This is a genomic window from Aestuariispira insulae (assembly GCF_003385955.1).
Taxonomy (GTDB): domain Bacteria; phylum Pseudomonadota; class Alphaproteobacteria; order UBA8366; family Aestuariispiraceae; genus Aestuariispira; species Aestuariispira insulae.
The window spans coordinates 229161-344503 of sequence record NZ_QRDW01000005.1 but is presented as its reverse complement, the minus strand read 5'-3'; the positions used below and the strand labels follow the sequence as shown (position 1 = coordinate 344503).

At 55.6% G+C, this 115343-nt stretch carries 97 protein-coding genes and 1 tRNA gene (2 of these 98 cut by a window edge); 43 read left to right on the top strand and 55 right to left on the bottom strand.

All coding sequences use genetic code 11. The features are described from left to right. The 3 genes from DFP90_RS14360 to DFP90_RS14350 form a co-directional block, all read left to right on the top strand. Window positions 1-2772: the 3' portion of a vitamin B12-dependent ribonucleotide reductase gene (locus tag DFP90_RS14360; protein WP_115937177.1), read on the top strand. Its footprint begins 876 nt before the window's first position; only the last 2772 of its 3648 coding nucleotides appear in the window; its start codon lies off the left edge, out of view; its stop codon occupies window positions 2770-2772. A 212-nt stretch (window positions 2773-2984) separates the two neighbouring features. Then, window positions 2985-3845 (top strand): AraC family transcriptional regulator, encoded by an 861-nt coding sequence (locus tag DFP90_RS14355; protein WP_181905366.1) that lies wholly within the window; start codon window positions 2985-2987, stop codon window positions 3843-3845. Window positions 3846-3895: 50 nt separating this feature from the next. Then, on the top strand, window positions 3896-4438 hold the full coding sequence (locus DFP90_RS14350; RefSeq protein WP_115937175.1) for a YbhB/YbcL family Raf kinase inhibitor-like protein: 543 nt from the start codon (window positions 3896-3898) through the stop codon (window positions 4436-4438). Between the two features lie 3 nt (window positions 4439-4441). On the opposite strand, the gene DFP90_RS14345 is transcribed toward DFP90_RS14350, so the two are convergent. Beyond that, entirely contained in the window at window positions 4442-4978 is a 537-nt protein-coding gene (locus DFP90_RS14345; protein WP_115937174.1) for a GNAT family N-acetyltransferase, read from the bottom strand. Window positions 4979-5056: 78 nt separating this feature from the next. Further along, window positions 5057-6148 (bottom strand): response regulator, encoded by a 1092-nt coding sequence (locus DFP90_RS14340; protein WP_181905365.1) that lies wholly within the window; start codon window positions 6146-6148, stop codon window positions 5057-5059. Between the two features lie 168 nt (window positions 6149-6316). Between DFP90_RS14340 and DFP90_RS14335 the strand changes: the two genes are divergently transcribed. Beyond that, window positions 6317-6922 carry an HAD family hydrolase gene (locus DFP90_RS14335; protein ID WP_115937172.1) on the top strand — a complete coding sequence of 202 codons (606 nt, stop codon included), beginning with the start codon at window positions 6317-6319 and terminating at the stop codon, window positions 6920-6922. Window positions 6923-6948: 26 nt separating this feature from the next. Here DFP90_RS14335 and DFP90_RS14330 read toward each other — a convergent pair whose 3' ends face one another. Continuing rightward, the gene (locus DFP90_RS14330; RefSeq protein ID WP_115937171.1) at window positions 6949-8022 is read right to left on the bottom strand and encodes an EAL domain-containing protein; all 1074 of its coding nucleotides are present in this window, start codon (window positions 8020-8022) and stop codon (window positions 6949-6951) included. Between the two features lie 189 nt (window positions 8023-8211). On the opposite strand from DFP90_RS14330, the gene DFP90_RS14325 reads away from it, so the two are divergent. Next, a complete protein-coding gene (locus DFP90_RS14325; protein WP_115937170.1) occupies window positions 8212-9156 on the top strand; it encodes a M14 family metallopeptidase in 945 nt (314 codons plus the stop codon). 10 nt (window positions 9157-9166) lie between these two features. Here the strand turns inward: DFP90_RS14325 and DFP90_RS14320 are convergent, their stop codons facing one another. Next, window positions 9167-9706 (bottom strand): hypothetical protein, encoded by a 540-nt coding sequence (locus DFP90_RS14320; protein WP_115937169.1) that lies wholly within the window; start codon window positions 9704-9706, stop codon window positions 9167-9169. After that, on the bottom strand, window positions 9703-10176 hold the full coding sequence (locus DFP90_RS14315) for an Lrp/AsnC family transcriptional regulator (protein ID WP_115937168.1): 474 nt from the start codon (window positions 10174-10176) through the stop codon (window positions 9703-9705). Before DFP90_RS14315 ends, DFP90_RS14320 begins: the two co-directional genes overlap by 4 nt. A 147-nt stretch (window positions 10177-10323) precedes the next feature. Between DFP90_RS14315 and DFP90_RS14310 the strand changes: the two genes are divergently transcribed. The 4 genes from DFP90_RS14310 (at window position 10324) to DFP90_RS14295 (ending at window position 13134) form a co-directional block, all read left to right on the top strand. Next, entirely contained in the window at window positions 10324-11322 is a 999-nt protein-coding gene (locus DFP90_RS14310; RefSeq protein ID WP_115937167.1) for a nucleoside recognition domain-containing protein, read from the top strand. Between the two features lie 79 nt (window positions 11323-11401). After that, complete coding sequence (locus DFP90_RS14305; RefSeq protein WP_115937166.1) at window positions 11402-12337, top strand: SPFH domain-containing protein; 936 nt, start codon at window positions 11402-11404, stop codon at window positions 12335-12337. Between the two features lie 5 nt (window positions 12338-12342). Further along, complete coding sequence (locus DFP90_RS14300; protein WP_115937165.1) at window positions 12343-12807, top strand: NfeD family protein; 465 nt, start codon at window positions 12343-12345, stop codon at window positions 12805-12807. Window positions 12808-12837: 30 nt separating this feature from the next. Further along, a complete protein-coding gene (locus DFP90_RS14295; protein ID WP_115937164.1) occupies window positions 12838-13134 on the top strand; it encodes a hypothetical protein in 297 nt (98 codons plus the stop codon). Window positions 13135-13201: 67 nt separating this feature from the next. Here the strand turns inward: DFP90_RS14295 and DFP90_RS14290 are convergent, their stop codons facing one another. Both DFP90_RS14290 and DFP90_RS14285 read right to left on the bottom strand, forming a co-directional pair. Next, complete coding sequence (locus tag DFP90_RS14290) at window positions 13202-13498, bottom strand: hypothetical protein (protein WP_147301018.1); 297 nt, start codon at window positions 13496-13498, stop codon at window positions 13202-13204. Window positions 13499-13566: 68 nt separating this feature from the next. Continuing rightward, entirely contained in the window at window positions 13567-15081 is a 1515-nt protein-coding gene (locus DFP90_RS14285) for an AMP-binding protein (protein WP_115937233.1), read from the bottom strand. Between the two features lie 163 nt (window positions 15082-15244). On the opposite strand from DFP90_RS14285, the gene DFP90_RS14280 reads away from it, so the two are divergent. From DFP90_RS14280 to DFP90_RS14270, 3 genes are all read left to right on the top strand, one after another. Continuing rightward, the gene (locus DFP90_RS14280; protein ID WP_181905364.1) at window positions 15245-15934 is read left to right on the top strand and encodes a rhomboid family intramembrane serine protease; all 690 of its coding nucleotides are present in this window, start codon (window positions 15245-15247) and stop codon (window positions 15932-15934) included. Between the two features lie 92 nt (window positions 15935-16026). After that, a complete protein-coding gene (locus DFP90_RS14275; RefSeq protein WP_115937162.1) occupies window positions 16027-16596 on the top strand; it encodes a nitroreductase family protein in 570 nt (189 codons plus the stop codon). Window positions 16597-16667: 71 nt separating this feature from the next. Further along, complete coding sequence (locus DFP90_RS14270; RefSeq protein WP_181905363.1) at window positions 16668-17015, top strand: TfoX/Sxy family protein; 348 nt, start codon at window positions 16668-16670, stop codon at window positions 17013-17015. Between the two features lie 39 nt (window positions 17016-17054). On the opposite strand, the gene DFP90_RS14265 is transcribed toward DFP90_RS14270, so the two are convergent. Together DFP90_RS14265 and DFP90_RS14260 are read right to left on the bottom strand one after the other, a co-directional pair. After that, window positions 17055-18482, bottom strand: a complete 1428-nt coding sequence (locus DFP90_RS14265; protein WP_115937160.1) for a nicotinate phosphoribosyltransferase — start codon at window positions 18480-18482, stop codon at window positions 17055-17057. A 92-nt stretch (window positions 18483-18574) separates the two neighbouring features. Beyond that, window positions 18575-19696: a bifunctional nicotinamide-nucleotide adenylyltransferase/Nudix hydroxylase gene (locus tag DFP90_RS14260; RefSeq protein ID WP_115937159.1), complete on the bottom strand. Its 1122-nt coding sequence runs from the start codon at window positions 19694-19696 to the stop codon at window positions 18575-18577. A gap of 164 nt (window positions 19697-19860) precedes the next feature. Between DFP90_RS14260 and DFP90_RS14255 the strand changes: the two genes are divergently transcribed. Beyond that, complete coding sequence (locus DFP90_RS14255; RefSeq protein WP_115937158.1) at window positions 19861-20250, top strand: RidA family protein; 390 nt, start codon at window positions 19861-19863, stop codon at window positions 20248-20250. Window positions 20251-20306: 56 nt separating this feature from the next. On the opposite strand, the gene DFP90_RS14250 is transcribed toward DFP90_RS14255, so the two are convergent. The 3 genes from DFP90_RS14250 to DFP90_RS14240 form a co-directional block, all read right to left on the bottom strand. After that, window positions 20307-21689, bottom strand: a complete 1383-nt coding sequence (locus tag DFP90_RS14250) for an aspartate aminotransferase family protein (protein WP_115937157.1) — start codon at window positions 21687-21689, stop codon at window positions 20307-20309. A gap of 299 nt (window positions 21690-21988) precedes the next feature. Continuing rightward, window positions 21989-22780, bottom strand: coding sequence for a hypothetical protein (locus DFP90_RS14245; protein WP_115937156.1), 792 nt, complete (start codon window positions 22778-22780; stop codon window positions 21989-21991). 98 nt (window positions 22781-22878) lie between these two features. After that, the gene (locus tag DFP90_RS14240; protein WP_115937155.1) at window positions 22879-24222 is read right to left on the bottom strand and encodes a glutamine synthetase family protein; all 1344 of its coding nucleotides are present in this window, start codon (window positions 24220-24222) and stop codon (window positions 22879-22881) included. Between the two features lie 117 nt (window positions 24223-24339). Between DFP90_RS14240 and DFP90_RS14235 the strand changes: the two genes are divergently transcribed. After that, complete coding sequence (locus DFP90_RS14235) at window positions 24340-25725, top strand: glutamine synthetase family protein (RefSeq protein WP_115937154.1); 1386 nt, start codon at window positions 24340-24342, stop codon at window positions 25723-25725. 196 nt (window positions 25726-25921) lie between these two features. Here DFP90_RS14235 and DFP90_RS14230 read toward each other — a convergent pair whose 3' ends face one another. Next, window positions 25922-27886, bottom strand: coding sequence for a hypothetical protein (locus tag DFP90_RS14230; protein WP_147301017.1), 1965 nt, complete (start codon window positions 27884-27886; stop codon window positions 25922-25924). Window positions 27887-28128: 242 nt separating this feature from the next. Between DFP90_RS14230 and DFP90_RS14225 the strand changes: the two genes are divergently transcribed. Further along, complete coding sequence (locus DFP90_RS14225; RefSeq protein ID WP_147301016.1) at window positions 28129-28347, top strand: hypothetical protein; 219 nt, start codon at window positions 28129-28131, stop codon at window positions 28345-28347. A gap of 58 nt (window positions 28348-28405) precedes the next feature. On the opposite strand, the gene DFP90_RS14220 is transcribed toward DFP90_RS14225, so the two are convergent. Beyond that, the gene (locus tag DFP90_RS14220) at window positions 28406-29002 is read right to left on the bottom strand and encodes a PEP-CTERM sorting domain-containing protein (RefSeq protein WP_115937151.1); all 597 of its coding nucleotides are present in this window, start codon (window positions 29000-29002) and stop codon (window positions 28406-28408) included. Window positions 29003-29257: 255 nt separating this feature from the next. Between DFP90_RS14220 and DFP90_RS14215 the strand changes: the two genes are divergently transcribed. Beyond that, complete coding sequence (locus DFP90_RS14215; RefSeq protein ID WP_115937150.1) at window positions 29258-30043, top strand: substrate-binding periplasmic protein; 786 nt, start codon at window positions 29258-29260, stop codon at window positions 30041-30043. Here the strand turns inward: DFP90_RS14215 and DFP90_RS14210 are convergent. Together DFP90_RS14210 and DFP90_RS14205 are read right to left on the bottom strand one after the other, a co-directional pair. Next, window positions 30040-30570 carry a hypothetical protein gene (locus tag DFP90_RS14210; protein WP_115937149.1) on the bottom strand — a complete coding sequence of 177 codons (531 nt, stop codon included), beginning with the start codon at window positions 30568-30570 and terminating at the stop codon, window positions 30040-30042. The two genes, DFP90_RS14215 and DFP90_RS14210, sit on opposite strands and share 4 nt — an antisense overlap. 112 nt (window positions 30571-30682) lie before the next feature. Continuing rightward, the gene (locus DFP90_RS14205; RefSeq protein WP_115937148.1) at window positions 30683-31711 is read right to left on the bottom strand and encodes a GGDEF domain-containing protein; all 1029 of its coding nucleotides are present in this window, start codon (window positions 31709-31711) and stop codon (window positions 30683-30685) included. 161 nt (window positions 31712-31872) lie between these two features. Here DFP90_RS14205 and DFP90_RS14200 point away from each other — a divergent pair, with 161 nt between their 5' ends. The 4 genes from DFP90_RS14200 (at window position 31873) to DFP90_RS14185 (ending at window position 35031) form a co-directional block, all read left to right on the top strand. Next, window positions 31873-32091, top strand: a complete 219-nt coding sequence (locus DFP90_RS14200) for a hypothetical protein (protein ID WP_147301015.1) — start codon at window positions 31873-31875, stop codon at window positions 32089-32091. Between the two features lie 93 nt (window positions 32092-32184). Then, on the top strand, window positions 32185-32706 hold the full coding sequence (locus DFP90_RS14195; protein WP_115937146.1) for a universal stress protein: 522 nt from the start codon (window positions 32185-32187) through the stop codon (window positions 32704-32706). Between the two features lie 47 nt (window positions 32707-32753). Next, window positions 32754-33644, top strand: coding sequence for a cation diffusion facilitator family transporter (locus DFP90_RS14190; RefSeq protein WP_115937231.1), 891 nt, complete (start codon window positions 32754-32756; stop codon window positions 33642-33644). A gap of 85 nt (window positions 33645-33729) precedes the next feature. After that, the gene (locus tag DFP90_RS14185) at window positions 33730-35031 is read left to right on the top strand and encodes a mechanosensitive ion channel family protein (protein ID WP_115937145.1); all 1302 of its coding nucleotides are present in this window, start codon (window positions 33730-33732) and stop codon (window positions 35029-35031) included. 4 nt (window positions 35032-35035) lie between these two features. Here the strand turns inward: DFP90_RS14185 and DFP90_RS14180 are convergent, their stop codons facing one another. Both DFP90_RS14180 and DFP90_RS14175 read right to left on the bottom strand, forming a co-directional pair. After that, window positions 35036-35293 (bottom strand): hypothetical protein, encoded by a 258-nt coding sequence (locus DFP90_RS14180; protein WP_115937144.1) that lies wholly within the window; start codon window positions 35291-35293, stop codon window positions 35036-35038. Further along, the gene (locus DFP90_RS14175; RefSeq protein WP_115937143.1) at window positions 35290-36858 is read right to left on the bottom strand and encodes a short-chain fatty acyl-CoA regulator family protein; all 1569 of its coding nucleotides are present in this window, start codon (window positions 36856-36858) and stop codon (window positions 35290-35292) included. Before DFP90_RS14175 ends, DFP90_RS14180 begins: the two co-directional genes overlap by 4 nt. 227 nt (window positions 36859-37085) lie before the next feature. Here DFP90_RS14175 and DFP90_RS14170 point away from each other — a divergent pair, with 227 nt between their 5' ends. From DFP90_RS14170 to DFP90_RS14150, 5 genes are all read left to right on the top strand, one after another. Next, complete coding sequence (locus DFP90_RS14170) at window positions 37086-38459, top strand: substrate-binding protein (protein WP_115937142.1); 1374 nt, start codon at window positions 37086-37088, stop codon at window positions 38457-38459. A 235-nt stretch (window positions 38460-38694) separates the two neighbouring features. Beyond that, window positions 38695-39711 (top strand): branched-chain amino acid ABC transporter permease, encoded by a 1017-nt coding sequence (locus DFP90_RS14165; protein WP_115937141.1) that lies wholly within the window; start codon window positions 38695-38697, stop codon window positions 39709-39711. 1 nt (window position 39712) lies between these two features. Then, a complete protein-coding gene (locus tag DFP90_RS14160; RefSeq protein ID WP_115937140.1) occupies window positions 39713-40879 on the top strand; it encodes a branched-chain amino acid ABC transporter permease in 1167 nt (388 codons plus the stop codon). A 13-nt stretch (window positions 40880-40892) separates the two neighbouring features. After that, window positions 40893-41648, top strand: coding sequence for an ABC transporter ATP-binding protein (locus tag DFP90_RS14155; protein WP_115937139.1), 756 nt, complete (start codon window positions 40893-40895; stop codon window positions 41646-41648). After that, window positions 41645-42388: an ABC transporter ATP-binding protein gene (locus DFP90_RS14150; protein WP_115937138.1), complete on the top strand. Its 744-nt coding sequence runs from the start codon at window positions 41645-41647 to the stop codon at window positions 42386-42388. Before DFP90_RS14155 ends, DFP90_RS14150 begins: the two co-directional genes overlap by 4 nt. Window positions 42389-42499: 111 nt before the next feature. Here the strand turns inward: DFP90_RS14150 and DFP90_RS14145 are convergent, their stop codons facing one another. Beyond that, window positions 42500-43042 carry an MOSC domain-containing protein gene (locus DFP90_RS14145; RefSeq protein WP_181905362.1) on the bottom strand — a complete coding sequence of 181 codons (543 nt, stop codon included), beginning with the start codon at window positions 43040-43042 and terminating at the stop codon, window positions 42500-42502. A 91-nt stretch (window positions 43043-43133) separates the two neighbouring features. Here DFP90_RS14145 and DFP90_RS14140 point away from each other — a divergent pair, with 91 nt between their 5' ends. Continuing rightward, window positions 43134-43466: a PilZ domain-containing protein gene (locus DFP90_RS14140; RefSeq protein ID WP_115937137.1), complete on the top strand. Its 333-nt coding sequence runs from the start codon at window positions 43134-43136 to the stop codon at window positions 43464-43466. Window positions 43467-43612: 146 nt separating this feature from the next. Beyond that, window positions 43613-45199 (top strand): M48 family metalloprotease, encoded by a 1587-nt coding sequence (locus DFP90_RS14135; protein ID WP_115937136.1) that lies wholly within the window; start codon window positions 43613-43615, stop codon window positions 45197-45199. 74 nt (window positions 45200-45273) lie between these two features. On the opposite strand, the gene DFP90_RS14130 is transcribed toward DFP90_RS14135, so the two are convergent. Beyond that, window positions 45274-45807 (bottom strand): VOC family protein, encoded by a 534-nt coding sequence (locus DFP90_RS14130; RefSeq protein WP_245957079.1) that lies wholly within the window; start codon window positions 45805-45807, stop codon window positions 45274-45276. A 112-nt stretch (window positions 45808-45919) separates the two neighbouring features. Here DFP90_RS14130 and DFP90_RS14125 point away from each other — a divergent pair, with 112 nt between their 5' ends. Continuing rightward, window positions 45920-46522 carry a TetR/AcrR family transcriptional regulator gene (locus tag DFP90_RS14125; protein WP_115937135.1) on the top strand — a complete coding sequence of 201 codons (603 nt, stop codon included), beginning with the start codon at window positions 45920-45922 and terminating at the stop codon, window positions 46520-46522. A 47-nt stretch (window positions 46523-46569) separates the two neighbouring features. Here DFP90_RS14125 and DFP90_RS14120 read toward each other — a convergent pair whose 3' ends face one another. After that, window positions 46570-47253 (bottom strand): substrate-binding periplasmic protein, encoded by a 684-nt coding sequence (locus DFP90_RS14120; RefSeq protein WP_281269700.1) that lies wholly within the window; start codon window positions 47251-47253, stop codon window positions 46570-46572. 163 nt (window positions 47254-47416) lie between these two features. Between DFP90_RS14120 and DFP90_RS14115 the strand changes: the two genes are divergently transcribed. Genes DFP90_RS14115 through DFP90_RS14105 form a run of 3 tightly spaced genes read left to right on the top strand, consistent with a single transcriptional unit; the run spans window position 47417 to window position 50557 of the window. Beyond that, window positions 47417-48253 carry a sulfite exporter TauE/SafE family protein gene (locus DFP90_RS14115; RefSeq protein WP_115937228.1) on the top strand — a complete coding sequence of 279 codons (837 nt, stop codon included), beginning with the start codon at window positions 47417-47419 and terminating at the stop codon, window positions 48251-48253. 13 nt (window positions 48254-48266) lie between these two features. Beyond that, complete coding sequence (gene ggt, locus DFP90_RS14110) at window positions 48267-49874, top strand: gamma-glutamyltransferase (RefSeq protein WP_115937133.1); 1608 nt, start codon at window positions 48267-48269, stop codon at window positions 49872-49874. A 14-nt stretch (window positions 49875-49888) separates the two neighbouring features. Further along, on the top strand, window positions 49889-50557 hold the full coding sequence (locus tag DFP90_RS14105) for a GntR family transcriptional regulator (RefSeq protein ID WP_115937132.1): 669 nt from the start codon (window positions 49889-49891) through the stop codon (window positions 50555-50557). On the opposite strand, the gene ald is transcribed toward DFP90_RS14105, so the two are convergent. Together ald and DFP90_RS14095 are read right to left on the bottom strand one after the other, a co-directional pair. Further along, window positions 50546-51664, bottom strand: a complete 1119-nt coding sequence (ald, locus tag DFP90_RS14100) for an alanine dehydrogenase (protein ID WP_115937131.1) — start codon at window positions 51662-51664, stop codon at window positions 50546-50548. The genes DFP90_RS14105 and ald overlap by 12 nt on opposite strands. Window positions 51665-51709: 45 nt before the next feature. Further along, the gene (locus DFP90_RS14095; RefSeq protein ID WP_181905360.1) at window positions 51710-52147 is read right to left on the bottom strand and encodes a tellurite resistance TerB family protein; all 438 of its coding nucleotides are present in this window, start codon (window positions 52145-52147) and stop codon (window positions 51710-51712) included. 209 nt (window positions 52148-52356) lie between these two features. Between DFP90_RS14095 and DFP90_RS14090 the strand changes: the two genes are divergently transcribed. Further along, the gene (locus tag DFP90_RS14090) at window positions 52357-52809 is read left to right on the top strand and encodes a MarR family winged helix-turn-helix transcriptional regulator (RefSeq protein WP_115937129.1); all 453 of its coding nucleotides are present in this window, start codon (window positions 52357-52359) and stop codon (window positions 52807-52809) included. A 4-nt stretch (window positions 52810-52813) separates the two neighbouring features. Here DFP90_RS14090 and DFP90_RS14085 read toward each other — a convergent pair whose 3' ends face one another. The 4 genes from DFP90_RS14085 to DFP90_RS22920 form a co-directional block, all read right to left on the bottom strand. Continuing rightward, window positions 52814-53287, bottom strand: coding sequence for a DUF2948 family protein (locus tag DFP90_RS14085; RefSeq protein ID WP_115937128.1), 474 nt, complete (start codon window positions 53285-53287; stop codon window positions 52814-52816). A 27-nt stretch (window positions 53288-53314) separates the two neighbouring features. Next, a complete protein-coding gene (gene murA, locus DFP90_RS14080; protein WP_115937127.1) occupies window positions 53315-54601 on the bottom strand; it encodes a UDP-N-acetylglucosamine 1-carboxyvinyltransferase in 1287 nt (428 codons plus the stop codon). A gap of 84 nt (window positions 54602-54685) precedes the next feature. Then, complete coding sequence (dcd, locus tag DFP90_RS14075; protein WP_115937126.1) at window positions 54686-55240, bottom strand: dCTP deaminase; 555 nt, start codon at window positions 55238-55240, stop codon at window positions 54686-54688. Between the two features lie 149 nt (window positions 55241-55389). Further along, window positions 55390-55551: a hypothetical protein gene (locus DFP90_RS22920; RefSeq protein ID WP_181905359.1), complete on the bottom strand. Its 162-nt coding sequence runs from the start codon at window positions 55549-55551 to the stop codon at window positions 55390-55392. Window positions 55552-55765: 214 nt separating this feature from the next. Between DFP90_RS22920 and DFP90_RS14070 the strand changes: the two genes are divergently transcribed. Together DFP90_RS14070 and DFP90_RS14065 are read left to right on the top strand one after the other, a co-directional pair. Continuing rightward, window positions 55766-55840 (top strand) — tRNA-Thr (locus DFP90_RS14070). A 218-nt stretch (window positions 55841-56058) separates the two neighbouring features. Further along, window positions 56059-57156, top strand: coding sequence for a GNAT family N-acetyltransferase (locus DFP90_RS14065; RefSeq protein WP_181905358.1), 1098 nt, complete (start codon window positions 56059-56061; stop codon window positions 57154-57156). Between the two features lie 52 nt (window positions 57157-57208). Here the strand turns inward: DFP90_RS14065 and DFP90_RS14060 are convergent, their stop codons facing one another. From DFP90_RS14060 to DFP90_RS14050, 3 genes are all read right to left on the bottom strand, one after another. Continuing rightward, window positions 57209-58192: a DUF2336 domain-containing protein gene (locus DFP90_RS14060; protein ID WP_115937124.1), complete on the bottom strand. Its 984-nt coding sequence runs from the start codon at window positions 58190-58192 to the stop codon at window positions 57209-57211. A 234-nt stretch (window positions 58193-58426) separates the two neighbouring features. After that, window positions 58427-59866 (bottom strand): TIGR03013 family XrtA/PEP-CTERM system glycosyltransferase, encoded by a 1440-nt coding sequence (locus DFP90_RS14055; RefSeq protein ID WP_115937123.1) that lies wholly within the window; start codon window positions 59864-59866, stop codon window positions 58427-58429. Between the two features lie 295 nt (window positions 59867-60161). Continuing rightward, window positions 60162-60998, bottom strand: a complete 837-nt coding sequence (locus DFP90_RS14050; RefSeq protein WP_181905357.1) for a metallophosphoesterase — start codon at window positions 60996-60998, stop codon at window positions 60162-60164. 150 nt (window positions 60999-61148) lie between these two features. Between DFP90_RS14050 and prsK the strand changes: the two genes are divergently transcribed. Next, on the top strand, window positions 61149-63233 hold the full coding sequence (gene prsK / locus DFP90_RS14045; RefSeq protein ID WP_115937121.1) for an XrtA/PEP-CTERM system histidine kinase PrsK: 2085 nt from the start codon (window positions 61149-61151) through the stop codon (window positions 63231-63233). Here the strand turns inward: prsK and DFP90_RS14040 are convergent. Next, a complete protein-coding gene (locus DFP90_RS14040) occupies window positions 63211-64416 on the bottom strand; it encodes a glycosyltransferase family 4 protein (RefSeq protein WP_115937120.1) in 1206 nt (401 codons plus the stop codon). The genes prsK and DFP90_RS14040 overlap by 23 nt on opposite strands. Window positions 64417-64635: 219 nt before the next feature. Here DFP90_RS14040 and DFP90_RS14035 point away from each other — a divergent pair, with 219 nt between their 5' ends. Then, entirely contained in the window at window positions 64636-65835 is a 1200-nt protein-coding gene (locus DFP90_RS14035; RefSeq protein WP_218044678.1) for a glycosyltransferase family 4 protein, read from the top strand. A 66-nt stretch (window positions 65836-65901) separates the two neighbouring features. Here DFP90_RS14035 and wecC read toward each other — a convergent pair whose 3' ends face one another. Continuing rightward, the gene (wecC, locus tag DFP90_RS14030; RefSeq protein WP_115937119.1) at window positions 65902-67143 is read right to left on the bottom strand and encodes a UDP-N-acetyl-D-mannosamine dehydrogenase; all 1242 of its coding nucleotides are present in this window, start codon (window positions 67141-67143) and stop codon (window positions 65902-65904) included. Between the two features lie 239 nt (window positions 67144-67382). Here wecC and DFP90_RS14025 point away from each other — a divergent pair, with 239 nt between their 5' ends. Then, window positions 67383-68675 carry a TIGR04063 family PEP-CTERM/XrtA system glycosyltransferase gene (locus DFP90_RS14025; protein WP_218044677.1) on the top strand — a complete coding sequence of 431 codons (1293 nt, stop codon included), beginning with the start codon at window positions 67383-67385 and terminating at the stop codon, window positions 68673-68675. A gap of 3 nt (window positions 68676-68678) precedes the next feature. On the opposite strand, the gene DFP90_RS14020 is transcribed toward DFP90_RS14025, so the two are convergent. The 5 genes from DFP90_RS14020 to DFP90_RS14005 all read right to left on the bottom strand — a co-directional run bounded on the left by DFP90_RS14020 (window position 68679) and on the right by DFP90_RS14005 (window position 76471). Next, window positions 68679-70400 carry a hypothetical protein gene (locus DFP90_RS14020; RefSeq protein WP_115937118.1) on the bottom strand — a complete coding sequence of 574 codons (1722 nt, stop codon included), beginning with the start codon at window positions 70398-70400 and terminating at the stop codon, window positions 68679-68681. Between the two features lie 9 nt (window positions 70401-70409). Further along, on the bottom strand, window positions 70410-71750 hold the full coding sequence (locus tag DFP90_RS14015; protein WP_115937117.1) for a putative O-glycosylation ligase, exosortase A system-associated: 1341 nt from the start codon (window positions 71748-71750) through the stop codon (window positions 70410-70412). A gap of 9 nt (window positions 71751-71759) precedes the next feature. Continuing rightward, entirely contained in the window at window positions 71760-71918 is a 159-nt protein-coding gene (locus DFP90_RS22915) for a hypothetical protein (protein WP_181905356.1), read from the bottom strand. 42 nt (window positions 71919-71960) lie between these two features. Next, window positions 71961-74744, bottom strand: a complete 2784-nt coding sequence (prsT, locus tag DFP90_RS14010) for an XrtA/PEP-CTERM system TPR-repeat protein PrsT (RefSeq protein WP_115937116.1) — start codon at window positions 74742-74744, stop codon at window positions 71961-71963. Between the two features lie 83 nt (window positions 74745-74827). After that, complete coding sequence (locus DFP90_RS14005; protein ID WP_115937115.1) at window positions 74828-76471, bottom strand: XrtA system polysaccharide chain length determinant; 1644 nt, start codon at window positions 76469-76471, stop codon at window positions 74828-74830. A gap of 733 nt (window positions 76472-77204) precedes the next feature. On the opposite strand from DFP90_RS14005, the gene DFP90_RS14000 reads away from it, so the two are divergent. Then, the gene (locus DFP90_RS14000; protein ID WP_115937114.1) at window positions 77205-84143 is read left to right on the top strand and encodes a cadherin-like domain-containing protein; all 6939 of its coding nucleotides are present in this window, start codon (window positions 77205-77207) and stop codon (window positions 84141-84143) included. Window positions 84144-84338: 195 nt separating this feature from the next. Here DFP90_RS14000 and DFP90_RS22910 read toward each other — a convergent pair whose 3' ends face one another. Then, on the bottom strand, window positions 84339-85040 hold the full coding sequence (locus tag DFP90_RS22910; protein WP_181905355.1) for a PEP-CTERM sorting domain-containing protein: 702 nt from the start codon (window positions 85038-85040) through the stop codon (window positions 84339-84341). A gap of 466 nt (window positions 85041-85506) precedes the next feature. On the opposite strand from DFP90_RS22910, the gene DFP90_RS13990 reads away from it, so the two are divergent. Next, a complete protein-coding gene (locus DFP90_RS13990) occupies window positions 85507-86937 on the top strand; it encodes a lipopolysaccharide biosynthesis protein (RefSeq protein ID WP_115937113.1) in 1431 nt (476 codons plus the stop codon). Between the two features lie 65 nt (window positions 86938-87002). Next, a complete protein-coding gene (locus DFP90_RS13985) occupies window positions 87003-89792 on the top strand; it encodes a calcium-binding protein (RefSeq protein ID WP_115937112.1) in 2790 nt (929 codons plus the stop codon). A gap of 17 nt (window positions 89793-89809) precedes the next feature. On the opposite strand, the gene DFP90_RS13980 is transcribed toward DFP90_RS13985, so the two are convergent. From DFP90_RS13980 to xrtA, 6 genes are all read right to left on the bottom strand, one after another. Further along, complete coding sequence (locus DFP90_RS13980; RefSeq protein ID WP_115937111.1) at window positions 89810-90925, bottom strand: acyltransferase family protein; 1116 nt, start codon at window positions 90923-90925, stop codon at window positions 89810-89812. Between the two features lie 119 nt (window positions 90926-91044). Then, a complete protein-coding gene (locus DFP90_RS13975; RefSeq protein ID WP_147301014.1) occupies window positions 91045-92088 on the bottom strand; it encodes a polysaccharide deacetylase family protein in 1044 nt (347 codons plus the stop codon). Between the two features lie 94 nt (window positions 92089-92182). Next, complete coding sequence (gene galE / locus DFP90_RS13970; RefSeq protein WP_115937109.1) at window positions 92183-93166, bottom strand: UDP-glucose 4-epimerase GalE; 984 nt, start codon at window positions 93164-93166, stop codon at window positions 92183-92185. Window positions 93167-93213: 47 nt separating this feature from the next. Further along, window positions 93214-96015: an XrtA/PEP-CTERM system TPR-repeat protein PrsT gene (prsT, locus tag DFP90_RS13965; RefSeq protein ID WP_115937108.1), complete on the bottom strand. Its 2802-nt coding sequence runs from the start codon at window positions 96013-96015 to the stop codon at window positions 93214-93216. A gap of 34 nt (window positions 96016-96049) precedes the next feature. Next, window positions 96050-97399, bottom strand: coding sequence for a PEP-CTERM-box response regulator transcription factor (prsR, locus tag DFP90_RS13960; protein ID WP_115937107.1), 1350 nt, complete (start codon window positions 97397-97399; stop codon window positions 96050-96052). 185 nt (window positions 97400-97584) lie between these two features. Beyond that, window positions 97585-99120 (bottom strand): exosortase A, encoded by a 1536-nt coding sequence (xrtA, locus tag DFP90_RS13955; RefSeq protein WP_181905354.1) that lies wholly within the window; start codon window positions 99118-99120, stop codon window positions 97585-97587. Window positions 99121-99419: 299 nt separating this feature from the next. On the opposite strand from xrtA, the gene DFP90_RS13950 reads away from it, so the two are divergent. Further along, the gene (locus DFP90_RS13950) at window positions 99420-100634 is read left to right on the top strand and encodes a TIGR03087 family PEP-CTERM/XrtA system glycosyltransferase (RefSeq protein WP_115937105.1); all 1215 of its coding nucleotides are present in this window, start codon (window positions 99420-99422) and stop codon (window positions 100632-100634) included. On the opposite strand, the gene DFP90_RS13945 is transcribed toward DFP90_RS13950, so the two are convergent. From DFP90_RS13945 to DFP90_RS13910, 8 genes are all read right to left on the bottom strand, one after another. Next, window positions 100610-101512, bottom strand: coding sequence for an XrtA system polysaccharide deacetylase (locus tag DFP90_RS13945; RefSeq protein WP_115937104.1), 903 nt, complete (start codon window positions 101510-101512; stop codon window positions 100610-100612). The two genes, DFP90_RS13950 and DFP90_RS13945, sit on opposite strands and share 25 nt — an antisense overlap. A 32-nt stretch (window positions 101513-101544) precedes the next feature. Next, complete coding sequence (locus DFP90_RS13940; protein ID WP_115937103.1) at window positions 101545-102570, bottom strand: XrtA/PEP-CTERM system-associated ATPase; 1026 nt, start codon at window positions 102568-102570, stop codon at window positions 101545-101547. Between the two features lie 27 nt (window positions 102571-102597). After that, entirely contained in the window at window positions 102598-104061 is a 1464-nt protein-coding gene (locus tag DFP90_RS13935) for a TIGR03016 family PEP-CTERM system-associated outer membrane protein (protein ID WP_115937102.1), read from the bottom strand. Window positions 104062-104070: 9 nt separating this feature from the next. Continuing rightward, window positions 104071-105018, bottom strand: a complete 948-nt coding sequence (locus tag DFP90_RS13930) for an XrtA-associated tyrosine autokinase (RefSeq protein WP_115937101.1) — start codon at window positions 105016-105018, stop codon at window positions 104071-104073. A gap of 84 nt (window positions 105019-105102) precedes the next feature. Then, the gene (locus tag DFP90_RS13925; RefSeq protein ID WP_115937100.1) at window positions 105103-105720 is read right to left on the bottom strand and encodes an XrtA/PEP-CTERM system exopolysaccharide export protein; all 618 of its coding nucleotides are present in this window, start codon (window positions 105718-105720) and stop codon (window positions 105103-105105) included. A 267-nt stretch (window positions 105721-105987) separates the two neighbouring features. Next, the gene (locus DFP90_RS13920; protein ID WP_115937099.1) at window positions 105988-107019 is read right to left on the bottom strand and encodes a FemAB family XrtA/PEP-CTERM system-associated protein; all 1032 of its coding nucleotides are present in this window, start codon (window positions 107017-107019) and stop codon (window positions 105988-105990) included. A 14-nt stretch (window positions 107020-107033) separates the two neighbouring features. Continuing rightward, complete coding sequence (gene wecB / locus DFP90_RS13915; RefSeq protein WP_115937098.1) at window positions 107034-108158, bottom strand: non-hydrolyzing UDP-N-acetylglucosamine 2-epimerase; 1125 nt, start codon at window positions 108156-108158, stop codon at window positions 107034-107036. A 145-nt stretch (window positions 108159-108303) separates the two neighbouring features. Next, window positions 108304-109149: a S1 family peptidase gene (locus DFP90_RS13910; RefSeq protein ID WP_115937097.1), complete on the bottom strand. Its 846-nt coding sequence runs from the start codon at window positions 109147-109149 to the stop codon at window positions 108304-108306. Between DFP90_RS13910 and DFP90_RS22690 the strand changes: the two genes are divergently transcribed. Together DFP90_RS22690 and DFP90_RS13900 are read left to right on the top strand one after the other, a co-directional pair. After that, window positions 109142-109732, top strand: coding sequence for a hypothetical protein (locus DFP90_RS22690; protein ID WP_147301013.1), 591 nt, complete (start codon window positions 109142-109144; stop codon window positions 109730-109732). The genes DFP90_RS13910 and DFP90_RS22690 overlap by 8 nt on opposite strands. Next, on the top strand, window positions 109683-111581 hold the full coding sequence (locus DFP90_RS13900) for an XrtA/PEP-CTERM system amidotransferase (protein WP_115937095.1): 1899 nt from the start codon (window positions 109683-109685) through the stop codon (window positions 111579-111581). Before DFP90_RS22690 ends, DFP90_RS13900 begins: the two co-directional genes overlap by 50 nt. Here DFP90_RS13900 and DFP90_RS13895 read toward each other — a convergent pair. The 3 genes from DFP90_RS13895 to DFP90_RS13885 form a co-directional block, all read right to left on the bottom strand. Beyond that, on the bottom strand, window positions 111578-112297 hold the full coding sequence (locus DFP90_RS13895) for a substrate-binding periplasmic protein (RefSeq protein ID WP_115937094.1): 720 nt from the start codon (window positions 112295-112297) through the stop codon (window positions 111578-111580). The genes DFP90_RS13900 and DFP90_RS13895 overlap by 4 nt on opposite strands. Window positions 112298-112407: 110 nt before the next feature. Further along, complete coding sequence (locus DFP90_RS13890; protein WP_115937093.1) at window positions 112408-113742, bottom strand: HlyD family type I secretion periplasmic adaptor subunit; 1335 nt, start codon at window positions 113740-113742, stop codon at window positions 112408-112410. Then, on the bottom strand, window positions 113735-115343 hold the 3' portion of the coding sequence (locus tag DFP90_RS13885; RefSeq protein WP_115937092.1) for a type I secretion system permease/ATPase. The gene runs 554 nt beyond the window's last position; 1609 of the gene's 2163 nt are visible here — the last part of the coding sequence; its start codon lies beyond the right edge, outside the window; its stop codon occupies window positions 113735-113737. The genes DFP90_RS13890 and DFP90_RS13885 overlap by 8 nt, the downstream gene beginning before the upstream one ends.

Sequence of the window (115343 nt, the reverse complement as noted above, 5' to 3'; positions counted from 1 at the left end):
TTCGTCATCTGGAAGGTTCAGGAAGAACAGAAAGTGGCCAGCCTGGTCACCGGTTCCAAGCTGCATAACAAACATCTCAATGACATTATGGCCGCCTGTCATGCCGATGGCGTGGATGAGGCCGACCGGTTCGACATTAAGGCCAATCCAGTCCTGAAGGAAGCCGCCAAGGCCGCACGCCGGATGATGATCCCGGAAAACTACATCAAGCGCGTCATCGATTTTGCCAGCCAGGGCTATGCTTCGATTGAATTCCCGACCTATGACACGGATTGGGATTCGGATGCTTACGCCACGGTCTCCGGCCAGAATGCCAACAATACCGTACGCTTGACCGATGACTTCATCCGCGCGGTTGCCGATGATGCGGATTGGAACCTGGTTCACCGCACCGACGGCAGTGTTGCCAAGACCGTGCGCGCCCGGGAATTGTGGGAAAAGATCGCCTATGCCGCCTGGGCCAGCGCCGATCCGGGCCTGCAGTTCGACACAACCATCAATGACTGGCATACCTGCCCCAATTCGGGCCGGATCAATGCCTCCAACCCATGTTCGGAATATATGTTCCTGGACGATACCGCCTGTAACCTGGCGTCCTTGAACCTGATGACCTTCCGACGCGAGGATGGCAGCTTTGATGTGGAAAGCTTCCGCCATGGCGTGCGCCTCTGGACCATTGCCTTGGAAATCTCGGTGCTGATGGCGCAATTCCCGTCCAAGCAGATTGCCGAACTTTCCTATCGCTATCGCACATTGGGCCTGGGCTTTGCCAATATCGGCGGCTTGCTGATGGCCAGCGGCTATTCCTATGACAGTGACGAAGGCCGCGCGCTGTGCGGTGCCATTTCCGCCGTCCTGACCGGCACCGCCTATGCCACCAGCGCCGAAATGGCCGGTGAATTGGGTGCTTTCCCGGGCTATGGCGATAACTCCGACGCCATGCTGCGGGTCATGCGCAACCATCGCCGCGCCGCCTATGGCGAGGTTGAAGGTTATGAAAGCCTGTCCATCAATCCGGTTGCCCTGGATCTGGCCAATATCCCGCACAAGGACCTGGCTGATGCGGCCATGGCCAGCTGGGATGAGGCCTTGAGCCTTGGCGAAGAACATGGCTATCGCAATGCGCAAGTTTCGGTGGTTGCCCCCACCGGCACCATCGGTCTGGTGATGGATTGCGACACCACCGGGATCGAACCCGATTTCGCCCTGGTCAAATTCAAGAAACTGGCCGGTGGCGGCTATTTCAAGATTATCAACAGAACCGTCCCCGAAGCCCTGGAAAATCTCGGTTATGCGAAGGACGTGGTCCGCGGAATGATCAATTACGCGGTTGGCCATGGCACGCTGAAAGGCGCACCGGCCATCAACCACGATACCCTGGCTGAGAAGGGCTTCGGGGAGGACCAGCTGAAGGCGGTCGAAGGTGCTCTGGGCAGCGCCTTTGAAATCAAATTCGCCTTTAACCGCTGGACCCTCGGGGATGATTTCTGCAAATCAACCCTGGGCCTCACCGATGCGCAGTTGAATGACATCAGCTTCAATCTGTTGCGCCATCTGGGCTTCAGCCGCGCCGACATTGACTTGGCCAACCTCTATTGCTGCGGGGCCATGACCCTGGAGGGCGCGCCCGGATTGAAGGACGCGCATCTGCCGATCTTCGATTGCGCCAATCCATGCGGCAAAATCGGCAAGCGTGTTTTGAATACCGAGAGCCATATCCGGATGATGGCGGCCAGCCAGCCCTTCATTTCCGGCGCAATCTCCAAGACCATTAATATGCCGAACAGTGCGACCGTTGATGAATGCAAGGACGCCTATCTTCTTTCCTGGCGTCTTGGCCTGAAAGCCAACGCGCTTTATCGCGACGGTTCCAAACTGAGCCAGCCTTTGGCCTCCGCCCTTCTTGATGACGAGGATCTGGCGGATGATCTGGCCGAGGCAACGCCAGCCGCCGCCGCTCCGATCGTGGCGGAGAAAATTGTCGAGCGCATTGTCGAGCGCGTGGCCGAACGGCGCAAGCTGCCCCACCGCCGTAAGGGCTATACCCAAAAAGCGATTGTCGGCGGCCATAAGGTCTATATCCGAACCGGCGAATATGAAGACGGCTCCGTGGGAGAGGTCTTCCTGGACATGCATAAGGAAGGCGCCGCTTTCCGGTCCCTGATGAATAATTTCGCCATCGCCATCTCCATCGGCCTCCAATATGGCGTGCCGCTGGAGGAATTTGTCGATGCCTATACCTTCACCCGGTTCGAACCCCAGGGGCTGGTCGAAGGCAATGATACGATCAAAATGGCCACATCCGTCCTGGATTACATTTTCCGCGAGCTCGCCATCAGCTATCTCAGCCGGGATGATCTTGCGCATGTGCAGCCGGGCGATATGTATCCGGATTCCATGGGCCTTGGCGAAAAAGAAAGCGCGGTGCCGGACGAACATGCCCAGGCCATCGCCGCGATCAAGAAAGTCACCAGCCGCGGCTTCATCCGCTCGAAAGACAGTTTCGACATCGTGGCCAAGCTGGGCAATGGACATAGCGGCGGACAGACCGGCGGCGACACCGGCCAGTCCCTGTCGGAAATTCAGGAACAAGTGGTAACCGTCACCGAGACGGTCCAGGAAGAAGTTGACGTGCGTCTTGACCGGATCCGGGAAGCGCGCGCGAAGGGTTACGAGGGTGATGCCTGCGGCGATTGCGGCAACTTCACGCTCGTTCGGAACGGCACCTGCATGAAATGCGTCACATGTGGCGCGACCAGCGGGTGTTCGTAAGCCAGGAGTCCTTCCTGGCACGGTGCTCCCTGTGAACTCGGGGGATTGGCCTTAACAGCCATTCCCCCCTTTTCCTCTCCCCAAGCTCCCCAGCTTGAGCACCAATAACCCTTTGCGCGCCTTACCGGCCGATGGGAACAGACAAGGGCGCTGGATAAAATCCCAGCGCCCTTCCCTTTTTTACTCTCGCCGTTACAATGACGGCCATGAACATGAAAAACAACCAGCCGCCGGCAAGCTATTTCACCCTCTGCCAGGCCAATCCGGCCCGGTTCCGGAAACTTTATACCCAGTCCTATTGCGTGCTGCATGTTTTGGGCGGTGCGAAGCATATTTACCGGCAGGACGGCAGCCAACTAACCGTAAAAACAGGGGATTTGGTCCTATTTCGGGCCGGCGAGAGCATCACTTTTGAAAACCAACCGGCGGGTACCAACGACCCTTACCGCGCTGAGGGCATCGCCTATCGCCCGGACTTTGTCGAGGCGTTCCAGGAACAGTCAAACATCAGCCGATCGGCTGAAAACAGTGATCACCGGCGACTGCCCTGCAGCGGTGATATCAGCAAAACCTATCGCCAGGCGGTCGATGCATTGCTAACGCCCGACCTGCCTGCGGCCATTGCTGAACATCGCCTGACAGAAGTTCTGATCTGGTTGACGCAGGCGGGCATCCCCCTGTTCCTGCGCCATAAACCCAGCTTCGCGGAAAGGGTCCGCCTGACATTGCTCACCGATCTCGAACATCGCTGGCGTGCGCGGGAAATCGCCGAACGGCTGGCGGTGAGCGAGGCAACCTTACGCCGAAAACTCTCGGCGGAAGAGACCAGCTTTTCCGATATCCTGCAGGATGCACGGCTGAGCCACGCACTTGACCTGCTCATGACCAGTGACAAACCGATCACGGAGATCGCCTTGACCGCTGGTTATGGCACCCCTTCCGCCTTTTCCAGAAGTTTCCGCGACCGGTTCAATCTGACCCCGCGCGAAATTCGCGTGCCCCGTGAAACATTTTCATCCACAGAAAATGATCGGATCGGGACAGAGACTGATCGGGACGGGAAAGCGGCCTGACCGGTGGCGGCCTAACCTCCTCCGTGAAACGATCTTTCAGGAGGATATTCATGAAGACAGCCACCACATTTTTTGCCGCCCTCTCCTTGTCCCTTGCCGCAAACGCCGCACAGGCGGATGATTTCAATCTCACAAGCCCGGATATCAAAGAGGGGATTCCCCTGGCCGACATTCATGTCTTCAAGGGGTTTGGCTGCGAAGGCGGCAATGTTTCCCCGGCCCTTTCCTGGACCAACCCACCGGCCGGTACCAAGAGCTTTGTCATCACCGCCTATGACCCGGATGCGCCGACCGGTTCCGGCTGGTGGCATTGGCTAGCCTTCAACATTCCTGCCGACACCCGTGCGGTTGATCAGGGTGCCAGCGGACAAATGCCCGAAGGCACGGTGGAAAGTGTAACGGATTTCGGGAAAACCGGATTTGGCGGTGCCTGCCCGCCCAAGGGCGAAATGCACCGCTATCAATTCACTATCCACGCGCTGGGCGTCGAAAAGCTGGATCTTGGCTCGGACACCAATGCCGCAGTGGTTGGCTATATGACCAACGCCAACAGCCTGGGCAAAGCCACGATCACGGTTCCCTATACCCGCTGATCCTCAAATTGGGGGAGCACGCCAGAGAATGTGATTTTCGTGGCTCTCCCCCAATAAATCAAAAAAATCGGTACCGATTTTTTCAAATCCCAGCTTGTCGTAGAACCGGATTGCCGCCGTGTTCTGGTGATTGACCGTCAGCCAAAGGCCAGCGCCGGTACCTTTTTCACCTTCTTTACCGCCGGAAGGCCCCCGTGACCGATCCAAGGCCAGCGCCAGCAGATCTCTGCCTATGCCCCGAGCGTGGAAATGCCTTGAAACATAAAGCGTTTCGATTTCCAGACGACAAGCCGGGCGAGCGGGACAGGGGACCGCCAGATGCAATTCCATCAGGCCAACAAGATTGCCCTCCAACTCGTAAAGATATGTTTCGCGCCCTTCAGTGTGAAACCGGTTCTCGAAATCTTCCGGTCTGAAATTTTCCACCACATAGCGTGCGATCCGTTCGCTGACACCCTCTGTCGCATAAGTATCCAGGAAAACCTGAGTGGCCAGAGCCGATATTTTGATGGAATCACTTTCTGTTGCCTGCCGGATCATCCCTTATCCCCTTTTCCGGTTTCGTCCGGCGCACTATTTGCCTTTGACGGAGATAAGGCAAGATCTCTCCAAGGAGGTTCAATAAAGTTCCGGTACAACCTCTTCAAACCGGTCAAAAAAACCGCTTTCCAACTGATGGCCGCGCATGGGGCGCATTTCTTCCAGCGCGTCAAACAGGCTCATGGCCGTGTGATAGGGTTTATCCTCAGTCAGGGCAGCAAAAATATCGACGATGGCAACCGCCAGGCTGAGGTCATCAATCTGGCCGCCGGCAAGCGCCAGCGGATAACCGCTGCCGTCCAGCCTTTCATGATGGCGTTCGGCCGGCATGGCGATCAGGTTGTTCACATTTTCCGATTCGCGGATATAGTGGCCGGACCATTCCGGATGTTCACGGATACGCTCCCATTCTCCGGCAGTGAGAGGCTCTTTCTTATCCAAAATAGCCCGGGGGACACGGATTTTTCCAACATCATGCAGGAACCCCACAGCGGTGATCACCTCCACATCATCGCTGCTCAAGCCAATCTGATTGCCGAACACCGTCATTAGTGCTGCGGTATGCAGTGAATGGGCATAGGTGCTTTCATGGTAGCCGGAAAGCTTCTTAAGTGCCTCAAAGGCGATGCCTGCCTCCACCGCCGTCACCACCTGACCGGTGCAGGCGTCAATGGCCTCACCATCCATCCGGCCATGCCGGATCAGATCATCGGTGATCCAGCGATAATGCTCTCGGGTGGATTTCAACAATTCCGAATGGGTGTCGGGCAGTTCGTCCCATTCCTGCTCTGCCGCATGGTCGCAGATATGCCAGAATTTTTCCAGGAACCCATATTGATCAAACGGCTTTTGCACATAATCCCGGCAGAGGCCCTCATTGCGACCGGCCTGCGCCTGGCTTTCTTCCTCTGCCAGCATCAGGATCGGGGACCGGCTTCCCTGGTCCTGCATTTTCTGGGCAATCACATAACCGTCGCTGCCGGAGAGATGGTCATCCAGGACAATCATGTGATAGGCGCGTTCCACCGCCCAACCAATAGCCTGAAAGGCATCATCGGTCAGATCCACATCGTAATAGAGATCCATCACCGGGATCACATCGCCCATGTCGCCCGCCGCCGGGGAAGCAACGAGGATCTTTTTCCGATCCGGCACATTCAGTCCGGTCATTTCATTAAGCGGTTGAATGACACCCCCCAAAATCAGCCAAGTCCTATGACGATTCTGCCTAAACTTCCCTAACATGCAGTTAAAAGTAGAGTGTCCGGTTGAAATTTATCCCGTTCCCCCGGATCATGGCTCCAAGTTTTCCTTTCCCACCTGCCAGGCTGATGCCCCATGTCTCCCCAGTTTTTTCTTTTTGATATCGGCAATGTGTTGATTGACTGGAACCCGCGTCACCTGTTCAGCGATCTGCTTCCCGATCCTGAAGAGCTGGATTTCTTTTTGACCGAAGTCTGCCCGCAAAGTTGGAACGAAGAACAGGACCGGGGCCGCCCCTGGGCCGAAGGTCTTGCGGAGGCCACTGCCCGCCATCCCGATTACCGAGACGTCATCCAGCTCTATTTCGAGCGCTGGATGGAAACGGTGGCCGGGCCGATTGAGGAAACAGTTACCCTTTTGGACAAGCTTCAGAAAATGGGCTATCCGACCTATGCACTGTCCAATTTTTCCTGGGAAACCTTTGAGAAGGTGGAGATTGTCTATCCTTTCCTCAAAAGTTTCGACGGGCGCGTTGTCTCCGGCTATGAAGGTTTGATCAAGCCCGATCCGGCCATCTTCCATCTTGCCATCGAACGGTTCGGTCTTGAACCGAGAGAAACCCTTTTTATCGATGACAACAAAGCAAATATCGAAGCGGCAGAGAGACTGGGCTTCCTGACCCATCACTTCAATAAACCAGAAGGATTGTCGCAACAATTGAGGATTATCGGGATCCTCTGACCATATAGGCACTCAGTCCCCAACCATCAGATCTGGCGTCGACGCTCCAGCATAGCTAAAGGTTCCGGGGCTGGTCTGGCAAAGAAAAAACCCTGCATAAAATCCACTTTCTGACTGGTCAGCCAGGCTGCCTCCTCCCGGGTTTCTATTCCCTCCGCAATCACACGGATTTCAAATTCATGCGCCAGACTGATGATGCGGCTCACCATCTCCGCGCGATATCGGTCACCATGGACATTCCGGATGAGGTCTTTGTCCAGCTTCACATAATCGGGCTGCAAATCCCCTAACAAGGTCAATGTTGAATACCCCGCCCCCAGATCATCCAAAGCCACTTCAAACCCCCGCTCCTGATATGTTTTGAGAATGCGCTTGAGATGATCAACATCATCAACCTGATCGGTTTCGATCACTTCGAATATCACCCGGTCGCTTTCAAGCCCGACCTGCTCGATGATCCGAAAGGTGGTGGCAAGGCAATTTGCCGGGTCATAAATCGCCGTCGGCGTAAAATTCAGGAAAAACTTGGATGTCCCGCCCGTTTTTGCCGCATTCCTGATATGGGCCTCCCGTGCGAAACGATCCAGTTGAAACAACATCTCCGCGTCACGGGCCGCAGAGAACAATTCCACAGGCGGTTTCAGGCCACCATCCTCATCAGCCCAACGCAATAAGCATTCATGGGCATAGGGTTCATTATTGCCGTCCCCATGGACAATGGGCTGAAAGAAGGTCCGCAACCGATCCCCTTTCAAGATCCCCAAAAGCCAATCGCTGCGATAGAGGGCAACCACCGCCTTCAATGTGGCCAAACCATTAAAATCCACCAGTGTCGGTTCACCACCTCCCTCATGGATTAAAACATGGGTATCGACCATTTCACCACGGGTTAGCCCCCTTTCCACCATCTCCAGAAGGTCTGGCAGGCTCTCCGGAGTCACCGCCAGCGACATGCCGTTGCCATAGTCGGTAACAGCCCCGAAAGACGTGAAGATCTTTTTCAATTTACCGCGGGTATGCCCCAAGGGGGGCCACAAAAATAGCGTCGCATCCCCTTTGATCAGTTCCGGCAGTGTTTCACATCGGGCGCAAACCGGCATAACTCAGCCCTTCCTTTGATGTTCATGCAGCCATTCAACTATCCATCAGCGAAGTAAACAGACCCTTAAACGGAAAGTTTTTGTCGGTCTTTCCCTCTATACGCTGAAAGTGGAAAAACCGATTGTGACAAGCAAATGTTAACAACTCTTGTGGTTTGATGGTCCTGTTGCGGAGATCAAGAATGAACCATGATGAGATTTGACGTCGAATATCAGGCCCCGGATATTTCCGCCTATCGCACAGGCAATACCGGCCTGGACTATGTGCATCAATTCACTTCCGGAAAAGCAGGCCCCAACATCCTGATCACCGGACTGATCCATGGCAATGAAATCAGTGGCGCTGTTGCCCTGGATTTCCTTATGAAGAACGATATTCGACCGGATATAGGCACGCTCACCCTGTGCTTTGCCAATGTGGCGGCATACCGCTGTTTCAATCCGGCAAAACCCCATCTTTCACGCTATCTTGACGTGGATATGAACCGGGTTTGGTCTCGGGAGACATTGAAAAACGGGCCAGCCAGCCGGGAATTGGCCCGGGCTCGGGAAATCCTGCCCGTTGTTGAGCAGGCAGATTATCTTCTCGACATCCACTCCATGTCGGACGATTGCCAGCCCCTGGCATTGGCCGGCAAGCAGGAGAAAGGCGTGACCTTGGCGCGCGCCATTGGCCTTGCCCCCTATATCATCATGGATCGGGGGCATGCATCTGGGTTTCGCCTGCGCGATTTCGACCGGTTTTCGAGTGGCTCAATCCGGCCGGCATCGATATTGATGGAATGCGGTCAGCATTGGCGTCAGGCCACTGCTGAATTTGCCATCAACAGCTGCCTGCGTTTTATGACGGCAACCGGCATTCTCGAGCAGGAAAAAGCCGCCCCGTGGCTGACCCTGCCATCGGCCCGCAAGGAAAGAGTGCTTGACGTCACCCACACGGTCACGGTGGAACATGAAGCCTTCTTCTTTACCAGATCCGTTCAGGCGATGGAGCGTATCAAACGGGCCGGAACCGAATTGGGCCTGGATGGCGTGACCCCGGTTGTCACCCCTTATGACGATTGTTTCCTGGTCATGCCCCAGCCCGGCGCGCCACGCGGCAATACCGCCGTCCGCATGGCCCGATCGATCTAATTTCGGGTCATCAATGCATCACACCTGAAGGACCATCGGCCATGCCTGCTTTCGCCGGTTCCAAGGCCCATTTGGCCTTGGCCATACCTTCCGTCACCAGATGAACCAGCATCCGGAAATCGGACGGCCCCAATGAAAAAGGCGCTTCCAGATCATCCGGGTTCAGAAAAACCAGCCGGATCCGCCCATTCTTCAAGGGCGTGAATTTGATCTTCACTGCCAGCAGGGGGCCGTCCTTTGGAAAAGGCTCCAGTCCATCAGCATGATAGGGGATGGAAAGATCCGCCTGATGCATGGCTGCCTCTTCCTTGAAATCCTGGATCGCTTTTTCGGCCGGGTCGCGATACTGGCCGTCTTCCAGAAGTTCATAGAGCTTGTCGCGGGCCTGGAAGAAGTTTTTCACCATCCGCCGGGTTAGCCAGATCCGGCTATCCCGGCCGTCACAAGCAATCCGGAGCAACAGCCTGTCTTCCATATGCTGATAACTGATCGAAATCTGGGACTGGGCGGCGGCACCGCTGCTGTCTGGTACGGGAGAGTCTACGGTCATTGATCCTGTCCGATTACATCTGTCGGGATGGCTGTATCGCATTTCCTGGCCTCCCGCACGAAATAAGTATAATAGCGAGCCACCATGGGATCCTGTCCAAACAGTTCTTCCGACACGTCCTGATATTCCTCCATATCGCGCAGGTTCAAGATAACAAAGGCATCTTGTTCCCCTGTAGTGCCATAAGCCTGGGCCACACGGGGATCCTCGACGACCCTGGCCATCCAGTCCACCCCGACCCCACTGCCATGATGCACCAGTTCCACCGATATGATCACCTTGAGATTGCGGCCCAATTTCCGGGGATTGGCCAGTGCCACCCGGCGTTCAATCACCCCGGTTTCCTTCAGCCGCTGGACCCGGCGCAGGCAGCTGCTGGCCGCCAGACCGACCTTATCCGCCAATTCCGAATTGGTGATATCCGCATCCCGCTGCAGCAGATCCAAGATCCAGCGATCAATCCGATCCATGTAATAAATCTCACAAAAATTGCCAATCAACCGAATAATATTGCAAAATAAACTAAAAATCGATCACCAATTCGAACCCTCTTCCCGTAAGACTTGAGTGAGAGTCGGCATCACTTTCATATGCTCAATTGTTACGGGACATCTTCGATGAACAAGATCCTTTTGCCTCTGCGCCAAATCCTGGCCGACAGTCTAAAACTCTATTGGCAGCTTGTGAAAATCATGCTGCCGGTCATGATCCTGGTCGAGGTGGGTATCCGTTTTGGCTTGGTTGATCTGCTCTCCGCCCTGTTTGCGCCGCTGATGGATCTGGTCGGCCTGCCGCCGGAAGCGGCCATCATCCTGGCCACCAACCTGCTGGTTGGCATCTATGGCGGAGCAGCCGCCCTTGTGACATTGCTGCAGGATATGTCGCTCACCACCGCCCAGGTCACGGTACTGGCCGGCATGATGCTGACCGCCCATGCCCTGCCGATCGAACAGCGTATCATCCAGAAAACCGGCTGTGGACTGGGGTTGACCACCCTGTTTCGGCTGGCGGCCATGGCGGCTTATGGCTATCTGCTTCATTGCCTCTATGCGGCCACAGGCTGGCTCGGCGGCGAGGCGGTTGTCATCTGGGCAGCAGAAACCGATAGCGGGCAGATGGGTATCATTGATTGGGCAATCGCCAGCGCACAATCCCTCTTTTCCATTTTCTGGGTCATCCTGGCGCTGCTCACCGGGCTGAAGCTCATGGAAGTATCCGGGCTTACCGGTTGGCTGACCCGGATACTCGCACCAACGCTCCGGTTGTTCGGCATTGGGCCCAATGCAGCGCCTCTGACCATGGTGGGCGTCCTGTTGGGCCTTACCTTCGGGGCAGGCCTGATCCTGCAGGAGATTGAAAAGGGCCATTTGAAACCGCGCAGCATTTTCCTGGCGACCTGCCTGTTGATCCTCTGTCATTCCGTGATTGAGGACAGCCTGATCGCCATGGCCATGGGTGGCCATTGGTCAGGTGTCCTGGCCGGGCGCATTCTGTTTACCATCGCAGTGATGGTGCCGCTGGGGCTGTTTGTCCATGCCCTGCCGGATCACCTGTTCCATCGCTTCCTCTATCGCCGGAAATCCGCACGGCCAGACGTGTCCGCCCCGGCGGTATAACAGCCTGTTTTTCTTGTTTGCCATCGCATTAGGCCCTATATCCATTAGAAGGATAAACAAGATTTCATAGGGGGATGAGATGGATTTTGGCATCGGCCTTCCGGGTATTTCCACGATCGTCATTACGCTGCTGGCGCTGTTTCTGCTGTTTCTGGCGGTCAAGGCCGTGCCGCAGGGCATGGAATATACCGTGGAGCGGTTCGGCAAATTCACAAGATCCCTCACCCCCGGACTGCATCTGATCGTACCGCTGATTGACAAGATCGGACAGGAGGTCAACATGCGTGAGACCGTCCTGGACGTGCCCAGCCAGGAAGTGATCACCCGGGACAATGCCCAGGTCACCGTTGACGGCGTGGTTTTCTTCCAGGTCCTCGATGCGGCCAAGGCTTCTTACGAAGTCAACAACCTGGAACGTGCGATCCTGAACCTGACCATGACCAATATCCGGACCGTGCTGGGCTCCATGGAAATTGACGAGCTGCTTTCCAACCGGGATGAGATCAACAAGCGGCTGCTGGGTGTGGTCGACAATGCCACCGACCCCTGGGGTGTTAAAGTCACCCGCATTGAGATCAAGGATATCGCCCCCCCGAAGGATCTGGTGGATGCCATGGCGCGCCAGATGAAGGCCGAACGTGAAAAACGTGCCACCATTCTGGAAGCCGAAGGCGAAAAACAATCCCAGATTCTGCGCGCCGACGGGGAAAAGCAGGCCGCCATCCTGGAGGCTGAAGGCCGCCGGGAAGCCGCCTTCCGGGATGCTGAGGCCAGGGAGCGTGAAGCCGAGGCGGAAGCCAAGGCAACCGCAGTTGTATCCGAGGCCATCGCCTCCGGCAACGCCCAGGCGATCAATTATTTTGTTGCCCAGAAATATGTCGAGGCCATGTCGCAATTCGCCACCTCGCCGAACCAGAAAACCCTGCTGTTGCCGTTGGAAGCGACAGGCGTTATCGGCTCCCTGGCCGGTATCGCCGAAATTGCCAAGGAAACCTTCGGCAAGGATAAGGCCTAACCATCATGACCCTTGAAGAGCTTCTCAGCAGGATGGAATTTTGGCACTGGGTGATCGCCGGTGCCGTGCTGATGATTCTGGAACTCGCCATCCCCGGCACAGTGCTGCTCTGGTGCGGTATATCCGCCGTGGTGGTCGGCCTGCTGCAACTGGCCATTCCGGGCCTCGCCTGGGAAATCCAGCTTTTGATATTCGGTATCCTCTCCCTGGTCACCGTGGTCGGCTACCGGGTCTGGCTGCGCCGCCACCCGATTGAAAGCGCCGACCCGACCCTGAACAAGCGCGGTGCGCAATATATCGGCCGTGAGGTCAAAGTCACCGAAACCCGGCTGGGCGGGCGCGGCCGCGCCAACCTGGATGACAGCAGCTGGCTGGTCAAGGATCCATCAGGCAGCGAGCTGGACATGAATGCGACATACCGCGTCACCGGGGTTGAGGGCGCGACCTTGCTGGTTGGGCGCGACCACTAACGCCACCAATTTCGGCGAGAGGCCTTTCCAATGGATGATGAACGCATGACACCCAAAGAGCTGGATTCAATGATTAAGCATCTCGCCGTTTCATTGGAAAAGCCGGTATACCCGGATCCGATGGAAGCACCATGGATTGCGCTTCCCCATATCAAGGCTGGATCTATCGGCTGGCGTATGGGCGGCGGTGAAGATTATTTGTCTTATTTTTCGGACTGGTTCAGCCAGCTCTCCCCGGACTATCAAAACAACTATTGCCAAAACAATCCAGAACCGGAGGGATGGCAGGGTTTCTATGAACGCAGGAAAACCAGCCAGCAGAGATAATAATCGATAGAAAACAACATCCTGCACATCGTCTATGGCCTGGCTACAAGAACCACCGCCTACTTCCTCAGCCTTCCGTGACCGGGCGCAAGGCTTTCCAATGCCGGTCGGTCCAGATCTCGATCGCTTCCGCATCCCCCTGCCAGGCATCATGGGCCAGAAGCTCGCGCACCGCATCCCGCAACAGGTCCAGATCCCCTTGCAGGCGCTCAATTTCTGCCGCCTGCGCCTCGATCCTGTCCGCCGCCTGCTGGCTCAACGCATCCGGCTGTTTCAGTAAGCGGCCACCCGGCCGGTTCAGGCTGCGGGTGGAGGATTTACGCGCACGCAGCTTGCTCAGCAGCTCCTGATCGCCTCTGGTCATTCTCTTGATCTTTCCTTCCATTGATCATGCCGGTTATCAGCAATCTTTCATGGCTTTGCAAGCTGCCGTCACGGAAAGGACCGGGCCTGATCCCTCTGCCGAAGTTCTGTTTTTAGAATCTTGCCGTAATTGTTCTTTGGAAGATTCTCCACATAAATATAGGCTTTGGGCCGTTTGAAACGGGCTATCTGGCGGATGCAATGGGCATCAAGCGCCTTTTCATCGGCGCTGCCCACCACATAGGCCACGACAATTTCGCCCCATTCCGGGTCAGCGCGTCCTATCACCGAACATTCATGCACATCCGGATGAGTCAGCAGGCATTCCTCCACCTCGCGGGGATAAATGTTGCTCCCCCCCGAGATGATCACATCCTTGGACCGGTCCTTGAGTGTGATGAACCCATCCATATCCATGCAGCCCATATCCCCGGTCCTTAACCATCCTGCCCGGATGGTCTTTTCAGTGGCTGCGGCATTCTTCCAATAGCCCAGCATCACCGCATCACCACGAACGCAGATCTCGCCCACCTCTTCCGGTGGCAGGGGATCACCCGTATCATCCATCACCGCCACCTCGACCATGCTGTTGGCCAGGCCGACGCTGGCCAATCGCTCCCGGCGCCGGACATGGCGTTCATCACCAATCACGTGGCGGGTCAGCACCGTGATGGTCATAGGGCTTTCGCCCTGGCCGTAGATCTGGGTCAGTTTGGGTCCGAACCGGCGCAGAGCCAATTCCGCATCGGCCACATACATCGGCCCGCCGCCATAAATGATGTTTTTGAGCTTTCCTGTGCCGAGGTCGGTTTCATGATCCATCAGGCGACGCACCATGGTCGGCGCGGCAAACATGGCCACCCGGTCCCAGTGCTGCAACAGATCATAAATCTCCGCCGGATCAAAACCGCCGCTTTCAGGGATAACATTGATGCCCAGATTACAGATATGAGGCAGCGCATAGAGGCCCGACCCATGGCTCATAGGGGCCGCATGCAGGATCGTGTCACCGGGGCGCACCTCATCCACATCCGCCAGATAACCCATGGTCATCGCCTGCAGATTGCGGTGGCTAAGCATCGCGCCTTTCGGTTTGCCCGTCGTGCCGCTGGTATAGAACAGCCAGGCCATGTCATCGCCCGCTCGCGGTGCGACGGCAAGAGGGTCTTCAAACATCAATTCATCATAGTCATCCCCGCCGATCACAATCAGATGCGCAACCGTCTCCGGCAAATGCTCGCGCACTTGATCCGCCAGCTTTGCCGAAACCAGGCATATCCTGGCGCCGCTATCCTCCAGGAGGAACGCCAGTTCCCGACCGTGCAGCTTGGCATTGGCCGGCACCGCGACAGCCCCCGCATGCCAGATCCCGAACAGGCATTCCAGGTAATCAGCCGAATTTTCGGAAATCAAGGCGACCCGGTCATCCGGCTTCAACCCCAATGGCCCGGTGAAGCCGCCTGCCAGCCTGGCCGCACGTTCGGCCAGCTGGTCATAGGTCATGAAAACCCGGTCGCCAATCGCGACCGCCGGGAAATCCCCGTGGGCCGCTCCTGCCCGATCCAGCCAAATGGCGAGATTCATTGCCGCCCTCTCCCAAATATGTTTTTCCAACCTGCGATTATGGCCATTCAACAGCCACGATGCCAATACCCATGACCGGGTAAGCTTCCAGATTGTCAAACCCGTGCGTCCTCCCTATCTTCAGAGGAAAGAGACGCCCCCCCGTTTTTTCAGGACCTGCCCTTTGTCAGATCATTCCTCTCCCTCTCAACCGATTTTCCTGATCCCCGGCATCATCAAATGGCTGGCGCTTATCACAGTCGGCATACATGCCCTGCTGGAATTCGGCCCGGCCGAGCTGACCCGGAAAGTGGATATGACCCTGGCCTATATCCCCTTGCGTTTTGCCCACAGCCAGCTGATGTCCGTTGATCCGCTGGCCACTTTACTATCTCCGGTCGGATATGCGCTGCTGCACGGCAGCTGGACCCATGTCCTGGTGAATATGGCCATGCTGCTGGCGCTGGGCAGCGCTTTGTTGCGCCAAGCCGGCAGCGCCTTTTTCCTGTTGGTTTATATTATCGGTGCCCTGGCGGGGGCCGCCTCCGTCTCGCTGCTGTTTCCGGAAAGCATGCTGCCGGTGATCGGGGCATCCGCGGCTGTGTCCGGGCTGATGGGCGCATTGATCGGATTTGCCTTGAAACCGATTGCCACCAGCGCCCACCGCCAACCTGCCTTTTTCCGAACCCGTAAACAGACCCTGACTTTCCTGGTCGTTTGGGTCGCGGTCAATTTATTATTCGGAATCCTGCCGGCCTCAGCCTTCGGTGTGCAGGGCCGGATTGCCTGGGAGGCCCATCTGGGCGGCCTGGCCGCGGGCTTGATTCTGGGGTGGTTGCGCCAGACCAGCCTCGCCCGCCAGCAACAGGAATAGGCGGCCTGAGATCCAGCCTTTTTCCTTTTGCAATTAATAACTATATTCAACAAAGTTTATTAGAATAAGGCCTCTAACAGTTGGGACAGTCCATGGATATCATCAGCGCCATCAAGAACCGCCAATCCGTCAAAGCAGCCCTGCTGGCCGATCCGGCCCCCAATGACTCGGAATTGCGGGATTTGCTGGAAGCCGGCATGAGCGCGCCGGATCATGGCGCGGTCCGTCCGTGGCGTTTCAAAGTGATCCGCGGCGATGACCGGATGCGCCTGGCCGATCTGTTCGAAGCCGCCTTGCGGGCCAAAGAACCGGATGCCGATGCGGAAATGATCGCCACCCTGCGCTCCAAGCCGATGCGTTCCCCCCTGATTGTGGCGGTCTGCGCGGTGATCACCGAAAACCACCCCAAGGTGCCGCCGGTGGAACAGGTGGTCGCCACCGCCTGTGCCACCCAGAATATCCTGCAGGCGATTGACGCCAGCCCGTTTGGCGGCGTGCTGCTGACCGGCTGGACCGCCCAGGACGTGATCGTCAAGGAAGGCCTGGGCCTGGCCCCGAAAGATGAAATCATCGGCTATCTCTATTTGGGCACGCCAACCGAGACGCTGCGCGCCAAGAAACGCCCCGAGGTCGATCCGTTCATTGAAACCTGGCCAGCCTGACAATCGATTGGCGCCATGGCATGGAACCGGCTATCCTGCCCCTGAAACAGAAAGGGGGAAGGGCCAAAATCATGCCATTTGACTCAGGTCTGGCCGCGAGGCTGGAGGAAATCATCACAGACCGCTTCGCCCCTATCGGCGGGCTGAGCGAAACCCGCATGTTTGGCGGCTTCGGCTATATGCTCAATGGCAATATGTGCCTTGGCATCCACAAAGACACCCTGATCGTCAGGGTCGGCCTGGAATGCGCGGATGAAATCCTGGCGGAAGATCATGTGGGGCCGATGAACCTGACCGGGCGGGTGATGAAAGGCTGGGCCACGATCCAACCCGCCGCCATGGAGGAAGATGACGCGCTCGCGCGCTTTGTCCGGCTGGCGATCGATTTTGTCTCCACCCTGCCGCCGAAAGAAAAATAGGGCCGCCCGTCAGGCGGCCCCGGTTTGATCAGCGTTTGGTCATGCAACCGCTTTAATCTCATCCACCTTCTCAAATTCCGCCCCGGCACGCGCCCGGATTTCATTGAGATTGTAGAGTTTCAAGATCCGGCCATCACGGAAGACTGTTTTCAAAAGATCCTCCTGCTCCGCATGCCGATCCTCACGGCGGATCGTTTTATATTCACCTTGCTCCAACACAAGGGCCAGCCTGCCCTTTTTCGATCTCTTTCCCGGGTCCGTGACCGGGTCCTTGAATACATCGCGCCAGTATCCGTCCACCTTGAGCGCGGAACATTTCATGGCAAATTTCAAGCTGTCCCGATTGACCTGCTGCAACAGGCCGCCGCCCATGCCAAAGGCAATATTGTCGGCGGAGAAGCCCGCTGCCATAAGGTTTTCCAGGATTACGGGAAGGCTTTCGGCCGTGATGCCATCCCCTTGGATCACCCGGACAGCCGGGTTCAAAACCTTGTACCCAAGGGCATTCAAGTGATAGCCAAATTTCCCGGCCAGGATACTGATCACCTCTACCGGCACCGTCAGCGGATCACCGCTATCCGGTCGGACCACCAGGGTAGCACCGCTTTCCAACACGTCCTTCTTCAGGCGGCTGCCCCATAATTCCTCTGCCGCGTGATAAATGTCATAACTGTCGGAGACACAGGCAACCAGGCTGCCAGGCTTGGCAAAACGGGCCAGCATATTGCGGAAGGCCTCTTCCTCTCCATCGGGCCCGCCCCAGCTCGTGATGGTGGAATGTTCCGAGGCCGGGATCGAAAATCCGGCCATCGGCTCATTATAATAGCGCCGCGCCGCCAGGGCGCCGGCCACCGTGTCCGTGCCGGAGAAATTCACCAGATGCGCCATGCCGCCCAAGGCCGCACTTTCCTGGGAAGAGACACCCCTGGCGCCAAAATCGTGAAGTTTAAAGGCGATCTGTCCTGCCGGATCCTCACTGGATTTGAGCAAGGCCTGCCAGATTGCCCGCTTGGCGAAATAACTGTTGGTGGCAACCGCCGTAGGATACCAGACCGCGCGCAGCAAAGCCGTCTCCAGATAGCTCGTCACCCAGGCGCATTCAGGATCCGTATTGACCACCTCCACCATCACATTGCCGTTTGGCAAAATCGTGCCTTCCGCGACCGCCCGGATTTCAACCGGCAGATAGCCTTCATGCGCATTGAGGATATAGAGCCAGCCTTCCCGGTTGAACGGTTCGCCATGAGTTGCCCAGAACTGCTCCGCTTCATCGATCATCGCAAGCGTGACGGGTTTCGTCAGATATTCTTTCAGGAAGGCCTGAAGCCCGAAGAAAACCGCCTTGTCCCAGCCCCGGTCGGACCCGCGGGCTTCAATATAGGAAGATTGCTCCTCCGTGCCCGGCGGCAGTTGGAGATAGTGGGAGGCTTTATAGGAATCGGTATTGAGAATGATATTGTCGAACATCGCAAAGCTCCTTTGCAATCAAGGGAGAGGTTAGGTCTGTCCCGGTCCCTCCCGGTTGGTGCCGCGGCCGGGTTCCCCGGCCTTGGCATTCATCAGATCCGGTCTTCCTTCAACCGGGATTTCATCACCTGGATGATGTGATAATGATCCTCAAAAATCTCACGCGGCTTCAAGCTACCCAGCGGCAGCCACGCCGCATGGGCCGCATCATCGCCCCCCTTAACCTTGGGCAGCGGTCCGTCTGGCAGTTTGATCAGATAGGCCTGGGTGAGAATGCGCCCGCGGGCTGAGCGGTGCGGGTCGTCGAAAGTTTGCACTGCCTGAATATTGCCCTTGAGCACCGGTGCCGGCACTTTGAGGCGGGTTTCCTCCCGCAATTCCCGGAGCATGCTCTCGATCAGCGTTTCATCCACATTGAGATAGCCACCGGGCAGCGCCCACAGGCCTTTTCCCGGCATCGCCCCCCGGCGCACCATAAGGATATGCCCGGACTGGATCACCACAGCATCGACCGTGTTGAAGGTCGGCGGATAGGGAAGCTGTTCGAACTGTTTCCTGAACTTGCGTATAAACTCACTTTCCGCCACCAGGGCACGATAGGATTCGTCACGCAGGAAATCCTTAAGAAAGTCCACAACCGCTTCGGGCATGACATGATCCGAAATGATCGGGTTGGACCGGAAATAGTCACGCCGGATGTCAGTGGAGTTATAGATCACATCCTGCCGCACATTCTCGGAAGCCCATTGCGGGAAGAGATTGAGATAATAGCTGCTCTCATCTTTGGAATAGCCGATCAAACCGACCCGGCTGTCCCCGAATCCATAATCACACACCACACTGGCGACCGATGACTGGATCTGCTCGATCCAGGCTGTGTCATTATAGGTGTGATCCTGGATCTGGATGAAAACAACCCGTTCCCGCTCGGCCGCGCCCAGCGAATCTCTGATGCTGGCAATCCGTTCTTCCGCGGTGAATGGGTTCCGGCTGGAGCGGGCGGCATCACTGGACCCGACACAGATGATCAATCGCTGTGAGAGGGCAAGCGCCCGTTCAACCACGGCCAGATGGCCATTATGAAACGGCTGGAACCGCCCGATGAAGACAAGGAAATCATATTTCCAGGCCTTGCGCGCGACAGTTTGATCTTTAAGGGAGAGTTTCGTGGATGAATCCTTTGCTGGATTCGCATTCAGCCCTTGATGGGACATGACAAAGCTCCTTTGCCAAAGGCACCGGTTGGTCTATCCAGATGGTGCCTGTTTATGTTCAATTGCCAGCGATCCGCTGACATATTGACCATAGACTGTCATTTTTCCGGGCACAAGCTTTAATTCTCAATTTGAGTATAAAAATCACAAAGGGGCAAACCGTCATGAATCCAATCATTCCGAAAGGACTGGAAAGCAACTATACCGACTGGCATTTCTCTCCCGCCGTGGAGAGCAACGGTTTTCTATTCCTGTCCGGCTGCACGGGCAGCAAGCCAGGCGGCGGGATTGATGACGGGATCGAAGCCCAGACCAGACAGGCCTTTGCGAAAATCGCCCTCTCCCTGGAAGCCGCCAGCGCCGGATTTTCCGACATTGTCGAGATGACAAGCTATCATGTCGGCCTGCAATCCCATCTGGAGGCTTTCAAACAGGTGAAAGATGAATTCATCACCGAACCCTACCCCGCCTGGACCGCGATCGGTGTTTCGGAACTGGCGGTGCCCGGTGCCATCATCGAAATTCGGGTGATTGCCAGAAAAACAACCGTGTAAATCAAAAAAGGCCCCGGATGGTTCCGAGGCCTTTCTCGCGATTGGGATGAGGGTGATTACATCACGCCCAGTTCCTTGGCGGTCGCATCCAGGCATTCGCGCGCGGTCGCAACCAGATGGTCGATCTCGGCTTTGTCAATGATCAGCGGCGGCGCGCAGACCATCACATCACCGCAGGCGCGCATGACCACATTGCGCGCGAAGAAGTTATCGCGGCAGATGGTGCCGGCACGGCCTTCGGGCTCGAACCGGGTATGCGCCGCCTTGTCATTGGTGATCTCGATCGCGCCCAACAGGCCAAGCGTGCGGGTCTGGCCGACAATCGGGTGGTCATTGAGTGTTGCCAGCTGCTGCGCCAAATAGGGGCCGGTCTCGTTTCTGACTTTTTCCACCAGGCCTTCGCGCTCAATAATCTCGATATTGCGCAGCGCCACCGCGGCCGCCACCGGATGACCGGAATAGGTATAGCCGTGGTAGAATTCACCGCCCTTTTTATAGAGCGTGTTGTAAACACGATCGCCAACACCGGAAGCAGAGATTGGCAGATAGCCGGAAGACAGGCCCTTGGCCATGGTCACGATATCCGGTTTGATGCCCAGGGTCTGATGGCCGAACCAGTTGCCGGTGCGGCCGAAACCGCAGATCACTTCGTCACAGATCAGCAGAATGTCATATTGCTCGCAGATCCGGTTGATCTCGGCCCAATAGGTTTTTGGTGGGATGATTACGCCACCCGCCCCCTGGACCGGCTCACCGATGAAGGCGGCCACATTATCCGCGCCCACTTCCAAAATCTTATCCTCAACCGCCTTGGCAGCCACCAGACCAAATTCATCCTCATCCATGCCAACGCCTTCCTTGAACCAGTAAGGCTGTTGCACATGTTCAATGCCGGAGATTTCCAGGCCCGCCTGCTTATGCATGGCGGACATACCGCCCAGTGATGCACCGGCGATGGTCGAGCCATGATAGGCATTGTTGCGGGAGATGATGATTTTCTTGTTCGGCTTGCCTTCCAACTGCCAGAAATGGCGGGCCATGCGCAGGTTGGTGTCATTGGCTTCCGAACCGGAACCGGAGAAGAACACATGGTTCATGTCATCCGGCAGAAGGCTTGCCACCTTGGCCGCCAGCAATGCCGCCGCCGGGGTCGAGGTCTTGAAGAAGGTATTGTAATAGGGCAGCTCATTCATTTGCTCGGCCGCAACCTCGGTCAGCTCTTTGCGGCCATAACCCACATTGGTGCACCACAGGCCGGACATGCCGTCCAAAATTTTCTCGCCGTCAATATCATAGAGATAACAGCCGTCGGCGCGCACGATCATGCGGCTGCCGCCCTCGCCTTCCAGGCCTTTATGATCGGTGAAAGGGTGCATGTGATGGGCGTTATCGAGCCGCTTCAATTCGGCTTTATCGTAATTTTTCAAAATATTGGTCATAGGAATCCTCAAAAGGAAATTAGCCTGGAAAAGGGCTTAAAACGGCGGGCAATCCGATCGTCAGGGGTTGTAGTCAATGCGTGCGCAGGTGATCAGCAATTCTGATCTGCGGCATTGGGGCCTGCCTGTATGACATCGGCGATGAGGCAACGGTTCTTGCTCCCGGATTGATCTTAAAACAGCTGTATTATCTGGAACAGCCATAATGTGATCACATTTTACAAGAGCCCGCCCGTGAGATCAAAAGGTTTTTGATGATACTCGATCGGAAATGAATGATGCTCCACTGCCGCATAAGCTCATGGGGCCTCCAGCCAGGTTTGGCGATCTTCCGTTTCTGGGCGGAAATAGGCGATCATGCGGCCATCCGGCCCTGCCTGTGCATCTTTCCCCCAAGGCGCCATGCCGTGAATGCTATGGCGATGCGCCAGATAGGCCTCGCCCGGAGCCGCCGCCAGTTCAACCCGCCGGCAGGTCTCAAAGACTTCGCGCCTGGCCGCCTGATAAATCTCGGTCAGGTCCACCTGGTCCCATTCGCTTTCGGAAAGGCCGGAGAATGCCTTTTTCAGGGCATCCCCGATAATCCTGTGCGAGCCTTCCCAGATCACAAATGGGGAAGCCCGGCCCCTGGTTTCCACTAGGGGAATGCCGAGCACAAAACGGTGAAACTGTTTGAGATAGCGCCGCCGGTCCGCCCCAACATGAAGCAGCCCGTCCAGATGGGCCGCGTCCCGGTTCATCCGGAAGCGGTAAACCCCATCTGATTCGCCCGCCATGGGTTGAGGGTAACCGGGATAACAGACCGAGACCTGCGCCCGGTCCAGGGAAAAGGCCTCATTGCCGGGCAGGGTGCGGATAAAATCCATGGCGCCCCCCGCCAGTTCCGGCCCGCCCTCAACCCGGCCCGCCGGATCATTGGGCAGGACATGCACGCCAACAAACCAGGTCCGGCCATAGCGGAACCATTCTTCATTGGCGGGATCGGTCACGGTGGCACGCGCCGGCTTCAACGCCGCATCGACCCAGTCTTTCAACCGGAAATCAAAGGGAAAACGGCACCAGCCCAAATCTTCAAAATGCTGCGTCAACATGACAAAACGATACCCCCAGCCCCGTTGAAACGGTGTAAAAAAAACGGCGACCAGTTACCGGTCGCCGCCTTAATCCCGCAAGGGCGCAATTTGTCACATCAGACATTCAGCAACAGATGCTGGCGCTCCCAGGAACTGATCACTTTCTGGAAGAGGTCGAACTCTTCATTCTTCACATCGGTGAGATTCTTGCAGAACCGTTCGCCCAGGATCTGTTTCAACGGTTTGCAATGGTTCATCTTATAAAGCGCGTCGGATTGATGGCGCGGCAGGTTGAAGGCCAGTCGATAGGCGTCACCGTCAATCGGCTTGGTCGGTTTACGCTTTTCCATCATCCCCAGATAACCACAGGCCAATGTGCCTGCCATCGCCAGATAGGGATTGCAATCAACCCCTGGCACGCGGTTTTCCACCCTCAGAGCCTTGGCGTCCGATCGCGGCACCCGCAGGCCAACGGTGCGGTTATCATACCCCCAATGGGTATTGATCGGCGCATCCGTATAGGGCGAAATCCGGCGGTAGCTGTTGATATTGGCACCAAAGAGCGGCATGCAAGGCGAAATATAGCGCTGCAATCCGCCGATATAATTCATCATGAATTTGGAGGGCCTGCCAGCCTTGGTCGCAAAGATATTCTCACCCGTTTGCTTGTCCACAATGGATTGATGGATATGCATGGCTGAGCCCGGCTCGTCGGCATGGGGTTTGGCCATGAAGGTAGCATACATGCCGTTTTTCAAAGCCGCCTGGCGCACGATCCGCTTCACCAGGAAGACCTGATCGGCCAGTTCCAGCGCATCACCATGGTTAAAGTTGAACTCCATCTGGGCGGAGCCCGCCTCATGGATCATGGTGTCGATATCCACATGCGCACGCTCGCAAAAATCATAAATATCCTCGACCACCGGATCAAATTCATTGGCCGCATCGATGCCATAGGCCTGGCGACCATATTCACGGCGGCCATTGACGCCAAACGGGGCTTCCAGCGCATGATCGGGATTGAGATTTTTATCGATCAGATAAAACTCCAACTCCGGTGCGACAACAGGCTTCCAGCCTTTTTCGTCATACATGGCCAGGATTTTCTTCAACAGGCTCCTGGGCGCGATATCAACGGGATCACCATTCATATATTCCGCGTCGCAAATAACCTGCGCCGCCGGATAATCATACCAGGGAACCACCCGCATGGTGGTTTCATCCGGCACCATCAGAATGTCGGTGTTGGTTTCTTCCACGGTAGAGGAAACATCGACGAAATCACCGGTGACCGTCTGAATGAAGACCACTTCCGGCAGGCGCAGACCCTTTTCCTCAATCCCTGACAGGAATTTCTTGGAAGGCACGATCTTGCCGCGCGCGATACCGGTGATATCGGGTACCAGGCATTCCACTTCCTCGGAATTATGCTCTGCTAACCAATCGCTGAGTATTGACATGAAGCCTCGAAAGGTTGTTTCTATTGTGATCACATTTTAGACGAACATGGAGAAAGGGCAATGGGGCAAAGCGTAAATTCCCCACTGGCCCATCAAAAAACAATCAGGTGACCCCATATGGCCGATCGTATTAATGCAGCTGAAATGCAAGAATTCCTGGATCAAAATCCGGATGTTACCGGAATTGACATGCTGATCCCCGACGCCAACGGCGTGATGCGCGGCAAGCGGATCGGTGTGGAAAGTGCCATGAAGCTGGTCACCGAAGGGGTGCGCATGCCCTTTTCCACCTATTTTTTGGATACGACCGGGCAAAATTGCGAAACCCTGCCTTATGGCACCAATGACGGCGATCCGGATCTGCCGGTTTTCGGCGTTTCCGGTACCATCTCCCAGGTGCCCTGGGCAACCTTGAACACTGCCCAGATCATCGGCACCATGGAAGAGGATGACGGTCGCCCATTCTTTGGCGACCCGCGCAATGTGCTGCGCAAAGCCCTTGAGCCGCTCAGCAAGATGGGCCTGACCCCGGTGGTGGCGGTAGAGCTGGAATTTTATCTGCTGGACACCGAGATGACGCCTGATGGCTACGCCCAGGTGGCGCAATCCGGCATCACCACACGACGTCAGACCATGACCCAATGTTATGGCATGGACGAGCTATATGAATTTGAAGGGTTCATCGCCGATATCGCACGCACCTGCCGGTCCCAGAATATCCCGGCGGACACGGCGGTGAAAGAATATGGCGCCGGTCAGTATGAGATCAACCTGCATCATGTGGGCGATCCGCTGAAAGCCTGTGATGACGCGATGATGCTGAAACGCGCGATCAAGGCGGTGGCCCGAAACCACGGCATGGTCGCCAGTTTCATGGCCAAACCCTTCGCCGAAACCGCAGGCTGCGGCTTGCATATCCATGTCAGCCTGGTTGATGAGGATGGCAACAACTATTTTGCCGGCCCGACCGACCCGGAAACGGGCGTGCCCATGGCCGCAACCCTGCGCCATGCTATTGGCGGCTTACAGGAAGCCATGGCGGAAAGCATGGCGATCTTTGCCCCGAACGCAAACAGCTATCGCCGCTTGCAGGCCGGTTCCTATGCGCCGATCAACACCGCCTGGGGATCAAACAACCGCACGGTTTCCCTGCGCATCCCCCATTGTGATGAGCGCTCTGTCAGGGTCGAACACCGGGTCGCCGGGGCCGATGCCAATCCCTATCTGGTGATGGCTGCGGTGCTGGCCGGCATCCATCATGGCCTGGAAAATGAAATAGACCCGGGCAAGCCGATCGAGGGCAACGCCTATGAGCAGATCAAGAATGATCTGCCGGTCCATTGGCACAGGGCGATCAATTTCTTCCGCGACGGCAAGATCCTGAAACCCTATTTGGGTGAGAAATTCAGCGACGCCTTTGAAGGCATCCGCCGGTTCGAAAGCGCGGAGTTTAACAAACGCATCCAGCCGCTAGATTACGAATGGTATATGCGGACCGTTTGATTTTAAAGGTTTTTTAGAGTCGAGCGGTCTCGTTTCAGACCATTATCTACACAAAAGTCTAAAACACGCTCCAGTTGTTCCCGGAGCGTGTTTTTTTCCGCATCCTCCAGAGAGCGCCCTGTCCAAAGCCTTAACCTCTGGAATGTCCGTTATGCAATCAGCTTCATGTTACCCCACCGACGCTCACGAGGGACAATCACTGAGGCAGCGTTCTGCATTTTCCAAACCATTTTCGGCATTCACCCGTGCCTGTGCCGTCGGGAAGGCAAACACCCTTTTCGCCTGCATTATAGTATATAGCCTCCGTTAGGCCGGTTTTGGTTTCATACCCGTCATTGAACAAAGAGCATGCGGCCGAAGTCCCGGATTCCGTTACGGGCATGCCAAACCATTTCCGGCAATTTCCTTGCGCCGTGCCATCGGGCACACAGGCTTGCGAACCTGCCACAGGGAAGAATACTGCATTGCTCGGGGTCGTCATATTGGTGTCTCCGTCATTGAAAACCTTAAAATTGACGGTTTCTCCATCTTGATTGACACGACATTCCCCAAACCATTTTCGGCAGGAGCCTGCAGCAGTGCCATCCGGCACACAGGCCTGGCCGGCGCTGTTGACGTATATTGCATCGCTCAATCCGCTTTTGTTCGAATATCCATCATCAAACACTCTGCAAAAAATGGGCTGGCTGGTTGGTGGCAGCGCCCCGCGCGCCGAGAGATAAACCTCAATATCCCATTGAGCAGCAGCATTGGTATTGGTTGAGGTTAACCCGACGGTTCCGTTTGAGGTATCCCTATTTAACCAAACATGTGCAGGATTGGATTCCGTTCCCATATTCTGCAGGGCATAGTTGCCGTTGGCTAATTGTGTGAGGGTCCATTTTGTCCCGGAATGATTTTCAATATCAGATACTAAACCAATATCACCAGTACCGGTCTGACCGTTTAACCAGACTGCGTCCGGGTTCACCAGGTTCCCCAAATTGGCAAAACTGAAGACACCATTGCCAAAGGCCTTCACCTGCCAACGGGTACCTGTATAGCTCTCGGTCGTTGCGGGGGCCATATCGACCGCCCCTGTTGTTGTCAGGCCATTCAACCAGACATCTGTATTACCGTTGCTGCCATCAACATTTTCAAGGGTGACAATATCCCCATCGGAGATCTCGCCAACGGACGCAATATTAAACTGACGAACATGGGATTGGATAAAGGACAAGGTGACCGGAATATTGCGATAATCCTGCCCGCCTTTGCCTTCATATACCGTGTTCGAAATACGCGCTTTGAACCCGGCTGATGAACCACCATCAAGATTCAGGATATTGGAAATGACAAAATCATCTGGCATGCCACAATTACTGGAGATCAAAGATTTAATTTTACCAATCAGATTTTTCAGTTGGTATCCATCCCGCTTGCCAGTAATCGCGCCTGCAAAAATCAAAAATACGGTCTTATTGTCTGGCTGAAAATCTAATACGGTTGCCGAGTCTTGCGCTATTCCGCCCATGGCAACCGCCATACGTGGCCTCTGTGTTGTCGGTTGAAGCTTTGCCCGTTTAGCTTTGCCAAGGGTTTCTTGTTGATTTTTGTATATCAAAACCCCGGAAACAACGGCATCCGGATGTTTAATACCCGATATGAATGCTGAGAAATCGGCAGCAGGGACAATTTTTGCAGACATACTCTGCTCGCCAGCAGCTTGATCAAAGAAAAATGCGATACTATCCGGACTGGTATTGGACTGCTCATTTATTTTAGTGGGAAAACCATAACTATTGGTGCTGCTATTCTTAAATTTTTGGCCTTTCTTTCCGATATAAACAGGGCCAATCGGTGTGCCGGCAGGAAATCCGTCCAAATCTCTTTTTGTGAAGAAATTTGCGTTAATCACGGCAACATCGCGTGTATCGTGGTGGAATTTGTTGAGGCCATCGACGGTATAGGTATAAACATTGCCGACGGAAACAGGCCTTCCATTATAAGCGTAATCGACGGCGGGCGTTGTCTCGTCCGTTCGAATTTTTAAAATCGTAATATTATCATCAGTTCCGCCGGGAGGCGTGCATCTTGTGATCCCGGTATAAGAAGAAGCGACACTTGTAACCGGCGCAAACATAAGCAACATCAAAGAAGCTGCCACAGCTGTTCTAATCATAGTATTGGTTCCCCTCAAATATTTCTCCCTATAATTGCAAAAGATTGCTGCAAAATCTGATTGCAAGTCAAATAGCTAACTAGTTGGATTTTCCGTGAATTACCGGCAAATGCGCTCTGATGAGTGGATCAATGATCCAGCCACCTGGACAAGGTAATTGAACGGGGCTGGATCGAAATGTATGAAAGCAACTTCGGCCTGGCTGGGCCTGCCTGTATCAAGTCTGTAGTTTTATGAAAAAAATGTCCGCTCAAGAACTGGTGGGGCGCTTCCGGATGGAAGATGGAATGCTGGCCCCGAATGATCATCTTTCGCTCAACCAAGCCGCTTCCATCGGAACCGTTGTCCGCAGCCTGGAACAGATCATGGTTCGGACCGCCAGGGGCCGGATGGTCATCACCACTGCCAAAAACAGCGCGGACAAGCGTCCGGACGCGACAGAACCGGCTCACCCCGGTTAAAGCAAAGGCAGACCGGCGACCGGCCTGCCTCTCCCTTGTCCGACAAAGCTGTCGGCAGTCAGGATTTGCGGCGGCGCAGCGCCACCAATCCAGCCAATCCCATCAACATCAGACCGAGGGCCGCCGGGGCAGGAACCTCTTCCGAACGCAACAATATGTTATCCATGGCCAAGCCGGCTTGATTATCGCCCGGTGACCAAGCGAGATAAAGCTCGTCAATCAGCACATCAAACTGGAAAGGATGGACCAGTTTCTCGAAAACATTGGTGGTCGGTATGTTGAAAGAGTAGCCATATTGGGTAACACCTCCCAATTTTCCGGTAACATCAAGGCGCGCGCCACTTGTAAACAGGCTCATGACCTCAACGGAGATGAAGCGGAACAATCCGCCGGTCACGACAACTTCGCCACCCCCTTGATTATTCCTGAAACTGCCGAAAATGGCGGGAACAGGTTTGCCATAACCGACATTATGGCCTTCCGACCAATTGCCGCCGGTGGCGGTTACCGTGTGACCATCCTGGGCGTGGCCGGTATAGGATGATCCATGCGCATTATTCAGCGGATCGAAATCGATCAATGCCGCTTGTGCCTGGCCCCCAAGAATAACGAAAACGAATGACAGGAATGCCAATAGGAATTTAGTGCGACTCATTTTTCTTCCCCCATGGTTGAAGACATTTTTGTCCCCTCCCACAGCATGTAACAGCAAGAATGAGACCACTCCGCATCTATTATTGTTTTCAAATAGTTAAATGATATCTTTAGGTTTGTTCTATTTATAGATGTAAAGTTAACCGACAATTCCCGCAGCCATAACATTCCCATTATGTGCAATTAGCGATAAGGGCTATATTACCTGGCAAAGGTCACAGCGCTATCTCCACATCCGAACGAAAGGATGGTTTGATTGAAAAGGTTTCTGCCGATTGTATTTGCCGGGTTGGCCTGGATTCCATCCCCTCTATTGGCCTGCCAAAATGTCTCTATTTCCACGCATCCTTTCATCCCGCCCTGGAGCTGGCTGCAGGGCGACCGTTTGGACGGGGTCGGGATCGAGATCACCCGGGACGTTCTGGACCGGCTTAAAATCCCCTATCAGGTCACCTATCTGGGATCCTGGAAACGGGTTCTAAAACTGGCGGAAACCGGCCATCTGGACATTGTGCCCAACGTCTTCAAAACACCCGAACGCCAAGAGTGGCTGATCTATCAAAACAGCCCTTTCAAAGCCGATGACGCCGTTGTTTTCAGCCGGCGGGATACCCCGTTCCCCATCACCAGCCTCAAGGATCTCGCGGGTTTGCGCGGCGGAACCACGGTGGGTGATTCCTGGGGCGCGGAGTTTGACCGGTTCCTGAATAAGCAGGGGGCGGAACGCGCGCCCACTGCCCAATCCCTGATGAAGATGCTGGCCCACCATCGGATCGATTATGCGGTCTATGCCGTCACCAGCGGGCGCGCCGTTGCCAAATCCATCGGTTTATCAGAGCAAATACAGCATCACCCCGCCCCCAGGGCATCGGAAGGGATGTATATCGGATTTTCCAAGAAAAGCTCCTGTGCGGGCATCGCACCGGCTTTCGAACAAGCGCTCGAGGCCTATCTCCGGGAGGCCCGGCAAGCAGGACAAATGGACCGGTTGATCGAGCGCAAGATCGAAGCCTGGGCGCAATCCGTTCAGGAAACCAACTAAGCCGCCGGTGCGAAACGGCTGCAATCCGCCAGCTTCAAGGCAAGATCAATCACTTCGCGAGCATGCTGTTTGGCATCTGTGATATCGCCATATTCCAGCAACCGACCGTCCGGCAGCGCGATCAGTGTTTTGCGTTTCAGATAGGCGCGATTATCCCGTATGACCTGTGTGAACAGACCGGAAAGGTCGGTCTGCAGGCGACCGATCTCAAACGGAATCACACCAAGTGAACGCCGCCGGGCCGGTTCTTCGGTGGACAATCCGACCAGCGCGATTTCCGCCTCTTCCAAAAGGCCGAAGGCCTGTTTCAAATCACAAACCTGTCCGGTACAGCCGGACAATTCCGGGTAGATCTCCCCGACACCGATCCCCGGATAGGCAAACACAACAGTCATGCGTCCCTTGACCTGGGTCTGTATGCCGTTGATGCGCAGGGTTTCACACATAAAATTCAGATCGTCCCGGCCAAGGATGCGCATGGATGACGCAGAGTCCAATTCCAATGAGGCCAATTCAAATTCAACCATATCCAAATGCCCTTTCTGATACGGGCGGCAATCCCCTTTGCCGATCCCACCTCATCAGAGCATTGGTATATTTTCAAAACAATGTTGATTATTTGAATTCTTTATCAAGAAATTAGGACTGCCCAAATTCCTCGATCACCGTCCTGTTCCGGCCCGCCTCCTTGGCCCGATATAGTCCGGCATCCGCCCGCCCGACAAATTCGGTCACCGGCTCTCCCAATTCATATTTCGCAACGCCGATTGAAACCGTGATCCGATCCGGACCGCTTTTCATTTCCGACAGTTGCAATCTGTGCTGGGATAGAGAATCGCGCAGACTCTCGCACTGGCTATAGACCTGATCCAACCTCAAATCCGTGAAAATCATGATGAATTCCTCACCGCCATAGCGACCCGGCATATGCGGTGCCTGCACCGCGTCTCCCAGATGGCTGGCCACCACGCGCAAAACCTCATCCCCGACCTGGTGTCCATGGGAATCATTGAACAATTTAAAATGATCTATATCCAGCATAGCCACAAACAATTGCTTGCCATGTTCCAATGCCTCCTGTGTTCTGTCGCGCAGCGCACGATCCACCGCCTTGCGATTGCCAAGGCCAGTCAAGCCGTCGGTCAGGGCTTCGCGGCTGACCTCCTGAAGGTTGGAACGCAGGGTTTGAATTTCCCGGGACGCCTCGCCCAGTTTGCTGGAAAGCGATGTATTTTTTTCCTGCAGGGCGCGGGCTTCTGAGGCAAGACCCGCGACGATTTTTCTGATTTCCCCAAGATCCTCGGAAGATTGCATGTCGTGCAGGCTGGAATCCATACTATCGCCAAAATCGCTGATCCCATCATTGGCGGTCTCCAGAAGCGACATCAGGCGGTCGATCTTGTCCGAGAGATTACGGCTGACCTCCTCGACACTCTCGTTATTATTGTCCGGCATAAAAAACCGCTCATACAGATCGTTATGGATCTGTTCGGTGATGCGCTGCTTATTGCTGATCAGAATATCGATCGCCTGAACCAATTCCGGCTTTTCACGGGAAAGATAGGCAAACCAGATGGCATACACCTGCGGTGTCGGTTTCAGTTTATATTCCTTGATGATCGTATGGACGTCGGCCGCGGTCGCAACAGCTCTGTCAAAATCATCCATGAAAGGGTTCTCCCCCTTTTTATCCAATATCTCGCACCAAGCCGTTCCTCATTCTAACGCCAATTCGTTAACGATTTCTTCGCGACCCATGAACCAATCCGGCAGATACTTGCATGACGGTGGCAAGCCTGCCATATGATAGCGCTAAAGGAGATACGGCCATGGCTGAACATTGGGTGAAAATAATGGAAACCGTTTCCGTACCGGACGTGCGGGAAGGCGGTGATTTTCCACTGAACCGCGGCACCCAGCTGATCGCAATCGGTGAAGAGGTTTGTGACTATGTTTTGCCCAATATCAAACCGCTGCCGCGTTTTCCAAGAAGCGTGCTCGACAGCCTTTGCGCCGAAGGCAAGGCGGAGATCCTCAAACAGCTTTGACCTGGCTCAACGAAGCTTTCACAAAACTGACCTAGAGTAACCCTCAACGGCCCGGAAAAAAGGCCGACCATTTATTGCAGAGGGATCTCATCGATGTTCAAGAATATCCTGGTTGCCACCGACGGCTCCGTACAGGCGCAAAAAGCGCTGGAGACCGCCAGTGATCTTGCCGCCCGCTATGAAGCAAAACTCACTATCATCCATGTGATGTTATTTGGGGAACAACCCAAGGCATTGCGGCATATGGCCGAGGTTGAGCATCTCAGCAAACTGCCGGTTTCAACCGCCATTTCGGGCGATTCCCTCACCGCAGCCGTGCGTGCGGATGGCGAAATCGCCGACCATCGCCTGGATCACGAAGCCCTTCATATGCTTTCAGAACGCATTCTGGAAGCCGCCGTGCGAACGGCCGAAAAGTCAGGTGTCGCCAATATCGCCACCCATTCCACCGACGGGGATGCCGCCAGCCGGATCTTGGCCTATGCCAGCCAGGTGGACGCAGATCTCATTGTCATGGGCAGCCGGGGCCTGGGCCGTCTGAAAACCCTGCTGGTTGGCAGCGTCTCGCAGAAGGTCTCCCAAATGGCGGAATGCGCCTGCATGACCGTCCGCTGAACCAGGACTATTCCGCCCGCTCCCTAAATCACGGTATAATCCCGGCCATGGATAAAAACATGCATGGTGCGAAAGGGTGGATGCGGGCGGCAACCTATGCCTCGACTGCAACGGCCCTGCTGCTGATCTCGTTGAAAGCCTGGGCCTGGGCCGCCACCGATTCCATCGCCATCCTTTCAAGCCTGATTGATTCCTTGCTGGACGGCTTTGCCTCGCTGGTCACCTTGGTGGCGGTGCATCACGCCCTGGTGCCGGCCGACCGGGAACATCGTTTCGGCCATGGCAAAGCGGAACCGTTGGCCGCGCTGACCCAGGCGACCTTTGTTACCGGTTCGGCCATTATCCTGGTGATCCAGGCCATGCGCCGCCTATTCAATCCTCCGGCCCTGGGTGACAGCCAGCAGGGTATTGCGCTCATGGCCGCCTCCATCCTGATCACCCTGGCTCTGGTTCTCTTCCAGAGCTTTGTTGTGAAAAGAACAGGCTCGGTCGCAATCCGCGCCGACCGATTACATTATTTGGGCGATTTGCTGCCCAATATGGCGGTGATCGCAGCCCTGGTCCTGGTGGGGATCACCGGCCTACACTGGCTGGATCCGCTTTTTGGCATGGCCGCGGCGCTCTATCTCTTACGCGGTGCCTGGATGACCGGGCGCGAGGCACTGGATATGCTGATGGACCGGGAACTCCCTGATGACATCCGAAATCAGGTTCGCGACATCGCCCTGGCCCAGGAAGGGGTTCTGGGTCTGCATGATCTGCGCTCCCGCCAGGCGGGCAGCACGTATTTTTTCCAGATGCACCTGGAACTTCCCGGCCATATGCCGCTGACCGATGCCCATGAAATAGCCGATCAGGTGGAAATCAAGATCCGTGACCGTTTCCCCGGCGCACAGGTTATCGTCCACCAGGACCCCCATGACATCTCACCCGCTTGACTGCCGCGCCTGTATTTCCCTGTCGCAATCTGGCGAATCTCGGCTAAACTGTCAGATAACAACAGAATTTTTGTGACAGGGATCGATGGAACTGCCATCCTATCAGTCATTGCAGGATCTATATTTCGCGGCCGAAGCCTGGTTCGTGACACATGTCCTCACATGGGGCACCGCCGCCCAGGCTGCCTTCATCCTGCTGGCCTTCGGCATTGCGCGGCTGATATCGCCCGCCATTCAACGGAAACTGAAGGCTAAACAATCCGATCTCAGCCTTTGGCCGTCGATCCGGCGTTTCTGCGCGCTATCGTCCGAACTGGCGCTGCCAGCCCTCTGGCTCATTTTACAGTTGGCCTCCCTTGTGCTGGCCACTGCGGCAGGCTTCCCGCCGCACCTGCTGGATATTGTGGCATCCCTATTGACCGCCTGGGTCGTGGTCCGGTTCCTGACCGGGATCATGCGCGCCGGATACTGGTCCCGCGTGGTGGCCTTTGTGATCTGGTCCATTGCGGCCCTGGATATTCTGGATTTGCTGGAAGCAACCTCAGCCATCCTGGATGATTTGTCCGTCACCTTTGGTGATCTGCGCCTGTCGGCCCTGAGCGTCGTCAAGGGATTGATCACCGCCGGGATCATGCTTTGGATCGCGACATCCTTGTCCAAGGTCCTGGAACAGCGCCTGCGCCAGACCCGCAATCTCAGCCCGTCACTGCAGGTTCTAAGCGCCAAACTGGCCAAGGTTCTGCTGTTTACCGTAGCGATCCTCGCCGTTCTCTCCACCATGGGTATCGACCTGACGGCCTTTGCCGTCTTCGGTGGCGCCATTGGTGTCGGTGTCGGTTTTGGTCTTCAGAAAGTTGTTTCGAACCTGATCAGCGGCGTGATCCTGCTGCTGGACCGGTCGATCAAGCCGGGTGATGTGATCGAGGTCGGCCAAACCTATGGCCGGATCAATTCACTGGGTGCGCGCTATGCATCGGTGGTGACACGGGACGGTATGGAATATCTGATTCCCAACGAGGATCTGATCACCCAGCGCGTGGTAAACTGGTCTTTCTCCAGCCCGGAGGTGCGCCTGAAAGTGCCTATCGGGATTTCCTATGATTCAGATGTGAATCTTGCCATCGAATTGGCCAAGCAGGCCGCCCATGATACCGAGCGTGTTTTGGACAATCCCAAACCCACCTGCCTGATGATGGGTTTCGGTGACAGCTCTATCGATCTTGAACTGCGTTTCTGGATCGAGGATCCGGCCAATGGCCTGGCCAACATGCGCAGCGCCGTGCTGCTCAAGATCTGGGAAAAATACCGGGAGAACGATATCTCAATCCCTTATCCCCATCGCGAAGTAATCCTCCGCAAGGAGCCCACCGCCGAAGGCACGGAATGAAGGCTCAACCAACCATCCCAAGCCCGCGGATCAAGGCTTGAAGATGGTCCGGATGGAACCAATCCGGATTGCGTAAGATCGTGACCCCGATCACCAGGCATAACAGACACCAGATCAGGATCCGTCGACTTTTCCGCTGTTTGTCAGGATCTGAATCCCGAAGCATCAGGATCGAATTACACAATCCGACAAAGCTCACCAGCGAGATGGTTCCCCCGGCAATCGAGACCCCGACCATATAAAGCGCCATCAAATCCTTCATTCCCCCTGCTCCGGATCAAATCGGGCATGCACCCTTTGCGCGCAGTCATCCCGGCTGCATTGCCGACAAGTGATGCCGATCGGCACCGCAACCCGGGCGCGCTCCACATCCATCCCATCCGCATAGACCATACGCCCGGCAAAGGCCGCGTCACAACCAATCATGATGGAATAGACACCGCTGGGTTCCCGGTAACCGCCGGAAGCCTTGGTTTCCGATTTGGCGATGAAGAGATAATTGGCCCGGTCCTGCGTTTCCACCAACTGTGTCACCAGTTTTTCCGGCGTCAGCAGAGCATGATGCACCGCCCATCGCGGGCAGGCCCCGCCATAGCGCGGCATTTGCAGGCCGCTGGCGGAAAAGCGTTTGGAAATATTCCCGGCGATATCGGTGCGCAGCAAATGAAAGGGAATGCCTTCCGAACCTGGCCGGCGCAGCGATGTCAACCGGTGGCAGACCTGTTCCCAGCTGGCGGCATATTGCTGTTGCAGCAATTCGATATCATGACGGGTTTCTTCTGCCGCGGCACGGAATTCTTCATAGGGCAGGATCAACGCCCCCGCAAAATAGCTGTGCAGGGCTTCGCGCGCCTTATGAATTGCTTCATCCGTGGTCAGGCGCGCGGCAGAGATTTGCGCATCCACCGCCTCTGTCGCATCAAGGCGGCTGACCAGCCTGGCGGCTTCAAAACGGCTGCTGGCCGGCGGCAGCCCTTTTGAGAGATAGAGCATCTTCCCCTCCGGTTCCCAGCGATAGCGCAGCGGCGCGATCTCCTCAGGCGCTACCCGTTTCACCGCCACCGAATGTTTCTTTTCCAAATAGCGGATCAGGTCTTCCAGATAGATCACATCGCCGCTCAGGATCCGCGGCCGCAATTGATCCGCGGCCCGCTCCAAACTTTCAAAAAAGTTGTTCTGGTCGTAGAGCAGGTCATCCACCTCGTCTGAAGGCGAGGCGGAGGCCCTGGCCGCTTCACGGCTGTTCAGGAAGGAGAACATTTCTGAGGCCACCTCGCTCAGCCGTTCGCTTTCTTCCGCCATCGAGCCCGTGAAACGCTCCCGATCGGCCGTTTCCAAATCACCATAGTCGCGCAAAATCTCGGCAAAAGAGCGGATCGAAGTAATCCGCGAGACCACACTATGGGCGGCATGGGCCAGGAAAGGATCATGGCTCAGCCGTTCCGAAAGCTGGTCATTTTGTTCCGCCGCCTGGCGATAGGCCCGATAAAGCGTCACCATGGCGGATGCCACGCCAGGTGCAACCCCCAATACCGTCGTCAGGTCCTTGAGTAACAGAGGGCTATCGGCAAAAAGCGGATCACCGGCCAACTCATCCAGGTCGGAGAGCACACGGTTTTCCTCGCTGCCAGTCAACTCAGCCGGCGGCAATTCCAGTGCTTCCGCCAGGCGCAGCAACACCGTTCCCCCGATTGAGCGCCGATTATGTTCAATCAGGTTTAGATAGGCAGGAGAAATGCCCGCCGCCTTGGCCAAGGCCACCTGGGTCATGCTGCGATCCCGCCTGGCCGTTCGGATCCGATGTCCGGTCAATGGTGCCCGTGCCATGCCGCCCTTTCCTGATGTTTTACATATTTACAAGTTATCACGGAATTTCGTAATGATGTTTACAATTATTTTGCTATTTTTCAAAGTCTTATTGAATCATTTTCAAGACCACAACATAGTCAACACCTCAAGGCCGACCCTATAACAATAATCAATCGGCCGATCGCGCGAGACAAATACGCGCATTTTTGAACAGCGTTAGGCTAATCCAAGAGAGGCGATTGAAAATGACGGATAAACCGTTTTCCAAATCCATTCTAACCCGTCGGTCCATGCTCAAAGGGGCTGCCGGGGTAACAGCAGGCGCCGGTGCCCTTCTTCTGAACGGCACGGCCCCAATGACCTTCACCCGTGACGCCTGGGCGGCGCAATTCCGCAACGACCCCGGTAACAATCCCACCGTTAAATTCGGCTTCAACGTGCCGCAAACCGGCCCCTATGCCGATGAAGGCGCGGATGAGCTGCGTGCCTATCTGCTGGCAGTGAAGCACCTCAATGGCGAGGGTGACGGTGGCATGCTGAACACCATGAAGCCACTTTCCCTGAAAGGAAACGGCATCCTCGGCAAGAAAGTTGATTTCGTCACCGGTGACACCCAGACCAAATCCGATGCAGCGCGCGCCAGCGCCAAACGCATGATCGAAAAAGACGGTGTCACCATGTTCTCCGGCGGCTCCTCCTCCGGCGTGGCCATTGCGGTTCAGTCCCTGGCCCAGGAAATGGGTGTTGTCTTCATGTGCGGCCTGACCCATTCCAATGACACCACCGGCAAGGATCGCCGCCGCTACGGCTTCCGCCATTTCTTCAATGCTTATCAGTCGGGTGCTGCCCTTGGGCCGGTTTTGAAAGATGAAATGGGCACCGAACGGCGCGCCTACCATTTGACCGCCGATTACACCTGGGGCTGGAGCCAGGAGGAATCGATCAAGAACACCACGGAAGGCCTGGGCTGGGAGACCGTCAACACGGTCAAGACCCCGGTCGGTGCCGGCGATTTCTCGCAATATATCACACCGGTCCTGAACAGCGGCGCGGATGTCCTGATCCTGAACCATTATGGCAAGGATATGGTGAATTCGCTTACCCAGGCCGTTCAGTTCGGCCTGCGCGACAAACAGGTTAATGGCAAAAACTTTGAAATTGTCGTGCCGCTCTTCTCCCGCCTGATGGCGCAAGGGGCCGGCGACAATATCAAGGGCATTCTGGGTTCCACCAACTGGAACTGGACCCTGCAGGATGAAGGCTCGAAAGCCTTTGTGAAATCCTTCGGCCAGGAATATGGCTTCCCGCCCAGTCAGGCGGCCCATACCTGTTATGTACAGACCCTGCTCTATGCCAATGCCTGTGAAATGGCCGGCACCTTCTATCCGCCGGAAGTGATCAAGGCGCTGGAAGGCTTCAATTTCGACGGCATGGGCAACGGCCCGACCCTGTATCGCGCTGAAGATCACCAATGCATCAAGGATGTTCTGGTGGTGCGCGGAAACGCCAACCCGTCCAGCCAGTTCGATCTTCTGGAAGTGGTGCAGCAGGTGCCGCGTTCCCAGGTTGATTTCTCGCCGACCCTGTTCGGTGGCGAGCTGGGCCCGTACGAAGTCTAAGCAAGACGGATCGTTTCAGACTCCGGGAAGCAGTCTCGGCCGGGCCTCACACGGTCGAGACTGCTTCAAATGGCGCACGGGCGGTTTCTTTCTCCCACTGGCTGATTTCAGCCCGAAGGGACCGCCCGGCACCAGCCTGGAAGCAAAGCATCCCAATCGTTCCGACAGCTCTCATTTGTGATGGTGGCTTCTTCTTCGGAACACACGGCTGGCAACCCCTGCTTGGTATAAAACAATGGATTCATTTTTACTTCAGATATTGAACGGGCTGGATAAGGGCGGTGCTTATGCCCTGATCGCCCTCGGTTTGACCCTTATTTTCGGCACTTTGGGCGTGGTTAATTTCGCCCATGGCGCCCTCTTCATGCTCGGCGCCTTCTGCGCGGTTTCCCTGCAAAAGCTGCTGACCCTGTCGGTCAAGGTGAAGGATGAGAGCATCACTTTCTTTGAAGCTTACAAGGAAGTGCCCTATCTCGAACAATGGTTCGGACAGACAGGCACCACCATCATTGAATACTCCGTCCCGTTGTCGATCCTCTTTTCGATCCCGATCATGCTGGCCATTGGCCTGATCATGGAGCGCGGGCTGATCAAGCATTTCTATAAGCGCACCCATGCGGAGCAGATCCTGGTGACTTTCGGTCTGGCGATCGTCCTGCAAGAGATCATCAAGGCATGTTTCGGAGCCAACCCGATCCCGCAGACCCCGCCGGAATTCCTCACCGGCAGCGCCAATCTGGGCGCCTGGCTGGGAATGGGCGACAACCTGGTTTATCCCTGGTGGCGTCTGGTCTATCTGGCTTTCGCGGGCATGCTGATCAGCGCGGTTTTCGCCTTCCTCAACTATACCACATTCGGCATGGTGGTCCGGGCCGGCATGCAGGACCGCGAAACGGTCGAGCTGCTGGGCATCAATATCGACCGGCGCTTCACCATCGTCTTTGGTTTGGCCGCCGTTGTCACCGGGCTGGCCGGGGTCATGTATACCCCGATCCTGCCGCCCGATTATCACATCGGCATGGATTTCCTGGTGCTGTCCTTCGTTGTCGTCGTGGTCGGCGGCATGGGGTCGCTCCGGGGCGCGGTGGCCGCCGGCTTTCTGCTGGGCATCCTGCAAAGCTTCGCCTCAATGAATGCGGTGAAATCGATCCTGCCCGGCATTGACCAAATCATTATCTATCTGGTGGCTGTCATCATCCTGCTGGTTCGCCCGCGCGGATTGATGGGCCGAAAAGGCGTGATGGAGGCCTGATATGACCAAACAACCCACCGCACGCAATGACTTGCTCCTGATGGCGGTTTTCACACTGGCCATCCTGACCATGCCCATCTGGGCTGCGCCCTTTGGGGCCGGGTATCCGGATCTATTGCAAAAATTTGCGATCTACGGCTTATTTGCCGTTGGTTTCAATATCCTCTTCGGCCTGACCGGCTATCTCTCCTTCGGGCATGCTGCCTTTCTGGGGGTCGGATCCTACACCGCGGTCTGGAGCTTCAAGCTTCTGTCCATGAATGTGATCCCGGCCGTCATCTTCGGCATGATGACATCGGGCCTGTTTGCCCTTCTGATCGGTTATGTCAGCCTGCGCCGGTCCGGGATCTATTTCTCGATCCTGACCCTCGCCTTTGCCCAGATGTCCTATAACCTGGCCTATTCGGTGTTGACCCCGATCACCAACGGGGAAACCGGACTGCAATTGGCCATTGGCGATGCCCGCATTCTCGACAATATGTTCGCCAGCGAAGCCGCCACCGCCATTCCGGCAACCAACCTGTTTGGCATTGAGATGAGCGGCTATCCGGGTTTCTATTTCTGCGCAGCCCTGCTGATCATCGGCTTCTACATCGCGCTTCGGATCACCCGGTCCCCCCTGGGCACCATTCTGAAAGCGATTAAATCCAACCAGAACCGGATGAATTATACCGGCCTTAATACCAGGCCCTATACCCTGACCGCCTTTGTCATCTCTGGAATGTATGCCGGTCTGGCGGGATGCCTGCTGGCGGTCACCGATCCGCTGGCCGGGGCCGAGCGCATGCAATGGACTGCGTCCGGCGAGGTGGTCTTGATGACCATCCTGGGCGGGGTCGGCACCTTGCTGGGGCCGGTTCTTGGTGCCGGTATCATCAAATATTTCGAGAATATCTTCTCCTCATACAACGACCAGGTCCTGCACGGCATCTTCGCCTTCCTGCCAGACCCGATCGAAAATGTGTTGGTAGCCATCACTGGCTTGTTTGTCGGCGATGGCTGGCACCTGACACTTGGCGCGCTCTTCATGGTCATTGTGATCTTCCTGCCGGGCGGCGTCATCGAAGGCTTTACCCGCCTCTACAGCTGGGTCCGGGCCAAGGTCAAACAGGATGCCGGAGGGAATTCAGTCAATAACGGCAAATCCCAACCGCAGTCGGCAGAGTAAGGGGGACCGGAAAATGTCAATCCTATCAGTTAACAACGTCAATAAGAGCTTTGCCGGCCTGAAAGCCCTCAACCAGGTCAACCTTGAGGTGGAGGAAGGATCGGTTCACGCGATCATCGGCCCCAATGGGGCCGGAAAATCCACTTTGCTCAACTGTTTTGTCGGACGATTGATCCCCGACACCGGTACGGTCAATTTCCTGGGCCAGTCGTTGCTGGGCATCACGCCCCATGCAATCAATCAGGCCGGTGTCGCCCGGGTATTTCAAACGCCGGAGATTTTCGGCGACCTGACCCTGCTGGAAAATGTGAAAATCCCAACCCTGGCTAAGCGTGATGGGGCTTTTTCGCTTCGCGCCTGGTCCCGAATTGACCAGGATTCCTTGGTCACCGACAAGGCGGAACATATTTTGGAGGATGTCGGCCTGATCGAAAAGCGTGACATCCTGGCTGGATCCCTTTCCAGGGGCGATAAAAGGCGTCTGGAACTGGCCATGTGTCTGGTTCAGGATCCGAAGCTTCTGCTGTTGGACGAACCAACCGCCGGGATGTCCCGGGCCGACACCAATAACACCATCGACCTTTTGAAACGTATTGGCGAGCGTGGCATCACCAAGATTGTCATCGAGCACGACATGCATGTGGTCTTCTCACTGGCCACCAAGGTCAGCGTGCTCGCTCAGGGAACCGTTATTGCCGAAGGCGCGCCGGAAGACATGAAAGGCGACCCGCGCGTCCAGGAAGCCTATTTGGGAGGAGCCCATCTATGACACCCGTATCCCCCGTCCGCGCCACCGGTTCGGCGCCTGCCTTTTTCTCTGCCTGGGACCTGCATGCCTATTATGGCGAAAGCTATATCGTGCAGGGCGTCAGCTTTGACATCCGAGAGGGTGAGATCCTGGCATTGCTTGGCCGCAATGGGGCCGGCAAGACATCAACGTTGCGCACCATCGCGCGTATGTCCAACCCCGGCCTGACCAGCGGCGAAATCTGGCTTGATCATAAACCGCTGCACAGCATGAAGGCTTATGACGCCGCCAATAACGGTGTCGGCCTGGTGCCCGAAGACCGCTGCATCATCCCCGGCCTGACAGTGGAGGAAAACCTGCAATTAGCGCAGATCGAAGGGCCATCCGGCTGGTCGATCGAACGTCTCTATGATCATTTCCCGAGACTGGCCGAACGCCGCCATCAGGAAGGGGTTACCATGTCGGGTGGTGAACAGCAGATGCTGGCCGTTGCCCGCGCCTTGGCGCGCGATGTGAAGCTGCTGCTGCTGGACGAGCCTTATGAAGGCCTAGCACCGGTCATTGTGCGTGAAATCGAGAGCATACTGGAAGAGATTAAAAATCTCGGCATCACCACCATCATCGTTGAACAAAATGCTATCGCCGCCCTGCATCTGGCCGACCGGGCCCTGATCCTGGATATGGGTCAGGTTGTGTTTGACGGCAGCGCGCAAGAGGTCCTCGACAATGCCGAGCTGCGCCAAGAATATCTTGCCATCTGATCGCAAAACCTATCCTCCCTACCGGTTGACACCCTACCGGTCCGATGGGTTTGAAAGCAGATGACAGGATGAAGAAAAGCGGATGGCCTCACGCCATCCGCTTTTTCAATCTCAAACGGGCTCGAGGCGGCGGAAGCCATCTTTGGGTATCGCTGCGGTAATCATATCACCCGTTTGGATCTGCCCACCTTTTTCAACCACAGCCATCACGCCAGCCAGCCGCTTCAGATTGCCCGCCTCGTCCTGCTTCAGGACCGCCCGCATCAGACCACGCCTGAAATCATTCAACTGCTTGCAGGGGTTGCGCAGGCCCGTCACCCGCAGCACCGTCTCCCCGATTTTAAGTCTGGTATCGGTTGCCAGTCCCAAAAGATCGATCCCGCGGGTCAGGATGTTTTCACCCAAATCACCTGGGGCGATTTCAAACCCCTGGATGCGTAGGTCCTCTAGCAGCCCTGTGTGTATCAGATGCACTTGACGCAGATTGGGCCGGTCTGGATCCTTCGCCACGCGTGATCGGTGTTTGACCGTCACACCGCGATGGGCATCCCCCTCTACCCCTTCGCCTGAGATTAAATTCAGGACCGTTACCGGTGTCTTGGAAAAATTATGTGTCGCCGAACGCGACAGAGATATCACCTCTGGCAATTCCATCCCCCTTGCAGTCAACCATTATTCTGTTAAAAATCGACAACATCTGGTAGAATTCAGTTTAATACCACCGACATACGGGAAAAATGATAAAATGAAACGTCTGGTCCGTATCACCCCTACAGATGACCGCCGCCGTGATAAACGCATGGCGGTAGAGATGACCGCCATGGTTGGCGGCATACCGGGTGATGTCACGGATCTATCCATGGCGGGCTTTGGCTTTCGCACCATGGTGCCCGGCCTGGAGGATGGCGAAGAGACCGATGCCCAGTTGCATTTTTCCGATGGCCCCTTGGAACTGATGGTGCGGATCGTCATCCATGAAGATGATGACGATGTTTATGGTGTGGTTTTCCAGGGGTTGGATCGAAATCAATTTAACCGAATCCAGCGTGCGGTCACCAATCCGCGTCACGGCCTGTGATCGGCTCGACAGCGCACCTTCCCTGACATCACAAAACCGACAAGATTTCCCGTCACAATTCTTCGGTTGAAAGACCTGGCCTGTTCAGACCAAAATACCGGCCGGGGCTGGACCAACTGTTTCAATATCGGGGATTTTTTCTGGTTATGCGTTTTTTCTTCTGCGCCCGCCGCGCCCTTTGCGCCCTTTGCGCCCTTCCGATCATGCTTATGCTGGTCTTGCAGGGATGCGGCGTCAATCCGGTCACCGGCAAACGGGAGCTACAGATCTATGGTGAGGATTGGGAGCGATCCATCGGTGCCCAGCAATATCAGCCCACCCAGCAGAGCGGGGGTGGCCGCCTGGAGGGCTATCCCGAGCTCACGCAATATGTGAAACAGGTGGGCCAGCGTGTTGCCGAAGTCAGCCACCGCCCCGAACTGCCCTATGACTTCGTAGTTTTGGACAGCGATGTGCCCAATGCTTGGGCGCTGCCCGGCGGCAAAGTTGCCATCAACTGGGGCCTGTTGACGGAATTGCAGGATGAAGCGGAACTGGCCGCGGTATTGGGCCATGAAGTCACTCACGCCACTGCCCGCCACGGCGCCCAGCAAATGGAACGCGGCATCCTGACGAGCGTGGCCGTGGTCGGGCTACAGGTCGGCCTGTCCCAATCCGAGTTGGACAAGACCACCCGCAGCGCGGTTGTGGGCGCCGCGGCGGTTGGCACCAATCTGGTGCTGACGAAATATGGCCGGAATGCTGAACTGGAAGCCGACCGCTACGGCATCGAATATATGGTCAAAGCGGGCTACGACCCGCAAGCCGCCGTCCGGCTGCAGCAGACTTTTGTCCGTCTGAAAGATGGCAAGCAATCCAATTGGCTGGAAGGCCTGTTTTCCACACATCCGCCTTCTGAAGAGCGGGTTGCCGCCAACCAACGTCTGGCCAATCAATACAGCCCACCATCCGGGGTCCAATGGCGCACCGGCAAGCGTGACTACCAACGTCAGATCAAACCGCTTCTCGCGCTCAAGAAAAGTGCAGGCAAGGTTGATGAAGGTTACAAAGCACTAAAGAAGAAACGCACCCAGGACGCCCTGACGCTGGCCAACCAGGCTCTGTCAATTGATCCCCGCAATGCCGAAGCAAACGCCCTGATGGCCGCCGCCTATTATCAGGAAGGCGACGAAGCCCGTGCGGAAGCGTCCATGAGCAAGGCAATCAAGAAGAAAGACGGGTTTTACCGCTATTACGAGGACCGTGCCCAGATTCGCATGAAACAGGGCGACACATCCGGGGCACGGGCCGATCTGGAGCGGTCGACCAGATTGCTGCCCACCGCAAATGCCCATTTTGCCTTAGGACAGCTTGCGATGAATGCGGGCGATTCCCGAGCCGCCATCAGCCATTTCAAACTGGCATCCCAGGATAAATCCAAACTCGGACAGCGGGCGTCCGCCAATATCGCAAAACTGGATCTGCCGCAAAATCCCGGTCGCTATGTCAATATCCAGAAACTGCTGACACGGGATGGCGAACTGGTGCTGCGGATCACCAATAATAGCGATGCCACGATCCAATCCGCCACGCTGCTGATCCAGCCGCCAAGCGGCCGCACATTTACCGTACCGCTAAACCAAGCGATCAAGGCCCGAAGCAGCCTGGATCTAAGAACCGGGGTCGGCCCGCTCAGCCAGGAAGCCGCCGGCAGTACCGCCCTCTCCATGCGCCAGATTCAGGTTGGCGGCTGAAACCTGGACAAAGTGCGCAAGGGTCGATGAAATGATGAGAGCCGCCAGTTCCAAGACCGGCGGCTCTCCTTCTTTTAATTGGGCAGTGCCTCAGGACTGTATTGTGCGGTAAATTCCGCGCTGGGCGGGATTGGTGTAATAACATCCACCATCACCCCGTTGGGGTCGGCCATGATGAAATGGCGCTGGCCGAATGCCTCATCACGCAACGGCTGCAAAATGGTCAGCCCCATTTCCTGAAAACGTGCATAAAGCGCATCCACATCGGCCACTTCGAAATTGATCAACAAACCCTGGGCGCGGTTCGGGTTTGCCCCCGGAATGGTTTCGTGGCCCGCCTGCAAAATCGCCAGATTGACCGACGGATTTTCCGGATGGGTAAGATGAATATACCAGTCATTTTCAAAGGCCGGCACGAAACCGAAAGCCTCACGATAGAATTGGCCTGTGGCGGTGACATCTTCAACCGCCAGAACCGGATAATAACTGTTGATCTGCATGGTCTGTTTCCCTGGTTCGCTGTTGGTTGTCATTTCTGCGGCCGCCAAGCCGCTGCCGGATAAAACGGCAACAAGGCAAAGGGCGGCGGGTTTCAAAATGGTGCGCATAAGCTTCCCCCTTTCGCGACAGATGGATTTGACGGAACAAAATTAAAAACATACAGTGTGTTTGTATTTTGAATATATAAAACAGACAGACTGTTTGTAAATAGGAAATTGAATGAAACCGGAAGAATCCTTGGACGGCCACGCCCGCCGCTCGCTTGAAACCCGCAGAAAACTGCTCTCTGCGGCACGCTCTATTTTTACGGAAGTCGGCTATATGAAGGCCTCCACCCCGGCAATTGCCAAAGCAGCCGGGGTCAGCCGCGGCGCGCTTTATCACCAATATGCGGATAAAGAGGCCCTGTTCCGGGATCTGCTGAATGAAATGCAGGCGGAAATCTATAGCGAGATCGAGAAGGTCGCCCTTGCCGCAGATGATCTGGTCAACGGCCTGATCGAAGGCGCCATGGTCTATGTGGAAGCCGCCGCAAGGCCGGATTATCTGCGCATTGTCCTGACCGAAGGGCCAAGCGTCATGGGTACGGACCAATGGCGGGAAGCGGACCGTAACAACGGCGTTCAATCCCTAATCGACGGTTTTTCAGCTGCCCAGGCCGCAGGAGACATGCGTGATTTTCCGGTTGAGGAAATGGCCCATCTGTTTTCCGGGGCCTTGGATGCCTGCGTCCTGCATTTGGCCGACGCAAAAGACCGTGCAGGCACAATCAAAAACTGCGAGAAGGCCATCCGGACGTTGGTCACCGGTCTTGGGAAATAACAGTTCTATCCAGCCTTCAGAGGAATAGACATTTATGAATCGGCTGACTAGTTTGGCGACGCTTCGCCGGCCTGTTCCTGACGGACTAAATCCAATGTAAATTGCAGACGCTTCATCTTGTCCGGGTCATTGTGAATGTTGCAAGCCACAGACAGCTCAACTTCCCGCAAAAAATACACCTCTTCCACGCTACGGATCTGTTGCTTGGCCAACAATTCTTCGGCGATGATCCTGCCGGTCACCCAGAGGTCGATGCGGCCCAGCAAAAGTTTGCGCAGATTCGTCGTATCATCCTTTGCCACCTTATCCAGGCTGGGATGGCCCTGCTCCACCAGATATTGAGTAACGCCCCAGCCCTCCACTGCACCGACATTATACTGAAAGGTATCGGTTAAACTGCCAATCTCCAGCCTTTGTTCCTTTCTGGCAAAAAAGGACCAGGCATCCAATGCCAGCGGCCCGATCCACTGGAATAGCTTCTCACGCTCCTCGGTGCGCCAGGTGGAATACACACAGACCCCTTTATCATGCAACGCCATATGATAGGCCCGTTTCCAGGGCAGCACCCGAATCTCATATTCGATCCCGGCTTTCGCTGCGACAACCCGCAATAACTCCGTCGCCCGGCCAGTAACCACGCCGTCCGGGCCTCGATAATTCATAGGCGGATACTCTTCTGTCACCAGCAACAGTGGTTCCCCCGCTACCGGAGAAACAAACGGGAAGGCCATCTGCAGAACCATCACCCAAATCTGTTTGAAACGCCGCACCATAGGGGAGAGATTACGCTCCCCCCTCTTAAAAAACCGTTATCCGGGCCATCTTCAAATTTGCATGCAATATTTATTTTTTGTATACAATTTGAGTTTACATCATTGGCTGTTGGATTTGATCATGCCCGCTCCTGATTTTCCGCTTCATATAATAGCCCTCTCCGCTGTAGGCCTTTTGGTGACCGGCGCTATTGCCGGAACCTTGGCCGGGCTGCTGGGCGTCGGCGGTGGCATTGTCATTGTGCCGGTCCTGTTCTGGCTGCTGGGTTTTCTCGGCTATGACCCCGCCCTGATCATGCATCTGGCGGTCGGCACGTCGCTGGCCACCATTATTCCGACTTCCATATCCTCCATGCGGGCCCACGCCAAGAAAGGTGCGGTTGACATCGACCTGTTGAAACGGTGGGGGCCGATGATCGTTATCGGCGCCGCTCTCGGCGGTATTTCGTCCAAATTCATTGATGCCGCTGGATTGAAATTCATCTTCGGTTTTTTTGCACTGGCCGTATCGGTCAACATGGTCCTGCCCAAGCCATTAAAAATCCGCGATGACCTGCCGGAAAGCCCCTTGGCCCATGGATCGATCGCCGGGATCATCGGCTATTTCTCCTCTCTCATGGGCATTGGCGGCGGCACTTTTTCCGTGCCGACCCTGACCGCCTTTTCCTTTCCCATCCATCGTGCCGTCGGCACCGCATCCGCCATTGGATTGATGATCGCCCTGCCTGCCGTTATCGGCTTCATCTGGGCCGGGGTCGGGGTTGAAAACCGCCCGCCCCTGAGTTTTGGTTATCTGAATGTAGCCGCCGCTGTGATCATTTTCCCCATAACGGTTCTATTTGCCCCATTCGGCGCCAGACTGGCCCATAGTCTGGACCCAAAAGGCTTGAAACGGGCATTTGCCCTCTTCCTCGCCATCACCGCCAGCCGTATGCTCTATTCAGCCTTCACCGTCTGAGGATCCTTAGTCCATGAGAAATCTCCAGCTCCCCGGCCGCTCGCCTGTCAGAAGCCCCAACGCGATGGCCAGCACCTCGCACCCCCTATCGACCCAGGCGGCCCTGGATATTCTAAAAAAAGGCGGCAACGCCCTGGATGCCGCTGTGGCGGCCTCGGCGGTGCAATGTGTGGTCGAGCCAGGCTCCACGGGAATCGGCGGCGATTGTTTCTGCCTTTATTCCAAAGGCGGCAGCACCGACCTTGTTGCCTATAACGGGTCCGGGCGCGCGCCCCTGGCCGCCAATGCGGATTGGTTCAAGGAACATGGCATTGCCGAAATCCCGCGCCAATCGCCCCATTCGGTAACCATCCCCGGCGCGGTCGATGCCTGGGACCGGCTGGTGCGCGATCATGGCCGCTTGAGCCTTGGCGAAATCCTGCAACCCGCCATCGATTATGCCCGAAACGGATATCCCATCACCTCACGCGTGGCGGTCGACATGGAAAGCCAGACTGAGCGACTGGCAAAAAGCAAGAATGCCGCCCGAGTCTTTCTTAAAGACGGCAAGACACCGACGGAAGGTAGTCTGCATCACCAAAAGGCACTCGCCGACAGCCTGGAAAAAATCGCGACCGAAGGCCGGGATGCCTTTTACACAGGCGAGATTGCCAGGGATATCGTCTCCTACCTCCAGGAATTGGGTGGCCTCCACACGATGGAGGATTTTAAAATAGCCACAGGTGAATATGTCACCCCGATCCAGACCGACTACCGAGGCCATACCCTTTATGAATGCCCGCCCAACGGCCAAGGCGTGATCGCCCTGATGCTGATGAAGATCATGGATGGCTTTGACAGTGCCGAGGACCTGAAAGGCACCGATCCAATCACACTGGAGCGCATGCATCAGGAGATCGAGGCCGGTCGCCTGGCCTATCAGGACCGCAATTTTTTCCTCTGTGACACTGCAAAGAAAGACATGCCGCTCGACTGGATGCTGTCCGACACCCATATCGATGAATTGCGAACCAGCATCAATCCCGCCCACAGCAACCGGCCGATGCCGAAATTCACCGCGCCCAACCATCAAAGCACCGTCTACATCACTGTTGTGGACGAAGACCGGAACTGCTGCAGCTTCATCAATACCGTCTTTGAAACCTTCGGCAGCGTCCTGATGGCGCCAAAATCCGGGATCATGCTGCAAAATCGTGGCCAGGGTTTTACCCTGGATCCGGACCATCCCAACTGTATCGAAGGCGGCAAGCGGCCGCTGCACACCATTATTCCCGGCATGTTGGCCAAGGGCGGGCGGATCGTCATGCCCTTTGGCGTGATGGGTGGCCAATATCAGGCCTTCGGCCATATGCAATTCCTGACACGGTTGCTGGATTTCGGCCTCGATATCCAGCAAGCCATGGATGCACCGCGGTTCTTTACCGACCCCTATTCCGATATCACCGAGGTGGAAGAGACTGTGCCGGAAGAGATCATCCTTGCCCTTAAAACCCTTGGCCATGAAATCGAAGTGGCCAAGCGCCCCATCGGCGGCAGCCAGGCCATCTGGATCGACTGGGCGCAAGGGGTGCTGACCGCCGGGTCTGATCCGCGCAAAGACGGCTGCGCCATGGGCTATTGACCGGACCAGAAATCATGTCTTCGGAAAAACCGGGTGATCATATCCGCCAGACCCTGACCGATCAGATTTTGAGCGGCGAGCTGCCCCCAGGCCACCGTTTGGATGAACAACAGATCGCCAACCGTTTCGGCCTGTCGCGTACTCCGGTCCGGGAAGCCCTGCAACAGTTGGCCGCTTCCGGCCTTCTGGAAATCAAACCCAGGCGCGGCGCCTTTGTCAAAAGCCTGAGCCAGCGTGAAATCATGGACCTGTTCGAGGCTATGGGGGAATTGGAGGCGATCTGCGCCAGACATGCCGCCGGTCGGATGAGCCTGATGGAGTTGGGGCATCTGGAGGGGCTGGTCAGGGAGGGCCAACGACTGGCCGAGCAAGGCGATGCTGCCGGTTATGCCCGGATGAACCTTGCTTTTCACAAGGCCATATTCGAAGGCGCGCATAATGAAAGCCTGATGGAGATGGCCAATATCCTCCGCCTGCGCACCAGCCCTTATCGCAACGCGCAGTTTTCCAAACCGGAAACCGGCCCGGATCGGCTGGCGCAGAGCCAGCGTGAACATGAGGAAATCCTGGCGGCCATCCGACGCCGCGACGGCGATGCCGCCCATCAGGCCATGAGCCGCCATATAACCGCCGCCAGCCTGTCGGTCAGCCGAATCATGGATGGCTTGAGTTCAAAGACCTAGTGCCTCTTCCGCCGGCACATAGGCACAATCAAGCGCTTCGGCCACAGCCCGGTATGTCACCCGCCCTTCATGCACATTCAGCCCCGCGCGAAGATGGCTGTTTTCCGCCAGCGCGCGGCGGTAGCCCAAATCCGCCAATTGCAGCGCAAATGGCAATGTGGCGTTATTCAGCGCCAATGTTGATGTGCGCGCGACAGCACCCGGCATATTGGCAACACAATAATGCACAATCCCTTCTTCCATATAGGTGGGTTCCGCATGGGTGGTCGGCCGGGATGTTTCCAGACATCCGCCCTGATCGATGGCGATATCCACCACCACCGAGCCATCAAGCATTTGTTTGAGCATGGATCGGTCGATCAGTTTGGGGGCCGCCGCCCCCGGCACCAAAACCGCACCGATGACCAGATCCGCCTCACACACTCGGCGTTCCACCGTATCGACAGATGAATATTCGGTACGCAGCCGCCCCTGGAACAACTCGTCCAACTGCTGGATCCTGGGCAGGGATTTTTCCAGAACCGTCACCTGCGCCCCAAGCCCCAAGGCCATGCGCGCTGCATGGGTGCCGGAAACGCCACCGCCCAAAATGACCACCTTGCCCGGTGCCACCCCCGGCACACCGCCCAGCAACACCCCCCTTCCACCTTTCTCCTTCTCCAGACAATGGGCGCCGGCCTGGACCGACATGCGCCCCGCGACCTCGCTCATCGGGGCCAACAGAGGCAGCCCCCCCCGGCTGTCCGTGACGGTTTCATAGGCAATGGCGATGGCGCCCGATTCCATCAGCAACCTGGTCTGTTGTGGGTCCGGAGCCAGGTGCAGATAGGTGAACAGGACCTGACCCTGGCGCAACATCTTACATTCGCTGGGCTGCGGCTCCTTGACCTTGATCACCATGTCGGCCCGTTCAAAGACCTCCCGTGCGCTGGAGACGATCGTCGCACCCGCTGTTTCATAGTCACGGTCGCGGACTCCGATCCCGGCCCCGGCCTTGGTCTCGACAATAACCGCATGCCCATGCAGCACCATTTCACGCACATTGGCCGGCACCAGGCCGACACGATATTCATGCACCTTAATTTCCTTGGGCACCCCAACCAACATGGCAAGTCCCTCCTCGGGCTAGCTTTATGAAGGAATAGAAACCGGTCAGCGGGAACAGGCGGCAACCAAATAGTTTTCACTGGGCAGATGCAACGTCAGGCAGATCTGTTTCAGGATCCGCCGTTCGCCTTCCTCGAAATCACCGTCCGCACAGGAAATAGCCATACCAACCCGGACCAGCAGATCCGCTTCCTCCGGATTTTCGGAAACCCGGGCAATATCATTGAGTGCATCCTCAACCGCCGCTCCGCCATCCGTTTCCAACCGGTCCACATAACGGTTAAAGAGATCCACCGCATCATGGACATCATAGATTTTCAAAAGATCGAGCGTTTCCAGGATATCATCCAGACGGGTGCGTTCCGAAAGCCGGACCACGCCGTCAGAATGGGCGACCAGAGCCGCAGTTGCCATGGCAGCCTCCAGGAACGGTCGGTGCTTCAACCGTTCCAGCGCCAGGCGCAGATCGTCCACAAGTTCCATCAGCATCGCCGTACCTCTGTTCGGCTGTTCACCGGGACCGGACACCAAGGATAACCCGAACTGGATTTTTCCCGCAGTGATTTTTTCGTCTGTTCCCTGCGCCGAACAGCCGCACTCTTGAGTGTGAGGGAGAATGCTGCTTAGACTCGTTATGATTCGGACAGACGCCCTCCAACGCCTTCGGCAGCAAATAAACGGAAATTCCCGCCATGCCCGACAAAACTGAAGAATTGCATCTGGAAAATTTCCTGCCCTATCGGCTTTCCATTCTTGATAACCGGGTCAGCCAGGCGCTGTCTGGTATTTATCAGGAAAGGTTCGGCCTGAGCATTCCGGAATGGCGGGTCATGGCGATTTTGGGGCGGCATGCGCCGCTCTCGTCAAACCAGGTCGCCGATCGCGGCAGCATGGACAAGGCCAAGGTTAGCCGGGCAGTTGCACGCCTGCTGGAACGGGATCTGATCAGCCGGGAGACCGACCCGCGGGACAATCGCCTTCTCATCCTGAAACTCAGCAGCAAAGGACGACGCATCTATGCCAAGATTTCTCCCTTGGCGCTTGGCTGGGAAAAGGCATTGATTGGCTGCCTGGAACCGGAAGAAGCCGAAATCCTGGATCGGATCATCGACAAACTGCACCGCCAGGTGGACCAACTGGGCTGATCATTCAGCCGCCGGTCCCTTCATTTTCATGGCCTGGCTTCCATCGGGTCGGCCAGCTTTCGCCCATATCCTCCATGGCGCAGGCCAGTCCGGAAACGGTCAGACGGATGGCACCGCCACCAGAGAAATGCAGCACAATGTTGCAATTGCCGTCCGCATCAGGCCCACCATCGCAATAGGCAATGGTCAGAAGTTCCAGCACACGGTCATTCTCATTCCGGTCAATCCCCCGGAAAGCCACAGAGCGCACATGGTCAAAACGCAGACCCGACAACACCCGGCGATAAGGCTCCGTGTGCTTGCCTGCGCGCACATCCTCCCAGCAGAAACGGTTCAGGACCAAAATAAAGGTCTGATCTTGGGCGGCATATTGAACATCGCTGAGCGGGACCAGCGCATCCTGCAGCATGGAGGAGAGGACAGTCATATCCTCCAGATCCTTTGCCAACAGCCTGATTGGTTTATGTTCCGCTGTCATCTCCGGTTATCCCTGCATTCACCTTGGTTATTCTGAAATCCGCTCAATATCCGCCCCACAGGCGGACAGTTTTGCTTCCAGTCGCTCATAGCCGCGATCCAGATGATACACACGTTGCACCAGTGTCTCCCCTTCCGCTGCCAAACCAGCGATAACCAGCGACATGGAAGCGCGAAGATCGGTCGCCATAACGGGTGCGCCATGCATCTGATCCACACCGCGCACCATGGCAGAACGGCCATGCAGGTTGATATTCGCCCCCATGCGCATCAGTTCCGGCACATGCATGAAACGGTTTTCAAAAATCGATTCCGTGATCATGGACGCCCCATCGGCAGTAGCCAACAGAGCCATGATCTGGGCTTGGAGGTCAGTCGGGAAGCCCGGATAGGGTTCGGTCATCACATCGGCACCAATCAGATTGTCACAGCGGCTGTGCACGCCGCCCTCAACATCCTCAAACGCCATGCCGGCTGCTTCCAAAGCCTCAATTGCGGAGCCGAGATGGTCCCGCCTTGCGCCCAGCAGGGTGACCTCGCCCCGTGTGGCTGCCGCCGCCATCATCAGGCTCGCGGTTTCAATCCGATCGGCCACCACGGCATGTTTCGCACCATGCAGCCGCTCAACTCCCTCGATGGTCAGGGTATCGGACCCGATGCCATCGATCTTGGCCCCCATCGCCACCAGGCATTCCGCCAGATCGACCACTTCCGGCTCGCGCGCCGCATTCACCAGGCGGGTTGTCCCCTTGGCCAGCGCCGCCGCCATCAACAGATTTTCCGTCGCACCAACCGATACAAAGGGGAAAACCACTTCCGCGCCGTGCAGGCCATTGGGCGCGCTGGCGACCACATAGCCCTGGTCCAGTTCGATCTCTGCGCCCAGCTGTTGCAGGCCCTTGAGATGCAGATCAACCGGACGCGTGCCAATGGCACAGCCACCCGGTAATGACACCCGTGCATTGCCGAACCGCGCCAGCAGCGGTCCCAGCACCAAGATTGAGGCGCGCATCTTACGAACCAGGTCATAGGGGGCCGTGGTGTTTTCGATATTGGCCGCATTCAGAGAGACGGTCAGGCCGTGGCAGCCCTCGCCCTTGAAGCTTTCATCACCGTTCATGTCCAGCGCCACACCATGCTGGACCAACAGCTTGGCCAATGTGGTGATATCCGCCAGACGCGGCAAATTGGAGAGGGTCAGCACATCGTCAGTGAGCAGGCTCGCGCACATCAGCGGCAGGGCCGCATTTTTCGCCCCCCCAACCCGGATCGTCCCGTTCAGCCGTTTGCCGCCGCGAATGGCAATCTTATCCATCTATAGTCTTTCCTGTCATATAAGGCCGGACATACCGCTCAGCGAACGGTCGCGGCCATGGTCTCATCCACGGACACCAAGAAATCAGATCTTGGGCAATGTCACCCCGGTCTGACCCATATATTTCCCGGCCCGATCGGCATAGGAAACATCCGGCGGGTTGTCGCCCTTGAAGAACAGGAACTGACACGCCCCTTCATTGGCATAAATTTTCGCCGGCAGCGGGGTGGTGTTGGAAAACTCCAAGGTCACATGCCCTTCCCATTCCGGTTCGAGCGGCGTGACATTCACAATGATGCCGCAACGGGCATAAGTGGATTTGCCAAGACAGATCACCAATACATCCCGCGGGATGCGGAAATACTCCACCGTCCTTGCCAGGGCAAAGGAATTGGGCGGAATGATACAGACATCCGACTGACGCTGAACAAAGGTCTGCTCAGAAAACTGCTTCGGATCAACAATAGCATTGTCGACATTGGTGAAGATCATGAATTCATCGGCCACCCGGGCGTCATAGCCATAAGAGGAAACCCCGTAGGAGATCATATTCTCTCGGCGCTGAGCATCCACGAACGGCTCAATCATTCCATTAGTCTCGGCCTGTTCGCGTATCCAGTGATCCGGCATGATCGACATGGCAAATCCTATTCTTCATAGTTCCGGCGACGGGGCAGATCTCCCCGGGGCCTAAGTGGCAACCCAATCATGAGAATTGGCGTCCGAAACGGTTTCTACCGGCCGATCATGGCCGCATTATGACGCTTCCATCTCACGATCTTTTTCAATCAGCTATCCTGCGGCTTGTTCCCCGGATCCAAATCATCCCCCGTATCCTTCCGGCCCCTGGTCTGCGACTTGCGGCGACGCAGATTCTCACGCAGCTTTGCGGCAAGCCGTTCTTCTTTTTGCTGGCGCTCTAGGGATTTATCGGTTGGGGTCTTATCCACGGCGAAACACTCTCACAAATATACCTGTCCCTATACTATATATGGTGCCGGAATGTGCAACAGATACCAATCCCGAGGAAACACCGCCCGGATTGACCGGGAAATCTTTTTTTTGCATTTTTTTGGCAAAGGCACTTGCGCTGCCCCGAACCCTATGGCATATACCCGCCCGTCCGAGGGACACTGCTTCTTCAGACAAACATTTACCCAATATGCCGCGGTAGCTCAGGGGTAGAGCACGTCATTGGTAATGACGGGGCCGGCGGTTCAATTCCGCCCCGCGGCACCATTAAAAAGCCCGCTGATTTTTCAGCGGGCTTTTTAATTGCCGTCCCGCCCAAGCGCGGTTACTTTTGCCCCGGAAACCAAATCACATCCTCATTCATGGCCGATATGGGAAGTAATCCCTGAGGAACGGATCGAATCACTGCGATGCCGCATTCACCCCAGCCAGATAATCCGCCTACGCACGCCCTGCCAACGGACTATGAATTCCGCTGCAGGCCCGTGGATCAAATCATCGACCTGGCGGAAAAATGGCAAGCCCTTGAAAGCCGGGCAGATCCAAAATTCATGCTGTCCTGGACCTGGATCTGCTGCTGGCTGAAACAGGTTGGGAATGATGCCTTCCTGCTGGAGGGCAAATTGGGAGACGAAACGGTTCTCCTCGGCCTGCTGGCCAGGCATGAGGAGCATCGCCACGGCTTTGTCAGGGCCCGCCAACTCCATCTTCATGCCACAGGTCTGCCGGACAAAGACCAGATCTGCATAGAGTATAACGGTTTCCTGACAGGGCAGAACATGCGACCGCAGTTGCTGACAGCCGCCGTTGATTACCTGCGTCGCGATGCGGAAACCAAAAAGATCCTGGGTACCTGGGATGAACTGGTTATCCGTAATGCCCCGGCCCCGGATCGTGTGGCTTTTCAGCATACCGGCCTGCCTCAACGCGTGATCGCGCTGGACCGCTGTTATGCCACCGACCTTGCCGCCATCCGCGAACAGGGCAAGAGCTTTCTGGACAGCCTGTCGAAAAACAGCCGCGCCCAGATCCGCAAGAGCATGCGCCTTTATGAGGAGCGCGGTGCTTTATGTCTCGAGCGGGCCAAAAGTGCACAGGAAGCCAAACAATGGTTTTGGGACCTGGCCCCGTTGCATGAAGCGCGCTGGCTTGAGAAAGCGCACAATCACCGCCCAGCGCATCAAAATGATGCTTTCACAGGCTTCCATGAAGATCTGATTGATGAATGCTGGCCCTTGGGCCAGATTGAAATGGTCAGGATCCGTTGTGGGGATAAAGCGATCGGGTATCTCTATAATTTTCTTTATAGGGATCGGGTCTATTTTTATCTCTCCGCTCTATCCTATGATAATAACCCCCGTATCAAGCCGGGCATGGTCTGTCATGCGCTCTGCATCCAGGACCACCTGGAAAAGGGAGCTGTCATCTATGATTTCATGGCGGGCGACCAACGCTATAAAGCCAGTCTGGGCGAGGTGTCTGAAGATTTTGCCAGCATCGCCCTACAGCAACCCCGCGTCACCCTCACCCTGGAACGCTGGCTCACCAGTTTCAAACATTGGATTATTCGGCAATCCAGATAAAAAAACCGGCGGAACATGCCGCCGGTTTTTCTTATTCAATTCTTAATATATGTCAGTGCTTCTCGCCGGACGGACCGTATAGCTCTTCCAGGTTCCGGCGGTAATTCTCATAATTCTCTTCCTGCAGGCCGATCCGCTCAAACAGGCGTTCGCGGCCATAGTTACCGCCATTCTTCAAGACATTGGTCAATTCATCACGATCAATGCCCAACAGCCTGGAGGCCGCGAGCTCAAACAATTCCTTGCGGCTGAAATCCAGCGCCATCATGACAAAGCCGCTGTCCAGCTCACCTTTTTGTGCCAGCATCTCAACCAGACCGGCATAATCAAGATCACCATTGCGATCCTGCAGCAGATTATCCGCGATCTGTTCATCATCATTCCAGAGAATGCGTTCATATTCGCCGAAATCTTCCTCCCGGCTGCCAAACAGTTTGGATTTCACCTCATGGGTGATCCGGCGGATGAAATGGCGGGAAACGCTTTCCTGTAGCGCCCGACGATCGGTCAGCAACTGGCGCAGGCGCGTATCTCCGCCGAAATATTCCTCGAGAATCTCCATGGTTTCGGAAGAAAGTTCCGCGCTTTCATTTTCCAGCAGAACCCGGACCACCAATTTGTCACGGGTTTCCGCCAAGGCGGCCGAGACCCGGTCCGGCAGCCCCCGGCGGCTGGCAACAACCATATTTTTCTCGGTATTGCCTTCGGCGATGATCTCGATCAGATCTTCCGGTGTCAAAAGCGGTGAGAATTTCAGCAGACTGAGGGATACTTGCTCCACGTCATTGGCAAGATCAAGCGCGATATCCCGTGGGATAGCCCCCGAATTACGGATCTCCCAGGCCAGGCGACTGCGCACCATCACTTCGGCATCATGGGCCAGTACCCGGAGGATCTTTTCCGCAAGGATACGTTCCTGTTCGGAATATTCCATCTGCTCGTGATCCCGCGCGATTTTCTTGGCAATGGACGCGCGCACTTCCGGCGACGGATTGTTCGACAACCGTTGAATATCGTCAGATGTGATCTGGAACATTTCCCAGTCCTGCCCCTTTTTATCTAGTTTCTTAACCGCCGTTGTTGTTGACCGGCAGTTCCCCCCGCCAGCCTTTGCGGATACCGGCCATTTCTACACACGCCCGGTAATTGCAAAAAGCACACCAAACAAATAAAGTGTTTATTTTCAATATATTAAAGCAAAAATCGCTAAGCGTTTTAACCGAATCGTCAAATTTTCCGTCAGTCGAAACCGACCACTAATCTGATCAACTCAGCGTGCACCTTCGCCGAATAAGACCACACGCACTGTCTGGATCAAAATCACAATATCCAGAAAGAAACCGATGTTTTTGAGATAATATAGGTCGAAGGCATGTTTTTCATGCGCATCTTCCAATGTCGCTCCATAAGGATAATTGATCTGGGCCCAGCCCGTAATGCCTGGCTTGATGCGGTGCCGTTCACGATAAAATGGCACCTTCTCATCCAGGTCATTCACAAATACCGGTCGCTCCGGTCGTGGCCCGACAAAACTCATCTCACCCTTCAGCACATTGAGGATCTGCGGGATTTCGTCAATGCGGGTCTTCCGTATGAAACGTCCGACACGGGTAACACGGTCATCATTCTTGCTTGCCCATTGCGCGCCTTTGGCTTCGGCATCAGTCCGCATACTGCGGAATTTCAGGACGCTAAAGGTCCGGCCGTCCAGCCCAACCCGTTCCTGGCTATAGAAAATCGGCCCGCGGCTGTCCAGCTTAATTGCGATCATCGTGAGCAGCATGATGGGCAGCACGGTCAGGACAAACATCGCGGAAACCGCGATATCAAAGATCCGTTTCACCACCCGTTTGCCCATGGAAACACGGAAACCATCGGAGAAGATAATCCAGCTAGGCCGGATGGTTTTCAAATCCACTTTGCCAAGTTCCCGCTCCCAGAAATTGGCAAATTCCGTAACCTGGATCCCGCGCAGCTTGCAATCCATCATCTCCCAAATCGGCAGACCGTCGCCCAGCTTGCCTTCCGGCCGGCGTCGGTCCCGAAGGGTCACCACAATCTCATCGACATCATTGGCGGAGGCAAAATCCGCCAGTGCATAGCGATCAGTTCGCAAATTGTCGGACAATACTGGCTGAACGTCGCAACGTTCCTCGCTGCGGCCAAAGCTCAAAAAACCGACCAGTTCGAATAGTTTCTGGTCGTCGGTGCGCGCCACCTGGTAAATTTTTTCCGCCTGGGAACCGGTCCCCAGCACCAACACACGCTTGCGTAAGACCTTGCGGTCGCGCATGAGGCGATCAAACACGACCCGTACCATCACCGCCGCCAGGGCATAGATGCCAACGGCCGCCCCCCAGCCGGTGAGCGGAAAACGCAAGTCGGGGCTGAATAACCACCAATGGACAAGGAAAACCACGCCCAACACAACAGATACGATCAGGAAGGCGGCAACCCACTGGGTCGCCCGGAAGCCACCGCGCATGGTCACACGCCGGCTGTAAAAACCGATGCTGCAGACCGTCACAAACACGGACAAAGCCAAGCTTGCCACAAGAATGTTGAGATCAATATCACCGGTATCCAATCCTGGATCTCTCAGGGTGATATTCGCCATGAAAAAGGCAGCGACCGAGAAGAGAGCCATCTCGGAAAATGCAAGCAGGATGGCATATAGAGAAATATGATGCCGAAACACCCGAACCATCATCGCACTTTTCTCCCCCTGCGGGTTTCTTCCGTCTAATTTGCCGTCCAATACGGCTGGAGGCGTTTTCTAACGCCCCACGACATTATAGGCATAGCCCATGGCCAGCCCTGCTTTCTAGCAGGCATGCCATACAGGATATCCCCCAATTTCCGACTAATGCCACCTCCCCCGAAACGGCGTCAAGCCGAAGGAATAGCTACATTAGATTTCCGCGAACAACAAGGAAAAAGACCCGCAATCCCGCCCGAAGGCTCCCACCAGGACATGGCCTCGGCAGCTATTCCTGATCAATTGATCAATAGACTTCGCCTCGGGCTGAAAGGATTTCATACTCACCCTCGGCAAAAATCGCACAAGAGAGAATGCCGGAGCGATAAACGCCGGTATCAATGGCAAATCGCTTACCAATCGGGCCTGCTTTTTTATGAATACTGTGGCCATGTATCTGACAGATCTGCTTGTCACCAAAAAGCAGCGCCTTGTCGGACGGTCCGCGGTTCCAAGCCCAATGATCGGCGCTATAGGTATCCCAGGGTCTAGAGATGGCCTCGGCAGCATCCTGGTCTTCCGATATGCCCGCATGAACCGCCAACAGGGTTCCGTTTAAATAGGCCGGCCGCATAGCCTCGACCAGTTCCCGCCGATCTGGTCCCAGCATTTCAATCAGGCGCGTGCGAAAGCCACCGGGCTGGGCAATGATCGACGGCAGAGGCGGACAGTCATCCTGTCCCGAAAGGCTGTTATAAGTGTCGCGACCACCAAACAGCATCCAGTTTGGCGCATTTTCGGCACAATCCTCATCCGAGCGAAGGCAATATTTCAACATCAATTCGTGATTGCCCAGCAAGGGCACAAATTCCAGGTCGGTCCTTTTGAGCAGTTGCAAGGCAAGATCCATGCAACCGCCGCTATCCGGCCCCCGGTCGATCAGATCCCCCACCTGCACGATCACCCGTCGATAAGGTTTCATTCGATCGAATACCGCTTCGATCTGCCCGACCATATCCCTGAACTGGTTGAGATATCCGTGAACATCCCCGATCACCGCGACGGCGGTTCCAGATTCTGGTGTTCCATCAAATGACTGGCTATGTCGTCGTCCGAACGCAAACTGCGAGAAGATTTTCTGCACTACTACCTTTTCCGAAAGATCGGCAATTGAAACTTCACTAAGATCCATATACCCATTTTATGGAAATTCAAAGGCACTGTCACAACCTTCAAGCGTTTTTTATTTCGCTAGCAATATTTTTAAGTTAGTGCCTCTTCGGGGAGAGAGTCTGTGGTCTGGTTGATTGAATCGGTCGGTTATGCCTTAACAACGGCAACCTTCGGCGTGCTTTGGATCCTGCTGATCACCCGACCGTTGCAGGAACGGCGCCGCCGCCTTTTGAGGCTGGCCCCGTTGCTCACCGTGATTTGGGGCTCTGTCAGCCTGCTCAGCAGTCTTCTCAATCTGCCCCCGGCCTATGGCAACATCCTCCAGGTCCTTCACAGCGCAGGCTGGTTGTTTGTCATCCATCAATTGGTGAACCGCACCCCCGGCACCAAGATGCGCGAACGCACCACCTTGGGAATCATCACCGCAATCGCCCTGCTGACCGGCATCTGGTCCCTGGTCGAAAACGCGCCGACCAATCTGGTTGTGACCTTCTATGCAGGTTCCATGTGCCTGATGCAGGTTGCGGGCCTTCTTATCCTGGAAAATGTGGTGCGACATTCCGATTCAGAACGGCGCTGGGCGCTCAAACACCTGCTGCTGGGATGTGCCGCCATGCAGGTCTTTGATTTGATGCTCTTTGCCGAAATGCTGCTGTTCGGTTCCATGGATCCGACTTATGAGGTCGCCCAAGGCTATGTAGCTGCCATCGCCGCCCCCTTGATCGCGGTGTCGGTCATGCGCTACCGATCCTGGAAAATCGATCTGCATGTATCCCGGGATGTCGTCTATCATTCAACCGTTCTGGTTCTCTCCGGCATTTATCTGCTAAGCGTTGCCGCCGCGGGGTATTACCTGAAACAGTTTGGCGGCGACTGGGGCACCATCAGCTCCATTGTCGTGGCCTTTGCGGCCGTGATCACCTTGGTTCTTGCCGCCTCTTCCGCCAGCATCCGAGCCCGAATCCGCATCTGGATAGGCACACATTTTTTCAGCAACAAATACGACTATCGCAAGGAATGGCTGCGTTTCACCGAAGCCATGTCGGATAATCGCGGCGGAGAAGATTTCCACGCCCGACTATTGCGCAGCATCGGTGATGTGGTTGACAGCACCGGTGGAGCCATCTGGCTCCACAGCCCCGACGATCAGGCATTTGCCCTGGAAACACATGTCAATATCGGCGATGAACTGCGTGCGCTGCCCGCCGACCATCCAATGTTGGTCCATCTGCATGATACCGGCCATCTGATCGATTTCATCCACGATGATCTCCCCGAAGAACTGCGCACCAGACTTCAGATCCCCACATGGCTGGCAGAAAACAAGCGGGCCTGGCTGGTCCTGCCCCTGATCAGGATGGAACGGCTCATTGGAATTGTCGCCCTCGCCCGCCCCCGGGTATCTCGGAAACTGGATGAGGAAGATGCAGACCTTTTGAGAGTCATCTGCCAGCAGGTGGCCAGCTACGCAGCCGAAGAACGCAGCCAACGCAATCTGGAAGACGCGAAACAGTTGGAGAAGTTCAACAAGCGTTTCGCCTTTGTGGTCCATGACCTTAAAAATGCCATCAGCCAGCTTTCCATGATGCTGAAAAACGCCGAGAAGCATGCAGCCAATCCGGAATTCCAGAAAGACATGCTTCAAACCGTGGAAAACACAGTTGAGCGCATGAAAAACATGATGGAACGCCTGAAATCCGATCAGGATGCCAAGGACAATCCTGCAGATCCGCCCCGCAATATAAAGGATCTGATGGCCGAGCATTTTGCTGCCTGGCAAAAAAAGACCGATGCGATCAGCCTCACCATGGATGAGGAGCCAATTGACCTGGCGGTGTCCGGAGAGAAAATACGTTCCATCCTTGATCATCTGATCACCAATGCTTCCGAAGCCGCCGGGGAGAATGGTCATATCGAATTGGGGCTGAACCGGCTCTCGGACAGGATCAGCATCACGATCACCGACGACGGCCCCGGCATGGATGCGGATTTCATCAAAAACAAACTTTTCCGGCCGCTCAATACCAGCAAAAAAGGCGGCTTCGGCATCGGTGCCTATCAAGTCCAGCATCTGGCCCGCGAAATCGGCGGCTATTTGCAGGTCAGCTCCGAACCCGGCAAAGGCACCCGCATCACCATCGATTTCATGAAAAAAACAGCAGAAAGCCCTGAGGATATATCAGTCAGGCCGACTGTCGCCCCTTAACCGCACCGAGAAACACCTCTCGATAACGGGCGAACATGACATTCTCGTCGAAATTCTCCGCGACGAACCGGCTGTTCTCCAGCCCAAGTTCCCGGGTCAAATCAGGATTTTGCAACAGTGTTGAGATCTGATCCGCCAGGGCACCCGCGGATTTCTCACAGATATAGGCGCGGTTGTCAGGCGACACCATATTGGCAATATCCCCGACATCGACACTGGCCACCGCACATTTCGATGCCATGGCCTCCAGAAGGCTGAAGGGCATCTGTTCCGTATCAGACGACAAGGCATAAATATCAAATCGGCCTAGCACCGCTTCCGGATTATTCAGACGACCGGCAAAGACGATATCCCCGCCGGCGTTGGTGGAGGCCGCATAGCTTTCCAGATCATCCCGCAAGGCACCATCACCAATGATCACCAATTTGCAAATATGATGCTCCCGGACCAGGTTGAAAGCATCAATCAAACGCCGAAGATTTTTCTCCGGCCGCAGGGTCGCGACCGTCCCGATGACCGGCAGACCCGGGTCATCCAGGCCCAACCGTGTCACTAGGGCTGGGTCGGGACTTGAGGAAAAACGGGAAAGATCAATGCCGTTGGGCAAATATCTGACGATGGATTTTGGCAGATGCCATTCCCTGCGCGCGATATTCTCCAGCATTCTGGAAGGAGCGACAAGCGTACTGGCTCCGCTATAAGACAGGAAACGGAATAGATTGCGCCGCAACAGCCGGGTGACAACCTCTTCCGGGCCAAATCCGTCCTGCATATCCACATGCGGGCAAACCGCCATCAGCCGATTGGCGATGGCAAAATCAACCGCTCCCCAATTATAGGTCACCAGCAAATCCACATTCAAATCGCGCATGAGCTGACGGGCCCGCCGATATTCGGGCATCCGGAAGGGTTTTGGAAAATCCTCGCGCACTTTTTCCCAGTTTGAGACCTCTTCCAGCAATTCGGCCGCCTGCCAATTGTTGGAGAGTGACAAAACCAAATGATGGAATTCCGTACCAAGCCCCTTCACCAGTTGCACGAAACGGGTCTGTGACCCGCCGATATCGAAAGACGGAAAAACATGCAGCAATCGATATTGTCTGCCACCGGAAGAACGCGTCCGGCCCGGTGGATCTTGGGTCACTTCATTGGATTGCGTCACTGGCTGGGACTGACGTGACAACGGTTACACTCCGTTCCTGTAGGGCTCGGCTTGATCGCCGCCCAAAAACAGTCGGACCATATACCAGCCCCCTCCTGTTTAAAAGCCTGTCGCATTTAATTCAATTACCGGGTTCCACAGCTCCTATCCAGCTGCTATAGCCTTTGGAAATCCACCTTTTCTAAATTAGACCTGGCTGAACGCTATTGCCGGGCAAATGCATAAGCCTGGTGATCCGGTATGATCAAAATACTGACCTTTACGAGCCTGTTCCCCAATCAGCAGCAACCGAATTTCGGCGTATTTGTTGAAAATCGGCTGCGCCATTTGAAAGCATCGGGAGAGGTGGAAGCCAAAGTACTGGCCCCCGTTCCCTGGTTTCCCATCGCTTCCGACCGTTTTGGCAAATATGGCAAGCTGGCGCAGGTGCCGGAACAGGAAATACGGCATGGTCTGGAAATCAATCATCCGCGCTTTCCGGTGATCCCTAAAATCGGCATGATTATTAGCCCCTATCTGCTGTATCGGGCCATGCGCCCCATCGTGCGGCGGATCATCGAATCCGGTTATGATTTTGATCTTTTGGATGCCCATTATTTTTATCCGGATGGTGTGGCAGCCGCCCTTCTGGCCCGTGACTTCAACAAGCCTTTTATCATCACCGCACGCGGTGCCGACCTGAACCAGTTCCCCGGCTTTCCAATCCCGAAGAAATGGATCCGTTGGGCTGCCGACCAGGCGGATGGCATCATCACCGTGAGTAATGCACTCACCGAACCGCTGAAAGATCTCTGTGCCGATATGGAGAAAGTTACCTTCTTGCGGAACGGCGTGGATCTGACAGGCTTTCAACCAATGAACCAGGAACAGGCACGGCAGAAATATAGCGTTTCCGGCAAGATCGGCGTTTCCGTTGGCGGCTTGATTGAACGCAAAGGCCATCACATCACCATCGATGCGGTCAAGGAAATCCCTGATTTGACTTTCCTGATTGCCGGAGAAGGACCGGAGCGCGCCAATCTAGAGGCTCAAATCGCACGCAATGGCCTCAAAGACCGGGTGCGCCTTCTGGGTGCGGTCCCGCATAAAGAACTGTCAGAACTCTTTTCCGCTGCCGATTTCAGTGTTTTAAGTTCCAGCAGTGAGGGCTGGGCCAATGTCCTGTTGGAATCCATGGCCAGCGGCACACCGGTCGTGGCCACCCGGATCGGCGGCACTGACGAGGTTGTCACCGCTCCGGAGGCAGGCTTGTTAGTGGATCAACGCGCGCCCGGCGCTATCGCTGACGGCATCAGGACATTGCTTGATAATATGCCGGAACGCACAGCCACCCGCGCCTATGCCGAAAAATTCAGCTGGGATGACACCACCCAGGGTCAGCTTCGTCTGTTCCGCAAGATCCTGGCGCAAGAGCCGGGTCGCTTGCGACCAACCGGTTGATAAGATCAAACATGAAACAAAAAAGGCCGCTCTCGGGAGCGGCCTTTTCATTGGATTTTCCACCAATCAGCTTTTGATCGTGCGAATCACAACCTTGCTGTCCAGGGCCGCCGGCGCAATATCCTTGAATTGGCGATGCGCCACCAGGAAGACCGCGATATCGGCCTGATCCAGGGCATCCCCGGAGTCCATCAGGGAAATGTTGCCGGCATTTTCCAGACTGGCGGGCAGTTTGGAAATATTGGGTTCCACCGCAATCACCTCACCATCCAGTTTGCTGCTCAGCAGTTTCACAATATCCAGCGCCGGGCTTTCCCGCAGATCGTCAATGTCCGCCTTATAAGTCAGACCGAAGCAGGCAACCTTGGGTGCCTTGAACCTGTCCGCGGCGGCCAGCACCTTATCGATGACAAAATGCGGCTTGGCATCATTCACTTCCCGTGCCGTGCGGATCAAACGCGCATCTTCGGGATTTTGCGCGACAATGAACCAGGGATCCACCGCGATACAATGACCACCAACACCGGGACCAGGCTGCAGGATATTCACACGCGGATGGCGGTTGGTCAGGTTGATCAATTCCCAGACATCAATATCCAGGCCGTCGCAGATCACTGACAATTCATTGGCAAAGGCGATATTCACATCCCGGTAGGAGTTTTCCACCAGTTTGGCGAGTTCCGCTGTGCGGGCATTGGTCAGGATGCATTCCCCGGTAACAAAGGTCCGATAGAATGCTTCCGCCTTCTCCGAACATTCATGGGTGATGCCGCCGATGATCCGGTCATTCTCAACCAGCTCCCGCAGGACATGGCCCGGCAGGATGCGTTCAGGGCAATGTGCCAGATTGACATCCGGCGTTTTGGACTGATGCGGGAAAGCAAGGTCCGGGCGCATTTCGCTCAACCAGCTGGAAATTGCCGCGGTCGTGCCAACCGGTGAAGTGGATTCCAAAATGACCATGTCACCTTTTTTAATCACTGGCGCAATGGAGCGGGTCGCCGCCTCCAGATAGGCCAGGTCCGGCTGCTTGTCATCTTTGAATGGGGTCGGCACGGCCAGCATGAAAACATCCGCCGCCTGGGCTTCGGTTGTGGCTTTCAAACGCCCCATCGTGACGGATGCCTGTACCAGGATATCCAGATCCGGCTCGACAATATGAACCTTGCCATCATTGATCGTGCGGACCGCATGCTCATTCACATCGACGCCGATCACATCAAAGCCGCGGCTTGCCAGAATGGCAGCAGTCGGCAAACCGACATAGCCCAGCCCGATGACCGACACGGTTTTTACATTGGTGTCCACCCGTTCACTCCTTGTCTGCAGTCAATGAGAGCTTTCATAGCGGCCCTGTTTGGCGTTGGCAACGCCAACTTGCTTTCACAGTGAAATAGAACCAAATCCAGAAGAAGCCCGGGCTCCTGCCAAAGGCACGCCGTCGCCGGACACCGCCTCCTTCCCCGAATAGGGGTTTCCCATCAAACTGAATTCCGCTATTCAACGGTGGGGCATTCAAAGGGCATCATCCACGAGCGCCGGATCGCATGCTGTTCCTGATCCAGGAACAGGCCGACGGCCATGATGACAACTCAAGGACGGTTAAACGGTCAGACATGCGCATTCTGCATATTTTGGATCATTCCATCCCGCTGCATAGCGGCTATACATTCCGAACCCTGTCGATCCTTCGGGAGCAGCGCCGCCGCGGCTGGGAAACCTTCCATCTGACCGGCCCAAAACATACCCAGGATTATGTGCCGAGAGAAACCGTGCCTTCCAAGGATGGAGACTGGGAGTTTTATCGCACACCTGCTCCGGATGGTTTTGTTGCAAAACTTCCGGTCCTTGGTGAGTTTGCCCTAATGAATGCCATGACCCGCCGTCTGGATGAAGTGATCCAGGAAGTCAAACCGGACATCCTGCATGCCCACAGCCCGGCGCTAAACGGCATTCCGGCGTTAAGGGCCGGCAAAAAGCATGGCATTCCGGTGGTCTATGAAATCCGCGCTTTCTGGGAAGATGCCGCCGTTAGCCACGGCACATGCCGTGCCTGGGGTCCGCGCTATCGCCTGACCCGCGCCCTGGAAACCTATGTCTTGCGCAATGTGAATGCCGCAACCACCATATGCGAAGGCCTGCGTCAGGATATTATTGAACGCAATATCCCGGCCGAAAAGCTGACCGTCATCCCCAACGCCATTGATCTGAATGAGTTTCCCGACCGCCAGGTATTACGTGACCCCAAGCTGGTCCAGGATCTCGGGCTGGAGGGAAAGCTCGTGCTGGGCTTCATCGGCTCTTTTTATGAATATGAAGGGCTGGACCTACTCCTGGATGCCTTCCCCGCAATCAAAAAAGAAATCCCCGAAGCCACGATCCTGATGGTCGGCGGCGGCCAGGCCGAACAGGCCCTGCGCGACCAGGCAAAATCATTGGGCATTGAGCAGGACATCATCTTCACCGGCCGGGTTCCCCATGATGTGGTCGATCAATATTACGCACTGGTTGATATCCTGGCCTATCCGCGCCATTCCATGCGCCTGACCGAGACGGTCACACCCCTGAAACCGCTGGAAGCCATGGCCCAGCGCCGGATATTCATTGCCTCTGATGTGGGCGGTCACAAGGAACTGATCGACCATGGCAGGACCGGTACATTGTTCCAGGCCGGCAATGCCGAAGCCCTGGCGACGGAACTGGTGGCACTGGCCCGTAAACGGGACGACTGGCCGGCCATAGGCACGGCCGGACGCCAATATGTGGAAGACGTCCGCAACTGGGCCAACAGTGTCAGCAATTACGAAGGGGTCTATGGGGCACTTTTGGCAAAAAGCTGAAACCTAGCCCATCCTCTGGAACAAATATTCCAGCGTTGCCATCCGGTTATAGGCTTCCGGGTCGTTGATTCCTTCGGCCCGGAACAGCCTCCCCATGACCGGGAAGCCCGGATCAATCAACCGCGATATATAGTCCGCGCCTAGCGAATAGTATTTCTCTTGCTGCAATCGGCTCTTGATCCGATAAGCCCGCTTTCGCAGGAAAATCGGCCGGTGGACCGATTCCAGATGCTTGATACGATAGCCGCGCGGCGGCCCGTTCAGAAAATTGTAGCCATAGCTGCTGCCATAGGAGGCCAGCTGCCGGTCCAGCAACGCAATCATCCGCGCTTCCAACAGACCAAACTGTTTATGCCGCAAGGGAATGGTGGCCGTGTCGGCTATCGTATCCACTTCCAGGAACGGATAAATCGCATAACCAAAACGTTGGTTAAGCGCGACATCGCGTGACGTCCAATAGCGTCCCCGAAACAATGGATAAAGTCCCTCGATTTCAGCACGCGAAAAGCGGTCGCTGCCGGTTCCCAGCACCGACTTCATCTCCTCGATCAGGATATCCTCGAACTCACCGGGCGCAAAAGCACCGGTGCAGGCCCGTGCGTCATAGCGACTGTAACTGGCCTGGACAAAGGAGCGTGCCTTGATGGACCGGTTCGGCAGATACCAGAAATTCCGGTAAATCTCGCCCAAAGACCCATTCAGCAATACCTTGCCTCCGGCAATCCTGTCCTTGCGGTCCTGCAGGTCAGGGGCCGGACCGAACAGACCGTCCGCACGCCAGCCATCAAAGGTGAAAAACGCTTTTTGAAAGGTCTCCGCATATTCATCCGGATCCAGCTGACGCGCGGCCTTGTTGATCACCTTGATCGGCCAGCCCTCGCCCTCACAAATCGCGCGGGCAACCTTCACATCATCATCATTATCCCGGCCATAGGTATAGAGATGGGGCAGCTTTCCCACCTGTTTGAACAACGCCACCTGCAATCGGGAATCATAGCCGCCCGAGAGGGCGCATTGGAATTTTTCCGGAAACAGATCCAACATCTGTTTCCAATATGGGATAAGCCGCTCATTTTGTGCTTCGGCGATTGCATCCAGCGACAGGCCGTCATAGCCATTGCCTTCCAAACTGACCGGCAGGCGGATCGGATAATCCGCCAACACGCCACCGATTTCATGGATGCGATCCACCGGCAGACTCTTCACCTCCCTTGCCGGAGTGCGACAGCCGAACACCGTTTCATTCCAGACATATTGGTAACATCCATAATCATCTGGAGTCAGGGTACCGGTCATCTGCCCAAGGGCGAGGAAGGATGTGGAATGATACCGGCGGTTTGCATCATGATAAATCTTCATGCTGCCCAATTGGTCACTCAGGCAATAGAGCCGCCCGCCCTTGCCGACCAGCAGGGCAAAATGCCCCGATGTCCCGCGCAGGCAGTGCTCACCCGGCACGAAATTCCGGAAAAATGCCGTCAGCGCAACACGCCCTTCGTTGCCGTCGAAGAGAAATGTGCCGGCGGCAAAGATGAAATCGCCCCCCTCCAACACGATATATTGGCTATCGCGCTGATCCAGAGGATTGAAAAGGCAAATGCGTTGGCCCTGATAGGATCGGTCTTCCACCAGGGAAAAGCCATGCTCCTGATGGTCCAAAATCAGTTGATCCAGACGGCTAGACGGCCCGGCATCATGCTGATCAGAAACAATGAAAATACCCATGTCTGCGCCCTAGACCGCTTTCCTGCTGTTTTTCAACTGGCTCTTGCGAGAGCCGCGTCCGGCCTTTTGCGGCTCATAGACCCGCCGGACATATTGGTCCAGACTGATCGCGATCGCGACGTAATAATAGATAAAAGGTTGGAACGCGACCCCGATGAAGGAGCTGCCCGCCATATGGACCAAAATGGCGGTCATAACAGCCGTGGAGAGATCGCGTGCCCACGTCAGTTCCGGCACGTCACGCGTCTTCTTCTTGGTTTTCCTCAGTGACAGTACCGCCAGCAGAATGATCAGAAGATAGAGCGCCAACCCCAGATAGCCATGTTCGCCCAAAACCTCAAAATAGGCGCTATGGAATGCCTTGCCGGCCACTTCATATAATTCTTCTTCGCCATCTTCATTGATGATGGTCTGGGTATAGCGCGAAAGCCTGTAAACACCGAACCCGCCGCCCAACGGGTTGTCCTGAACATAATCCCAGGTCCATTTCCAGACGACGATACGGCCCAAAGCCGATGTTTCGGTATTGTATTCGGTCACAGTCGACATACGGTCAAGCCAGCTGTCATCAGCAACCGACAGGGCTGCAGCAGCCGCCACCAGGACAATCAAGGCATTCCGGATCTTATTGGCAGCCAACCACCAATAAACCATCGCCAAAACGCCAAGAGAGATCAGGCCGGTGCGCGCATGTGTGCCCAGAATTGTCAGCAAACTGCAGGCCTGAAACCCCAGGAATCCCAGTTTCACAATCCAATGTTTCGGAAAGATCAGACTATGTCTCATCAAATAAATCTGGAACGGGATCGAACAGGCCACCACCATGGCCAGGGTGCTGCCTTCCGCCAATCCCGAATTGCCCGACAGCAGGCCCAGATTCATGCTATAGCCGCCACCTGTCATCAAGGTTTTAACCCCAAAGGTCATGAAGGTGCCGGACAGCGACACAACAATCGCCAGCAACATGGCTTCCAGTTGAACGCGGGTCCGGAACAGGTAGGGCAAGAAGATGGAAAAGGTCACCGCCTTGAAGGCAAAATCCCATTTGATCCAGGCATGGCCCGGCAAGGCCGCCCTGAAAGTCGTGAAGGTGATCCATAAGGCGAACAGGATCAAAAGAAAGGTGATGATATTGAATTTCGGGGGACTTTTCCGATCCATCACGAGATAGGTCCCAATACATCCCGCGGCCATCACAAGGGCAATCGGAATCTCCGTCAATATCGAATAGGAAACCTTACTGGGCGAAAAAAGATCGACCCAGATATAGCCCATACCAAAAACAAAGGGCGTGCTTGCCCCGGCACAGACAATGACGATAAAGACCCCGAGAAGAAAGACACTGCGCATTTTGGTCCCTTATCCCTCGGCATCCAATGTCTGGGCTTCAGCCTTTTCCCGTTCCCGAATTTCATCGGCTTCCGGATACCACGGACGGGAGCGATCCAGAAGAATCGCCCGGACAATCACATAAATCAGCAACGCACTGCTGATCAGAATTGATAATGTATCCAGCATTTCTCTTTTATCCCGATCCCGGCCGTCACACCTTCAAACCAGCTACTGCGACGTCAGCTTTTCCAGCAGCGCAACCGCATCCCCGCGTTCTGCAAACCCGATATTCGATCCAAGCGCCTTGGAAAGATGCCGGGCCGCCTCATCCTTTCGTCCCATGGCATTCAGCACAGCAGCATAGTGATAGGCCAGTTCCGGATTGTCGGGCGCTTGAACGATCGCTTTTTGCAGAATTTCAAACCCTTCTTCCACCCGGCCCTGCTTGAACAGGATCCAGGCATAAGTATCGGCTACCGGCGCTGATTTCGGCGCCAATTCATAGGCCCGTTTGGCATAATCCAAAGCCTTACCATGCTCCGTGATACTGTAGATCCAGCCGAGATTGTTCCAGGGCATGGCGTTATTGGGCGTATGCTTGGTCAATTCCAGGTAATATTCTTCCGCTTGGCCATAATTGCCGACAGCCAGCAAATTATCCGCCAGCAGCATCTTACTGTCGATATCACTGGGATTGGCAGCAACCCAATCCTTGAGCCAGGCAAAGGCCTCTTCCTGCCGATCATCCCTTGCTACCGCAGCGAAATAGCGCATCACCACGGTCGCGTCCGGGGCTTCGTTCAAAAGTTCGCGGTAGTAGGCAATGGCCGCGGTCACCTTTCCCGACTGATAAAGATAATCAGCCTTACGGATCTGGAGGGCGCGCTCATTAATCCCGCCCCCGGCCGTTTCAAGAACATCGATAGCAGCATCCACCCCGTCGGTTTTCAACTTCAACTCTGAAAGTCCGAGCCGCGCATCCTGGTGCCCGGGGTCCATTTCAAGAACCTTGTTCAACGCATCTTCGACACCGGAAAAATCCTTTGCTGCGGTCAGGACCTGGGCATATTGCATATGGGCTGCAATATTCCGGGGCTCCAAAGCGACAAATTTCCGCATGACCTCGGCCGCCTGCTTCGGCCGCCCCAGTGCCATCAGAACCTGCACCTGGGCTTGGAAGGCATCTGCGGTTTCCGGGAAAAGTCCGGCATATTCCTGGGCTCTGGCCAGGGCATCATCCAACCGTTTCGCCCGGATAAGGAAACTGATCCGATCCCTATGGTATTTGGGCTCGCCCGGTTCCGACCGGATCGCTTTTTCATACCAGTCCAATGCCGTGACATCATCGGCGCGGATTTCATAAATTCGCGCCATAATGACCATGGCAGCCCCAAGATCCGGCTTGGCCTTCAACAGGGTCCGCAAGATCGCCTCCCCATCGGCCACACGGCCATCAACCATGGCAAGAGTGGCCAGACTGAGGCGGACCGGCACAAAATCCGGAAATTTCTCAGCCACCGCCTCAAATGCATCGATGGCTTCCGCATCCCGTTCCAACAAACGCAAAACATCGGCCCGAATATAATAGGGCAAGGGATCACCCGGATTACTCTCAACAAGCTGATCTGCCGCGGCCAGCGCTTCTTCATAGTCACGGGCCTGGACGTAGCTGGCCACCAAAGCAAAACCCGCTTCATTCACCTGCCTGCCCGTTTTGACCAGCTGCTCCAGCTGTTCTTGTGCTTCCGATGCACCATCTAAGCTCAGATTGCTGATCGCGGCCTGAGTCTTGATGTCGGCATTTTCTGGGTCTATGGCGCTGGCCGCCTTGAAAACCTCCCGTGCCTGATCCGCCTGTCCGCCCATCAGATAGACTTTGCCCAACAGGCTGAGCACCCGGATATTGGCAGGGGCAATCTCGCGGGCGCTTTCCAGGACATCCTGAGCCCTGAGCAACTCGCCGCGGCGCACATGGATGCTTGCCTTCAAGGCCAAGGCTTCCGGACTGTCGGGATAAAGCGCCAGATACCGCCTGTTATACTCCTGGGCATGATTTAACTCACCCTGGGACAGTTTCACATTGCTGTAGAGGAAAATTGCCGGTGCAAATTGCAGCTGACTATCGCCGCGCTGTGAGAGAATCTCATCCGCACGATCCGCATCACCGGACCGGAAGACCAACAAAGCATCCAAATAGGTGGCTCTGACATCGTCCGGATAAAGCGCCAGCATCCTGTCTGCATCCGCACGGGCCAGTTCGTCCCGGTCCATGGAAACCCCCACCAAGGCGCGTTGGAACAAGCTGCCCTGATCATCGGGGTTTAATTCCAAGGCTTGGGAATAATATCCCATGGCGGCTTCCAACCGACCCTGAGCACGTTCAACCTCGCCCCGGATAAGAAGAAGTCGCGGTGTCTTTCCGTTCCCGGCTATGTAATCGTCAATCGCCTTGATGGCTTTGTCATGTTTTTCTTGTAGCAGATGGGCACTGGCCAGCATTTCAGACGCCTGCGCAAAAGCAGGCTTCTCCGCGACCGCCTGTTCCGCAAATTTCTCTGCCGCCGGCAATTTCTTGAGTTCCAGCGCGGCAATCGCCTTTTGCACCAGCAGGGCGGCCTTTTGTCCCTTGGATGTTATTTCGATCGAGGTTTTTCCAAGAACATCCTCGAAGCGGTTCAAAAGGTTATAGGTGCGGGCCAGGTCAAGCTGTAGCAAAGCCGGATCTGCGCCATTCTCCAATGCGTTTTCCAGTTCTTTTTCCGCCCCGAGGGCATCCCCCGTGGTCAGATAGGCGCGGGCCAGTTCGATCCGCAGCACCGGCTCCTTCGGCTGAAGGCGTACCGCGTTTTTCAATTGGATGATCGCTGCCTTCATCTCATTTTTGGAAATGAATTGCTGAGCTTCTTCCAACAGCGCCTTGGTTTCACCATTCAGCGCCGCCGAGGCGGCCCCCATTTGAACCGCACCAGCCAACGCCAGTCCAACCACTATGGAACGCAAGGAAACTGTCATCACCACCTCAGAAACTCACCATTAATACGCGTCCGTGATACCAAACCGCACCGGAAGGGTCTCTCCGGTGCGGTCCAGGAAAATCAAAGCCCGATTTTTGCCGATATTTTTTCCACAAAACCGGCAAAGCTGCCATCTATCAGCGACAATATTCCGTAATCACTTGCAATCGAAAGGATCATGTCCGGATTTGGCTTGATGACAAAGAATGCGCCTCCGAGGCCCAACAAACCTATCAGCCCGCCGAGAAACAGCAAACGACCGACCAGACGCCCCATGGAGCTCATCGCTCCACTGACATAACCGACAGTGCCCAGCACCGGATAGTCATAGGTATCCTCAAGATTTCGGGAACTGTGGATATAGCCCGAGGCAAACCCCAGCAGAATAGGCAGCCCCGCGCCAATCCCAAGGGCAAAAACAAGGACGGCAGCCGTCAGCAACGGCCGGTTGGGACCCGCCGGCAGGATCGGCACTTTCGGCGGCTCGATAATCCGGAACTGGACCGCATCGGTGCTGGTTTCCCGGGCGGCAGAGATATTGACCGACTCCCGGCGCACCAGAAGCTCTTCATACTGTTTCTTGATCACATCATAATCGCGGTTGAGCCCGGCAAGCTGGGCCTCAATCTCCGGTGCGGAGCTTTTTTGCTCATCCATCACCTCAAACTCAGCTTTGATCCGGCTGAATTGTTCTTCCAGCCGTGCCTTAGTCTGGGCCGTTTCAAAAAGCCGAACCTGAATTTGCTCATAAATGCCGTTGGGCACCCGGGTCTTGCGTACCGTGGGATCTTCCCCACCCGCTGCGATCTCTTCTTTTTCCTTATCCACCCGTTTTTGCGCATCATCAAGCACGCGCTTGGCGGCAATAACATCGGGATGCTGGTCGGTGAAGCGTGACTGCAGGCTTGTCAGGTCTTCTTGAGCATCTTCCAGCGCTTTTTCGGCAGAGCTCTGCTCTTTTCGGCCTCCAGACGAGGCAGTGGAATCCTCAACTTCCAGAAATCGTGGGGTTTGTGTCAGCTGCTTTTCCAACTGGCGGGTCACCACTTCCGCATCCACCAGGGCCTGTTCCATTTCCCGGTATTCCTTGCGCACGGTTTCATAGCGCTTGAAGAAATCCCCTTTGGCCAGGAAATCTGAATTTTTAACCTTAAACTGCGCTAATTCTTCTTCCGCATCCCGCAACTGGGATTCATACCGGGCGATCTGCGCCTCAATGAAGGATTTTGCTGTCTCCATACCGACACGGCTTTGGCCGACATTGGTGGAGACGAAAATATCCAGGAACGATTGCGTGATATTGCGTGCCAGACCGGGATCTTTGTTGGTGTATGAAACAATGAAGAGGTTCGGGCCGCCCGACTTGATATTCGCGTTATCTTCAACCTTGGTCAGCAGCCGTTCCATGTCTTCGGCCGAATGCACCTCCAGATCCAGATCATTATCGCGAACAACTTTCTCAAGGTTCGGCCGCGAGAACAACGTTCGCTGCATCACGGCAACCTGCTGCTGGATGTTGCCCTGGACGGCGATCCCTTTCAGCAACGGCCCCAAAAGCGTGCTGGTATCTACATAGATCTGGGCATCAGACTGATATTTATCCGGCAGCGCCGATATGCCGACCCATCCCGCAACACCCACAATCCAGGCCAGGATCAGTGCAGTCCACTTTCTGCGAACAAAGATCCGCCAGACTATCGTCACAATTTTTAATAGTTCGTCCATTACAAACCTGTCAGCACTCTTGGAAAAATCGGCAGAAGCCGGAACAATATCGCCGTTGCACTCTTCGCAGCACGAAAAGACCCTCTAATTGCCCCAAAGATATCTCTCGTCGTCCCGGTCTATGCGGTAAACTGGATTGAAGGTTCCTTGGAAGAACAACAATCTGCCTACCGGTTTCCGACCGTCACCTGCAACGCCCCCAGACGCTCTAAGAATCCACCAAAATTGTCGAGGCTGCATACTGTTGATAAACCATAAGAGATGCAACCTTTTTGTGCCTGATTTCCCGGTTGTCATCCAGGCTTTCCGCGCGCTCCCGTTATCTGTCCCCCTGTCAGCGACACAACAGGCCGCCGCAATGCCCCGATCCCTTTTTTCCCTGCCGAAAAAGAGTGATCAAATTTGGCTAAAAACCGTCAGATGCAAAAAAAATCACTCACTCGAAAAACGAGAAATACGTATCTGTATACCGCGCTCTAGATTTTAGAAAAATGACAGAAAAGTTAAATTCCGCTCTCGCTAACACGCTGTCTCTCAACGAAGAGTCGCAGTTTTCCACACTTCCTGAGTTTGAAGATTCTTAATTAATAAAAATTTATTTAAATTTTATGTTATTATGGCCGCAACATGGGTCTTTCTTGGTCCGAAATTAATGAATTGCGGGTAGCGGATCAGTTTGTTTTATATCGCTCTATCTTATACGCGCTTATTCACTCCAGGATAGGAGATCCCAATGTCCGGTACCTCTTTGACCGATTTGCTAAACAGCAATGGGACCTTGTTACTGAGCCTCACCGATCTGCTGAAACTCGCTGCAATTGAGCAGACCGGTGAAACAATTTCCATCAACAATCTGTCCACCGCAAACGGCCATATCATTGATAATGGCGATGGCAGCTGGAGTTTTGTCCCCAGCTATGATTGGGATGGAAGCCTGACAGTGAATTTCGATGTCACCGCCAGCGGAACCACCACCAGTTACAGCCAGGAAGTCAGCGCCGAAGATATCACCGCCAGCCAGAGCGACACCGACATCCTCTCCGGCAGCAACGATCGGGATTACTTGACCGGCACCAGCGGCAACGACATCATCCAGGGCGGCACAGGAGCAGATATTCTCAGCGGCGGAGACGGCGACGATATCTTCCTGGCGACGACCGGCGACGGCCCGGATCGGTTTAAAGGCGGCGAAGGTACCGACACCATCCTCGGCACGGGCGGGGATGATACAATCGAGATGTTCAGCTTCACCGGCGATAACCGGGTTGAAGTGATTGATGGCGACGAGGGCGAAAACGTCCTGTCCGTCAAATACAGCGCCGATTTCAGCGATACCGAATTGCGCAATATCGATCGGATCGAAGGCAGTGATGACCGGAATTACATCACCGGCTCCAGCCAGGATGACACGATTGATGGCGGCGGCGGCAACGACAATCTCAAAGGCGGCGACGGCGACGATGTTTTTCTGGTGAACGGCAAGAATGACGGCACCGACATATTCCAGGGCGATGCCGGCTATGATGTAATCCGCGGTTCGGAAAAAGACGATGATATAGGCATTTACCGCTATGGCGGCACCAGCAGTGTTGAAGAGATCGATGGCGGCGCTGGGATCAATACGCTCAATGTCTATTACAGCGCTGATTTTTCCAATACCGAGTTGAAGAACATTCACCTGATCCAGGGCAGCGGCACCAACAGCTATCTGACCGGCTCCAGGGGCGACGATACGATTGCTGGTGGCGGCGGATCAGACCGGGTCTGGGCCGGCGACGGCAATGACACGCTGATCTATGATCTCTCCGCTAATACTGGACAAACCGACTATTATGATGGCGGCACCGGCCATGACCGTGCCGAGATCCGCCTGACCGCGGCTGAATTCAGCAATCCGGAGATCCAGGCTGAAATCCAGGCATTCCTGCAATCGCATGAAGATGGCAGCCTGGCCTCGACCAACAACAGTTACCGTTTCACCGCCTTCAATCTCGACCTTAAAAATATTGAGCAGGTTGATATCCTGGTCGACGGCAAAAGCATCTTCGGGAACGAAGCCCCGATTGTCACCGGCATGCAGGAATTCCAACTTCAGGAAGATGGGTCTGTACTGTTCACCGAAGCCGATTTGCTGGCCAATGTCACCGACGCTGAAGGCGATGTGCTCTCGGTTCAGAACCTGACCGTCCATGGCGGAAACCTGTCCGACAATGGCAACGGCAGTTGGACCTTTACGCCGGATGCCGATTTCAACGGCCGGGTCACCTTCAGCTATCAGGTCTCCGACGGCAGTGAACAGGTCACCGCCACAGGTAATTTCAATGTTGAAGCTGTCAATGACGCCGCTGTTGTCTCTGGCGATGTCAACCTGGTGATGCAGGAAGATGGCAGCATTATCATCACCAACGATGACCTGTTGGCCAATGCCAGCGATGTGGATGGCGACAGCCTTTCCGTTACGGGTTTGAATGCTGATCAAGGCAGCCTGACCGACAATGGTGATGGCAGCTGGACCTTCACGCCGGATGCTGATTTCAACGGCAAGATCGCCCTCAGCTATCAGGTCAGCGACGGCACCGCCCTGACCACCGCCAACGCAACGGTAAATGTGGCGGCCGTCAATGACGCCGCAAAAGTTACCGGCGACATTAAGCTGGACATGCAGGAGGATGGCACCATCCTGATCACCAGCGAAGAACTGTTGGCTAATGCCAGTGATGTTGACGGCGACAGTCTGAGCGTGACCGGATTGAGCGCCGACCGGGGCAACCTGACCGACCATGGTGACGGCACCTGGACTTTCACGCCGGATGCTGATTTCAACGGCAAGATCGCCCTCAGCTATCAGGTCAGCGACGGCTCGACCGCAACCGCAGCCTCAGCAACCGTCGAAATCGCTGCCGTCAATGACACCGCTGTCGTCACGGGCGATATCAAATTGGACATGCAGGAAGATGGTACGATCACCATCACCAGCGAAGAATTGTTGGCCAACGCCAGCGATGTGGATGGCGACGACCTGAGCGTCACGGGCCTGAGCACCAGCCAGGGCAGCCTCACCGACAATGGTGATGGCACCTGGACCTTCACCCCGGATGCTGATTTCAACGGGAAAGTCGCCCTCAGCTATCAGGTCAGCGACGGCGCCGCCCTGACCCCGGCGGCTGCCACTATCGAAGTCTATGCAGTCAATGATGCTGCGGTTGTTAGCGGTGACGTCACCGTCAATATGCAGGAGGATGGCACGATTACCATCTCCAGCGAAGACCTGCTGGCCAATGCCAGTGATGTGGATGGCGACGACTTGACTGTTACCGGCCTGAGCACCAGCCAGGGCAGCCTCACCGACAATGGCGACGGCACCTGGACCTTTACCCCCAATGCCGATTTCTATGGTCAGGTTGCGCTATCCTATCAAGTCAGTGACGGCACCGTTTCCACTCCGGCCACAGCGAAGGTCATGGTCGCGTCCGTGAATGACGCCCCTGAAGCCGGCGGCCAGGTCGCCATGACCATGGATGAAAATGGCAATCTGATCCTGACGGAAGCGGAGCTGCTGGCCGGGGCCTATGACCTTGAAGGCGATTTCCTGTCGGTGGTCAATCTGCAAAGCGGCATCGGGTCGGTGACCGACAATGGTGACGGCACCTGGACCTTCACACCGCCTGCTGGCTGGTCCGGCGAACTGAGCCTGACCTATGATATATTCGACGGCATCTCCGCCACCCCGACCACAGCCCAGGTCACGGTCGAGGACCTGCCCGACAACATCATCACCGGCACGGCGGCTTCAGAGACCATTATCGGTTCCGCAGGGGCGGACCTGATCAGTGGCGGCAAAGGCAATGATGTGATCTTCGGGGGCGGCGGCAATGATGTCTTCACCGCCAAAACCGGCGAAGGTTATGACAGATACAGCGGCGGTGACGGAGAGGACACGTTGGTCGGCAGCGGCAGCGACGACACCATCGAGCTGATGTCCTATGGCGGTGACCATGAAGTCGAGGTGATCGACGGCGGTGCCGGTGAAAATACCATAGAGACCAAGCTGAATGCCGACTTTTCCAATACCGAACTGCGCAATATCGACCGCATCGTCGGCAGCAGCTACAACCAGAGCATCACCGGATCCGCCGGCGATGACGTTATCGAAGGCGGCAAGGGCAATGATGTGCTGAAGGGTGGCGCCGGGGATGATGTCTTCCTGGTGAATGACGGCGACGGCATGGATGTAATCTCCGGCGGCGACGGCACCGATACCATCCTTGGCGGCGACGGCGACGATAATATCAGCCTGCGTTATTTCAATGAGCCCGACAGCGTGGAGGTGATTGACGGTGGAGCGGGTGAAAACACCGTTTCCGTGAATGTGTCCGGCGATTTCTCCAACACCGAGCTGCGCAATATCGACCGCATCGTCGGCAGCGACTATAACAATTCCATCATCGGCTCCGCCGGGGATGACGTGATTGTCGGCGGCAAGGGCGATGACAATCTCAAAGGCGGTGCCGGGGATGATATCTTCCTGGTTTCCAACGGGGAAGGCCAGGATGCCATCTCCGGCGGGGACGGCACGGATACAATCCTGGGCTCCGATGGCGACGATGTCATTGACCTGAAGTATTTCAATGAGGTTGATGGGGTTGAAGTGATCGACGGCGGGGCCGGCACCAACTCGGTCTCTGTCCGGGTCTCCGGCGACTTCTCCCAGACCGAGATGCGCAACATCGATTCCATCAGCGGCAGCGAATATGACAACAGCATTGCCGGCACCGACGGCGATGACACCATCTTTGGCCTGGAAGGCAATGACAGCCTGACCGGCGGCAAAGGGGATGATTATCTTGATGGCGGGGACGGGAACGATATCGCCAGCTTCGCCGGCAACCTGTCGGATTATGACTTTACCTTCAACAATGACGGCACCATCACCGTCACCGACACGGTTGGCGACAGCGGCAGCGACACTGTTGCCAATGTGGAAAAACTGTCCTTCGCGGATACCAGCGTCACCGCCAGTCAAAGCGCCATTGAAACGGCGCTGACCGGCAAAGCCGCCGCCCCCGCGCCCGGCACGGACGGCCCGATCAGTGATCCGGTCGAAACACCGGATACGATCATCTTCAATCCGGAAGTCATTCGCGGCACAGACCCCGAAGATGTGGTCGGCCTGCGCTTTGACAATAATGGTTCTGAAGTGGCCGGTGACGGACCGATCACCTTTGGCCATGTCTTCAAGGCCGGTGACATTCCGGCCGGCACCCAGCTTACCGCCACCGTCAACGGCGTGGAAGTGCCGGTCCAGATGAATGTGAAAGCCACCAATGACGACGGCTCTGTCCGGCATGCGATCCTGACCGTGGACAGTCCGGCCATCAATCCGGGGGAAGGCCTGGATATCCAGTTGAGCAAAGGAACCCCGTCCACCGCCGGAACCGGCAGCATCTCCCCCCAGGATATTCTGGATGGCGGATTGGACCTGACCGTGGACATGTCCATTCAGAATGACGACGGATCCACCACCGCCTTCCAGGCGGATGCGGCCCAGATCCTGGCGCAAGCCATGCAGGACGGCACGGTTTCAACCTGGATCGAAGGCCCGCTGGCCAGCGAATATACCGTCAAGGTTCCGGTCAATGACCAGCTGGATCTGACATTCAACATACGCGCTTTCGCCGACGGCAATGTCATGACGGATGTTGTATTTTCCGCCGACCACGCCTTCACTGCCGGCAACGACAACATCACTTATGATGTGACCATCAAAGAAGGCGGAGATGTGGCTTTTGCCCAACAGGATCTGGAACATCATCATAAGGGCACATGGCATACCGAGGTCTGGTCCGACGGTGATCCCGGCATCAATGTGGTCCGCGATATGGACTATTTCGTGGAAACCGGCGCCCTGCCGCAGTTCGATCTGAGCGTCGGCGCTTCGGAAGCGGCTATTCAGGCCTCTTATCAGGAATTGCAGGCCAGTGGCACCGGCCCGATGACCACCGGCACCGTTGAGACCAACATGCCGATGGCCGGCGGTCGCGAGGATATCGGCCCCCTGCCCAGCTGGACGGTGCGCTATCTCGCCAGCCAGGACGAAACCGCGGCGGAAATCATGTATGCCAACGCGGATGCTGCAGGTTCGATCCCGTGGCATTACCGGGACGACAATACCGGCGAAGTGATTTCGGTCGATGATTATCCCGACCTTTGGTTCGACAGCCGCGGCGGCACCTCGGTCCTGGCCGATGAGTTTTCCACCGACGGTACTGAATGGTCGACGGATGTGGCCCATTTGCCCTCCCTGACTTACCTGCCCTATCTGCTGTCCGGGTCGCAATATTACCTGGATGAACTTCAAGCCAGCGCCAACCATGCCACCGCCTATGTCTGGCCGGGCTGGCGCGGCGAGAATGGCGAGATTGCCGGTAATTTCGAAAATGGTGACATCGATTGGCTGGATGGCGAACCGGCGACCCAGACACGGGCGCAGGCCTGGGGGATGCGTGAAATTTCCGATGCGGCCTTCATCATGCCCGATGATGATCCGATGAAGGATTATTTCGAGAATCGCCTCGATGTGAACCTGAAGAGCTATGTCGAAAACTATGTGAACGGTACCCTGCAGACCGGCGACAATTACGGTATGCTCATGGGGGTCGGCACTACCTCCACCAAACTTTGGATGGATGATTATTTCACCATGGTTCTCAGCACCATCGCGGGCCGGGAAAATGGCGAAGGCGATGCCAACACCTTCCTGGAATGGAAGTCCAACTATAATATCAACCGGTTCCTGTCCGAGGATTTCGGCCTGGATCCGATGGCATCCCTGCAAAATGTGCTGGGCACCTTCACCTATAATGATGACGGCACCCGCAGCGTCAGCCAGACCTGGCAGGAGATGTTCGACGCCACCTATACCGACAACGGCCTCGCGGTTCCCGATGATGCCAGCTGGTATGGTGCGACGGACAACACCGCCGCAACCTCCAAATTCACCCTGGCCAGCCTGGCCGGTGATGGCCTCAAAGGTGCTCTGGAAGCTTATGGCTGGGTCAGCTCTGTTTATGACATCATCAACGATCTCTATGATACTGACCCCGGCTTCTCTCCCCTGCTGCAATTGGGCGAGGATGGCGAGATCATCAAAAATGCGGACGAACATTACGGCAGTGAATTCAACGACCAGATGACCGGCACCGAGGCCAATGAACTGTTGCATGGTGTGGACGGGGATGACTTCATTCTCGGCAAGGGCGGTGCAGATGCCCTCTTCGGCGGCAACGGCAACGACACCATTGATGGCGGCACCGGCAATGACTTCCTGTTCGGCAACAAGGGTGACGATACCCTGATGGGCGGCGACGGTGACGATGAAATCAAAGGCGGCAAGGGAGAGGACATCCTGACCGGCGGCGATGGGGCTGACACTTTCATCTACGACCGCATCAGTGAGGCCGGTGACCATATCACCGACTTTGAATCCGGTGTCGACGTCCTGGACCTGCGTGAATTGATGAATGTGGTTTCCGAAGGGGCCACGATCAACCTGACCCAAGCCGATAACGGCACGGAAATCTGGCTTGATGTGGATAATCAAAACACATTGCTGCTGACCCTTGACGGGGTGAATAAAGACCAGATCAACACGGAAACCGATATCTGGATGTAAGGGCAGGAAGCCCTTCCCCGGATATTTCTCTACCAGTTAGAAAGATCCCGGCCATTTCAGCCGGGTTCTTTTTTTGTTCGCGCAAAAACCCGCCCTGTTCGGCGCGTGCCATTCATAGGAAAACAGTCCAGACAATAAAAAACGGGGCTCCGAAAGGAGCCCCGTTCTCACGCACAGTATTTGGTTCGCTAGCTGTTAGGCAGCTTTGCGACGACGTGCCATGCCGAGGCCAACCAGGCCCAGACCCAGGAGACCCAGGGTCATCGGTTCCGGCACATCAACCGTCAGGCGACCGCCCTGGTTGCTGTAGGAACCATCAGCGATGGTAGCACCGGGTTCAGCACTGTCGGTGTCTTTGGTCAGGTTGTTGGACTCGAAGCCAGCTTTGCTGGTTACCGGAACAAAATCCGGAGCATTCGGGTCAATACCAACCAGCGGCAACAGAACGTCGGCAACGGTGTCGATCACCAGGCCGAGGTCCATCCATGCGCGCTGCAGACCACCGTTGAAAGAGAACTGCTGGTTCAGGCTGGCGCTGGCAACAGTACCGCTCAGCAGAACACCGGTGAAACCGTTGTAGGTACCGGTCAGGGTGAAGTTACCAACCGGACCGAATACGGTTTCAACGAAGGAACCATAGTTGTTGGTTGCTTCATATGCACCGGTGTTGAAGTTCAACACACCATTGGTGATCGGGTTAGCAATGTCCTGAACATAATCAACAGCCAAGTTGGTGCCGACAGCGCCGGTGCCATCGGAGGCATTGGAAGTGTCGATATCAACAGTCCCACCCTGGGTGAGGTTGAAGTTCAGGATCGGAGCAGCATTGGCAACCTGCGCAAAAGTGGCGGCACCCAAAGCAGCGGCGGCGATAGCAAATTTCGTAAGCGTCTTCATAACTGTTCACTCTTCCCCAATAAATCTGAGCGTGAAATATTCATTCTAGCCCCTTACTCGCACGAAGCGTGCCAGACTATTTTATTCATTTATTATCAATATTTTACATTATATTGCGCTCGCATTTCCCCACTCACTCCTTAGGCATCTGTCAAGTATCCCGACACAATTTCCAATCAGCCGGAGCAGGCCTGTAAATGTAACCCATACTCCGGCCGAAAACGGGACTCCTCTTGTGATACCGAACATCGCCCTGCCATCATTTCCGCTGAAAAACCCCTCTCCCCACAATGGAGCATTGCCCGCCCCTTAAAACAGGTGCTATGGAAACGCTGCCTGCATGGCCACATGATCGTTGGCCGCATGCCTATTCAAGCATCTGTTATTGTGACAATTCTGTCATCAGGTTAAGCGCCACTTTAGACAGGCCTATGCCTCATCAGTCTTAGAGAGCCCGGTTCGCGATATGAAAGAGCAAGTCCTCCACGCCATGCGCTGGTCCCTGATCCTGAAAGTGATCGCACAGTCAGGCAACTGGATCATGACCATCCTTGTCATGCGCATGCTGACGCCCGATGATTACGGCATCATGGCCATGGCGGTCGCCTATTACGGCTTTTTCTTTCTGCTGCGGGATTTCGGCCTGTCGACAGCTCTGGTTCAAAACCGCAACGCCACCACAGATGATTTCCGCAATGTCCTGGGCCTGCTGATCCTGATCAATCTTGGCTTTTCCGCTTTCGGCTATCTGACGGCCCCAATAATCGCCGGTTTCTATGGTGAGGCGGATCTGGTGCCCCTCGGCCAACTGATCTCCCTTGGCGTGCTGATCAGCGCGCTCGGCATCATTCCCGATACCCATTTGAAACGGGAGATGATGTTCAAACAGCGCACGATGGTTGAAACCGTCAGCCGTCTGTCATCTGGCCTGATAAGCCTGGCCATGGCCTATAACGGGTATGGTTTCTGGTCGTTGGCCGCCGCCTATCTGCTGTATCAGCTTTTCTGTGCCATTGGGAAATTTGCCGTGGCACCGTTCTGGCACCTGCCGTCTTTTTCGCTGAAGCCGATCCGAAAGCTGATGAAATTCGGCGGGGTTATCTCGGTCCACTCGATTTTCAGCTATATCTTCACGGAAACCGACAAATTCATCATCGGTAAAATGCTGTCGGCCACCAGCCTCGGTCTTTATGAAGTGGCACGCACCACTGTCAGCCTTCCGGTGGTCAAATTATCGGAAGTGATCCAGGCCATCCTGCTGACCACTTTTTCCATCTCCGGCGACAAGATCGCCACTGTCAGCTATCAGTTTTCCAGGGCCTTGCAGGTCGGCACCTTCATCTTTTTCCCGGTCATGTTCGGTATCTCCGCGATCGCGCCCGAAGTGATCTCTGTTCTGCTGGGTGAAAAATGGGAACCGGCTGTGCCACTCATGGTGCTGTTGGCTATCGCAGTCGCCTTCCAGTCTATCGAGGTTCTTTTGAACCCGACCCTGAATGCGATCGGCAAACCCAGCCTGACCCTTTCCATCACCATCGTGAATGTGATCATCGTGCTGCCCGCGATCCTCATTTCCACCAACTGGGGCATCTACGGCGTTTGCGTGGCCTGGGTTGCCGCTTATCCCATTGCGCTGCTGATCAATTTCGCCCGATGCATGCCCCATCTGGATCTCAGTTTCCTGACAGTCATCAATCACCTGAGCCGGCCGCTGATGGCCTCTTTCATCATGTGGACGGCACTTTATTTCTGCCGGAATCATCTATTGGCCGACATGGGCGATCTAGCATGGCTCGGTCTCGCCATTCCCGCAGGCGGCCTGATCTATGTTGTCTGTTCTTTCCTATTTAACCGGGATGTTTTTCTGTATTTTGCAAAGCTTGTCGTTAACCGATAGGCGGGTTTTACCCAACCGGCCCACTAAAATTGAGGCGCAGCTCCTTGAAAGCCAGTGAATCGTCCATGAGAAAATGTGGGTTGGCCTCAGCCTCCCTGATCCTGTCCCTGATGATGATTGCTGCGCCTGTGACACTGGCGGATACCCTGCCTGGTGCCCCGACTTTCAAAGGCGGCGTCAAACGAGACAGTGATGGCCGGATCATTGTAGCCCCGGGAATTCCCACAAAAGCGGAACAATCCAACAGTGCCAAAGCCACCGCCATCAGCATGCCCGTTGTTACCGGGCAAACCGGTTCGATCATTCATAACCCGGTGATCCCGAAGGGCAACGGCCCCTCGGATATCGTTGGGATGCGCCTGGTAAACCGGGGGCAGCAAGAAACGCGGGCCAGCCTGGTTACATTCGGACAAGTCTTCGTGCCAGGCAGCCTCCCGGAGGGCAGCAATCTGGCTGCCTTTACGAACGGCCAGGAGATCCCGCTACAGACAGATATAAAAGCCCGCAATCCAGACGGATCGGTCCGCCATGCGATCCTCACGCTGCGAAGTCCCGCTTTGGCCCCCGGCGAGGCAACGGATGTTCAATTGCGCCGGGTTAATCGGAAACGCCAGCTCAGCGCGATCGCAATAGAGGATATCCTGGACGGTGGCCTCAATCTTAGCGTCAAGCTTGCCATCATGAACAATATTGGCAACGTCACGTCATTCCAGGCCGATGCAGAGACATTGCTGCGCCGGGCACTGGAAAACGGGACTGCAACCAGTTGGCTGGCTGGACCGCTGGCGCGGGAAATCACAATCAAAACCCCGGTCACGCCATTGCTGGATCTCACCTTCCATATCCGCGCCTATGCCGACGGCACATTCCTGACCGATATTGTCTTTTCTGCTGATCGCGCCTTTACCAAGGGCAATGACAATATCCTCTATGATGTCTCCATCACCCAGAATGGCCGTGAAGTCTTTTCCCAACAAGCGCTTGATCATCATCAAAAGGGAACCTGGCACATAACGGTCCGAACCGGCAGTGAAATACCCGTTCGGGTCATCCGGGATATGGATTATCTCCTGCACACCGGGGCCCTGCCGCAATATGACCTGAGCGTCGGTGCCTCCGAAGCGGCGATCCGCGCCTCTGTGAACCGATTGCAACAAGTCGGCACCGGCCCCATGACCACCGGCACGATTGAGCTGAACATGCCCAAACCCGGCGGCCGCGAAGATATCGGCCCCCTGCCGGCCTGGACCGTGCGCTATCTGGCAAGCCAGGATGAAAACGCCGAGCGCGTGATGTATGCCAATGCCGATGCAGCCGGGTCCATTCCCTGGCATTACCGGGATGAAAAAACCGGTCAGGTGGTGTCTGTGGATGATCATCCCAAGCTTTGGTTCGACAAACGGAGCGGCACAACCGTCCTGCCGGATGCCTATTCCACCGCCGGCACGGACTGGGTCACCGATGTCGCCCATCTGCCCTCGCTGGTTTATATCCCCTATCTTCTAAGCGGATCACAATATTACCGGGATGAGCTGCAATTTAGCGCCAACCACGCAACCGCCTATATCTGGGACGGCTGGCGCGGCCCACGCCAGGAACTGAGTGGTAACTTCTCACTCGGCACCAATGCCTGGACCCGAACCGAGACCATCGCCCAAACCAGGGCACAGGCATGGGGACTACGCGAGATCGCCGATGCTGCCTATATCCTGCCGGACGATGACCCGGCCAAGGCTTATTTCGAGCGCCGCCTCAAGGTCAATCTAGAGAGTTATCACCGGATCTATATCGACGGCCCGGCACAGGGCAAACCGGTTCGTGGCATGTTGATGGGCTACGGCGTCACCACCAACCGGGTCTGGATGGATGATTATTTCACCGGTGTCATCAGCACCATTGCCGGACGTGACATTCCAGGCATCCGGCCCTTCCTGGAATGGAAAGCGAATTTTTCCGTTCAAAAATTCCTGGCGGAGGATTTCGGACTGCCGCCCATGGCCTCTCTACAATCCACCATCCAAACATTTGAATGGATCGACAAGCGTCGGTTTCTGAAGGAAAGCTGGCAGGAAATATATGACGCCAGTTTCACCAAACAAGGCTTGAAAGTTCCCGAAACCCCGGCCTGGCCCGGCCGGGCGGATAATTCAGTCGCGACTGCGCGGTTTTCCCTGGCCAGCCTCGCCGGTGATGGCATCCCTGGGGCCGTGGAGGCCTATGGCTGGGTCAGCGCCGCCGACCCTGGCATCAACCAAGTCTATCCCACCGACCCCAGTTTCGTGCCCTTGTTACAGTTGGGCCGCAACGGACCGGCCATCCTCAAGCAGCATGAACAATTCGGCGGCAACGGCGCCGATGAATTAACCGGCAGCCAGGCCCATGAACTGATCCATGGCCGGAAAGGCGATGACCGGATTTCCGGCCTCGGCGGCGCGGATGCGCTGTTTGGTGGCAAAGGCAAGGACCGGATTGACGGCAATGACGGTAATGATCATCTGTTCGGTAATCATGGCAATGATCGGCTCAATGGCGGTCCGGGCCGGGATGTGATCAAGGGCGGCAAGGGGGCAGATATCCTGACCGGCGGCCAGGATGCGGATCTGTTTGTTTATGATCGTCTTTCGGAAGGCGGTGACCGGATCACCGATTTCAATCCGTCAGAAGATAAGGTCGACCTACGCGATCTTATCTGGTTCGCAAACGATCCCGACTGGGAAATCCGCCAAGGGGCCGAAGGAGCCGAAATCTGGGTAGATGGTGCAGATGGCGCGCAGCTGTTGGTCCTGTTGGAAAATGTTCAGGCCTCCCGGTTGGAGGCAGACACCCACTTCCTGACCCAACGGGGCAAATCCTGAAACGGTCGTCAGGCCGTCTATTCCTGTACCGCAGCCGTCCGCCGGAACCTGATTTTCCGGACAAAGCTGCGCCCCGGTTTTTCAATCAGGTGATAAAGGATCACGGACGAAACAAATACCGCCGCCAGATAAACCAGGATCACGCCCCATCCAGCCTGACCATCATCCGGGATCAAGAGAAACTTCACCCAATCTTTGACGAAATAATGGAACAGATAGGTGGAATAAGAAATCACCCCGAGATAGACAAAAACCGGATTATTGAACAACCGCGGCCAGATCAGGCGCGGATCGGAAAGCCCCAGGATCAGCATGACAAACCCTGCCGGCAATAACATGAAATCCGGCAGATCCAGAAAGACCGTCATCAATACCGTCGCGGCAAAACCCGCCAGGTAAACCGGCCAGAGTTTGATGGTCCAATGGCGCGTCACCAGAAAGAATTTACAGGCCACCATGCCCAGGGCAAACTGGATCACACAGCGGACCAGACCATATTTCTGAATATTTTGCCCAATGGAATCGGTCCCAAATGACCAGAAAAGCAAATAAATCACCAGCGCAATGGCCACAATGGCAGGCACCAGGAAGCGTTTAGAGCGTAAACAACCCTGAACCAGCAGAACCAGGAAAGGAAAGACCAAATAGGCAAACCATTCGGTGCTGATAGACCAGGCTGGTATATTCCAGGCCAATGTTTCCGACCATCCCCAGTTTTGCACCAGAAAAATCATCGCAACATAATAGGTTGGATCATAGCGCCCGCCGATCACACCATCGCTGGAGAAGAGATGGATCGCCAGCGGATTGACCAGAAAAATAAGACAGACCGTCAAATGCAACGGGTAGATCCGGGCAAAGCGGGCGACCATGAATTTCCGGAAACCATCCAAGGTCAATTGCTCAAAGAAACGCGCATAATTCAAAAAGAGCACAAAGCCGCTAAGGATGAAGAACAGATCCACCGCCAGATAACCGCGGGCAATGAAGTCCGAGAACCAGGTCGGCACCAGAGGATGAAAATAGAGATGAAAATGATAAAGAACCACCCACCAGGCCGCCACACCGCGCAGCCCCGTCAAAGGCATGATTTCCGGGATGGATTTTTTGTTCGGCATTGCGCTTTCAACCATTTGTCTTACCAGCGCAACCCGCGCAGCCCTGCATCGCTTAGAGAAAAACCGGAGACCTTATACCGGAAAGAGGATCGTGAATCAAAACCCGGATTCCCTTTACGCCGAAGACCGGTCAATCACGATCTCGCGGCAACAATGTCCGCCCCGGCGGTTCCGGCGGACAAGGCCTTTTTATGAACCGCCTGCAAGGTGGAAAATTCTCCGCCAATCTCATCCCGGAAAAACTGGAGCACCTCACGGATCGCCACCAGGAACCGGTCCAGATCCGCCCGTGACTGCACATAGGGCGTGTGACCGATCGAAAGTGAGGGACTGTGATAGGTCAGAGAAAATACCTGCTTCCCCTGGCGCCGCATCGACAACAACAGACGCTTTTGGTCCTCCACAGTCATCCCTTCCGGGGTTAAAGCGATACGCTCGACCATACCGGTAACGGACAGGACCGAGGGAATGCGAATCTTCCGGGACCAACCGGCATCGAAAATGCCTGACAGCCTGCGAGGGAATGCACCAGATGCGACCCCCGAGAGGCCTCTTGTTAGCGGTATTTCCAAAATGGACTGACCATCATCGAACCAGAAAGGCTGGTCGCAACAACCGATGAAGGACGGTCCGTCTTCATGGGCATAGCTGGTGTGGGGCACATAACTGCAATCAATCTCATACCCGTATTTCTTCAGGATATCGATGGTATTCGGTCCCACACCATAGCGCCCCGCGCGGAAAATGGTTGGTTTTTGTCCAAAAACCTGGGTGATCGACTGGGTGATGAAGGCGATCTTTTTTTCCTCCAACTCACGTGGCAGATTGCCATGAAAAGAGTTGAAGACATTCACTTCCTCTTCGTAAGGCGGGGTCACCCAGGGATGTAAATGCGCACCGATGGAGCATTTCCCCTGCGCTTCGAGATTGGAGAGGAACCCCACGGCTTCGTCACTTTCAACGATGCACTGATCCACGCAATAGGTCGGCTCGACACCGAAATCCTCATAGATCTCATGCGCCCGTGCATTGTCTGAAAAACTGGAGATCCCCCGGCTGGACCGGTCAAATGGCTTTCTCCAGTCAAATTCTTCCTCGGCATCGACCACAACCAACAGGACAGGTGCTTCCAACTCCCCCAGATCGGCCATGCGGTGCCATGACTCAATTACCGCCATCTCTCACTTTCTGGCCCGAACCGCCCGCAGGGCGCTTGGGCAAATTGCCTGGCTTGCCTGCGCGGCCCGGTTCACGGACTGTTTTCACCGCCATTCAATCGGCGCTTCGGGTTTCCCATGCATAGGCCGTTTTCACAATATGATCGAGATCATCATGCTGCGGTTTCCAGCCCAGGGTTTCAAGAATTTTGCTGTTTTCAGCATAGATGCTGACAATATCGCCATCCCGGCGCGGCCCGTTGACGACCGGAAGATCACGACCGGTGTTCTTCTCAACCGACTGGATCACTTCCCGGATCGAAAAACCACGATTATAGCCACAGTTCAGGATCGTACTCTCACCATTATTTTCAAGGTAACGCAGCGCGGCCAGATGTGCTTCCGCCAGATCCGTGACATGTATGTAATCACGGATGCAGGTGCCATCCGGCGTATCATAATCATCGCCGAAAACAGTAAGATTCTCCCGCTTGCCGCAAGCCGCCTCACAGGCAACCTTGATCAGGTGGGTAGCATTGGGTGTCGATTGGCCGGTGCGACCTTCCGGGTCGGCACCCGCCACATTGAAATAACGCAGGATCACATGTTTCAGGCTGGACGCGCGCGACAAATCCGTCAGCATCTGTTCGGTCATCAGTTTCGAATGGCCGTATGGAGAGATCGGGCGCAAGGATGCAGCTTCGGTCACCGGCAATTCTTCGGGCTCTCCGTAAACGGCCGCGGTCGAGGAAAATACGAACCGATCAACCCCGGCTTCCGCACAGCAGGCCATCATATTGCGGCTGTTGACCGTATTGTTCGCATAATACCCCATGGGATCCGCCAACGATTCAGGCACGACCGTGGAGGCGGCAAAATGAAGAACCGCCTCGATCTGATGGTCGCGCAAAATTTTCAGAACCAGATCCCGGTCTCCGGTACTGCCCTCATAAAAGGTGGCATCGCCATGCACCAGCTCCCGGCGGCCGGTAGAGAGATTGTCCAGAACAACGACGGCATACCCCGCTTCAAGCAAGGATAGCGTGACATGGCTTCCAATATAACCGGCACCACCGGTCACCAGCACAGTGCGTGTCAATTATTCCTCCTAAAGACCGTGTGAGCCTGGATCGGTGATCCAGGGCATCAATTAAGTTTTTTCAGCAAAGCTTCCGCATCACCGCGATCGGCAAATTTTGCGGGCGATTTCACAATTTTCTGCAACAGCTTTTTTGCTTCCGCCGTCTGCCCCTGCGCATTCAACAAGACCGCATAGTGATAGGCAATTTCCGCATTATTGCCGGCTTCCACATAAGCCCGTTTCAAAATGGCCGCGCTTTCCTCAGTCTGGCCCGCCTGATACAACAGCCAGCCATATGTATCTGCAACCACAGCGGCCTGGGACGATTTTTCATAGGCCTGCCGCGCCATCGCCAGCGCTTCCGAATTGCCCTGACGGCCATAGATCCAGGCCAGGTTGTTCCACGGCACCGGATCTTCCGGCTTCAGCTTAGTCATGGTCAGATACAAGGCTGCCGCACCATCCATATCCTGGTTGTTCAGTTTATAATTGGCCAAGGCCATGATGCTGTTGCTGTCTTCGGGATTGGCCGCAATCCAGTTTTCCAACCAGGCCGCCCCTTCACTATTCTTACCTGCCCGGCGCATTGCATTGAAATAGACCGGTGCCAATCTCGTTTCCGGATCCTTGTCGATCAAATCCTTAAGGATGCTCAGACCATCGTCAAACTGTTCAGACCGGATCAACAGGGCTGCCCGGTTCATCTGCAACTCATCGGGATCGCTTATACCGGTAGTCTGCTTCAACTCGTCAATCGCCGCATCTACGCCGTCTGTTTGCAGTACCAGATTCATCAACCCCACACGGGCCGGTTCGAAATCTTCCGAAATCCGGAGGGCTTTCCGGTAATGTTTCCGGGCCAAGGGAAACTCCTTATTGCGCTGATACATGCGCGCCATATTCAGATGGACCGGCGCATTTTCCGGCGCAAGCCGGGCCAGGCGATTCAACGCCGCCAACGCTTCATGTTCTTCACCAATGGCAGTGGAAGTCTGGGCCCAGGCTTGATACCCCTGCGGCAGCTCCGGAAATTTGACCGACAGCGTTTTTGCCGCCGAATGCGCCTCCTTGGTCCGGTTGATCCTCATCAGGAACTGAACCAGGTCATATTGGTGCTCCGGCCGGTTGGGTTCCAACCGGATGGCTTCGCGGATCAGACGCTCGGCCTCCATGTCATCGGCCTGCAATTCCGCGATACGCCCCATTTGACGAATGGCGGTCGCATTTTTAGGATTGATCTTGAGCAGCCTATCCAGTTCTGAACGGGCCTCTTCAAAATCCCCCGTTTCAATCAGCAGCGTCGCCAGGTTCAGCCGTCCCTGCTCGAAATCCGGATAATTGGTCACAACCTTGCGATAAAGTGCCTTCGCCTCATCAGTCTGGCGTTCGATCCGCTTGATATTGGCGCGGTAAAAGTCCGGCAGAGGCGTGTCCCCCAGCTTTTCCTCCAACTGATCGACAACCGCCAGCGCCTTATCCATTTCACGGGCCCTGAGATGGATCAGAACCAGCGCGAATCCAACCTGTTCTAGGTTCTCGCCCTCGTCGATCAGAGCCTTGAGGCCAGCAATCGCCTGTTCCTGATTGCCAAGCCCCATCTGGCTTACCGCAGACTGCGTGCGCAACATCACATTTTCCGGATTGATGGCCTGCGCACGTTCAAAGATCTCGGTCGCTTTCTGATAATCACCATTTCGGGTATAAGCGTTCCCCAACAGAATCAACGTACCAAAATTCTGCGGTGCTTTTTCAACCGCGGTCTCCAGGCTGCGTATCGCCTCCTCAACTTTGCCCATCTGCAACAAAATGGCACCATTTAGGGAATGGCCAAGCGCATTTTCCGGCTCCACCTGCTGATAGAGATCGATGTAATTTTTTGCCTGCTCCACATCCTGCAGGGCGAATTTGATATTGGCCGCCAGATAGAGGGCCGGTGGCAAACGGCGAAGGCCATCCCCCAGCCCTTCCAGCACATCATCCGCCTCCTTGAATTTGCGGTCGCGGAAAAGCAGCATCGCCTGCAGGAAATTGCCGGACAAATGCCCCGGCGCCTTGCTCAGGATCTGATCAACATCCCGCTGGGCCGCTTCCAGGTCATTTTCCTCCAGCAAGACCAAGCCCCTGCTGACCAGGGACGGCAGATGGTTCGGCTGAATACCCAACGCGCGGTCATATAGGGATTTGGCTGAATCCAGATCCAGCTCGATCCGGCGCAGCTCCCCCTTTTGAAACAGGATTCGCGTATTGGGTTCGTATTTTGCCAGGAACTCATCCAACACCCCATCGGCGTCCGTTTTCCGGTCCTGTTGAACCAGGATCGTGGCCAAAATGGAGGTGGATAACGGGAAATCCGGTTTTGCCGCAACGGCCTCTCGGGCCATTTCCTCAGCAGTGGCCAGATCCTTCAGAACCAAATGCGCCTGGGCATGAAGTGCCATCAACTGATGTTTCTTATCCACAGGCACCAGATCAAGCGACGTTTTCGACAGCGCATCCTCGGCCCGGTTCGCCAACAACAAGGCTTGGGCATAAGGCACCTGGATCAGTTCTTCATCAATGCCTTTTTCCAGGGCTCGCCGGATCTCCTTTTCCGCAGGGTCACCCTGCCCGACCAAAATATACAGCTCCCCCAATTGCAACCGCAATTCCGGTTCATCCGGATTTTTCCGAATGGCATTTTTCAGCTGGATGACCGCCGCCCGGAGGTCACCCTTTTCCACATAGGCTTTCGCCTCGTTGGACAGCTCCAACGCCTCACCGGTGAGCGCTGCCATGGCCGGCGAAGTCAGCGCCAGCGCCAGCGCGGTCGCACAGGCCATCGTCAATTGCCTGACCCGGCCAGAATTCTTCTTGAACATATCAGCCATTCTCTCTCCCCCTAGTTTCCAAGCCCCGGGCGCCTTAGCGCTCTAAGCCAAGATTGCTCATCAAGTCATACAGGGTTGGACGACTGACCCCGAGGATCTTCGCCGCAACAGAAACGTTGTTTTTGGTGCTGGCAAGCACGCGCAGAACCAAATCCCGCTCTGCATCTTCCCGCACTTCGCGCAGGGTCGGGAAGACTTCCATGGCTTCGTCATCCGCTTCCGGAATACCCAAATCCTCGGTATCGATGAATTTGTCATCCGCCATGATAATGGACCGCTTTACCTTGCTTTCAAGTTCCCGGACGTTGCCCGGCCACCCATAGGCATTGATCGCCGCCAGCGCACGTTCAGTGAACCCTTTGAGGGACCTGGCAAATTCGCGGGAATATTTATTCATGAAATAGCGCGCCAACAAAATCGCATCGCCTTCACGCTCACGCAGCGGCGGGATCTCAACGGTCAGATCATTGAGCCGGTAAAAGAGATCCTCGCGGAAGGTTTCTTCCTGGATCATGCGTTCCAGCTTCCGGTTGGTCGCTGAGACCACATGAACATCCACTTCTATGGGCACTCGCCCGCCAACACGCTCGAACGTGCGGTCTTGTAGGAAACGGAGCATCTTGGCCTGCAGGGAAATCGGCATGTCGCCGATCTCATCCAGAAACAATGTTCCGCCATCCGCCTGCTCGACCTTGCCGATAGTCCGCTTGATCGCCCCCGTAAAAGCCCCTTTTTCATGGCCAAAAAGCTCACTTTCCAGCAGGTTTTCCGGAATTGCCGCACAGTTGATGGCAATAAAGGGTTTGCCGGATCGCGGACTGATTTCATGAATTGCCTGGGCCAGAACCTCTTTGCCCGTCCCGCTCTCACCCGTGAGCAGGACATTCACGTCCGATTTCGCGACCCGCTCGATCGTGCGACAAAGCTTGAGCATCGGCGCACTTGCCGCAATGACCCCGTTCAGCGGCGACGATACCGTGCCTTTGGCAAGCTTCCGGTTTTCCTTCTCCAGCTCGGAAAGATAAACCGCCCGCCGGATAATCATTTGCAGGACATCCAGATCCACCGGTTTTGGATAAAAATCATAGGCGCCAAGCTCGATCGCCTTCAGGGCATGGGCTTTTTCCTCGTTGCCGGAAGAAACAATCACCTTGGTTTCAGGGCGGACCGCCTGGATGGCCTTGAGGGTCGCAAGCCCTTCTGTCGCACCATCCGGATCAGGTGGAAGCCCCAGGTCGAGAATCACAACTTGCGGTGCTTCCTTGCGAACCACCGCCATGGCCTCATCCTGATTGCCTGCGACGAAAACATCGTGATCTTCCAATGCCCAGCGCAACTGACTGCGCAGGCCTGCATCATCTTCAACGAGAAGCAGCTTACCCATAAAATCTACCTTCCAGCACCCCGGACCCCGTATGTGTTTCTACACATTTGGAGATCGAATTCCAGCCCCCTGCCATCCGACCTACGGTTCCCGATGACAAAACCGGGAACGAAATTTGCTCCACCTGTATCGCACTAGCAATAACAGGTCACACCACCTGTCGGCAAGTCGCCAGGTCCACCTTGTCAGGCCCCGCTTTCAACGATTATCGCCCCTTCCAGAAGCGGGCCGATTAACGCCCCGTGGCTCAGCAGCGCCTGGAGTCGGGCACGCACCGTTTGCAGATCATCATTCACGGGTGTGGACAGCGCGATAAAGGCGGTCCGGCGATCACCATTCAGCAAAGTGGTTTTTGCCTGATACAGTTTCGCAACTACGGGCCTCTCAACATATACGCCATCCGTCCAATACCAATGCCAGACCAGGCGACTGCCGCGTGCGGAGGCGATATGGCTCTCGATCACTTTCACGTTATCGCCGTCAACTTGAACCTCGCGTACCTGGTCCGGTGCAATCTTGCCGAGTTTTCGGTCATAGAAGGTGTTGTTATAGTTAATAATCTCGCGCCCTGGTGCCTGGTTGGCATAATATGCCACATAGAGATCCACCGGCCCTTCGGACAATTCGTATCGCCGCAGGTCCGTCCCATGGGCTGTTGCAAATTGGGGGGACCAATCCGACGGCGCACCATAGCCTTTTGCCGGGCCAATCTGGTCAGGCAGGCCAATATTCACATGAAAATCGCCTTCCATCTGCGCTTTCAGATAATTGGCATAAGCCGACGGCAACGCGATGACACCAAGTGCCGCCATAGCCGCGACCACTACAGTTCGTGATAGCGGGAGGGCGAGAATGCCTGCCCCTATCCCATCCTGCGGCTTCACCGGCGGATCCTTAAAAAGTCCGCCAAACCAGATCATGACCAGCACAACCAGGGCAAAAAATCCCCAGCCCCAGGTGAGATGATCGCCGCCAATGCCGATATTCTGGCCGCCATAATGGTTAAAGCCGACAATGACCGCCACACGGATACCGTTTGCCAGGATCGCCACCAGCATACTGACAAAGAAGCAGATCACCCGCTTTCGATAGCTGTCATAGATCATATAGCCATAAAGCAGGGACAGCGCCGCTGCCGCCAACAGGAAATTCAAACCGGAACATTCGGGGGCGACACGATAGAGCCCGCTCGGCACCTCCATCAGGAAACCATTTACAAAAAGCGGAATCCCGGTCATCCGGATCATCGGCACAGACAATTCCAGAGTGATCAGCTGCAGATAAGGGATCAGGAAATCCCACATGGGCGGCATCAGCCAGAGATACATGATCGGAAACATCATCTGCCGGGACACACCACGTCCCAACAGGGTGAACAGGCCGCTCTGCAAAAGACCGATGAAGGTCAACTGGCGGCCAAAATCCACATCGGCCGCATCGGCGATCAGCCAGCCCAGACCAAAACCGGCACATAACAGGATGCCAAATGGCTCGATCCGCTGGCGGGTGCCGGCCAGCCGGTGGCGGTCGGAAAAGACCAGATACAGGCTGATCAGCGGTATCAGGAAAGCATAATTGTAGGTGGAATTCTCCGACCAAATCGTCACCATCGCCAGCGCCGTGGAGCCGTAAAGCACCAGGAGAACCGCAAGCACGGTGAGCGCACTGGCAATCAATACCGCCGCACCATTGAACGATTGCGTCGCTACGGGTTTACCCATTTCCAACATTTTCCTGTCCGTTTCACCGCCCGCGATCGCGGACCCGCCCCAAAATTACAGGCGTTTCATATGATTTTAAGGCAGTTGGATCCCGCCCCCCAATGACGGATCAGACTAGACCAAAATAGGGAAGGAACGTCAATTGCCAAGTCACCCGCCGCTGCCCTGGCGATTTCTATGCCAGGCCCCCGGCAAGCGCGAAACTGTCGGGATATTTTATATTGGCTTCCCCGGAGGGTATCGCTACCTTCTGCCTGTTCCGATTTCCCATGACCGCCGCAATACAGGACTAAACTCCCATGTCGCGTCCCCAACTGCTTTTCCTTGCCCAGCGCCTCCCGTTTCCGCCGAACAAGGGAGACAAGATCCGGTCTTTCAATTTCCTAAAGCGCATGGCTGAAGATTTTGACCTGCATATCGGTACCTTCATTGATGATCCCGAAGACTGGAACCATGTGGACGGTTTGCGCCCCTATTGCAAAGACCTGAAGGTCTGTGGCCTGAACCCAAAGATCGGAAAACTGCTGAGCCTACGGGGTCTGTTGACCAACGAACCGCTGACCCTGCCATATTTCCGCTCTTCCGCGTTGCAGGACTGGGTGGATCAGTTGCTCGAAAAAGAACGACCAGAGACGGTGTTCATTTTCAGCTCCTCCATGGCCCAATATGTCATCGACCATCCCAAATGCCCGAAACGCGTCATCGCCGATTTCGTCGATATTGATTCGGACAAATGGCGGCAATATGCGGAAGCCGAAACCGGTTTGAACAAAATGATCTATGCCCGCGAAGCCCGTCAATTATTGCGCTATGAGCGCCGCGCCAGCAGCGCGTCCGATGCGGTCACCTTTGTCTCTGACAAGGAAGCCGCCCTCTTCCGCGCGCTCAACCCGCAAAACGAAACCAAGATTCATGGGGTTGAAAACGGGATTGATGCCGAATTTTTCTCGCCCGACGCCGCCATGGAGACCCTTCTGCCATCGGAGCACCCCGCGGTAACCATGACCGGGGCAATGGACTATAAACCCAATGTGGATGGCGCGGTCTGGTTCGCCAATGAGGTGCTGCCTGAAATACGCAAAGCCATTCCGGATCTTGCCTTTTACATTGTCGGCAGCTCACCGGCCGCCCAGGTGCAGGCCTTGACGCAGATCGACGGGGTGACCGTCACCGGCCGCGTAGAGGATGTGCGCCCCTATATTAGGGATGCCGCTGCCATTGTCGCCCCGATCCATATCGCCCGCGGTATCCAGAACAAGGTTTTGGAAGGAATGGCCATGGCCAAAACCGTCATCACAACGCCTCAGGCCTACGAAGGTATTGAGGCACGTGTCGGCGAAGAAATCATCGTTACCGAAGGCGTTGGTGATTTTGCCCAATCCGTGGTCACTGCTGTTACCGGCAGTCAAGACGGGACCATGGGGCTAAAAGCCCGGTCCCGTGTCATCCAGGATTACAGCTGGCAATCAAAATACGAAAAAATGAAAGGTTATCTGGACGGAACCGCTTCCTGAAGAGGCTCAGCGGACGGGGCCGGGCGTTTTTCAAGAAGGTCCGCGTAAACCTCATCCATCCGGCCCCAGCGGAAATCCTTCATCAACCGTTCCAGACGGCGTTCCATGCGCCCCAGATTGAGATAATGCCGCACCCGGGTTTTCAGGGAGATCCCCGGCACTTTCGGTTGGTCCGGGTCCACTTCCCAGGGATGGAAATAGAAGTTTGCCGACTGATTGTCCGCCTTCTGCATGGTGCGCAGATTATGCCGGAACAGCATGTAGGGGAAGAGACGGAAATACCCGCCGCCGCCGCAGGGTATATTTTGGCCCTTGCGGACCACCGTGGTGACCGGAATCTCAAGAATGCCGTTTTCGCCGCGCGGTCGATAGGCAAAGCGGGGTGAATCCGGCATGCCATATAGGTCATGCTTCACCGGATTGATGGAAGAGCTGTATTGATAGCCTTCTTCACCCAGGATATCGAACGCCCACATATTCTTCTTGCCGATAGAAAACGTCGCCGCGCGATAGCCTTTCACCTCCGCGCCGCCGGCATCTTCCAACAACGCCTTGGCCCGTCGGATATCCTCCCGGAAAACCTCCGGTTCCTGTTCGTCAGCCCGGTAATGCGCCATACCATGGCTGGCCAGTTCATGACCGTTTTCCACGATCCGGCGGATCAGTGCCGGATAGCGTTCCGCCACCCAGCCCAAGGTGAAGAATGTGCCTTTGACCCCGGCACGGTCAAACAACGCCATGACTTTTTCCGTGTTGCGCTCCACACGGGCTTCAATACCGTCCCAATCCTTGCGGTCGATTTGGCCGAAAAAGGCTTGGACTTGGAAATAGTCCTCCACATCGACAGACATCGCATTCAACAGATCAGATGACATCATTCTCTCCTGGGAACGGAAACTCCGTCCGGGTTTCAGCTATTGCCGGAAAAATATTCAAGCACCGATTTCAAACCATGGGAAATCGCGCCTTCCAGCTTATTGAGCCTCTGTGTCAATTCATTGACATCGCGCTGCAACCGCAGATTTTCGGCCTGAAGCGCCGCCAATGCGGCAGGCGATGACTGCATTTCCGCCTCGGCCCCGACCGGCAGGGCGTCTCCCGCCCCCTCAACCAGAACCTCTGCCGTCTCCCGTTTCTGGTCTTCGGCCACACTGCGCACCGTGTCCGCATTGACCTTTTCCATTTCCTCGAGGCAGGCATAGAGCAACACACGGGAACAAAGATTATTGATCAGGCGCGGAATGCCACCGGTGGCTTCGAAAATCTCGACGAAAGCGCCGTCGGTCAAGCCCGGATTGGTCTCGTCCCAACCGACCGCATGTAACCTATGGCACACATATTCCTTGGTTTCCTCGCGGTTCAAAGGCCCCAAATGATAGGCCGCGATCACGCGCTGGCGCAACTGTTCCAGGTCGGGCCGTGCCAGGATCGCCTTGAATTGTGGCTGTGCCAACAGGAAGCTTTGCAGCAACGGCTTATGATCGGCCTGCAGGTTGGAGAGCATCCGTAATTCCTCCAACGCGGCAACCGACAGGTTTTGCGCCTCATCCACCATCAACAGGCAGCGTTTGCCCTCATCATGACGCTCAACCAGGAAATCCTCAATCCGCTGGATCACACCTGCTTTGTCCAGACCATCACAATCGATACCGAAATTAATCGCCGCCAAGCGCAACACATCATCGCCCTGCAACTGCGAGGTCACCAGGGAAGAGGCCACATATTGATCCTCATCCAAGGTCGAGAGCAGATGGCCGAGCAACGTGGTCTTTCCGGCCCCAACCTCACCGGTCACAACAATGAACCCCTCTCCCTGGCTGATGCCAAAGGTCAAATGGGCCAAAGCCTTGTTATGGGTGGAGCTGCCAAAGAAAAACCGGTGGTCCGGCGTCAATTGGAACGGCAGGTCGTGAAAGCCGAAAAAATTCGCGTACATAGGTGTCCTGTTCCTGTTGGCCCGGCCTCAGAAAGACTTGCGCAAAGTCATCATCAGGACATTTTCCTGAACGGTTTCCGCACCATCTTCCCGGCGGTCCAGGAAGGAATACCCAACCGAGCTGGTCAGGGTATCCGAATGATTATATGACAACGAACCGGACAGCAGTAAACTGGCCTCGTCGCTGTTGGCGGTGCGTGTCTCCAAAGTATCGGTGTAGCTGGCAGACACGACCGCAGTCATCTGACGGGTCATGAGATGCGAAACGCTGGCGCTCAAAGTGCCGGTGGAATCTTCCGTATTATCCTGGGAAAATTCCCGGCTCTGAACCTCAAGGCCCAATTCGAAATCAGTTCGGTCATTCCGGCTGTGATTAAACGTCAGCCCCATTGTCTGGGTTTTCGTCGTCAGTTCCGTGAATTCAGAATCGGAACTATTCACATCCACCAGATTGCCATCGGCATCCGTTGTGGTGGCGCTGGCAATCCGTTCCTGTTCGGACTGCACATCGGTACCAAGTGAAAATTCCACCGATGTTCGGGAGCTGGGGGTGTATTTCACCTCAGCCTCAACCAGGGTGCCGCCAAACCGTTCACCCACCTCCACCGTCGCTTCCAGCTTGTCTACAAAGGTCAATTTGGTTCCGATGAAACCATATACGCCGTCATAGTCATCGGTTGTGGTCGGATCGGTATTATTGTCATGCCCGATCCGCAAGGTGCCGGCCACGGTGTTGGTGAAATTATATGCCGTTTCACCTTCATAATTGGTCTCGTGATAAGTCGTGCCAGCCGCGCTCTCGCTGCCTTCCTTATCAACATCCTGGAAACTGGCGTTTAAGCCCCAGGTCAGCTTGCTGAATTTGGGGCCGCTGTCCATCGCCCAGGCAAAATCATGAATTGTCGTTTTTTGCGGCACCGTCGTATTGGCGCTGGTATCCGTCTTTTTAGAGTCTACCACGCCATATTCATATGAGAGTTCGGTGGAAGCCCAACGGCCAATATCATGGGCAACTGTCGGTCCAACCCCATAGTTGAAGATCCGCGCTGTATCCTGCGACGTCGTGCGCTCAGTCGCCGTAGAACTGCCTGTCTGATTAATCTGCTCTTCCGAGATGGCGGCGCGGCCATTCAGGGTCACCCAATCTTCGACCAGTTCAAACGCAGCATCGCTGTTCAATTTATGGCGGTTGCCGTTCAAATCGCTATTGTCGGTGTAAATATCGCGGCTGATTTCGTAATCGATACTGATATCCGCCCGTTTGGTCTCCGTATCCAGGGCAAAGCCAGAGCTCAGCGTATTGATCAGATCCGCCTCTTCCCCGCTGCCGGTTGAGCGCGCATTATCCGTAATGCTTTCTTCAACTTCTGCAAAAGGCACAAAGGTTGTATCCGCAAGCGCAACCGCACCAGACAACAAAACAACGGCCAGACCGGTGCCAGCCACAAGCAGTTCCCGCAGTGTGATCTGTGAATATGTCGGTGACGGCATTCTCACAACTCAGTTCCGCGTGGAATATTCATAATTGGCGTTGCGCTTCCGGCGGCCACGCTGTTTGTTGAGGATGAAGCTGATATTTTCTGCTTCCCGCAGGCCTTCAAGGGCCTCATCAATCTGTTGCTTGCTGGTTTTTCCCTCTTCCACGACCAGAATGATCTGTCCGGCGATACCGGCTAAAACAGTGGGCTCGCTGCTGAGCAACACCGGCGGCGTATCAATAACCACAATCCGGTCCGGATAGCGGGCAGAAATATCGCTGACAATATCAAGCATGCGCTGGCTGGCCAAAAGCTCGGTCGCATGAGGATGCAGGGTGCCCGCCTGAATGATGCTCAAGTTGCTGACATTGGTCCGCTGCATGACGTCGGAAACCTGCATCTCCGGATCCAGGATCAGGTCCACAAGGCCTTTTTTCGGTTCCACGCCGAGCAACTCACAGGCGCCGCGGCGATAAACATCCGTGTCGATCAGCAATACATAGAGATCGCGTTCCATCGCCATGCTCATGGCCAGATTGACCGCAGTGAAGGTCTTTCCTTCGCCAGAGCGGCAACTGCTGATCATCACGACATTGTTGAGTGTATCGGAGCCGTCATTGTCATTTACCACAAAGGCGCGGTTCAGGATCGGGCGCTTGATGAAGCGCATATCTTCCACCAAGTGGGTTCGGCCCGATGTTGGCGTGATCATGCCTTTTTTGCGCATACCGCCCAAATCGAGCCGCACGGTGGATTTGGGATCAACAGGCTTGGCGGCACTGGACGCCTTACCGCCCTGTTTCTCGGGACGTGCAACCGGATTTGCCGCCTGCGCCCGTTTTGCCACAGTTTTCTTGGCAACGGATTTTGCCTGTACAGGCTTGTCCGGGCTGCCGGCGGCATCCCCGTCATTCATGCGGCGAACCGCACGTTCCACAAGACTGATCCGATCGTTATCTTCCGCTGGCATAAAACCTAACCCTAACCACTTTCATCTCGCCCCGACCGTCTGAAACCGGCCCCCCGGCCGATGGCCGCGATCCTTGAACCCCGATCAGAACCAGTCTTCCGGGATCATGATGACATCACCCGGCCAGATCGCCACATTTGCACTGACATCGCCATCGAGCAGCAAATCATCCAGACGCACCTGGAACTGCTGATCGCCGCGTTGAAGGATGGCACCGTTGCCATCGGCAAATTCGGTAATGCCGCCAACGGCAATCATTACATCCAGCAAAGTCATGCCTTCGTTATAGGCAATGCCGGCCGGCTGGGAGGCCTCCCCAATGACCCGAACCTGGCGGCCATAGGGGCCGACAAAGTTCTGCACGATCACGGTGACAACCGGATTGGTCACAAATTTCTCAAGCTCGGCCTCGATATCGCGGGCCAGCATGCTCGGCGTTTTGCCAGCGGCCTGCATGTCATCCACCAGCGGGATTGAAACGCGGCCATCCGGACGCACAGGAACCAGCTTGGAAAGCTCGGGGCTGCGCCAGACAAAAATATCAAGCGAGTCACGCGGACCGATGACATATTCACCGCTTTCCGCCTGTGTCAGCGCCGTTTCAGACTGGTCCGCCGGCGGAAGCGACGAGCTGCAGCCAGCCACCGCCACCATAATGGCGGCCAGCATTGCGAATGAAAATTTATGCATCAGACGTTTCATCTCGTGTCTACCCTTCCCCGACTCGCGCAGGATTCTTTCTCAGGCTTAAATTCAATACCCCATGAATATTGCCCGATATTATGCGAAACCAAGTATATCTTTCGCGCAATATTTCACGGTCCAAGACCTGCCACATAATGTTGGCAGAACCTTGGTTTTGCAACCATTTTGTACCTGTTCCAGACTATCTTCGCCTGCCCGGAGCAACTTAAATCACAGACCGGCCAAACCAAGTCGCAACCAACAGTACCTACAACCGAACAACCTCTACCCCAGATGACGGGAAACCATCGGTCCAATAACATTCGCCACCGGTAAGGGCAGCTTTTGCCATGTTCGGATCATCAGGTCATATTTCGGGTTGTTCGGATTAACATCTGGAATCGGCGTACCATTGCGCAAGCTGAATTCCAGATTGATCGGCACCGGCTCAAAACCCCAGTTTTTCTTGAAGGAAAAGGGACCGGTTCCAAGCTTGGAGCGGCCAAAATCAAAAATTTTGTATCCCCGCTCAACAGCCGAGCGCATCAAAGCCCAATACATCAGGTCCGCCGCCCCGGTCTTACGGGCCTCCGGCAGAGCCCCGGTGTAATAGGGCATGACCCGGTCTTTGAAATAGAAATTCAGCACGCTGCTGAGAACTTTTCCATCTTTGCGGGCTGATAGGATATCGCAATCGCCTTTGAATTCCTGCAACAGGTTACGGATGAACCCTTTGGAAAAAACAGGCGTGCCATGATTGCGCATGGTGGTTGAATAGACATGATAAAACTCGTCCGGATCGATAACGATTTCTATCTCCATTTCGCTTTTCAGTGCCTTGCGAACCACTGCGCGCTGTTTCCGCGGGATCTGCTTAAGGCATTCCTCTTCCTCGGCCTCGATCTCGCGATGAAAGGTTGCGTAGAGCCCTTCACGCTTTTGCCAGTCTTCAGCCGATCGCTGCGGCGCGCGATACTCCACATATTCAGCCTTTAGCGTTTCCATTAGGAAATCGGCCTCCGCCTTCAAGGCGTCATGAGCCGCATCCGTTTCAGCGGCAATGCCACCGCCCACACAGAATGCCGTAGAAACCAGGCGATTGCCAAACAGGGAGGATTTCACATGTACCAGCGGCAAGATCCCTTCAACCACACCATCCCGTTCCGCCATCAGGAACCGGGCGTCATGGCGGAAACTTTTTTCAATCACTTCCCGCCAACCGGACCGGTGAAAAAAAGTAGTGGCATCGCTCTCAGCGACAAAGCGATCCCACTTGTCCCGGGTTTCATCAGTCAATTCGGCGATCTGGATAGCCATAACGTTCCCCCGCCTCAGACCTGGCCACGTTCGAGAATGTGGCGGACAATTCGCCGGGAGGACTGACCGTCACCATAGGGATTATGCGCCAGGCCCATCGATTTATATGCCTCTTCATCATCCAGCAGGCGATTGACTTCGGAGACCAGTTTGCTCCGGTCCGTTCCCACAAGACGCACGGTCCCGGCTGCCACGGCTTCCGGCCGCTCTGTCACATCCCGCATCACAAGGACGGGCTTTCCAAGGGAAGGCGCTTCTTCCTGAATGCCGCCGGAATCGGTCACAATGATATCCGCGCGAGTCATCAGATAGACAAACGGCAGATAGTCCTGTGGCTCAATCAAATGAACCCGTTCGCGATCCCCCAGGATATCAAAGACCGGGCCGCGTACGTTGGGGTTCAGATGAACAGGATAGACTATCTGGATATCCTCTCGCTCGCTTAACTCATGAAACCCTTTGCAGATATTCTGGAACCCATCGCCAAAATTCTCACGGCGATGGCCCGTCACAAGAATCAGACGCTTGGACGCATCCAGGAAATCGAACCGGTTTTGCATCTCATGGCGCAGGCTTTCGTTGGTTTTCAACCGGTCCACCACCTCCAACAGGGCATCAATCACCGTGTTGCCGGTCACATAAATGCTGTCTTCACCATATCCGCACCGGCGCAGATTCTCGGCAGAACCATCAGTCGGCGCAAAGCGCATATCGCAGATCGCGTCGGTCAGGACACGGTTCATCTCTTCCGGCCAGGGGGCATATATGTCGCCTGTGCGCAAACCGGCCTCAACATGGCCGACTGGGATTTTTTGATAGAAGGCGGCAAGAGAGGCCGCAAAAGTGGTGGTGGTATCACCATGAACCAGAATTCGATCAGGCTTGAAATCTTCCAGAACCCCTTTCATCCCCTCCAGAACGGCAGCTGTAATATGGGTGAGGTCCTGCGCCTGGCGCATGATGTCAAGATCATAGTCCGGCGTGACATCAAACAAATCCAAAACCTGATCGAGCATGGATCGATGCTGGGCGGTGACACAAACCTTCGCTGTGATTCCTTCCGTTGCCGCCAATTCCTGAACAACTGGAATCATCTTGATTGCTTCCGGTCTGGTTCCGAAAACACATAACACACGCATGCTCACAACAAGCTCCCGATTTTGGTAGAAACTGCCCCCGCTTCATCCGCGGGCGACCATACCCGGTTATTAAAAAAGGTCAAAAGGTATTTCCGTTACAGGCTGGTCTTTCCGGGCGGTTTTTAAAGGGGGCGGCAATGCATCATCATTTGCGCCAGCATTCCAGTTTCACAACCGTCTTGTCCAACTCCCGGTCGGAAAGGAATTCCTTTGCTTCTGATACACTCCGATATGAAACACCCGCCGCCTCGAGAAAAACGCGAAGATGATCCACAGCGATCAAAAATCCCCGGTCCGTTACAACGCTTCCTGTTTTTTGATAAATCGCCGCCGTGTCGGGCTTTGCCACCACCACACCGGCGATTCGGCCATAAAGATCAAAAGCAGGCCCGCCACTATTCCCCGGATAGACCTCACCTTCAACCGCCACCCAGTCCCGGGGCCCGAAACGGCCCAACAAGATCACCGTTTCACGGACCGGATCCAGAGGCGGCAAGGTTCTCGTAGGATAGCCGATGATCCGGTAACGCTCCCGGTTATAACCGCTGGAAAGGGAACGCAGCGGCGCATGAACCGCCGGACGAAACCCCGTTCCGACCAAAGCCAGGTCCTGCCGCTCATCCCTTTCTTTTACAATGCCGATTTTTTCTCCCCCCGTAACCGGAGAGACCGTCACATAACCGCAACCGTCAATCACATGATGATTGGTCACCAGATCGCCCTGCCCGTTGATAAAAAAACCGGTGCCTATACCCCGCTTCTCAAATCCTTCCGGCACGATCCGTTTCCGGATCTGATCCCCATCCAAAACGATCCCGCCTGTTGGATCCCGTCGAATTTCGCCTTGCTTGAAACCAGGGGCCGGCGGCAACCCCTCTGCGAATGCAGGGGCAACCATCATCTCAGCCAGAAGAAACACACTGCCCAACCCAAGGAACAGGGCGGCAGCACTTCTTACCCGATCAAGAATCTGATCAGCGTTGATGATCATGGATGGAGGTCGGCCGCCGTCGATCAAGATATTTTTTGCGCTTCACCACAGAATATTTCCGGCCGTCATCGTCCGTGTGGATCTCAACCACAAAACCACCGCGCGCCTTGCGCCGGTCAGGCCCTTCAAACGGGAGATCCGCCTGCCGCCGATCATGATCGGCCCGTCGCAGCTTGATTTCAGATTTCTTACCGGCTTGAAGCCGCTCAGCAGAAGATTTTTCGTCTTTCATGACCACCCCTTCGTTCCCCAGGCAAGACTGCTTCCGTCCGCCATTGTTACCCGCAACTGTCTGTCTCCCAGGGTAAAGTGTAGCCCAAATCTCAAGCCTTGGCGAACCGAATCCGCGCAGGCCAACCGCAACCGTCCCGGAAATCGCCAACATAAAATCGGGATCCTGCTGATCCACACGCTGCCGATCGGTTTCTGCCCTCGCTTTGGCCCGGCCCAGCAAAAACAATTGAAGAATGATCCACCATACGATACCAAACGTGACAGCAAAAAAATGACTTTATCAATAGGGGCATTGCCTGATGTGTGGCTTGGTGGGGATTTTCGACAGCCGGGAAAAGCGGCCCGTTGACCCGGCGGTTCTGACCGCCATGAATGACAGCATCATCCATCGCGGCCCCGACGGTGATGGCATCCACGTTGTGCCGGGCCTGGGTCTCGGCCACCGCCGTTTGTCGATCATTGATCTGGAAGGCGGCATCCAGCCCATGTTCGACGAGACGGGCGAGATTGCCATTGTCTTTAATGGCGAGATCTACAATTTTCAGGATTTGCGCCGCGAATTGCAGGGTCTGGGCTATCATTTCCGGACCAACAGCGACACGGAAGTCATCGTTCATGGCTGGAAAGCCTGGGGCGCGGATTGCGTCAAACGCCTGCGTGGCATGTTTGCCATCGCGTTATATGATGCCCGCGAAGAAATCCTGTTCTTGTCCCGGGACCGGTTTGGCAAAAAGCCGCTTTATTATTGCGAGACGCCGGACGGTCATCTTGTGTTCGGCTCCGAGTTAAAGACTTTGATGGCCTATCCCGGCCTGGCGCTGGAGATTGATCCCCAGGCGGTAGAGGACTATATCGCGCTGGGCTATGTGCCCGATCCGAAATCCATTTACAAATCCATCCGCAAACTGCCCCAGGCCCATAACCTGATCCAGAAACGCGGTGGCTCGGTGCGCCTGGAACGTTATTGGCAGTTGGATATGACCCCGCGTGTGACCGGATCGGTTGAAGCCTTGGGCGAAGAACTGATCGAGCGGTTGCAGGAAGCCACCCGCATTCGGATGATTTCCGATGTGCCGCTGGGTGCCTTCCTCTCCGGCGGTGTTGATTCAAGCGCGGTTGTTGCCATGATGGCAGGCCTCTCAAACCAGCCGGTTAATTCCTATTCGGTCGCCGTGAAGGACAAGGCCTATGACGAGAGCGCCTATGCTCAGGAAGTGGCCGAGCGCTACCAGACCCATCACGCCACCGGCGAATTTGATCCCAGTGCCATTGATCTGGTCGATAAAGTCTGCGAGATGTATGACGAACCCTTTGGTGACAGTTCCGCCATGCCCACCTTTCGGGTGTGTAAACATGCCAGAAGCGGCGTCACCGTTGCGCTTTCCGGTGATGGCGGGGACGAGTTGATCGCAGGATACCGACGCTATGGCCTGCATAAAAACACAGAAAAAGTTCGCCAGATGATCCCATCGGGCCTGCGCCGGCCCCTCTTTGGCATGCTGGGCTGCGTCTATCCCAAGATGGATTGGGCCCCGCAATTCCTGCGCGCCAAGACCACCTTCCAGGAATTGGGGATGGATGCGTCGGACGCCTACTTCAATGCCATTTCCAATACCGGCGATGAACAGCGCAGCAAACTTTTCTCCAAAGGCTTCAAACAGGATCTGCAGGGCTATTCCGCCCGGGATGCGTTACGCCCTTCTTTTGCGGAGGTTTCCCACCTGGATGCCATCAGCCAGGCCCAATATGCCGATATGCACACATATTTGTCGGGCAAGATCCTGGTAAAGGTGGACCGGGCCAGCATGGCCAACTCCCTGGAAGTTCGCTCGCCGCTGTTGGATCACGAATTGGCGGAATGGATATCCAGCCTGGACCCGGATATCAAGCTGCGCAACGGGATTGGCAAATATCTCTTCAAGAAGGCGCTGGAACCCTATCTCAGTCAGGATATCCTCTACCGCCCGAAACAGGGCTTCTCGATCCCGCTTGGCAAATGGTTCCGGCGGGACCTGAAAGAACAGGTGGCCGCAGCCGTGACATCGGAACGGATGATGCAGTCAGGCTATTTCAGTCCGGACCGCCTGCGCAAATTGGTCAGCCAGCACCAGTCGGGCCTGCGTGACCATTCAGACACTTTGTGGCTGCTCTTTATGTTTGATGGTTTCCTGAAAAGATCAGAACGCCGGGCTGTTTAATAAATCGAGGAAATTTCTTCGATATACGCCGCACGGATCGCTGCAATCCTGCCTTCGGATTTCATTGCCTCCAGGACCGTTGTGAGTTCCGGAACCAGATGGGCATTCTTCTTATGAAGATAGTGGAACAAGGGATAGGTCTGAAGCAGGTGATATTGCACCGGTTTGTTTTCGCGCCTTGAAAATTCCTGGGCCAGGGCGATGCTGGTCAGGCGCGCCAAAACAATCACATCACATCTCTCCAGGCCCAGCATCTGAAACATCAATTCATTTGAATTGACGGTCTGGACCTGCAGATGCCTGGTGCCCGCTTCGGCAAATTTCACGCCCGTGCGGATACAGACACTATAGTGTCCGAGATCATCCCAATTCTTCAGCTCAATGCCCGGATCGGTGGTGATGGCAATGCCTTCCATGATCCCGATTGGAACCGGCAGCATGATCAGGTTCGGATATTTGAGATGGACATTTTTAATCCGGTATAACTCGCCATCCACCCGACCGGAATCGGCAACAACCAGCGCCCGTTCGGCGGGCAGGCCGGAAAACTCTACCGTGATCCCCATACGGCCATAGGCCTCGCGCATCACGCGCTCGCTGATCGTCGCGTAGGAGGATTTTTCAATACCCGAGATGACCAGCGTTTCCTGTGCCGGGGCGGATAACGACCGGAAGAACAGCAGAAAGGTAACAAGAAACCATGCTAACCTAGGCATTCGCGCACTCCCTACATCACGCCAATCCGCCCCCCCCCTTCTGTGACAACAGTCTATCACGGCCTCATTAAAGCATCTTTAAGTGGATTAGGGCAGGGTCGCGCCCTCCCTCACCCCTGTCGGAAGGCACGTTCAAAACTCTCGCGGATTGGTGCGATCAGATAATTCAGGAAAGTGCTCTCGCCCGTCACGATCATAGAATCCACCGGCATGCCCTGGATAAGCTCCAAGCTGCCGATCCTGGCTTTTTCCTCCTTCGGGATACGGATGCGCACCGTATAGAAGCTCTCGCCCGTGCGCTTGTCATCCTCACGCGCCGACGCCACATAGAAAACACGGCCGTTTAACTGCGGCACAGTCCGCTGCTTGAAAGCAGACAGGGTCAGCTTGGCCGGCAGCCCCACATAGACGCTGTCGATATCGGTCGGCATCACCTTGGCCTCGACGATCAACTCATCATTTTTCGGCACAATATCCATGATCTTCTCACCCGGCCCGATGACGCCACCTGTGGTGAAAAACTGCAGATTTTCCACCACACCGGAAACCGGTGTATGAATGGCGCTGCGTTCCAGGATATCCCGGCTGGCTTCGCGGCGCTCCTTGGCATCATCCAGTTGCGATTGAACCTCGCGCAGCTCTGCGACCACTTCATTCATATGTTCGGTTGTGACATTGAGGATCTGCAGCTTGGTTTCGCCAACTTTTTGCAGGGTTTCCGCAATCCGGCCCCGGCTCTGGCCGAGATCCCCCGCCAGTTTCGCCTGCTCACGCTGCAGTTTCAACAGGCGCGGTTTGCGCTCCAAGCCTTTCTTGACCATCGCATCCACCGCATCGACTTCCTCATCGATGAATTTCAATTGACGGCTGGCGGAATCCACCTGGGACCGAATGCTGGTCACCTGGGAATTCAACTGTTCCACCCGTTCCAGCAGGATATTTTGACGCAGTTCCAGAGCCTGACGCCTGGCGTCAAAAATCGCCTGCTGGGCCGATTTAATCTCACGCAGGTGGGCATCGTTTTCCAGATTGGTTACAATCTCTTCCGGCCAGTTGACCGACTCCAGACCATCCCGTTCCGCAATTAAGCGCGCCTCCAGCGCCCGCAGGCTCAAATAGCGGCTATTGACCAGTTTAAAAGATGCCAGTGACTGCGCATCATCCAGCAGCATCAACAGGTCTCCCGCATCGACCGCATCTCCGTTTTTCACCCGGATTTCCCGGATAATGCCGCCTTCCAGATGCTGAACAGTCTTCACATTGCTGTCGACCGTGATTACGCCCGATGCAATTGCCGCAGACGTGAGCGGTGCCAGGGCCGCCCATACCAGGGATCCGCCGACAAAGCCGAACCCCACAAGGATGCCGAACAGGATCACCCCACCGATTTTGGGTTTTTTCCGCGGCCCTTCTTCCGGGGCCGGTAACGCCAGTTGCTCAGTCATCCGCTTTGCTCATCGCCGTTTTGTCTTTTCGGAACGGCAGCATCTGACTGCGATCCGTCTCCCTGCCTGCCCGCGCTTTTTGCCAGTCGATTGTCATATTATCCGCATCTTCCTTGCCCGCGCCCTCCGTCACCGACTTTACGGTAACGCGCCCTTTGATTGCTGATGACGGCTTCTCACCGGAAGCATTTTCCTCAACCGGTTGCGGATCGACCTTCTTTTGCTCACCGTCCGCACCGGACATTTGAAATTCCAAACCGGCACCAGATTTCCCTTGTTTCATCGGCTTGATGCCCAACTGACTGTTACTGACGGGACTCTGCCGTTTTCGCGCCCGCTTTGTGGCAGGCGCATCGGACATATCCGCGTCTTTCGCCCGCTGTTTAGCCTGTTCACGGGCATGAAGGGCCGCCAAATGCGGCTTGGCCAGCCTTTTCGGTTCCCCATTTCCATCTTGTGGCTTTTCCAGGGCCCCTTGGCCACGCCCGCCGCGCAGCTTGGTCAAGACTTCATCCCTTGGACCAAAGATTTCCACCTGTCCCTCACGCAGGATCAGGATCCTGTCTACCACCCGCAGGATGGTAGACCGGTGCGCCACCAGCACGACCGTTGTGCCGCGGGCTTTCAATTCTCGAATGGCCTCTGTGAGTGCCTGTTCACCATCCAGATCCAAGTCCGAGTCCGGTTCATCCAGCACCACCAGCTTGGGGTTGCCGAAGATTGCGCGGGCCAGACCGATCCGCTGGCGTTGGCCCCCGGACAGCGACACCCCATCCTCGCCGATCTGGGAATCATATCCATTGGGCAGCCGCAGGATCATTTCATGGCAATTGGCCATCTTGGCCGCAATCACCGTCTCGCCCCAGTCAGCATCTTCCATACGGCCGATATTTTCGCGCACCGTCCCGCCATAAAGCTCAATATCCTGGGGAAGATAACCGGCAAAACGGCCGAACTGCCCCCGGTCCCAGTCATAAACATCCGCCCCGTCGAGACGCACAGCCCCGCTGGTCGGCTTGATCGTCCCCATGATCATGCGGGCCAATGTGGATTTGCCGGCGGTCGACGGACCGGTAATCACCACAACTTCGCCCGGATTGATCTCAAAACTGACATTGCGCAGCAAATAGTTGCTGGCCCCCGGCAGAAGGTAATTCAACCCCTCAACGCTTAAATGCCCCTCCGGTGTCGGCAATTCCATGCCCTTGTCGCGTACCTTGACCTCATGAAACAGGGTTTTCAGCTTGGATAGAGAATCCCGCACCTGCAGCAGAGATTTCCAGACACCGATCGATTGCTCCAACGGCGCCAGCGCGCGGCCGATGATCATGGAGACCGCAATGGTGACGCCAGGGGTCATTTCCTGGCGCATCACCAGGATTGCGCCTGCCCCCAGAACCGTTACCTGGATCATCATGCGCACGAATTTTGAGCAGGAGGAGATCATCGCCGAGCGCTCGCTGGCGATCGCGTGAAATTCCAGTGATTTGGCGTTGGCATCATACCAGCGGTTGGCCACACCGCGCAGCATGCCCATGGCATCAATGGCTTCGGGATGGCGGGTTGCCGCCGCGATCCGGCGATGGGCCTCGCGCCCGGCC

Bases quoted from the DNA above. Each gene is read 5' to 3' on its own strand.
- DFP90_RS13890 (WP_115937093.1), bottom strand. From the start codon at position 113,742: ATGACTGAGCAACTGGCGTTACCGGCCCCGGAAGAAGGGCCGCGGAAA.
- DFP90_RS13930 (WP_115937101.1), bottom strand. From the start codon at position 105,018: ATGCCAGCGGAAGATAACGATCGGATCAGTCTTGTGGAACGTGCGGTT.
- DFP90_RS14270 (WP_181905363.1), top strand. From the start codon at position 16,668: ATGCCATTTGACTCAGGTCTGGCCGCGAGGCTGGAGGAAATCATCACA.
- DFP90_RS14265 (WP_115937160.1), bottom strand. From the start codon at position 18,482: ATGTTCGACAATATCATTCTCAATACCGATTCCTATAAAGCCTCCCAC.
- DFP90_RS14290 (WP_147301018.1), bottom strand. From the start codon at position 13,498: ATGACCAGAGGCGATCAGGAGCTGCTGAGCAAGCTGCGTGCGCGTAAA.
- DFP90_RS13985 (WP_115937112.1), top strand. From the start codon at position 87,003: ATGAGAAAATGTGGGTTGGCCTCAGCCTCCCTGATCCTGTCCCTGATG.
- DFP90_RS14165 (WP_115937141.1), top strand. From the start codon at position 38,695: ATGGATTCATTTTTACTTCAGATATTGAACGGGCTGGATAAGGGCGGT.
- DFP90_RS13940 (WP_115937103.1), bottom strand. From the start codon at position 102,570: ATGTACGCGAATTTTTTCGGCTTTCACGACCTGCCGTTCCAATTGACG.
- DFP90_RS13910 (WP_115937097.1), bottom strand. From the start codon at position 109,149: ATGATCATCAACGCTGATCAGATTCTTGATCGGGTAAGAAGTGCTGCC.
- prsT (WP_115937108.1), bottom strand. From the start codon at position 96,015: ATGGCTGATATGTTCAAGAAGAATTCTGGCCGGGTCAGGCAATTGACG.
- DFP90_RS14240 (WP_115937155.1), bottom strand. From the start codon at position 24,222: ATGTCAATACTCAGCGATTGGTTAGCAGAGCATAATTCCGAGGAAGTG.
- DFP90_RS14160 (WP_115937140.1), top strand. From the start codon at position 39,713: ATGACCAAACAACCCACCGCACGCAATGACTTGCTCCTGATGGCGGTT.
- DFP90_RS13920 (WP_115937099.1), bottom strand. From the start codon at position 107,019: ATGGCTATCCAGATCGCCGAATTGACTGATGAAACCCGGGACAAGTGG.
- ggt (WP_115937133.1), top strand. From the start codon at position 48,267: ATGAGAAATCTCCAGCTCCCCGGCCGCTCGCCTGTCAGAAGCCCCAAC.
- DFP90_RS22690 (WP_147301013.1), top strand. From the start codon at position 109,142: ATGATCATGGATGGAGGTCGGCCGCCGTCGATCAAGATATTTTTTGCG.
- DFP90_RS14035 (WP_218044678.1), top strand. From the start codon at position 64,636: ATGATCAAAATACTGACCTTTACGAGCCTGTTCCCCAATCAGCAGCAA.
- DFP90_RS14325 (WP_115937170.1), top strand. From the start codon at position 8,212: ATGATGAGATTTGACGTCGAATATCAGGCCCCGGATATTTCCGCCTAT.
- DFP90_RS22910 (WP_181905355.1), bottom strand. From the start codon at position 85,040: ATGAAGACGCTTACGAAATTTGCTATCGCCGCCGCTGCTTTGGGTGCC.
- DFP90_RS14180 (WP_115937144.1), bottom strand. From the start codon at position 35,293: ATGAAGGATTTGATGGCGCTTTATATGGTCGGGGTCTCGATTGCCGGG.
- DFP90_RS13925 (WP_115937100.1), bottom strand. From the start codon at position 105,720: ATGAAACGTCTGATGCATAAATTTTCATTCGCAATGCTGGCCGCCATT.
- DFP90_RS14060 (WP_115937124.1), bottom strand. From the start codon at position 58,192: ATGTTCCAGATCACATCTGACGATATTCAACGGTTGTCGAACAATCCG.
- DFP90_RS13950 (WP_115937105.1), top strand. From the start codon at position 99,420: ATGTCGCGTCCCCAACTGCTTTTCCTTGCCCAGCGCCTCCCGTTTCCG.
- DFP90_RS14235 (WP_115937154.1), top strand. From the start codon at position 24,340: ATGGCCGATCGTATTAATGCAGCTGAAATGCAAGAATTCCTGGATCAA.
- DFP90_RS14175 (WP_115937143.1), bottom strand. From the start codon at position 36,858: ATGGCACGGGCACCATTGACCGGACATCGGATCCGAACGGCCAGGCGG.
- DFP90_RS14130 (WP_245957079.1), bottom strand. From the start codon at position 45,807: ATGCGCACCATTTTGAAACCCGCCGCCCTTTGCCTTGTTGCCGTTTTA.
- DFP90_RS14220 (WP_115937151.1), bottom strand. From the start codon at position 29,002: ATGAGTCGCACTAAATTCCTATTGGCATTCCTGTCATTCGTTTTCGTT.
- DFP90_RS13900 (WP_115937095.1), top strand. From the start codon at position 109,683: ATGTGTGGCTTGGTGGGGATTTTCGACAGCCGGGAAAAGCGGCCCGTT.
- DFP90_RS13975 (WP_147301014.1), bottom strand. From the start codon at position 92,088: ATGGCGGTAATTGAGTCATGGCACCGCATGGCCGATCTGGGGGAGTTG.
- DFP90_RS14020 (WP_115937118.1), bottom strand. From the start codon at position 70,400: ATGGGTATTTTCATTGTTTCTGATCAGCATGATGCCGGGCCGTCTAGC.
- DFP90_RS14135 (WP_115937136.1), top strand. From the start codon at position 43,613: ATGCGTTTTTTCTTCTGCGCCCGCCGCGCCCTTTGCGCCCTTTGCGCC.
- DFP90_RS13945 (WP_115937104.1), bottom strand. From the start codon at position 101,512: ATGATGTCATCTGATCTGTTGAATGCGATGTCTGTCGATGTGGAGGAC.
- DFP90_RS14250 (WP_115937157.1), bottom strand. From the start codon at position 21,689: ATGACCAATATTTTGAAAAATTACGATAAAGCCGAATTGAAGCGGCTC.
- DFP90_RS14000 (WP_115937114.1), top strand. From the start codon at position 77,205: ATGTCCGGTACCTCTTTGACCGATTTGCTAAACAGCAATGGGACCTTG.
- DFP90_RS14205 (WP_115937148.1), bottom strand. From the start codon at position 31,711: ATGGATGATTTTGACAGAGCTGTTGCGACCGCGGCCGACGTCCATACG.
- DFP90_RS14185 (WP_115937145.1), top strand. From the start codon at position 33,730: ATGGAACTGCCATCCTATCAGTCATTGCAGGATCTATATTTCGCGGCC.
- wecB (WP_115937098.1), bottom strand. From the start codon at position 108,158: ATGCGTGTGTTATGTGTTTTCGGAACCAGACCGGAAGCAATCAAGATG.
- DFP90_RS14150 (WP_115937138.1), top strand. From the start codon at position 41,645: ATGACACCCGTATCCCCCGTCCGCGCCACCGGTTCGGCGCCTGCCTTT.
- DFP90_RS14255 (WP_115937158.1), top strand. From the start codon at position 19,861: ATGAATCCAATCATTCCGAAAGGACTGGAAAGCAACTATACCGACTGG.
- DFP90_RS14335 (WP_115937172.1), top strand. From the start codon at position 6,317: ATGTCTCCCCAGTTTTTTCTTTTTGATATCGGCAATGTGTTGATTGAC.
- DFP90_RS14340 (WP_181905365.1), bottom strand. From the start codon at position 6,148: ATGACCGGACTGAATGTGCCGGATCGGAAAAAGATCCTCGTTGCTTCC.
- DFP90_RS14025 (WP_218044677.1), top strand. From the start codon at position 67,383: ATGCTGTTCCTGATCCAGGAACAGGCCGACGGCCATGATGACAACTCA.
- DFP90_RS14285 (WP_115937233.1), bottom strand. From the start codon at position 15,081: ATGAATCTCGCCATTTGGCTGGATCGGGCAGGAGCGGCCCACGGGGAT.
- DFP90_RS14260 (WP_115937159.1), bottom strand. From the start codon at position 19,696: ATGTCCCATCAAGGGCTGAATGCGAATCCAGCAAAGGATTCATCCACG.
- DFP90_RS14310 (WP_115937167.1), top strand. From the start codon at position 10,324: ATGAACAAGATCCTTTTGCCTCTGCGCCAAATCCTGGCCGACAGTCTA.
- DFP90_RS14015 (WP_115937117.1), bottom strand. From the start codon at position 71,750: ATGCGCAGTGTCTTTCTTCTCGGGGTCTTTATCGTCATTGTCTGTGCC.
- DFP90_RS14055 (WP_115937123.1), bottom strand. From the start codon at position 59,866: ATGATGGTTCGGGTGTTTCGGCATCATATTTCTCTATATGCCATCCTG.
- DFP90_RS14295 (WP_115937164.1), top strand. From the start codon at position 12,838: ATGGATGATGAACGCATGACACCCAAAGAGCTGGATTCAATGATTAAG.
- DFP90_RS14275 (WP_115937162.1), top strand. From the start codon at position 16,027: ATGGATATCATCAGCGCCATCAAGAACCGCCAATCCGTCAAAGCAGCC.
- xrtA (WP_181905354.1), bottom strand. From the start codon at position 99,120: ATGGGTAAACCCGTAGCGACGCAATCGTTCAATGGTGCGGCGGTATTG.
- DFP90_RS14210 (WP_115937149.1), bottom strand. From the start codon at position 30,570: ATGGTTGAATTTGAATTGGCCTCATTGGAATTGGACTCTGCGTCATCC.
- DFP90_RS13980 (WP_115937111.1), bottom strand. From the start codon at position 90,925: ATGGTTGAAAGCGCAATGCCGAACAAAAAATCCATCCCGGAAATCATG.
- prsR (WP_115937107.1), bottom strand. From the start codon at position 97,399: ATGGGTAAGCTGCTTCTCGTTGAAGATGATGCAGGCCTGCGCAGTCAG.
- DFP90_RS14085 (WP_115937128.1), bottom strand. From the start codon at position 53,287: ATGACAGCGGAACATAAACCAATCAGGCTGTTGGCAAAGGATCTGGAG.
- murA (WP_115937127.1), bottom strand. From the start codon at position 54,601: ATGGATAAGATTGCCATTCGCGGCGGCAAACGGCTGAACGGGACGATC.
- DFP90_RS14245 (WP_115937156.1), bottom strand. From the start codon at position 22,780: ATGTTGACGCAGCATTTTGAAGATTTGGGCTGGTGCCGTTTTCCCTTT.
- DFP90_RS14145 (WP_181905362.1), bottom strand. From the start codon at position 43,042: ATGGAATTGCCAGAGGTGATATCTCTGTCGCGTTCGGCGACACATAAT.
- DFP90_RS14005 (WP_115937115.1), bottom strand. From the start codon at position 76,471: ATGGACGAACTATTAAAAATTGTGACGATAGTCTGGCGGATCTTTGTT.
- prsT (WP_115937116.1), bottom strand. From the start codon at position 74,744: ATGACAGTTTCCTTGCGTTCCATAGTGGTTGGACTGGCGTTGGCTGGT.
- DFP90_RS14225 (WP_147301016.1), top strand. From the start codon at position 28,129: ATGTCCGCTCAAGAACTGGTGGGGCGCTTCCGGATGGAAGATGGAATG.
- DFP90_RS14105 (WP_115937132.1), top strand. From the start codon at position 49,889: ATGTCTTCGGAAAAACCGGGTGATCATATCCGCCAGACCCTGACCGAT.
- DFP90_RS14350 (WP_115937175.1), top strand. From the start codon at position 3,896: ATGAAGACAGCCACCACATTTTTTGCCGCCCTCTCCTTGTCCCTTGCC.
- DFP90_RS14125 (WP_115937135.1), top strand. From the start codon at position 45,920: ATGAAACCGGAAGAATCCTTGGACGGCCACGCCCGCCGCTCGCTTGAA.
- DFP90_RS14140 (WP_115937137.1), top strand. From the start codon at position 43,134: ATGAAACGTCTGGTCCGTATCACCCCTACAGATGACCGCCGCCGTGAT.
- DFP90_RS14170 (WP_115937142.1), top strand. From the start codon at position 37,086: ATGACGGATAAACCGTTTTCCAAATCCATTCTAACCCGTCGGTCCATG.
- DFP90_RS14155 (WP_115937139.1), top strand. From the start codon at position 40,893: ATGTCAATCCTATCAGTTAACAACGTCAATAAGAGCTTTGCCGGCCTG.
- DFP90_RS14090 (WP_115937129.1), top strand. From the start codon at position 52,357: ATGCCCGACAAAACTGAAGAATTGCATCTGGAAAATTTCCTGCCCTAT.
- DFP90_RS14230 (WP_147301017.1), bottom strand. From the start codon at position 27,886: ATGATTAGAACAGCTGTGGCAGCTTCTTTGATGTTGCTTATGTTTGCG.
- DFP90_RS13935 (WP_115937102.1), bottom strand. From the start codon at position 104,061: ATGCCGTCACCGACATATTCACAGATCACACTGCGGGAACTGCTTGTG.
- DFP90_RS14200 (WP_147301015.1), top strand. From the start codon at position 31,873: ATGGCTGAACATTGGGTGAAAATAATGGAAACCGTTTCCGTACCGGAC.
- DFP90_RS14115 (WP_115937228.1), top strand. From the start codon at position 47,417: ATGCCCGCTCCTGATTTTCCGCTTCATATAATAGCCCTCTCCGCTGTA.
- DFP90_RS14190 (WP_115937231.1), top strand. From the start codon at position 32,754: ATGGATAAAAACATGCATGGTGCGAAAGGGTGGATGCGGGCGGCAACC.
- DFP90_RS13990 (WP_115937113.1), top strand. From the start codon at position 85,507: ATGAAAGAGCAAGTCCTCCACGCCATGCGCTGGTCCCTGATCCTGAAA.
- DFP90_RS14120 (WP_281269700.1), bottom strand. From the start codon at position 47,253: ATGGCCTTCCCGTTTGTTTCTCCGGTAGCGGGGGAACCACTGTTGCTG.
- DFP90_RS22915 (WP_181905356.1), bottom strand. From the start codon at position 71,918: ATGCTGGATACATTATCAATTCTGATCAGCAGTGCGTTGCTGATTTAT.
- DFP90_RS14315 (WP_115937168.1), bottom strand. From the start codon at position 10,176: ATGGATCGGATTGATCGCTGGATCTTGGATCTGCTGCAGCGGGATGCG.
- DFP90_RS14345 (WP_115937174.1), bottom strand. From the start codon at position 4,978: ATGATCCGGCAGGCAACAGAAAGTGATTCCATCAAAATATCGGCTCTG.
- DFP90_RS14320 (WP_115937169.1), bottom strand. From the start codon at position 9,706: ATGACCGTAGACTCTCCCGTACCAGACAGCAGCGGTGCCGCCGCCCAG.
- DFP90_RS14195 (WP_115937146.1), top strand. From the start codon at position 32,185: ATGTTCAAGAATATCCTGGTTGCCACCGACGGCTCCGTACAGGCGCAA.
- DFP90_RS14095 (WP_181905360.1), bottom strand. From the start codon at position 52,147: ATGGAACTTGTGGACGATCTGCGCCTGGCGCTGGAACGGTTGAAGCAC.
- DFP90_RS14300 (WP_115937165.1), top strand. From the start codon at position 12,343: ATGACCCTTGAAGAGCTTCTCAGCAGGATGGAATTTTGGCACTGGGTG.
- DFP90_RS14330 (WP_115937171.1), bottom strand. From the start codon at position 8,022: ATGCCGGTTTGCGCCCGATGTGAAACACTGCCGGAACTGATCAAAGGG.
- ald (WP_115937131.1), bottom strand. From the start codon at position 51,664: ATGTTGGTTGGGGTGCCCAAGGAAATTAAGGTGCATGAATATCGTGTC.
- dcd (WP_115937126.1), bottom strand. From the start codon at position 55,240: ATGTCGATCATGCCGGATCACTGGATACGCGAACAGGCCGAGACTAAT.
- DFP90_RS13895 (WP_115937094.1), bottom strand. From the start codon at position 112,297: ATGCCTAGGTTAGCATGGTTTCTTGTTACCTTTCTGCTGTTCTTCCGG.
- DFP90_RS14305 (WP_115937166.1), top strand. From the start codon at position 11,402: ATGGATTTTGGCATCGGCCTTCCGGGTATTTCCACGATCGTCATTACG.
- DFP90_RS14355 (WP_181905366.1), top strand. From the start codon at position 2,985: ATGAAAAACAACCAGCCGCCGGCAAGCTATTTCACCCTCTGCCAGGCC.